This is a genomic window from Allosphingosinicella indica (assembly GCF_900177405.1).
GTDB classification, from domain to species: domain Bacteria; phylum Pseudomonadota; class Alphaproteobacteria; order Sphingomonadales; family Sphingomonadaceae; genus Allosphingosinicella; species Allosphingosinicella indica.
This window is the reverse complement of record NZ_LT840185.1, coordinates 2,140,098-2,250,341: the sequence shown is the minus strand read 5'-3', so window position 1 is coordinate 2,250,341 and position 110,244 is coordinate 2,140,098. Positions and strand designations below refer to the sequence as shown.

The window sequence follows — 110,244 nt, the reverse complement described above, 5'->3', positions numbered from 1 at the left end:
ACGCTGCGTAAGTGGCGCCAAAGCAAGGGCATCCGAGCCGAGATAGGTCTCGCCCTCGCCATAGCCGACGACCAGCGGAGAGCCGAGCCGCGCGCCGATCAGCATGTCCGGCCAGCGCTTGCAGAGAATGGCGAGCGCGAAGGCGCCATGGAGACGCTTCAGTACGCGGCCGACCGCGTCCTTCGGCTCGGCGCCCTGCTCGATCTCGCGGCTGACGAGGTGGGCGACCACCTCGGTATCGGTCTGGCTCTCGAAGCTGCGTCCCTCCGCCTCCAGCTCGGCACGTAGCGGCCGGAAATTCTCGATGATGCCGTTGTGGACGAGTGCAACCTCGTCGGTGGCATGCGGATGGGCATTGTCGCGGGTCGGCGCGCCGTGCGTCGCCCAGCGGGTGTGCGCGATGCCGACCTCGCCCCGCAACGGATGTTCGGCGACCTCGCGTGCGAGATTGTCGAGCTTGCCCTCGGCGCGGCGGCGCTCCAGCCGGCCATCGACGATGGTGCAGAGCCCGGCGGAATCGTAACCACGATATTCCAGCCGCCGAAGGCCTGCGATCAAGCGATCCGAGACCGTATCATTTCCAAGAATGCCGATAATTCCGCACATTTAGGACGTCTTTCTTATATCTTCTTGGAGCCGCCGGACTTGCGGGCCGCCATCATCGCGCGGAACCGCGCCGCCCAGCCCGGCCGCGCCTCCTGCTTGCCGCGGGCCAGCGCCAGAGCATCGGCCGGAACATCGGCGGTCACCACGGATCCCGCGCCGACGATCGCGCCGTCGCCGATCGACACCGGCGCCACGAGCGCGCTGTTGGAGCCGATGAAAGCCCCCGCTCCGATCTTCGTGTCGTACTTGAAATAACCGTCGTAATTGCATGTAATCGTTCCAGCCCCGATGTTCGCGCCCTCGCCCACATCGGCATCGCCGATATAGGAGAGGTGATTGGCCTTGGCCCCCTTCGCGAGCCGCGCCTTCTTCACCTCGACGAAATTGCCGACCTTGGCGACGGGGCCGATGTCGGCGCCAGGCCGGAGCCGCGCGTAAGGCCCGATCTCCGCGCCGTCCGCGACAGTCGCCCCTTCCAGATGGCTGAACCCGCGGATGCGGACGCCTTGCCCGATGGTCACGCCGGGCAGGAAGACGACATTGGGCTCTACGATTGTGTCGCGGCCGATCGCCGTATCGTGGCTGAACCAGACCGTAGCGGGCGCGATCAGCGTAACGCCATCGACCATCGCCTGCCGCCGCCGGGCTTGCTGCCAAGCCTCCTCGACCGCCGCGAGCTCGCCGCGGCTGTTGATCCCGGCCACTTCGGCCGGATCGGTCTCGACCACCGCCGACCGCCGCCCTTGTCCAGACGCGATCTGAACGATGTCCGGCAAGTAATATTCGCCCGCCGCATTGTCGTTGCCGACCGCTTCGAGTAGTGGCCAGAGATCGGTGGCCCGGATAGCCATTAGGCCGGAATTGCAAAGGTTTACCGCGCGCTCCTCAGCCGTCGCATCCCTATATTCGACCATCTTGACGATGTTGCCATCGGCATCGGCGAGGATGCGGCCGTAATGCTGGGGATCGTCGGGGCGGGAGGCGAGCACCACGGTGATGGGAACATCGTTCGCATGAAGCCGCGCGCGCATTTTTCGCATCGTCTCGACGCTGACGAGCGGGGTATCGCCGTAGAGAATCAGGACATCGCCGTCGAAACCCGCGAGGTCGGCCTTGGCCTGGAGCACGGCGTGGGCGGTGCCCTCCTGCGGTTCCTGCACCGCGACGCTGGCGCCGCGCTGCGCCGCGACGGGTTCAAGCTGCTCGCGGCCTGCCCCGACCACGACCACCTGTCGTGCGGGCGCGAGTTCGGCCACGCTGTCGAACAGATGATCGATCATCGGCTTGCCGGCGAGCGGATGGAGGACCTTGTGCAGGTCCGATTTCATGCGCGTGCCCTTGCCCGCGGCAAGGATGATCGCAGCGAGCGGGCGGGCGGCGCCTGGGATGTCGGTCACGGGGTCCATATCGCATCGCGCCTTTGCACGGATGCGGGGCCATTTCCAGATGGCGGCGGGAGCGGCCGTGGCGCCGCGCCCTCAGAGGCGCTCAATCCTCTATGCCGGCGGCGCGGAGCGCGTCCTTCACGTCGCGCTCGATGCGCGGGCCGAGATTCGCCAATTTGCTCTCCAGCTCCCGGTCGAGCTTGGTAAGGCGGACCTGCATAACCGCCTGTTGCGCGCGGACATCGGCTTCGGCGGCGGCGGTCGCCGCAGCGTGGATGCGGGCGATTTCGGCGTGGCTGAGGCCATAGACCTTCGCGGGAGCCGCGGGCGGCTCCGGCACGTCGGCAAACGGCGCCGGCGGGGCTGGGGGCGCCGGGGGGGCGACCGGGTCCGGGACGCGGGTGATGCGAACAGCGTGGACCTGGCGCATCGCCATATGCGCCTGACGCATTGCGGTGCGGGCTTCGGCATGCGCCTGACGGGCTGCGGCGCGCGCCTCGTTGCGGGCGGCGGCGGCTTCGGCATTGGCTTCGGCGATGGCGGCCCGCGCGTCGGCCAGAGCCTCGACGCGGTCGCGGCGCGCATCCGCGATCGCTTCCGCCCGCTCACGCGCGGCTTCGGCCCGCGCCTCGGCGATTTCGGCGATCTCGTCGGCCGGAGCGACCGCATCCGCGGCTGCGATTGCGGCGGTCGCCTCGCCTTCGGCATGAAACGCCGCCTGCAAGGCGCGTTCCGCCTGCGCCGCCGCATGGCGCGCATAGGCATCGGCGCGATCGCGCGTCCGATCGAGGATGCGGCGGACCTGCGGATCCCTTGCGTCCTGCTCCGAACATTGCACGCCGGAGCCGTTGAAGCTGCCGCGCGGCAGGCCAGTGCAGCGCTCGGCGAGCACCGCCATGTCGGCCTTGCTGATGATCGGATGCGGCAGCGCCGGGAGCGCGACGATCACTTCAGAGTTGGGCTCGCGTTGGGCGATGCCCGGGCTGGCGATGAGCAGCCCACCACCGGCGAGCGCGGCGAGCGCGACGCCGCCGCCCAGCGTCCGTGCACGGCTGGAGCGGTGCTGCTTCATCATCTTGAGCCGGCGCTTGAGCTGGTCGGCGCGGTTGAGCGGACAGGCGACGATCTGGCCGGGCCGCGTCGCCGATTTGACCAGCGCGCGAGCGTAAGTATGGCGCCCGCCCTGCGCGATCCGCGCGGCGACCGCGCTGTCGCAGGCGAGCTCCTGATCGCTGCGGAAGGCGCGATAGGCGAACCAGGCGAGCGGGTGGAACCAGAGGAGCCCGAGCATGGCGAGCGCCGCGAGGTTCCACCAGATATCGCCGCGGCGGTGGTGGATGAGCTCATGCTCCAGCGCAAGCGCGCGCTCGTCGGCCGAATAGCGGGTCGCGAAATCGGTCGGCACGACGATGCGGCGCTTGACGAAGCCGACGGCGATCGGCCCGTCGACCGCGCCGCTTTCGACCACGGGCAATCCGCCGTGGCTTGGCGGATCGGCGGCACGCGGCGCATCGCCGATGCTCAATGTGAAGGCGCCATAGGCCGACTGCTGCCAGAGCGCGAACATCACCGCGCCGCCGAACCAGACAGCCAGCAGCATTGCGCCGATGCCGGTGCCCGATGGCTCGGCAGCGGCCTGGGGCACGAAGCCCTGCGTCGCTTCGGGCACGAGGATCATCACCGCGGGGGCGGACGGGAACAGGTCCATCAGTCCGAAATCGACGGGCGGCATCACCAGCCGCGCGAGGGGGAGCAGCCAGAGCGCATAGGCCCAACCCGCGCCGAACAGCCGCGCCACGGGTTCGCGCGCCGCAAGGACCAGCGCGAGCAGGATGGTGAGCGAGATGAGCGTGTCGACGAGCCAGGCGGTCATTGCTTCAGCTCCTTAAGGAGAGCTTCGATCTCGGCGATATCCTTGGCATCGAGCATGTCGCGCTCGGCGAGATGCGCGACCAGCGGGGTCAACCTTCCACCGAACATGCGATCGAGCAGCCGGTGCGATTCCCGCGTGACCACGTCTTCGCGGCTGATCAGCGGCCGATAGAGGAAGCGGCGGCCGTCTTCCTGATGCGCCAGCGCCCCCTTGGCGAGAAGCCGCGAGAGCATGGTCTTGACCGTCTGGATGCTCCAGTCGCGGGCAGGATCGACGCGGCTGGCGACCTCGGCGGCACCGAGCGGAGCCTCCTGCCAAAGGACCTCCATAAGCTGGTGCTCGGCTTCCGAAATACGCTCGGCCATCGCTCTCTCCCTCGCGATTACGCGTGTAGTTATTACGCCTACACCTGTAGTCGTCAACCTGAACCCGCGATTAAGGCGGCTCGTGTGTTATGCGGATAACACGCATCCGCATCTCGTGAAAGTGTCGATAATCCTGACAATGCCAGAAAGTGTGGAGCGGTCGTAAAACACCGTGATCCGCGCCCCGACGAAGGTTTTTGCCGCTGGCACGTGGTGTGCGTTAAGTACTGCAATCCTGGTTTTCCGCTCGGGCGGGCAGCTCTTACCGGTCGCTACCCGCCCTTCCCTTTTCAGCCACCGGCGATGTCTGCCAGAGCGCGCGCGGTTTCCGGATTGGCCGGAAGGAAGGTCTCGATCGCAAGCTCCGAAAGGCTGATGTCGATCGGCGTACCGAACACGGTCGTCGTGCTGAGGAACGACAGGTCGCCGCCCGACGTGCGCAATACCAACGGCACGGCGACCCCGCCGAACGCGTCCCCGCCCTGCGCGATGCCGCCGGGATAAGCGCGAAGCTCGGCGAGGAGATCAGCTAGCCGCGAATCGCCGCTCGCGTCGATCTGCTGCTCGAGCCGGTGGAAGATGTGCGCACGCCACTCGGGCAGGTTGGCGATCCGCGGCGCGAGGCCGTCGGGGTGGAGGCTGAGCCGCAGCACGTTCAGGGGCGGGGCGAGCAGCGCAGCCGGGATGCCCGCCAGAAACGCCGCGACGCCCGCGTTGGACGATATCAGGTTCCAGAGCCGATCGACCGCAAGTGCGGGAAAGGGCTCGTGCGCCTTTAGCACCAGCTCGACCGCAGCGCGGGCGGTGGCGAGCGCGGGATCGTCGAGCGACCGTTCGGGCTGCGCCGGCGCGTAGCCCGCCGCAACGAGCAGGCGGTTGCGCTCGCGCGCCGGCACGGCGAGCGAATCGGCGAGGCGCAGCAGCATCGCGCGGCTCGGCTGCGAGCGGCCCGTCTCGACGAAGCTCAGGTGGCGCGACGATATCTCGGCTTCGAGCGCAAGATCGAGCTGGCTGAGCCGTCTGCGCGCGCGCCAGGCTTTGAGCTGCGCGCCCACTGATGTGGCTGCGGACTCGATCATCGCGTCTCTCCCTGGTCTCCAACGAGACGGGTTTAGGCCGCGGGCGACGAAACGCCATTACCTCCGGCGTAATCGACCGCATGACGCGGACCGGCGATGATCAGGGCATCGAAACCACGACCAGAAAGAAATGCGATTATGTCCAACGCCACTTTTCTCCGCCGCATTCTCGCGCTCGATGCCGCCACCTGCATCATCACCGGCACCCTGCTTGCGCTGGCGGCCGCGCCGCTCGCCGGCCTGTTCGACCTGCCGCAGGCGCTGGTGAGCGGCGCGGGTATCGCTCTCGTCCCGATCGGGCTGTTCATGGCCTTTCTCGCCACGCGTACGCAGCCGCCGCGACTGCTCGTCTGGGCGGTGATCCTCGGCAATGTCGTCTGGGCGGTCGAGAGCTTCATCGTGATCGGCCAGTTCGGCCCGACGACGCTGGGCGCGGCCTTCGTGGCGGCGCAGGCGCTGGTCGTCGCGGGGCTCGCCGCGCTCGAATATGTCGGGCTGAAGCGGATGACGCCCGCGGCCGCCCGCGCCTAAATCGGAAAGGCGGGGCGTCCGTCCTGGACCGCCCCGCCTTATCGCGCACAACATTCACCAAACCTCCGTCATGCCGGACCTGATCCGGCATCTCACTTTTCTTCGCGGCCGTGGAAAGAAGAGAGACCCCGGATCACGTCCGGGGTGACGATTGGGTGGAAGGGATGGTGACGCCCTCGCGGCTTACTCCGCCTTGGCGACCTGCTGTTCGGTGAACATCTGCTGCAGCTCGCCCGCCTCGAACATCTCCATCATGATGTCCGATCCGCCAACGAACTCGCCCTTCACATAGAGCTGCGGAATGGTCGGCCAGTCGGAATATTCCTTGATCCCCTGGCGGATTTCCGCGTCCTGGAGCACGTCGATGGTGTCGAACTTGACGCCGGTGTGGTCGAGGATCGCGATCGCGCGGCTCGAGAAACCGCATTGCGGGAAGAGCGCGGTGCCCTTCATGAAGAGCACGACATCGCTGCCGTTGACGATCTCGTCGATGCGGGTGCGGGCGTCGGTCATAGTCGAACTCCTAATCGGGGATGGCGGTGGTGAGCTGGAGCGCGTGGAGCACGCCGCCCATCCGCCCGCCCAGCGCCTCGTACACGCGCTGGTGCTGCTTGACGCGCGGCAGGCCGCGGAAGCTCTCCGCCACCACCCGCGCGGCATAATGATCGCCGTCGCCCGCCAGATCGGTGATCTCCACCGCCGCATCGGGAATGCCGGCGCGGATCAGCGTCTTGATCTCTTCTGCGGCCATCGGCATGGTGCGGTCAGCCTTGCGCCTCGATGAAATGACGGCGCGCGTCGACCGTCTTGTTGGCGAGTTCCTTCTGGATGCGCGCCTCGTCGATCTCGACCCCGGCGGAGGTGAGATCGCCCAAGAGCTTGCGCACCACATCGCCGTCGCCCGCTTCTTCGAAATCGGCACGGATCACATCCTTGGCATAAGCCTCGCGCTCGACCTCGGAGAGTCCCATCAGCCCCGCCGCCCACTCGCCGAGCAGCCGGTTGCGGCGCGCGGTGATCTTGAACTGCATCTCCTGATCGCGGGCATACATATTTTCGAATGCCTTTTCGCGGTCGTCGAACGTGGTCATGGCGGTCCTTCGGTTGTTCCTCGCCTGTCAGATAGGCGGGCAGGTGCGGGCGTGCAACGGCGCGATCACAGCATCACCGCCATCAGCGTCAGAAGCAGCACCGGTACCGCCAGAACGAACAGGAAGAGGATTGCGAGCACGAAGAGCGTTCCGCTGCGATTGTCGAACCGCCAGGCAAGCCCGAGGAAGGCCAGTACGACGGCGACCAGAAGGCCCGCCCACTGCACGCGGCGTCAGTCCATCGTCACCACGAGTTTGCCGACCGCTTTGCGCGCCGCCATGTGCGCGATCGCATCGCCGCCGCGCTCCAGAGGCCAGGTGCCGCTGACCTTGGGCGCGATCTTGCCCTCGTCCCAGAGGCGGAACAGCGTCTGGAGATGCGCGGCATTCGCCTTGGGATCGCGCGCCGCGAAGGCGCCCCAGAAGACGCCGCAGACGTCGCAGCTCTTGAGCAGGGTGAGGTTGAGCGGCAGCTTCGGGATGCCGGCGGGAAAGCCGACGACGAGATAGCGGCCTTCCCAAGCGATCGCGCGCAGCGCCGCTTCCGCATAATCGCCGCCGACGGGATCATAGATGACGTCCGCGCCACTCGGCCCCACCGCATCCTTGAATTGCTGCGCCAGCGCCTTCGCGGCATCGCGATCGAACGGCCCGCGCGCATAGACGATCACGTCGTCGGCGCCCGCCTCGCGCACCGCCGCCGCTTTTTCCTCCGACGACACCGCGCCGATGACGCGCGCGCCATAGGCCTTGCCGAGCTCGACCGCCGCGAGGCCGACGCCGCCGGCCGCGCCGAGGACGAGCAGCGTCTGCCCGGCCTGAAGCTTGCCGCGATCGAGAAGGGCATGGATCGACGTGGCGTAGGTCAGGATCAGCGCCGAGCCCTCGACGAAATCGCGGCCCGGCGGCAGCGGCATCGCCATCTTCGCATCGACGAGGATGCGCTCGGCGAGGCCGCCGTGGCCGACCATCGCGATCAGCCGGTCGCCCGGCTTCCAGCCGGTCACCCCCTCGCCCACCGCCTCGACCTCACCCGCGATCTCGCCGCCGGGCGCGAAGGGGCGCGGAGGCTTGAACTGATATTTGTCCTCGATGATCAGCACGTCGGGATAGTTGATCGCGCAGGCGCGGACGCGGACTTGCAACTGCCCCGGGCCCGGCGACGGATCGGGCACTTCGCGGAGCGCCAGAGTCTCGGGTCCGCCGACGGCTTCGGACAACAGGGCCTTCATCGCATTCCTCCGCAAATTTCGCGCGAAGTAGAGATCATTTCGCCGGCTGGGGAAAGGCCGGGAGCTTGGCGATGTCGGCGGGTTCGTGCTGGATGACGACCTTCGCCTTGAGGTTCTTGGCGACCCGGTCGAACCGGTCCATCGAGGCGAGCGTCTGGCTGCGATCGGTGTTGAACGAGGGCACGCCGCGGTTCGCGACCTGCTCGGTGAAATGATATTGATCGCCCGAGAGCAGCACCGGCCCGCTGGCGAGGCGGACGAGCAGCGCCTGATGCCCCTCGGTATGGCCCGGCATGCTGAGGATGGTGACGCGGCCGTCGCCGAACACGTCCTTGTCGCCTTCCACTTCCTCGACCTTGCCGCCGCCGCTGGTCCAGGGGCCAAGCAGCTTGGTGATCGGCGGATAGGCCTTGGCGACGGCATAATCCTTCTTGCCGATCAGCAGGGTGGCCTTCGGGAAGTCCGCCGCCTGGCCGATATGATCGAAATGATAATGGCTGATGCCGACATGCGTGATCGCATCGGGCTTGACGCCGATCCGCGCGAGCTGCGGCACGATCCGCTGCTTCAGCGTCATCGTACCGAAATCATCCTCGGCCGATTTCTTGAGACCCGTGTCCCACAGCAGCAGCCGATCGCCGCTGCGGATCAGATAACAGCTCGCCGTCAGCGTCTTCTTCTGGCCGGGGTAGAGATAGGTGTCGGAGAAGGTGTCGAGATCCTTGATCGCGATCGATCCGCAATCGAGGCGGTAGAGTTCGAGAGGTGCTGCCGTCTTGGGCGGCGCCTGCATGCCAGCAAGCGCCAACCACGCTGCCGTAGCAGCCGCTATCATCCCCACGCGCATAATCTTTCCCCTGTCTCGATCGCGCGCCATGATCGACCGGCCAACGCCGGGCGGTCAAGACGTTACGCTTCGGACCAACAGGCGGTCAGCTCACATAGTTCGCCGTGGTCTTCGCTGCGACTTCTTCGGCGGTGACGCCGGGGGCCAGTTCGATGAGCTTGAACGGGCTGTCGTGATCTGGGCGGTGGAAGACGCAAAGGTCGGTGACGATCATGTCGACGACATTCTTGCCGGTCAGCGGCAGTGTGCATTCCGGAATGAACTTGGGATCGCCGTTCTTGGAAACATGCTCCATCACGACGATGATCTTCTTGACGCCCGCGACCAGGTCCATCGCGCCGCCCATGCCCTTGATCATCTTGCCGGGGATCATCCAGTTGGCGATGTCGCCGTTCTGGGCCACCTCCATCGCGCCGAGCACGGTCAGGTCGATATGCCCGCCGCGGATCATCGCGAAGCTCTGTTCCGAGCCGAAATAGGATGACGAGGGGAGCTGGCTGATCGTCTGCTTGCCGGCGTTGATGAGGTCGGGATCGACCTCGTCGTCATAGGGGAACGGCCCGATCCCGAGCATCCCGTTCTCCGACTGGAGCGTGACCGTCATCCCCTCCGGAATGTTGTTCGCGACGAGCGTGGGGATGCCGATGCCCAGATTGACGTAATAGCCGTCGCGCAGCTCCTTGGCGGCGCGGGCGGCCATCTGGTTGCGGTCCCAAGGCATCGATTCTTCTCCCGGCGATTAGGCGCGTCCCTCCAAGCGGAGGATGGCCGCATCGTCAAATGGCTTTTCGCGGGGAGCGGCCCAGCAGCGCTATTGCGGCACGAGCTTGACCAGGCGACCGCGGGCGCCGTCCTCCAGCACCCAGATGGCGCCGTCCGCGCCCTGCTCGACTTCGCGGATGCGGCGGTTGAGCGGAATGCGGCCGATCTCGCCCGAGCCGTTCTGGGTCACCCGCACACGAATGAGACCTTGCGACTGGAGCCCGGCGAGGATGAAATCGCCGTCCCAGCCGACGAAGCGCGTTCCGCGATACTGGATCATTCCGCCCGGCGCGACCGATGGCGTCCACACCACGAGCGGCGCGGCGAATTCGGGGCGGGTGGAGTGGCGCGGCAGCACTTCGCCGTCATTGCCTTCCGAGACGATCCGCCAGCCGTAATTGGCCCCGCGGGTGATGAGGTTGAACTCGTCGCCGCCCTCCGGCCCATGCTCGCTGGCGAACAAGCGTCCGTCCTCGGCGAAGACGAGGCCGTAGGGATTGCGGTGGCCGAGCGTCCAAATCTCCGGGCGTGCATTCGGAGTGGCGACGAAAGGATTGTCGTTGGGCACGCTGCCGTCGGGGCGGATGCGGATGATCTTGCCGAGCGTGCCACTTAGATCCTGTGCGGGTGCGCCCTGGTGGCGCTCACCGGCCGTGACGAAGAGGAAGCCGTCGGGCGAGAAGGCCATCCGTCCGCCATAGTGGCGCGTGTCGCCGGAAATCTTGGGGGTCTGGCGCCAGATGACTGTCACGTCGGCAAGCGACCCGTTGCCGTTGGGATCGATGGTCAGCGTCCCGCGTGCCACCGCCGTCCCCGCGCCGCCCGATCCGGCTTCGGCATAGCTGAGATAGATGCGCCGGTTGCTCGCATAAGCGGGATCGAGCGCGACATCGAGCAGGCCGCCCTGCCCCGTCGCCTGAACCGCGGGGGTGCCGGAAATGGGCGCGCCGACCGCGCCGCCTTGCGTGATCACCCGCAGCCGCCCGGGCCGCTCGGTGACGAGCATCCGGCCGTCCGGCAGGAAGACCATCGCCCACGGATTGTCGAGCGTGGCGATGACGCTCGCGGTGACCGACGTGGTGGGGGTCGGCGTGGGCGAAGGCGTCGGGGTGGGAGTCGGTGACGGAGAAGGCGTCGGCGAAGGCGTCGGTGAAGGCGCGGGCGTCACGGTGCCGGAACCGTTGCCGCCGCAGGAGGAGAGGAGGAGCGCGGTCGATGCGAAGAGCGCCAATCCCACATGGCGGCGAACTTGTCCGAGCCGCCCCTTGCCACCATCCGCCATGCTGTCCTCCGTTCGCTATCCCGAGAACGAACGAAGCCAGATTATTCTCCCTGCGAAACGGCCCGGTCGGTGCACGACAGCATCGGCCACGCACGCCAGGTGCCGATCGCATAGATTACCCCGAACACGAGCACGATCAGCGAAGACCAGAGGATGAAGGCCGGCGAAAGATCGGGACGATTGAAAGCCGGCGGGTGCAGTACGAGCAAACCGCGCGCCAGGTAGATGGCGCTGATCAGCACGAGCGCGGTGCGCATGAGCGGCAGACGCCGGATCACGCCTGCGCCGGCAAAGGCATAAATGACCCATAGCGCGAGGATGGCGGCGATGCCGGCCGTCATCAGCGCCGGCGTCCAACTCCCTTGCTCGGCCGCGCGCGCGACGCCTTCGCCGGCGCCGAAGAAACGATACCAGTCCGGGCCACCGGCGATGCAGGCGAGATGCAGCAGCGCGGCGGCGGCGCTCATCCAGCCACCGGCCAGCAGCCAGCCGTTTCGCAGCATCAGGCCGCGGCGCGCTCGCGGGTCATGCGGAACTCGATCTTCTTCTCATAGGGCGCGCCGACGATCATCCGCTTCACATAGATGCTGGGCAGATGGATGGCGTCGGCGTCGAGACTGCCGACCGGCACGATCTCTTCCACCTCGGCGACGCAGACCTTGCCCGCTGTCGCCATCGGCTGGTTGAAGTTGCGCGCAGTCTTGCGGAAGACGAGGTTGCCGCTCTCGTCCGCCTTCCAGCCCTTGATGATCGCAAGATCGGCACGGATGCCGCGCTCGAGGATATAATCCTCGCCGTCGAAGCTCTTCACTTCCTTGCCCTCGGCGACCAGCGTGCCGACCCCCGTCTTGGTGTAGAAGCCGGGAATGCCTGCACCGCCAGCGCGGCACCGCTCGGCGAGCGTTCCTTGCGGGCAGAATTCCACTTCGAGCTCGCCGGAGAGATACTGCCGCTCGAACTCCTTGTTCTCGCCGACATAGGAGGAGATCATCTTCTTGATCTGGCGCGTGCGAAGAAGCTTGCCGAGCCCTTCATTGTCGATCCCGGCATTGTTGGACGCGATGGTGAGATCCTTGACGCCGCTCCGCTGGATCGCGTCGATCAGCCGCTCGGGAATACCGCAGAGGCCGAAGCCGCCCGCGCAGATCGTCATGCCGTCGAACAGCAGTCCTTCGAGCGCTGCATCGGCATCGGAATAGATTTTCTGCATCACGCGGCTCCCTTCAGACTGGAGCCTCGCGATAGTCAGCGGTTTCTGCTGCGGTCAAGCAAGCGGAGCAATTTCCCGAGCATCCGGTCGTCATTGCGAGGAGCAATAGCGACGCGGCAATCCAACGGCGCGGCGCCGTACTGGATTGCCACGCTACGCTCGCAATGACGAAGAGGAGTGGTCGTCAGCCCTTCAGTTTGGCGAGGACGCCCTGGAGCTGCATGGCGTTGCCCATGTCGCCTTCGACCTTGAGCTTGCCCTGCATGAAGGCGGTCATGCCGTCGAGCTGGCCGGCGGCCATCTGCTGCCAATCGTCCCAGGCCACCTTTACAGTGGTGTCGGCGGCGCCGTCTTCCTCGGTAACCTGATTGGCCTGACCGTCGAGCATCACCACGCCCTGATCGCCGAAGTCGAGCTTCACGCGCTTGCCGGGAAGCCACGCCTGGTTTTCACCCATCTTCGCGGCCAGTTCGCTCTTGGTCATCGTCGTCTCCATCAAGGGGGTTGTCTCCACCCTAGTTTACGCGAACGTCAAGTCAAGGCTGACAAGCGTGTCAGTATGCGCGGAAAGCCGTTTGAAATGCGCGCCGCCCCGTTCTACCGGCAGAGCCATGACCCAGCTTCGCACCGGCGGCCGCATCCTGATCGACAACCTCCTCGCGCAGGGGTGCGACCGCATCTTCTGCGTGCCGGGCGAATCCTATCTCGCCGCGCTCGATGCGCTGCACGATACGCCGGCGATCGATCTGGTGGTGTGCCGGCAGGAGGGCGGCGTCGCCTATATGGCCGAGGCGGACGGCAAGATGACCGGACGGCCCGGCGTCGCCTTCGTCACCCGCGGCCCGGGCGCGACCAACGCCAGCGTCGGCGTCCATGTCGCGCGGCAGGATTCGACGCCGATGGTGCTGCTGATCGGCGACGTCGCGCGGGGCGACCGCGATCGCGAAGGCTTCCAGGAGGTCGATTTCCTGACCATGTTCGCGCCGCTCGCCAAATGGGTCGCGCGCATCGAGGACGCGCGGCGCATCCCCGAATATGTCGCGCGCGCCTGGCGCACGGCCACCGCGGGGCGGCCCGGCCCCGTCGTGCTGGTCCTGCCGGAGGACATGCTGCGCGATGAGGTGGAGGCGGTCGACCGCCCCGCCAACCCGTGCATCGCGCAGGCAGCTGACCCGCTTGCGGTCGGCAGCCTGATGACACTCCTGCAGGATGCGTGCGCACCGCTGGCCATCGTGGGCGGCGGCGGATGGTGCTCCGGCGCCGGCCATTATTTCCGCGACTTCGCTGAGCGGATTGGCCTCCCCGTCGCTACCGCCTTCCGCCGGCAGGACGCGATCGGTGCGGACAGCCCGGTCTATGCCGGAAACCTCGGCTACGGCCCCAACCCCAAGCTCGTCGAGCGGGTGAAGAATGCCGACCTGCTGCTGGTGGTCGGCGCAAGACTCGGCGAAGCGACGACCGACGGCTACACGCTGATTGCGCCCGACCATCCGGGCCAGACGCTGGTCCACGTCCATCCCGATCCCAACGAGCTCGGCAGCGTCTATCGCACCGACCTGCCGATCTGCGCCGACATGCGCGAATTCGCCGAGCTGGTCGCCGACTGGGAGGAGCAGGAGGTCATTTCCTTCGACGCGGGCGCCGAAGCGCATCGCGAATGGCTGGAATGGTCGATGCCGCGCGCGACCGGCGGCCCGCTCGATCTCGGGCTGGTGGTCGAGGCGATGCGCGACGCGCTGCCGGCCGACACGATCATCTGCAACGGCGCGGGCAATTTCTCGGGCTGGTGGCATCGCTTCTGGCCCTATGCGGCGCTGCCCAGTCAGCTCGCGCCGACCAACGGATCGATGGGCTACGGCCCGCCCGCCGCGGTCGCTGCTGCGCTGCGCTTCCCCGATCGCACGGTGGTCGCGGTGGCCGGCGACGGCGATTTCCTGATGAACGGGCAGGAACTGGCTACGGCAATGCGGCACGATACCGACATGCTGGTGCTGGTCATCGACAATGCGAGCTACGGCACCATCCGGATGCATCAGGAGCGCGAATACCCCGAGCGCGTGGTCGGCACCGGCTTGGTCAATCCCGACTTCGCGCAATTCGCCAAAGCCTTCGGCGCCTGGTCGGAGAGTGTAGAGCGCACCGAGGATTTCCGACCCGCGCTGGATCGTGCGATGGCCACGCGCGGCGTCCGTTTTCTCCACCTCAAGACCGACGTCGAGCAGATCACCAATGGAACGACGATCGCGAAGATCCGAGCGCGGCAACGCTAAGTCGTCCGTCCTCCCGAACTCGTTTCAGGGTCCGTTTGGGAAACACGCGCGAACTTCTGACGGCAAAACGAAAAGGGCCGCTCCGGGATGTCCGGAACGGCCCTTTCTCAAACGCTCTGTGATCGATCAGATGTCGTTGCCCAACGCGCCTTTGACTTCGCCGGAGAGCTGCTGGGCCTTGCCCTTGGCTTCCTGCGCACGGCCTTCGTCGCGCGTTTCGGGGTTCTTCGATTCTTGCTTGATCTTGCCGATCGCTTCGTTGGTGTTGCCTTTGATCTTGTCGACGAGCTCGCCCATGAGAATACTCCTTCTTCGCGGGTGCGGCCCGAAACGGTCCGCCTTTCCCCTGTGCAGCATCAACACTTTGCCGCGGTGCGAAGTTCCAAATCCAGATCAATCTGCGACGAACGGAACGAAGCGGACGGCGCCGAGATCGTCGGTGCGTAGCCCCTGCTCCTGGCGCGTCACACGCAGCAGCCGCTGGATGCCGTCGTGCGGTCCGACCGGGACGATTAGCCGCCCTTCCTTGGCGATTTGATCGACGAGCGCCCGTGGGATTTCCGTCGCGGCGGCCGACACGATGATTGCGTCGTAGGGCGCTTCGGCCGGCCATCCGGTGCTGCCGTCGGCCGCCTCGATCCGGACGTTGCGATATTCCAGCCGCGCGAGACGGTCGCGCGCGGCATGCGCCAGTTCGGCAAGCCGCTCGACCGCCACCACATGCGCCGCGATGCGACCCATCACGGCCGCGGCATATCCCGAGCCTGCGCCGATCTCGAGAATGCGATCGTCGGCGCCGACCCGCGCCGCTTCCATCATCAGCGCGACAATATAGGGCTGCGATATGGTCTGACCGGCGCCGATCGGGAGCGGCCCATCTTCATAGGCAAAAGTGCGAAATTCGTCCGGCACGAACGCCTCGCGCGGGACGACGCGCATCGCGGCCAGCAAGGCGGGATCGATGATCCCCCTGCCCGCGATCTGCCGTTCCACCATCGCGGCACGCCGCGCATCGAAATCGGTCATGCCGACCGAACGGGTCCGGCAGAGCGCCGTTCCGTCAGATCAGTCCGGCGAGCGGGCTCGAGGGATCGGCGTAGCGGCGCTTGCCCATGCGGCCGGCACGATAGGCGAGGCGGCCGGATTCGACCGCCAGCTTCATTGCGCGTGCCATCAGCAGCGGCTCCTTCGCCTCGGCGATCGCGGTGTTCATCAGCACGCCGTCGCAACCCAATTCCATCGCGACCGCCGCGTCGGATGCGGTACCGACGCCGGCATCGACCAACACCGGCACCTTCGCCTGCTCGACGATCAGCCGGATCATCACCTGGTTCTGAAGGCCGAGCCCCGATCCTATCGGCGCACCGAGCGGCATGATCGCGACTGCGCCGACATCCTCCAGCTTCTTGGCGGCGATGGGATCGTCCGCGCAATAGACCATCGGCTCGAAGCCTTCCTTGGCGAGGATCTCGGTCGCGCGCAGCGTCTCGACCATATCGGGGTAGAGCGTCTTCGCTTCGCCCAACACCTCGAGCTTCACCAGCGTCCAGCCGCCGGCCTCACGCGCCAGCCGCAGCGTGCGGATCGCATCTTCTGCGGTAAAGCAGCCAGCGGTATTCGGGAGATAAGTGGTCTTCTTCGGATCGATGAAATCCGTCAGCATTGGCGCGCTGGGATCCGAGACATTCACCCGGCGCACGGCGACGGTGACGATCTCCGCGCCCGAGGCCTCGACCGCCGCCGCATTCTGCTCGAAGCTCTTATATTTGCCGGTGCCGACGATCAGGCGCGAGGTGAAGCTGCGCCCGGCAACCGTCCATTGATCCGTCAATTCAACCGCCTCCCACGAAGGTGACGATCTCGAAATCGTCGCCGTCCTCGATCCTGACCTCGCCGAGCGTCGAGCGCGGCACGATTTCCAGATTACGCTCGACCGCAACCTTGGCGGGCTCCAGCCCCAGTTCCAGCGCGAGATCGGCGACCGTCATGCCGTCGCGCACCCGGCGATGCTCGCCATTCACCTTGACCGAGAGCGTGCCGTCGTCATGTGCCATGAAAGCCTTCTTTGCGCTTGTGCCCGGTCCGCCATATAGGGTGCCCGCATGGCGACGCCACCGCTCATCTTCGTGCTCAACGGGCCGAACCTCAATCTGCTCGGCACGCGCGAGCCCGAAATCTACGGCGCCGACACGCTCGATGAAATCGCGCAGGCGATGGAGGCGCGTGCCGAGGAGCTCGGCGTTACGATCGATATGCGCCAGTCCAATCATGAAGGCCATCTGATCGACTGGCTGCATGAGGCGCAGGCGCGCAGCGCGAAAGCCGCGATCCTGAACGCGGGGGGCTATACGCACACCTCCGTGGCGCTGCACGATGCCGTAAAGGCGATCGACGTGCCGGTGATCGAGGTGCACCTCAGCAATCCGCAGGCGCGGGAAGCTTTCCGTAGCGTCAGCCTTATCGCAGCCGCTGCCAGGGGCAGCATCTGCGGCTTCGGCGCCCAAGGCTATATGCTGGCACTGGACGCAGCCGCCCGTCTCTGACAGACGCGCGGGCTTCAAATGGGGATATTGTTGCGATGACCGACAAGAACGGCAACGCGGGGGCGATGCAGGTCGATACCGATCTGGTGCAGAAGCTCGCGGAGCTACTGAGCGAGGGCGACCTCAGCGAGATCGAAGTGCAGGACGGCGATCGCAAGATCGTGGTGAAGCGCAAGCTGGCGGTGCAGGCGGTGGCGATGGCGCCCGCCGCGCCGCAGCCAATGCCTGCCGCCGCGGCGCCCACGCCTTCGCTCGCGCCCGCCGCCGAGGCTGCTCCCGGCGCCGATCACGCCGGCGCGGTCAAATCGCCGATGGTCGGCACCTGCTACCTTTCTGCCGAGCCGGGCGGAAAGACGTTCGTCGCCGTCGGTGACAAGGTCAGCGGGGGCGATACGCTGCTGATCGTCGAGGCGATGAAGGTGATGAACCCGATCACCGCGCCCAAGGCCGGAACGGTGCGCCAGATCCTCGTCGAGAACGCCCAGCCGGTCGAGTTCGATCAGCCGCTGGTGATCATCGACTGATGCCGGAGATCAAGAAGCTCCTCATCGCCAACCGCGGCGAGATCGCGCTCCGCATCCACCGCGCCGCGCACGAGATGGGGATCAAGACGGTGGCGGTCCACTCGACCGCCGACGCGGACGCAATGCATGTCCGCCTCGCCGACGAAGCGGTCTGCATTGGCCCGCCGCCCGCGGGCGATTCCTATCTCAACATCCCCAACATCATCTCGGCGGCCGAGATCAGCCACGCGGATGCGATTCATCCCGGCTACGGTTTTCTGAGCGAGAATGCGCGCTTCGCCGACATCGTCGAGCGGCACGACATCATCTGGGTCGGCCCCAAGCCCGAACATATCCGGACGATGGGCGACAAGATCGAGGCGAAGGTGACAGCTGCCAAGCTCGGCCTGCCGCTCGTTCCGGGCTCCGACGGGCCGCTGGAATCGGTCGAAGAGGCGAAGCGCGTCGCCGCCGAGATCGGCTATCCGGTGCTGATCAAGGCGGCATCGGGCGGCGGCGGGCGCGGCATGAAGGTTGTGCCGGACGATAGCCAGCTCGAAACGCTGATGAGCCAGGCGGGATCGGAAGCGAAGGCGGCGTTCGGCGATGCCACCGTCTATATGGAAAAATATCTCGCCGATCCGCGTCATATCGAGTTCCAGATCTTCGGCGACGGCAACGGCAATGCGATCCATCTCGGCGAGCGCGACTGTTCGCTGCAGCGGCGCCACCAGAAGGTGCTGGAGGAAGCGCCGTCCCCCGTCATCAGCCCCGGCGAGCGCGAGCGTATGGGCGGTCTGGTCGCCGAGGCGATGGCCGAGATGGGCTATCGCGGCGCCGGCACGATCGAATTCCTCTACGAGGACGGCAAATTCTACTTCATCGAGATGAACACCCGGCTGCAGGTCGAGCATCCGGTGACCGAGGCGATCACCGGCCTCGATCTCGTCCGTGAGCAGATCCGCATCGCCGAAGGGCATCCGCTGACGCTGCGTCAGGAAGACGTCGTCTTCCGCGGCCATGCGATCGAATGCCGCATCAATGCGGAAAATCCGCGCACCTTCGCGCCCTCACCCGGTCTTGTGAAAGGCTATCATGCGCCGGGGGGGATGAACGTGCGCGTCGATAGCGGGCTCTACGCCGGCTATCGCGTGCCCCCTTATTACGACAGCATGATCGCCAAGCTGATCGTCTATGGCACCACGCGCAACGGCGCGCTCCGCCGCCTCCGCCGCGCGCTGGAGGAGTTCGTGATCGAAGGCGTGACGACCACCATCCCGCTCCACCAGGCGCTGCTCGACGACCCGGATTTCCAGCAGGGCGATTATACGATCAAATGGTTGGAAGAGTGGCTGGCGCGTCAGGAGAGCTGACCGCTTCGTCTCCGGCGAAATCGTAGGGATCGATCGGCGCGAGGCCGTCGGGGACCGGCTCGGCCTCCGCCGTCAGCGGCGCCGCGCGCCAGTAGATGGGCTTCATCCAGCCGTTGGTGACCAGCACCTCGTCGCCGAGCTGCGCCTCGGCGAAGAGCAGCGCCGCGAATTCGTCGGGCAGGCCGACGCAGCCATGCGTGGCGAAGCCGTCGGCAACTGTGCTGGCGTGGAGCGCCACGCCATCCCACGTCAGCCGCATCATGAAGGGCATCGGCGCGCCGTAGAGGTTGGAGATGTGGTGGCGCTTCTTCTGAAGGATCGGGAACACGCCCGTCGGGGTCGGCTTGTCGTCGGCGCCGTACAGGATCGACGACCGACCGATTTCGACCCCGTTGCGATAGGCGTACAATCGCTGGGCGGCGAGATCGACGACGATCTTCATCGGGCCGGGCGCCACGCCTTCTGCATTCCACGCGTAGGTGCCGGCGCCCATTCCGGCGTCGAGCGAGAGGATCGTCGTCACTGCGAAGCCCGGCTGCGCGCCGCCGCTGAGATCGACGAGCGGTTGCGGCACGGTCGCAGCGGCCTTCACTACGGGCAAGACCAGCGCAGGCGGAGGCGCCTGGTCTGCGTCCGCCTGCGATTCGGCAGAGCAGGCTGCGAGCAGGCAGGTGCCGATCAGGGCGAGGACGGTGCGCATTCGATCCATGCGCGTCTTATTCCTCCGGGCGCGCCCCCTGCCTAGCCCCGCACTGCCGCCGTTCCCGATCGGGACGGGATGACGGTGAAGGTTGAACGCGGTATCCGGGCCGGCATGAAAGCGACCATCTATCACAATCCGCGTTGCGGCACGTCACGCAACGCGCTGGCGATCCTCGAGGAAGCCGGTGCCGTCGTCACGATCGTAGAATATCTCAAGACGCCGCCTAGCCGCGAAACGCTGGCGCGGCTCTATGCGAAGGCGGGTATCACACCGCGCCAAGGTCTGCGCGTCAAGGAGCCGGCTGCAGCCGCGCTCGCCGGCGCCCCGGACGACGCCATCCTCGATGCGATGGCCGCCGACCCGATCCTGATCGAACGGCCGATCGTGAAGACCGAAAAGGGCGTGGTGCTCGCCCGCCCGGCTGACAAGGTGCGCGAAGTGCTTTGACGCGGGCGGCAAGCCTCCTAGGCTTGCCGGGTGACCGACACGATCGATCCCGATCTCCTGCTCCGCGCTTATGCCATCGGCGTCTTCCCGATGGCCGACAGCCGCGATGCGCGCGAGATCTTCTGGGTCGAGCCCAAGCGGCGTGCGATCCTGCCGCTGGACGCATTTCACGCCTCACGCAGCCTGCGCCAGACGATCCGTTCTGGCGAGTTCAGCGTGACGCGTGACCGCGCTTTCCCCGAAGTATTGGAGCGGTGCGGATCGCGCCGCGAGACGTGGATCAACGCGCAGATCGAGGCGGGCTATAATCGGCTGCACGAGGCCGGCCATGCCCATTCAATCGAATGCTGGCACAAGGACGAGCTCGTCGGCGGCCTCTACGGCGTGCGGCTCGGCGCCGCTTTCTTCGGTGAGAGCATGTTCTCGGTGCGGCGCGATGCGTCGAAGGTCGCGCTTGCCTGGCTGGTGGCGCGGATGCGCGTGGGCGGCTTCCGGCTGCTCGACTGCCAATTCATGACAGAGCATCTCCGCAGCTTGGGCGCCGTGGAGATCGCCCAATCGGATTACATGTCGTTGCTGTCGTCCGCCTTGGGCTCCGGCGCCGCGGGTTCGGGCGCTGGTGCGGCCGGTGCCGGCGTAGGGGCGGCAGCGGGCGCTGGCGTCGCCGGAGCGGAATTCGGCGCGCTCGACCTGCTGCTCGAAGCCGACGGCGTGGCCGGCGATGCCGCGGCATCGGGGTGCGTCATCTTGCAGCTCTTGGGCCATACGTCCCAGACCGGATGTTCCACCACGTTGAGCGAGGGCGATTCCTTGTAGAGCCAGCCCGAGAAGGCGCGCTGGAACTGGTTCCGCGTGTTGCGCACGTCAAGTTGGACGAACGCGCCGGTGAGCTGCTGGATTTCCCACGGCGCCGTCGTCTCGCAGGCCCGCAACCGGACGATGACGTCGCCCATGCGAACCGCCTGGCCCGGCTTGAGCTCAAGATCTTGCGAGATGCCGTTGCGCTTGTTGAGCAGACCGAGAACCGCGACGCGCTCGGCCATGGGCGTCGTCCCCGGCGCGAGGCTGGTCACCGTCTGTGGAATGTCGACCGTCTCGGGCTCGGGCTCCGCCTTGCCTTTCGCCTTCTGCGCCTCCGGCACATCAGGCCCGCCGCACGATGCCGCGAGCAGCGCCGCTGCCAGCAGCGCGGAGAGGCGTCCGGGCTTCACTGGGCCGGGCTCTCTTCCATCATCGTGCTGCCAGCCTTGGCGTCCGCATTCCCGCCGGAGCCGCCGCCGCTGTTGTTGATGAGCGAGCCGATCAGACCCATCATGTCGATCGATCCCTGCGTATCGAGGATCATGTCGCCATTCTTGAGCGGCTGGTCCGATCCGCCGGGAACGAGCGCGACATAAGTGCCGCCGAGCAGCCCCTCGCTGGTGATCGCCGCGCTGGAATCGCTCGGCATCTTGACGTCGCTGTCGAGCGAGAGCGTGACCTCCGCCTGATAGCTTTGCGGATCGAGCTTCTGCCCGGTGACGGTGCCGACCTTGAGGCCAGCGACGCGCACGTCGGTGCCGGTCGAAATGCCGTTGGCGGCAGGGAATAGCGCGGTCACCTGGATGCGCTTGTGGAAGCTGCCCCCGGTGCGCTGCCAGGCGAAGAACACGAACCAGGCGGCAAGCAGCACCACCAACAGGCCGACGAGCGCCTCGAAAAGATTGTCCCGGAAAAGCCCGCGCATCAGATCACTCGGGCGCCCAGGCCTGGTAATCGCCCGTCGCGGCCGCGCGATGGCCGCCGCGCTCCAGCGCGCCCGAGGGCCGGTATGCGGCGGGCGAACCGGTCAGATTGCCGGTCGGCGCCTTCTCGAAGCTGCGGACCGGCGGCAGCGCCGCATCGGGCAGATCGTCGATCTGGTGGTGAAGCCAAGAAAACCATTCCGGCGGGATACGGCTCGAATCATTGCCGCCTTTGTAGATCACCCAGCGCCGGCTGCCCTTCTTCGCCTGGAAATAGACGTTGCCCGCATCGTCGCTGCCGACGCGCTTGCCATAGCGGCGCGTGAATAGCGACGTTCCGATCGTCGCGCCGTCCCACCAGGTGAAGATTTGTTTCAGAAGGCCCATCGCCGCCCGCCTAGCCAGATTGCCGAGCGAAGCGCAAGCCCGGCGCGCGCCTGCCGCTAGCCGCGCGGGCCACCGGGCCAGGAGACGCGCGCCGTCTCGTCGATGCCGAGCGCCGCGGCGCGCCCGCCGCCGATCTCCAGCACGGCGATGACCGGCTCGCCGGACTCGATCGCGGCGAGCGACAGCGGCACCGCATTGGCCGCGACCCGGGCGACAGTGCCGTCAAGGCGCACGAAGACGAGATCCAGCGGGATCAATGTGTTGCGCATCCAGAAGCTCGCCGGTTTCGGCCGCTCGAAGGGGAAGAGCATGCCACGATCATCGGCGATGCTCTCGCGGAACATCATGCCTGTCGCCTGCTGGTCGGCGGTGCGCGCGACCTCGACGGTCAGACGGTGCGTTTTGCCGGCGGCCTTGATGGTGAGCGGGACGGTCTCCAGCCCCGTCTGCGGGCCATCGAGTTCCGCCGGTGGCATCGCTTCCGCCGCAGGTGCCTGTGCCGCGGGAGGATTGGCGGTCGCTTCGGTCTGCGCCCGGCAGCCGAGCAGCGCGAGCGCCAGCGCAGCGCCCACGAACATCTTCGAAACCCTCATTCCGACTCCACTTCCACGGCCAGCGGCCCCTTGCGGCCGAACGCGATGCGGGCGCGAATCGGCTGATCGGGCAGCAGGTCCGCCATGCCGCCCCGGCGCACCGTCTCCATATGGACGAAGATATCCTCGCCATCGTCGACCTCGCGGTTGAGGAAGCCATAGCCCTTCAGCCGGTTGAACCATTTGACGCGCACCGGCTCGTAATCGCCGGCTTCGTCCTTGAGCTCGGTCGGATCGACCCGCTCGGCACGCGGCGCGGACGGGCGCGCAGGCTCAGGGATCAGAGCCTCGCTGAGATCAATCGACAGGATCTGCCGTGCCTGGAAGCCCCGCTCCTGCTCGGCAACGAGGCATTCGACGATCGCGCCCTCGGGCAGGCTGCGCCGGTCATGCTCCTTCAAAATGCTGAAATGGATCAGCACATCGCCCGGCACATCGTCGCTGACCAGAAATCCGAAGCCGCGGGTCGCGTCGAACCACTTCATCCGGCCGGTAATTTGGGTCAGTTTCTCGCTGGCGTCGGGACGCGCATTCTCCTCCCCGCCCGAGGATGGATCACTCGCAGACATTTCCCCACGTGAGGTCATGCGATCAGCGCACCGTTATTAACCCGGCTGTCGATTATCATGGCTTCCTCCCGAATGGGAACCATGCCGAAATAAAATTATCGCAGATCCTCGTCTTCGAGTTCGTCGGGACTGGCTCGCAGCACCTTTCGAACCAGATCATAGGGATGCCCGGCCCGCATCATGGCGGCGAACTGGCGGCGGCGCGCGGCGTCGTCCGGCGGCGCGCTGGCATAGGGACCGATCCGCTTCCGCTCTGCAAAACGCATCGCTGCGGCCAGCGCGCCGTCATCCGCGATGGCGCGCGCCTCGCTCCCATCCGCTTCGCCCACGCCGGCCGCGCGCAACGCGATATCCACCCGCCGCGCGCCATAGCCCCGTCGACCCAACGCAGTCGCACGCGCCGCGGCGAAGGCCGCGTCGTCGATGAAGCCCAGTCGCACACACTTGTCACAGAGAGCATCGGTCTCCGCCGGCCCCTCGCCCGACCAGCCGCGCTCCTTGAGTTTTCGCAAAAGATAGGCATTGAGCTTGGCCCGTGTCGTCGCGTAACGGCCGACATAGGCGATCGCCAGCCGCTCCAGACTGTCGCGGTCCAGTGGCGGCCGCGCTTTCCTGTCCCTAGTGTATGCCAAAGCGCCATGTTTGTGCCACAGTCGGGCCGGAATATGAACGCGCCTTGCATCCTAAGGCGGGTCGCAAATGCGTAACCGCCGCACGTTATGATGAAGGATTCGTCCAGAGTGCTCCAGACCAGTGACCGCCCGGCTGCCACTCCCCCCGCCGCAGCCGCGCTCGCGCCCACGCCTACCGAGGACGATCTGGAGCGGCGCTTCTCCGATTTCGCGACGCTCGGCGATGCGCTGGATTATGCCGCGCGTGGCCGCCGCGGGCTCAATTTCCACGATCACCGTGGCCAACTGAAACGCGCCTATCCCTTCTCCGAGCTGCGCGACGATGCGCTCATGGCGGCGCGGCGGCTGATCGCGCTCGGCATCGCCCCGGGCGATCGCGTGGCGCTGGTTGCGGAGACGGGACCGGATTTCGCAGCGCTCTTCTTCGGCGCGGTCTATGCCGGCGCCTGGCCGGTGCCGCTGCCGCTGCCGACCTCGTTCGGCGGCAAGGACAGCTATATCGACCAGCTTGCGGTGCAGCTCAAAAGCTCCGATCCGCGCATCCTCTTCTTCCCGGCCGAGCTCGGCGAGATGGCGGGCGCCGCCGCAGCCCAGACCGGCGTCGAAGGCCTCGCGTGGGAGGAGTTTGCCGACCGTGAGGCGCCCGACGTCGCACTGCCGACGGCGCAATCGGACGATATCTGCTATCTCCAATATTCCAGCGGCTCGACGCGCTTTCCGCACGGCGTCGCCGTCACGCATCACGCGCTGCTCAACAATCTTTCCGCGCACTCGCATGGGATGCGGGTCAGCGATCAGGATCGCTGCGTTTCGTGGCTGCCCTGGTATCACGACATGGGGCTGGTCGGCTGCTTCCTCTCGGTCGTCGCCAACCAGGTCTCGACCGATTATCTGAAGACCGAGGATTTCGCGCGCCGCCCGCTCGCCTGGCTTGATCTCATCAGCCGCAACCAGGGCACGACCCTCTCCTACTCCCCGACCTTCGGCTATGACATCTGCTCCCGGCGCATGTCGTCGCAAATGAAGGCGTCGGACCGGTTCGATCTGTCGCGCTGGCGGGTCGCGGGGAATGGCGCGGATATGATCCGGCCCGACGTCATGCAGGCCTTCGTCGATGCCTTCGCCGATGCCGGTTTCGACGCCCATGCGTTCACGCCGAGCTACGGCCTTGCCGAGGCGACGCTCGCCGTCTCGATCATGCCGCCAGGCGAGGGTATTGTCGTCGAGCTGGTCGAGGAGACGTTGCTTGCCGGTGGCGGCGAGGCCGGGATCGACCGGCCGCAGCGCTACCGCGCAATCGTCAATTGCGGCAAGGCGGTGAAGGACATGGAGATCGCCGTCCGCGACGAAGACGGAAATCCCCTGCCCGACCGCGCGATCGGCAAGGTCTACGCCCGCGGCCCTTCGATCATGATCGGCTATTTCCGCGACGAAGAATCGACCCGCGCCTGCCTCGACGCCGACGGTTGGCTCGACACCGGCGACATGGGCTACATGTCCGATAGCTACATCTATATCGTCGGCCGCGCCAAGGACATGATCATCATCAACGGCAAAAACCACTGGCCGCAGGATATCGAGTGGGCGGTGGAGCAGCTCCCCGGCTTCAAGTCGGGCGACATCGCCGCCTTCGCGATCACGACGCCTGGCGGTGAGGAAACGCCCGCGGTGCTCGTCCAGTGCCGCACCAGCGATCCCGAAGAGCGCGAGAAGCTGCGCACCGAGATCCGCGAGCGCGTCCGCTCGATCACGGGCATGAACTGCGTCATCGAGCTCGTCCCGCCGCGCACGCTGCCGCGCACCTCGTCGGGCAAGCTCAGCCGGGCAAAGGCGCGCAATCTCTATCTATCCGGCGAAATCCAGCCCTACGACATCGCTGCCTGACGTGCGGGTGGTTCCCGCGCCCGCCCCTAATCAATAAATAACGGTTGGCGGCTAACGCTCGCGGTCGGAAGACCCATGAGCAACGCACGTCTCCCCACGCTGGATTGGCAAGTGGTGCTGAACCGCGCCAGCCCCGCCGGACATGCCGGCTGGGACCGGGTGCGCGTGGCCCAGCTTCGCGAGCTTCGGCGGGCGCTCAAGGTCGCTGCGATCGGGCAGACATTGAATGCGGTGCTGCTCGCAATCGTCTTGCGCGGCTCGGTGCCCTCCATCCAGTTGACCCTGTGGCTGCTCGGCCTCGGCTTTCTCATCCTGACCGGCGCGCTCGTGGGCCGGCGGCGCATCGCCGACACGCCTGCGGCATCGCGGCAGGCGCTCGACCGCGCGAGCCATATCAGCGTTCTCTACGGCTTCGCCTGGGCGGTGCCCGCCTTTATCTTCTTTCCCGCCGCGCTGCCGCACGATCAGCTCGCGATCTGCCTGGTCACCGCGAGCATGATGGCGGGCGCTGCCTTCGTCTTCACCGCCACCCCCGCCGCGGCGGCCGGCTATATCCTGGTGATGGGCGCCGCGACGACCAAGATGCTCGGCTACACCGAATCGACGTTGCTGCTGACGCTCGGGCCGATCTACACGGTCGGGCTGCTGTTCGCGGTGCTCGGCAATGGGCGCGCCTTCATGCGGCGACGGATGGTCGATCTCGCGCTGGAGGAGCGCTCCGACACGATCAGCCTGCTTCTCAAGGAATATGAGAGCAGCGATGCCGACTGGCTGTGGGAAACCGACGCCGATCTCCGCTTCCGCAACGTTTCTCCGCGCTTCGCCCGCGCGTTGGGCCTGGATGCTGGAGAGATCGAGGCGATGACGCTCGACGCATTGCTGTCGCAAGATGCGCACGAGGGCGGATCGAGCGGAGAGATAGGCACGGCGGTCGCCGGCCTGGCGGCCCATTCCGGCTTTGCCGATCTGCTGATTGCCGCGCCGCATCCGGACGGTGCGCGTTGCATCCAGCTTTCGGCGCGTCCCCGCTTCGGGCCGCGCGGGGGTTTCCTGGGCTATCGCGGCGTCGGCTCCGATGTGACCGAGACGCAGCAGGCCGCACGGCGGATTGCCCACATGGCCCGGCACGATCCGCTGACCGGCCTGCCCAACCGGCTGCAGCTTCTCGAAGCGCTAGGCACCGCCCTCAGCCGGGCGCGCGACGCCGATCGCCTGTGCGCGATCCTGCTAATCGATCTCGATCGCTTCAAGAACGTCAACGACACGCTGGGCCATGTCGCGGGCGATCATCTGCTCCAGCAGGTGACGCAGCGGCTCGCCCCGGTGCTCGCGCCCGGCATGACCCTGGGGCGGCTGGGCGGCGACGAATTCGCTCTGGTCATTCCCGACGCCATCGACGCCGCCGCGATCGAACGGCTGTGCGTCGATATCGTCGAGACGATGAAGCAGCCCTTCCTCTATCTCGACCAGCACCTTTTCGTCGGCGCCAGCATCGGCGCGGCGTTGGGGCCGCAGGACGGGGAGTCGGTCGAGGACATGATGCGCAGCGCCGATCTCGCGCTGCATCGTGCCAAGGCCGACGGCGGCGGCGACGTCTATTTCTACGAGCGCGGCCTCCACGAGCAGGCGGAGGAGCGGCGGCAGATCGAGCTGTCGCTGCGGACCGCGCTCGACGCCCGTGAGCTCGCGCTCGTCTATCAGCCGGTGGTGGAAGCGGGGACTGGCCGAATCCATGGCTTCGAAGCGCTGCTCCGCTGGCAGAATGCGCGGCTTGGCGAAGTCTCGCCCGCGAAATTCGTGGCGATTGCCGAGGAGACCGGGCTGATCGGCCGGATCGGTGAATGGGCGTTGCGCAATGCGCTGGCCGAGGCGGCATCCTGGCCCGGCGACATCAACGTCGCCGTGAACATATCGCCGGTCCAGCTTCATGAGCCCGGTTTTATGCTGACCTTGATCTCGGCGCTGTCGCAATCGGGGCTCGATCCGCACCGATTGGAGCTGGAGATCACCGAGACGGTCTTCCTCCAGCTCACGCCGCTGACGCAGAAGGTGCTGCACCAGATACGCGCGCTTGGCATCCGGCTGGCGATCGATGATTTCGGCACCGGCTATTCGTCGCTCGCTTATGTGCGGGACAGCCGGTTCGACACGATCAAGGTGGACCGCAGCTTCATCGCCGCGGTTTGTGCGGACGATCCGGGCAGCAGTGCGATCGTGCGCGCGATCGTCGCGATGGCGGGCAGCCTCAGCATGGACACGGTGGCGGAGGGCGTCGAGACCGGGGAGCAGCTCGCTGCCGTCCGGGCGTTCGGCTGCACCCGCGTCCAGGGGTTCGTCTTCGCACGGCCGTGCACCGCCGCCGAGGCGCGCAAGCTCCTCACCGCCAACCATGGCCGGATCGCAGCCTGACAGAGACGATCAATCCGCTTGCACGCTTTCTATGCCGCCGCTAAGGACCGGCCCTCTCCGGCCTAGGAGTGTAGCTCAGTTGGTAGAGCATCGGTCTCCAAAACCGAGGGCCGTGGGTTCGAGTCCCTCCACTCCTGCCACCGCCGCCCGTTGACGGGCGGCAAATGGCGCCTAGATGTCGGAGGATAGTCCGGGGTCGGGGCGCTTCCCAGTGAGGCCGCTGCCGGCCTCGTTCGTGTCGATTTCAAAGTAGATTTCAAAGGGTCGAGATAGCGTGGCGAAGGTCAGTCCGGTCGAATTCCTACGGCAGGTGCGCGCCGAGACCGCTAAGGTGGTCTGGCCGACGCGCGCCGAGACGATCCGCACCACGATCATGGTGGTGATCATGGCGTCGGTGCTCGGCATCTTCTTCTTCGGCGTCGATTCCGCGTTCAGCGCGATCGTCCAGGCGCTGCTCGGCCTCCTGAGCTAAGGAAACCCATGGCCCGCTGGTACATCATCCACGCTTATTCCGGCTTCGAGAACAAGGTCCGCGACCAGATCGTGGCCGACGCCACCCGGCTCGGGCTCGATCAGCTCGTCGAGGCCGTCGAAGTGCCGACCGAGAAGGTGACCGAGGTCCGCCGCGGCAAGAAGGTGACGTCGGACCGCAAGTTCTTCCCCGGCTACGTCCTCGCCAAGCTGGCGATGAACGATGACGTTTACCACCTCGTCAAGAACACGCCGAAGGTGACCGGCTTCCTTGGCTCCAGCGGTAAGCCGCAGCCGATCAGCGAGGCCGAGGCGGCGCGCATCCTCAACACCAAGGATGAAGCGGCAGCCGCGGCGCCCAAGCAGAAGATCAGCGTCGATTATGAGATCGGCGACAGCGTCAAGGTTCTCGACGGCCCGTTCGCGAGCTTCAACGGCTTGGTGGAAGAGCTCGATTTCGAGAAGAGCCGCGTCAAGGTCGCGGTCTCGATCTTCGGCCGCGCGACACCTGTGGAGCTCGATTTCGAGCAGGTCGAACTGGTCAAATAACGCCGGCTTCGAACCCGTTTCGGAAAGCTGCGCGCGGGTGCGGTTTCCGGCAATAGGGTTAATGCAATTCGGTAAGGTTTCGACGTTATAGTCACTTCGGTCCTAACGCGCGCCGAAGCCTATCACTTTGACATCTAAAACGATCACCGTTGAACGACCTTGGAAAGCGCTGATTCTGGCGCTGCTGGTGGGGCTCGTCTTCGGCGTGGCGCAGGTCGGCGAGCTCGTCGAGAACGCGATGCAGGTGACGCGCGCCAAGGTGCGCAGCCATCCGGCGAGCGGCCAGATCGCGCTGGTCGCCATCGACGACCGCAGCATCGCCGATTTCGGCCCCCTTCCCTGGCGCGGCGACATGCTCGCCGAATTGGTTGATGCGGTCGATGCCGCTAAACCCCGCCGCATTTTCATCGATGCCGATTTCGCGACGCTAGGGACAGACCGCCAGGCGACCGCCTTGGCGCGCGCACTGCGCGGAGCGAGTGCCAACGTCCTGCTGCCAACCCGCTTCACGGTGAACCCGGTCACCGGCGCCAAGACCGATCACGCTCCGCCCGCGATCTTCAGCGGCAGCGGCACTCCGGTGAACACCAATCTCTTCGTGTGGTGGGACGATGCGATCTGGAAGCACCCCTACGCCGTCAACGTCGGCGGCCGGCTGGTGCCCTCGCTCAGCAGCGAACTTGCCGATGTCCGTCATCCGGCACCCGATCTCTTCCCGGTGGATTATGGCATCGATATCCGCTCGATCCCGTGGTTCAGCGCCAGCGACATATTGAACGGTCGGGTGTCTGCAGCGGACCTGACCGGGAAGAGCATCGTGATCGGCCGCACCGACAATGCAGTCGAGCGCTTCCGCGTGCCGGGCTTGCGGCCTGTCCCGGGCGTCATGTTCCACCTCATCGGCGCCGAGACTTTGCGCGAGGGCGAACCCATCAACGCCGGCTGGATCGCGCCGCTGATCGCCGCGATGCTTTTCGCTGCTGCCGTTCTGAAACTTCGGCGGCGCTGGCTTGCGACGGCGCTTTTCGGATTCACCGCTATCGGCCTTCTCGCCGGCCCGGTGTGGCTCGAGATGCAGCACATCCGGGTCGAGGTCGTGCCGGCGCTGATGGCGCTGACGGTGGCCGGCGTCGCCCGCATCGTTCGCAGCATGCGCCGCGCCTACCGCCTGCGCGGCACGACCAACCTGATCACGGGCATGCCCAACCTTCAGGCCCTGCGTCAGAACCGGCTCTACAACGGCATGGTCGTCGCTGCGCGCGTGAAGAACCATGCGCAGATCACCGCCACGCTCCCGCCGCAGCAGGAAAAGGAGCTGGTCGAGCAGATCGTCGGCCGCCTCGAATTCGGATCTGGCGGCGCGACCATCTATCAGGCGGACGAAGGCGTGTTCGTCTGGCTCGCCGCCGAAGGCTCCGAAGACGGCATCACCCAGCAGCTTGAAGGATTGCAGGCCCTGTTCCGCAGCCCGATCGTGGTCGCGGGCCGCCTGATCGACCTCAGCGTTACCTTCGGCCTCGATCTCGACGGATCACGGACGCTCGCGCAGCGGGCGTCGAGCGCGCTGGTCGCCGCCGACGAGGCCGCGCGCGACGGCAAACGCTGGGCGACGTTCAATCCCGCAAGCGTCGAGGATGCCGACTGGGCTATGTCGCTGCTCGCGCGGCTCGACCATGCGATCGACAATGGCGAGCTTTGGGTCGCCTATCAGCCCCAGTTCGACGGCCAGACCAAGGCGTTGATCGGCGCGGAGGCGCTGGTCCGCTGGACCCACCCCGAGAAGGGCCAGATCTATCCCGATCAGTTCATCGGCCCGGCCGAACAAGGCGGCCGCATCGAGCGGCTGACTTATTTCGTGCTCGACAAGGCTCTGGCGGTGGCCGGCAACGTCAATCGCGGCGGCCGGCACTTCACGATCGCCGTCAATTTGTCCGTGCCGCTACTGAGCAGCGACAAATTGGTGCCGACCGTCGAGCGGCTGCTTCACAAGCACAAGCTCGCACCGGAGCTGCTGACACTGGAGGTCACCGAGACTTCGACCTTGGGCAGCGCCGAGATTCAGATTGCGAATCTGGAAGCGCTGAGCGCGCTGGGCGTCCAGCTCTCGATCGACGATTACGGGACGGGTTTCTCCACTCTCGAATATCTTCGCCGCATACCGGCATCGGAGATCAAGATCGACCGCAGCTTCATCAGCATGCTCAACAAGTCGCAAAGCGATCGCATCATGGTTAATTCCACGATCCAGCTTGCGCACTCCTTGGGACGCAAGGTGGTTGCGGAAGGCGTGGAGAATGAGGAGATTCTGCAGGAGTTGCAGCAGATGGGCTGCGATATCATGCAGGGTTACCACTTGGGGCGTCCAATGCCATGGCAAGATCTTCTTAGCCGTATTTCGGAAGGAGAGGCTTTCCGCGCCGCCTGAATAGTTACCCTCTTGTTAACCTTACCCGTTAGGGTTAATGTGAACTGTCGACAGGGCTTCCCTGTCCGTGTTCATGGAGGTCAACATGTGGGCTTGGATTTTCGGCGGCGGCTACTGGCGCTAAGCTAACAACGCTATGAAAAAGCCCCGCTTTTGCGGGGCTTTTTTATTGCGGTGAAACGAAGTGCGTTACCCGTTGTCCTAGCCGGGAGCCACTTTTCACCCGATTCGCTGTTCCCTTCCCGCGCCGTTTGCGCTAGGGCCGCGGCCGTCCAACGCATCTGCAATGGAAAATGTGCGGGAGGCACCCTCGGGCGCCGCTTGAACCGCTAAACTTGAACCGGCCGGTTGTTCGGACGGTGCGGCCCGCCGCATCGCCCATCTAGCTGGCCCGCTATAGAGTGAGACGCATGGCAAAGAAGATTACGGGCTATATCAAGCTCCAGGTGCCCGCGGGCGCCGCCAACCCCTCCCCGCCGATCGGCCCCGCGCTCGGTCAGCGCGGCGTCAACATCATGGAATTCTGCAAGGCGTTCAACGCCGGCACGCAGGAGATGGAAAAGGGGATGCCCATCCCCACCGTCATCACCGTCTATGCCGATCGCAGCTTTTCGTTCGAAACGAAGACGCCGCCCGCGAGCTTCCTCATCAAGAAGGCCGCGAACCTGAAGTCGGGCTCCAAGGAGCCGGGCAAGGTCTCCGCGGGCAAGATCAAGCGTTCGGCGCTCGCGCAGATCGCCGAAACCAAGATGAAGGATCTCAACGCCAACGACATCGAGGCCGCGACCAAGATCATCGAAGGCTCCGCCCGCGCGATGGGCCTCGAAGTGGTGGAGGGCTGATAGGATGGCTAAGCTGAGCAAGAAGGCGAAAACCCTCGCCGAGACTATCGACCGCGAGAAGCTCCACGCCATCGACGAGGCTATCGGCCTTATCAAGAAGAACGCCACGTCGAAGTTCGACGAGACGATCGAGATCGCGATCAACCTGGGCGTCGATCCGCGTCATGCCGACCAGATGGTGCGCGGCGTCGTCACCCTCCCCGCCGGCACTGGCAAGGACGTGCGTGTCGCCGTCTTCGCCAAGGGCGACAAGGCGGACGAAGCCAAGAAGGCGGGTGCCGATGTGGTCGGCGCCGAAGACCTGATGGAGACCATCCAAGGCGGCCAGATCGACTTCGACCGCGTCATCGCGACCCCGGACATGATGGGCGTTGTCGGCCGTCTCGGTAAGGTGCTCGGCCCCAAGGGCCTGATGCCGAACCCGAAGCTCGGCACGGTCACCCCGAACGTTGCCGAAGCCGTGAAGGCGGCCAAGGGCGGCCAGGTCGAGTTCCGCGTCGAAAAGGCGGGCATCGTCCACTCGGGTATCGGCAAGGCAAGCTTCTCCGAAGCCGATCTTCGCAAGAATTTCGACGCGTTTGTCGATGCGATCGTCAAGGCCAAGCCGGCCGGCGCGAAGGGCAAATATGTCCGCAAGCTCGCGCTGAGCTCGACGATGGGCCCGGGGCTGAAGGTCGATACCGCCGAGGTCGCGGTCGCCTGATCCGCGATACCAGGTTCGAATGGCGAGGGGCCGTGGCGCAAGCCGCGGCCCTTCTTCGTTATGGACGACAAGTTCATCCTTATCGGAATGTTTACCGGGATTTGGTTGAAGATCCCTCGATAGTTTCGGGGGAAGAACATGTCCGCGCTCCGTTACCACCGCCGGGTGGGCCTGCTTGCCGCCGCCGCCGCGTGCGGCTTTGCGCATCCCGCGCTGGCGCAACTCGTCTTCGGAAACGGAGGCGCGGCTGGCAGCGGCACCGTTGCCCCTGCCCCCACCGCCGGTGCCGCGGCTACGGCGGGACCGACCGGTCTCGGCGTCGGCTCCGGCGGCCGTGGCGGCAACTCCAGCGCAGGGCGCGGCGGCAATGGCGGCGCAGGCGCCAACGGCAACGGTGCGGGCGCGATCTCGGTCGGGTCGGGCGGCAACGGCGGCAATGCCACGGCCGGCAATGCGGGCCCGGGCGGTGCTGGCGCCGCGGCGACGGGCTCCGGATCGGTCGCGATCGGTTCGGGCGCGCAAGGTACCTACGGCGCGGCCGGCGGTGCGGGTGGCGCGGGTGCTTCCGCCAGCGGCCTCGGTTCGACGGCTATCGGCAGCGGTGCGGCGAACGGCGCCAGCGGCGCGCGTGCCAGCGGCAATTACGGCACCGCCATCGGTGGATCGAATGCAGCAGGGGAAAGCGCGCAGGCGCTCGGCACCAACAGCGTGGCGCTGGGCAATGGCGCGAGCGCATCTGCCGACGGCGGCGGCATCGCGGCGAACGGTACCGCGCTCGGCGCGAACAGCCGGACGACAGCGCGCAACGCCGTCGCGCTCGGCCAGGGATCGGTCGCGGACGAAGCGGACAGTGTGTCTGTCGGTGCCAGCGGCGCGACCCGCGCGATCACCAACGTCACTGCCGGCCGCGTCGGCGCGACCAGCACTGACGCCGTGACTGGTAGTCAGCTCCACGCGACTGATCAGGCCGTCTCCGCCGCCGCAAGCGATGCGACGAACGCGTTGGCCGACGCCGCAGCCGCTCAGGCTACTGCCGACGCCGCGCGCGCGGATGCAGCGACAGCGCAGAGCAGCGCAGATGACGCGCTCGCGGATGCGGCGACAGCACAGAGCACGGCGGATAACGCGCTCACCGACGCGGCAACCGCGCAAAGCACAGCCGACACCGCGCGAAGCGAGGCGACCAATGCCCAGGGCACCGCAGATGACGCGCTCGCAGCAGCATCCGGCGCTCAGACCACCGCGGACGACGCCCTCAGTGACGCCGCCATCGCGCAAGGCACAGCAACGGTCGCGCGTGCCGAAGCCGCAGCGGCGCAGGCTACGGGCGACAGCGCGCTTGCAGCAGCGTCGGGCGCACAAGATACGGCCGATGCTGCAACCAGCGACGCGGCTGCGGCACAAGGCACCGCCGACCTCGCGCGATTGGAAGCGGCAACCGCTCGGGCTTTGGCCAATGACGGTATTGCGGATGCCGCGGCAGCCCAGAGCACTGCCGACGTCGCAGTGGGGGATGCCGCCGCCGCGCAAGGCACTGCCGATATGGCACTCAGCTACGCAGGGGTGGCTCAGTTGACGGCCGATACGGCGCTCGCCGGCGCCGGCGCGGCACAGACCAGCGCGGACAGCGCGTTGCGCGATGCGGCAGCGGCGCAGGGCCGAGCCGATGATGCCTACGGGCTTGCGGCACAAGCGCGGGCCGCGAATGCATCGAACGCAGCAGAGACCGCGGTCGCACAGGCCACCGCCGATCGCGCGTTCGAGCGCACCGCCTATCTCGAGACGAGCAGCACCGGCCCGGCGGCCATCGCCAGCGGTGCGGACGCCGTCGCTTTGGGTGGCGGCAGCGTCGCCAGCGGCGATCATTCGGTCGCGATCGGCAGCGGCGCGGTCGCGCAGGACGGCGCGGCAGTGTCGATCGGTCTCGCCAACGTCGCGTCGGGCAACGGAGCGGTGGCGATCGGCGACCCCAATATCGCGACCGGCCGCGGCGCCGTGGCGATCGGCGCAGACAACCGCGCGACCGGACTTGGCGCCGTCGCGATCGGTGCGGACAGCATCGCCAACGGCCAGTCGGCGATCGCGCTCGGCAACGGCGCAAATGCCGGCGCGGCTGGCAGCGTCGCGATCGGCGAAGGCGCCGTCGCATCGCGTCCCGGCCAGATCGTACTGGGCACCGCGACATCTACCTATACCCTTTCGGGCATCGGCTCGGCGGCAAGCCGGGCGGCGCAGACAGGGCCGCTGCGCTACGTCACTTCCGACGCAGCCGGCAATCTCGCCCTCGCCGATTTCGGACCGGACGCGCTGCTTAGCCTCGATCAGTCTCTTGCGCGCGTGCAGCGCGATTCGCGCGAAGGTATCGCCGCCGCGACCGCGATCGGCCAGGCACCGATGCCCTCGGCTCCCGGGCGCACCTCCTACGTCGTCAACGGCGCGACCTTCCGCGATGCGCAGGCGATCGGCGGCGCGCTGGCCCACCGTTTCGACACCGCAAACCCCTTCGCCGTCACCGCCGGCTTCGCTTACGGCGGCAATCAGAACAATGTCGTCCGCGTCGGCGTCGCCGGCGAGTTCTAGCGCTCAGGCGCCGCGCAGGCGCTTCAACATCGCCCGTAAGCCGCTGCCATAGGTGCGGCCGACCGGGGCCCAATCGCCGTTGGCGAGCGAGACCGCGAGCGCGCCGGTCGGCTTGCGTTTCAGCGCGATGATCGCGTCCCGGCGGCAGATTGCCGAACGATGCACGCGGATGAACGTCGCCGGATCGAGCTTTGCCTCCAGCGTGTTGAGCGTGGCCCGAAGCAGCCCGCCTCCCCCTTTGGCATGGATCTGAACATAATCGCCTTGCGCCTCCAGCCACGCGATTTTGGCGATCGGAACCCGGACGAACTCCTGGTGACGGTGCACCCACAGGCTGTCGTCGGCAAGGAACTGCGGAGCGGCTTCGGCGCCGGTGTCATCGCGGCCTGAGTCGCGTGCGCCGAGCCATTGCCGCACGCGCGTGATCGAGGAGGCTAGCCGATCCCGCGCGACCGGCTTCATGAGGTAATCTACGGCGTCGATCGCGAAGGCATCGACGGCACGATTGTCGTAAGCGGTGACGAACACCACGGCGGGCGTATCAGGCTGCGGCATGCGGGCAACCACATCGAAGCCGTCCAGCCCGGGCATCGCGATGTCGAGAAAGACGACGTCGGGCCGCAAACGATCGATCATTTCGACGCCACGGCATGCATTGGAGCTGCTGCCGACGATATCGACCTCGCCGATATCGGCCAGGGTTGCGCTCAACCGCCGTGTGGCGAGCGGCTCGTCGTCGATCAGGATTGCGCGCAGCGCGCTCATGCCACCCCGGCCAGCGGCAAACGGATCACGGTGCGATAGCCGCCCCCTTCGCGGGGCCCTGCCTCCATGTTGCCGCGCTCGCCGAAATGCGCCTGCAGCCGGTCGCGGACATTGGCGAGGCCGATGCCGATGCCGCCTGCGCCCTCGCCGCCCGCGCCGTCGTCCTCCACCGCTATGCGCAACCCGGCTTCGTCACCGGTCGCCGAGACCCGTATCGTGGTCATCGCCTCCGAACGGCCGACGCCGTAGCGAACGGCATTTTCGATCAGCGGCTGGAGGATCAACGCGGGCACGCCTACGTGCGCTAGCTCTTCAGGAACATCCAGTTCGACCCGCATCCGCTCCGAAAAACGCGCTTCCTCGATAGCGAGATAGAGGCGCTGCAGGGCGATCTCGTCGGAGAGCGGAATGATGCCGCCCGGGTCTCCGCTCAGCGTCGACCGCAAGAACGCCGAGAGGTTGAGCAGCATCGCCTCCGCCTCTTCCCTCCGCCCCTCTGTCACCAGCGCGGAAATGGCGTTGAGCGTGTTGAAAAGGAAATGCGGGTTCACCTGATAGCGGAGCGCGGCGATATGCGCCTCCTGCGCAAGCTCCTGCATCATCGCATATTGGCGATGCCGGTCCTCCGCTTCCCAGTGATAGGTCAGCGCGAGGTGCGTACCCGTCCAGGCCAGGTAATAGCCGGTCCAAACCATTACCCACTGCGCGCTCGCTTCCCAGAGCAGAGGGCCGCGATCGGGAAGCGGCATCAGCACACGATAGAGAAGCGATATGAACATCGTCTGCGCGATGGACATCAGAACGGCGCCGACCAGCCCGACTGCCACACGCTCGCTGAAGCTGCGATTGCGCAAACCGGAGAATACCCAGACCATCAGCAGGCAAAGCGAAGCGCCAAACGCCGCCGCGAGCAGCCGTCGCGGCGCGAGCATGATGAACGGTAGGGAATCGGTAATCAGCGTGCGAAGCGCAAGGACCGAGAAGGTCAAAACCCAGAAAGCTGCGATCAAAAGCCATGTCGCGCGGCGGCGCGACCGCTGGATGCTAAGATCGACTGGAAGGTTCTGCGATAGGTTCATGGGCTGCCGGCTCAGACGCGGAGCGTCCCATTAGCACTACCACGACCGCTTCGGCGAATATCCTGGTTGCGTAACGATGGCGTTCGTCGCGTCTCCGTGACGTTCGTCGCGGCGAACGTCACATGGCATAGCCCATGCGTTCAGCCCACGGGCGAAGGATTGGCATCACGTCGTTCAGCACCGGCAGGTAGCGCAGCCATCGCCCAGCGGCTCGACTGTGCAGCGGTGCGGATACCTGTGCGTAGCTCGGCGTGGGGATATGCGAGCGCTTCCCTGCCGTTGTGCGATGATCGAGCATGCCGGCATGGACAGTGATGCCGAGAAAGTCCGCGATCATGCCCAGCTCGGCCTGGGGATCAACGATCAGCCGTTCGTAGCGGGCGTTGCACGTCGGCAGATCGAACAATTCGCGGCAGTGGTGCCAATATCCGGTGAGCGTGTCGTAGAGCTGTGCCACATCTTTGAGCGAAAGGAAGTTGGCCATCCCCCCGCGCGGATCGAACGCCGCCATGAACCCGCTCAACACGACATCGCAGGGATGGCGCTCGACGAAAATGTAGCGGGCCTGCGGGAACAGGCGGTGCACCAACGCGGCTTCGACAGCACCCAACGGCGCCTTGTCGATCAGCAGTTTCTGGGCAGCGTCGGGGGCGAGGCGATCTGCGGCCTGGAAGTAAGCAGCCCGCATCGCGACTACCGACTCGGCTGTCAGCACGGCAGGATCGTCTACAGCGCCGCCGACCGCATCCATTGCGGCTTGCAGCACCGGCTGCTCTTCCAGCACGACGACGCCCGGATGACCCATCAAGAAGGTGTCGAGCAGGGTGGTGCCCGAGCGCGGGAAGCCGAACATGAAGACGGGATCGGACCGGCGATCGGCGGGCAGGATATCCTCCCACCCCTGCCGCCATTCCCGGGTCGCCCGCGCGCGACGGGCATCGATACGATTGCGGAAGGCGAGCGCTTCGCCGGCGGGATCGGCACGTTGCCCGGCGATGTGACGGTTCATTTCCGTGAAGGCGAGGAAGGCTCCTTCCGGATCGCCGGCACGGTCGCGGCAGCGCCCGATCAGTTCGGCCCGCGCTACGGGGTCTATGCCCGCAGCGGCATCGCGCAGCACCGTCATCACCGTGGCGCAATCGCCTTGGCGCAGCGCAATGCGCGCATCCAAGATCGCCGTTTCAGTCACCGATGCGCCCGCCGCACGGGCGCGGTGCAGCAACTTGCGGCAGTCCTCGACTCGATTGTCGCGCTCGGCCAGCGTCGCCAGCGCGATCATCGCCGGCGCGGACCGGGGGTCGCGGGCGAGCGCCTCGCGCAGCGCCGCTTCGGCTTGCACAGGCCGATCGAGCAACTCCTCGATCCGCGCAACGAGAAGCATTGCATCAGCGTCGTTGGGGGACGCGTCGGCCACGGCGCGTGCTTTCGCCAGCGCATGCTCGCCTCGGCTGGCACCCACCGCCGCCTCGGCGCGCTTGATCCGGGCCCAGCGGAGATCGGGACGCAGCTCCAAAGCGTCGCCAAACGCCTTCTCCGCCTCGGTAGACTGGCCGATCGCGAGCAGGCTGACGCCCAGGTTCGCCCAATTCTCGAAGTCCCGCGCGTCGCGGTGCACCGCCTGGCGGAACATGCGGATCGCCGCATGATGATCGCCGCGGCGCTGCTGAAGCAGGCCGTGCAGCCCGAGAAGATCGCGCCCGGCCGGACCGGCCGCCGCGACCGGCGCAAGCGTCTCCTCGGCCTCGTCCAGCCGGCCGACGGCTATCAGCGCGCGCGCGAGCTCCAGCCGCGCGATCGGTGTGTCGGTCATTAGCTTGGCGGCGATGCGAAGGTGCGGCACGGCGCGCGTCAGGTCGTGATGGCGGGTGTGGAGCATCCCCACGAAGAAGCGTAGGCCGCCGTCCGACGGGGCGAGCCGGACGGCGGCTTCGCCCGAAGCCAGCGCGCGGGAAATGTCGCCGGCCCGGGCGAATGCGATGGCGTCGCGTGCCTGCGGCAGGATTGCGGCCATGTGCGGCGAGACCCCCCTATTCGATCCTGCGATCGGCTAGGCGGGCGGGACGGCGGCGCGCTATGCGGCATCGACCATCATCCCGGCGGCACGGCGAACGTCACGAGGACGGAGGTTGAGCCATGTCTTGCGTCGCGCGGCGAGTTCGCCTATTGGCGCCGCGTCGCAGACGGGCTCACGCTCGGCTGCGCGCCGTCCGAGACAGTTGGTGAAGGCGTTCGGCCTTCTTAATTTCCAGCCTAGACGGGGAAAGGTTTTACGAGCGGCCGGCTTTGCCCGTCGCCCATGTCTGCCGGTTTTGCGGCAGTGCCCCTCCCCCTTGGACAAATGCGGCGTGCGGATGTTCCGCTCGCTTTTTCGTGTCCGGCGGATGGTCCGCCGGGCTTGTTTGGAGAGAGGCATGGATCGCGTTCAGAAGACCGAAGCCGTCGCCCAGCTCAAGCAGACGTTCTCCGAGACGAGCGTGGTGGTCATCACCCGCAATCTCGGGCTGACGGTGGCCCAGTCCACCCAGCTCCGGAACAAGATGCGCGACGCTGGCGCCAGCTATAAGGTAGCCAAGAACCGTCTCGCTCTCATCGCGCTCGAGGGTACCGCCTACGCGCCGATCGGCAATCTGCTGACCGGCCCGACGGCAATCGCCACCTCGCCCGATCCCGTTGCGGCCGCTAAGGTCGCCGTGGATTTCGCCAAGACGACCGACAAGTTCGAGATCGTCGGCGGGGCGATGGGCGAGGCCGTACTCGACGTTGCTGGAGTGAAGGCGCTCGCCGAGCTTCCGTCGCTCGACGAACTGCGTGCCAAGATCATCGGGCTGGTCAATGCGCCGGCTACGAAGATCGCGCAGGTCGTCAATGCGCCGGCCGCGAAGCTGGCGCGGGTGTTCGGCGCCTATGCGGCGAAAGAAGACGCCTGAGACTTTCGAATTTAGACGAAACCAATGGGGGCGCGTCCCCCGCATGGAGATACGACATGGCAGACATCAATTCCCTCGTTGAGAAGCTTTCCGAGCTGACCGTTCTCGAAGCCGCCGACCTCGCGAAGGCGCTCGAAGAGAAGTGGGGCGTCTCGGCCGCTGCGGCGGTTGCGGTTGCCGGCCCGGCCGGCGGCGGCGCGGCTTCTCCGGCTGCCGAAGAGCAGACCGAGTTCGACGTCATCCTCACCGGCGACGGCGGCAAGAAGATCAACGTGATCAAGGAAGTCCGCGCGATCACCGGCCTGGGCCTGGGCGAAGCCAAGGCGCTCGTCGAAGGCGCGCCGAAGCCCGTCAAGGAAGGCGTGAGCAAGGCGGAAGCCGAAGAGATCAAGAAGAAGATCGAGGAAGCCGGCGGCACCGTCGAGCTCAAGTAAGCCTCGCATCCTTCGGGATCGAAAAGAAAGGGCGGCTCCTCGCGGGGCCGCCCTTTTCATTTGGGTTAGGGTCGTGCGTCAGACGCGCTCGGGTTCACCGTGGAGACGCGCTTCGACGCCTTCGTGGAGGCCTGAGGGCATGTCGACCGCAAAAGCCTCGAGCCCCTCGCCGCTCGGCAGGCCAACCGCAAAGGATGCGGAGGTGCGACCTTCGGTGCCGTCCGGCAGCGTGTAGCGTGCGTCGGCGACGACCACCGGCAGTACCGAACCGCGAAGCGCAGACCTGGGCAGCGCCACCGCCGCCTCGACCCGCGCGGCATCACCGGGCTCGATCGACACACGCGACAGCTTGGCGTCGGCAGGCGGCTCGATCAGCATCCGCTCCATCTCCGATTCCTGCGGAGAACCGGCTGCGAACATCCAGCTCGAGATGCGCACGTCGTGGGCAGGCACCGATCCGGTATTGCCGACGGTAAGGTCGAACTCGACAACCGCATCGTCATCGTTGGTGCCGGCGCGGACGGGGCGCATCATGAATTCGAGCCAAGGGCGGCCGGCGTCCGGGTCGGACGAAGCGGCCATCGCTTCGATATCCTCGGCTTCCGCCTGGGTTACTTCGGCGGATTCGACCGACGAAACCGCGGCAGCCGTAGCAATCGGCGCCGCGGCGGCGACCGGAATCGGCGCGATCGTCGGCTGCGGCGTCGCCACGAACGGATCGGGCTCGACCGCGACCGGCTCGGCGAGCGGGTCGGCGAGAGGATCGGCCAGAAGCGGATCTTCATAGAACTCCTCTTCCGTGGCCAAACGCCGACGACGGCGCATCGCGAACAGCGCGACCGTGGCGATCAGCAGCGCGGCAGCGCCGACAGCCCACGGCCAGGCCGGCGGATCATTGCTCGCCACCGGTTCGGCAGGCGGCACTTCGGCAACCGGCGGTGCGACCGGCTCAGCCAACGGCGGCGAGATCGGAGCGGCCTCGATCGGGGCCATGCTGTCGGCCTCGACCGGCGGCGTATCGACCGGTGCAGCCTGGGCAACCGGCGCAGTAGTACGCGCTCGCGGAGCAGATCGTGCCGCGCGCGGCGGCGGCGCTGCCTCTTCCTCGATCACTGGCTCTTCTTCCACCACGGGCGGGCGGGAAATCGCCGGGGCGACAGGCGCGGGCGGCGTAGCAGCGACGGGCGCCGGCGCGCTCGTTACCGGCGGCGGCGTCACCCGCACGACCGGCGGCGCGGCCGTCGTGACCGGAGGCGTCGTCGCTACGGGCGGCGGCGTCACCGCGACGGGCGCTGCGGCCTCCTGCGCAAGCGCGGGAGTGAAGGGAAGCGCTACGGTCGCAAGCAACACGACGATGGCGCGGCGATGCTGGGAGAGGTGCTCTTTCATAACAGGGGCACAATGATTTTCACGGCCGTCCGGGCTCGGCTCGCCGCAGATTCCACGTTGAATCGTGGTTGACGAACGATGAATCGAACTTCCGTTACCGACTTCGCGAGAGGACCCTATCGATTGCGACCAGCCCATGTCCGGCCGCGATGAAGGCGATCGCGACGAACGCTGCATTGCCGCTCGCTGCGCCATAACCGATGCGCGCGACGTCGATGAACGGGTAAGGATATCGCCCGTCGATCGCGCCCCGCGCCAGTCAGCGGATAGAGTGCCCAGAGCCACGGCAAACGAAAGGTCAGCGCGCCCTTTCGTGTCAGGAAAAGCCAGAACAGTGCCGCGGCGGCTGGAGTGGCCTGATGGACGAGGGCGTTCGCGACTATTCCCAACGGCGTCAGTTCCACCAAGCCTTGCAGCACCAAGGCGTACACCAGCCCGACGAGCAGCAGCGCAAGCGCAACGCCCGCTTCCCATTGCAACCGGTGGAATGCGCGGCGATCGGCGGCGCTACGCGTGAAAAGCGCCAGCGCGAGCAGGTTGGTGCGGATGGTGAAGAAGCGCAGCATCGTCCAGACCGCGTCGACAGCACTTCGCCCGGCTTGCAGCAGATCAACGAAGTGGAGCAGAACCCCGCTCGCCGCGAGAGCCGCAACCAAACTCGCGGCGATCCGCCTGACCGTCATCGCTGTCCTTTCCTTCCCCCCGAAAAGGCTATCGCGGTTTGACATCGCAGGCCACATTTCCTACATCGCCGGCTCGCCCAGCCTTTCGGAACAGGTCGCGCCGTCGCGCAGCGCGCCCCACGCATGGATTGGTTGTGGCTTCACAGACGCTGCAAGCTGCGGTTTTCCGGCATGGAAAGCACGCGGCTTTTTGCGTTTGGCGCGCCCGAATCGATCCCGGCAACGGCCGGGCAAGGCAAGCGAGGCGACAACATTTCCATGGCGACCAAGGCAGCACCGGCGAGCGAGAACCGCTCCACCGCGAAGAAGCGCATCCGCAAGATCTTCGGCAACATCCACGAAGTGAGCGACATGCCGAACCTCATCGAGGTTCAGCGCGAGAGCTATGAGCAGTTCCTGCGTTCAGATCCCGCGACCGGTTACGTCTCCGGGCTGGAGAAGACGCTGCGCTCAGTGTTTCCGATCCAGGATTTCGCGGGCGTCGCCCATCTCGACTTCGATCGCTACGAGCTCGAAGAGCCGAAATACGACACCGACGAGTGCCGCCAGCGCGGCATGACCTATGCGGCGCCGATGCGCGTGACGCTGCGCCTGACCTCGTTCGAGATCGATCCCGACACCGAAGCCAAGTCGGTGATCGATATCAAGGAGCAGGACGTCTACATGGGCGACATGCCGCTGATGACGAAGAACGGCACGTTCATCGTCAACGGCACCGAACGCGTGATCGTGAGCCAGATGCACCGCTCGCCGGGCGTGCTGTTCGATCATGACCGCGGAAAGACCCACGCCTCGGGCAAGTATCTTTTCGCCGCCCGCGTGATCCCCTATCGCGGCTCGTGGCTCGATTTCGAGTTCGACGCCAAGGACATCGTCAACGTCCGTATCGACCGCAAGCGCAAGCTGCCGGTGACGGCCCTCCTCCACGCGCTGGGTCTCAGCAGCGAGGAAATCCTTTCGACGTTCTACAACACCGTTACCTATGTGCGCGGCCCCAACGGCTGGCAGATCCCGTTCGTCGCGGAAACGTGGCGCGGCCAGAAGCCGGGCTATGACGTCGCCAATGCCGACAACGGCGAGGTCGTTTTCCCAGCCGGCCAGAAGATCACGCCGCGCGCCGCCAACAAGGCCGCCAAGGACGGCCTGACCCAGCTCATCATCCCGACCGAGGAAATCTTCGGCCGCTATTCGGCCTATGATCTCGTCAACGACAACACCGGCGAGATCTATATCGAGGCCGGCGACGAGGTGAGCGCCGAGAATCTCGAGAAGCTCGACAAAGCCGGGATCGACCGGCTCGAGCTGCTCGACATCGATCACGTCAACATCGGCGGCTGGATCCGCAACACGCTGAAGGCCGACAAGGCCGAGGACCGCGACCAGGCGCTCAGCGACATCTATCGCGTCATGCGCCCGGGCGAGCCGCCGACGCGCGAGACCGCCGAGGCGCTGTTCGCCGGGCTGTTCTTCGATCCGGAGCGCTACGACCTGTCGGCCGTGGGCCGGGTCAAGCTCAACATGCGTCTCGGCCTCGACGCCGAGGACACGATCACGACGCTCCGCACCGAGGATATCGTCGCCGTGGTCAAGGAGCTGGTGAACCTCAAGGACGGCAAGGGCGACATCGACGATATCGACAATCTCGGCAATCGCCGCGTCCGTTCGGTCGGCGAACTGCTCGAGAACCAGTATCGCGTCGGGCTGCTGCGCATGGAGCGCGCCGTGAAGGAGCGCATGTCGTCGGTGGACGTGTCGACCGTGATGCCGAACGACCTGATCAACGCGAAGCCCGCGGTCGCCGCGGTGCGCGAGTTCTTCGGCTCGTCGCAGCTCTCGCAGTTCATGGATCAGACCAACCCGCTGTCGGAAGTCACCCACAAGCGCCGCGTGTCGGCGCTCGGGCCGGGCGGCCTCACCCGTGAGCGCGCCGGCTTCGAAGTCCGCGACGTTCACCCGACGCATTATGGCCGCATCTGCCCGATCGAGACGCCGGAAGGCCCGAACATCGGCCTGATCAACAGCCTAGCGACCTTCGCGCGCGTCAACAAATATGGCTTCATCGAGACGCCGTACCGCCGCGTCGTCGACCACAAGGTGACCAACGAGGTCGTCTATCTGTCGGCGATGGAGGAGCAAAAGCACACCATCGCGCAGGCGAATGCCGAGCTCACCTCCGACGGCAGCTTCGTCGAGGACATCGTTTCCAGCCGCCAGGCCGGCGACTTCCTGATGGCGCCGCGCGATCTCATCACCCTGATGGACGTCAGCCCCAAACAGCTCGTCTCGGTCGCCGCATCGCTCATTCCGTTCCTGGAAAACGATGACGCCAACCGCGCGCTAATGGGATCGAACATGCAGCGCCAGGCAGTGCCGCTGGTCCGCGCCGAGGCGCCGCTGGTCGGCACCGGCATGGAAGAGACCGTGGCGCGCGATTCGGGCGCCGCGATCGCTGCCAAGCGTGCCGGTATCGTCGATCAGGTCGATGCCGCCCGCATCGTCGTCCGCGCCACCGGCGAGGTCGATGCCGGCAAGTCGGGCGTCGACATCTACACGCTGATGAAGTTCCAGCGCTCGAACCAGAACACCTGCATCAACCAGCGTCCGTTGGTGAAGGTCGGTGACGTGGTCGAGGCCGGCGACATCATCGCCGACGGCCCGTCGACCGAGTTCGGCGAGCTGGCGCTGGGCCGCAATGTGCTCGTCGCGTTCATGCCGTGGAACGGCTACAACTACGAGGATTCCATCCTGATCTCCGAGCGGATCGTGAAGGACGACGTCTTCACCTCGATCCACATCGAAGAGTTCGAGGTGATGGCCCGCGACACCAAGCTGGGGCCGGAAGACATCACTCGCGACATCCCCAACGTCGGCGAGGAGGCGCTGCGCAACCTCGACGAGGCGGGCATCGTCTACATCGGCGCCGAGGTGGAGCCGGGCGACATCCTGTGCGGCAAGATCACGCCGAAGGGCGAGAGCCCGATGACGCCGGAAGAGAAGCTGCTCCGCGCCATCTTCGGCGAAAAGGCGTCGGACGTGCGCGACACGTCGCTCCGCCTGCCGCCGGGTGTCTCGGGCACCGTCGTCGAAGTGCGCGTGTTCAACCGTCACGGTATCGACATCGACGATCGTACCCGCGCCATCCAGACCGAGGAGAAGGACCGCCTCCGCAAGGACGCCGAGGACGAGCGCTCGATCCTGAAGCGCGCGTCTTACGCACGTCTCCGCGAGATGCTGCTCGGCCAGACCGCCACCGGCGCGCCGAAGGGCGTCAAGAAGGGCGGCGACATCGATGCGGCGGCGCTCGACTCGGTCGAGCCGCACGAATGGTGGAAATTCGCGGTCAAGGACGACAAGGTCCAGTCCGACCTCGAGGCCGTGAAGGCGCAGTACGACGAGGCCGAAGGAGCGATCCGTCGCCGTCTTGAGGACCGGATCGAGAAGCTCGAGCGCGGCGACGAGCTGCCCCCGGGCGTGCTCAAGATGGTCAAGGTGTTCGTCGCGGTGAAGCGCAAGCTGCAGCCGGGCGACAAGATGGCCGGCCGTCACGGTAACAAGGGTGTCATTTCGCGCATCCTGCCGATCGAGGACATGCCGTTCCTCGAAGACGGGACTCACGCCGACATCGTCTTGAACCCGCTGGGCGTGCCCAGCCGCATGAACGTCGGCCAGATCTTCGAGACCCACCTGGGCTGGGCCGCGCGCGGCCTCGGCAAGCAGGTCTCGGAAGCGCTGGAGACGTGGCGCGATGCAAATCCCGATGCCAAGGCCGGCGCAGCGCCGGACGCGGTGAAGGAGCGGCTCGTCGACATCTACGGCGATGCCTATCGTTCGGAGATCGAGCGCCGCAGCGGCGCCGAAGTGATCGAGCTGGCCGAGAATCTGCGCGGCGGCGTCCCAATGGGCACCCCGGTGTTCGACGGTGCCAAGGAAGCCGACGTTGCGGCGATGCTGGCGAAGGCCGGCCTCGACGAGAGCGGTCAGGTCACCCTGTTCGACGGCCGCACCGGCGACGCCTTCGATCGCAAGGTGACGGTGGGCTACATTTACATGCTGAAGCTGCACCACCTCGTGGACGACAAAATCCACGCGCGCTCGATCGGGCCGTACAGCCTCGTCACCCAGCAGCCGCTGGGCGGCAAGGCGCAGTTCGGCGGCCAGCGCTTCGGCGAAATGGAGGTCTGGGCGCTCCAGGCCTACGGCGCCGCCTACACGCTGCAGGAGATGCTGACGGTGAAGTCCGACGACGTGGTCGGCCGCACCAAGGTCTACGAGGCGATCGTCAAGGGCGACGACACGTTCGAGGCCGGCATCCCTGAGAGCTTCAACGTGCTCGTCAAGGAAATGCGCTCGCTCGGCCTCAACGTCGAACTCGACAGCATTGCCGACGAGGATGACGATCTCGCCGAGGCGGCGGAATGAACCTTGCCCCCCTCCCGCTCGCGGGAGGGGCTGGGGGAGGGCCTGTAAGGCGAGGCTCTTCCCGACACTGACACGCCCTCCCCTAACCCCTCCCGCAAGCGAGAGGGGAACTGGAGCGAAACATGAACGAACTGACCAATTTCGCGAACCCGGTGGCCAAGCCGGAGACCTTCGACCAGATCAAGATCGGCATCGCCTCCCCCGAGCGCATCCGTTCGTGGTCGTTCGGCGAGATCAAGAAGCCCGAGACGATCAACTATCGCACGTTCAAGCCCGAGCGTGACGGCCTTTTCTGCGCGCGCATCTTCGGTCCGATCAAGGATTACGAGTGCCTGTGCGGCAAGTACAAGCGCATGAAGTACAAGGGCATCGTCTGCGAGAAGTGCGGCGTCGAGGTCACCGTCTCGAAGGTCCGTCGTGAGCGGATGGGCCACATCGAGCTCGCCGCCCCGGTCGCGCACATCTGGTTCCTGAAGTCGCTGCCGAGCCGCATCGGCCTGCTGCTCGACATGCAGCTCAAGCAGCTTGAGCGCGTCCTCTATTTCGAAGCCTATATCGTCATCGAACCGGGCCTGACCCCGCTCGAGAAGTTCCAGCTCCTCACCGAGGATGAGCTGCTCGAAGCGCAGGACGAATATGGCGAAGACGCCTTCTCCGCCGGGATCGGCGCAGAGGCGGTCAAGCAGATGCTGATCGACCTCGACCTCGCGGGCGAGAAGGAAGCGCTGCTGAAAGAGCTGGCCGAGACCAAGTCCGAGCTGAAGCCCAAGAAGATCATCAAGCGCCTTAAGGTCGTCGAGAGCTTCCTGGAATCGGGCAACCGTCCCGAGTGGATGATCCTCGACGTCGTTCCCGTCATCCCGCCCGAGCTGCGCCCGCTGGTGCCGCTGGACGGTGGCCGCTTCGCGACGTCGGACCTCAACGATCTCTATCGCCGCGTGATCAACCGCAACAACCGTCTTAAGCGCCTCATGGAGCTGCGCGCCCCGGACATCATCGTCCGCAACGAAAAGCGCATGCTGCAGGAAGCCGTCGACGCGCTGTTTGACAACGGCCGTCGCGGCCGGACGATCACCGGCGCCAACAAGCGTCCCCTCAAGTCGCTGTCCGACATGCTGAAGGGCAAGCAGGGCCGCTTCCGCCAGAACCTGCTCGGCAAGCGCGTCGACTATTCGGGCCGCTCGGTCATCGTGACTGGTCCGGAGCTGAAGCTCCACCAGTGCGGCCTGCCGAAGAAGATGGCGCTCGAGCTGTTCAAGCCGTTCATCTACTCGCGTCTCGACGCCAAGGGTCTGTCGATGACCCTGAAGCAGGCGAAGAAGTGGGTCGAAAAGGAACGCAAGGAAGTCTGGGACATCCTGGATGAGGTCATCCGCGAACATCCCGTTCTTCTGAACCGTGCGCCTACGCTTCACCGCCTCGGCATCCAGGCATTCGAGCCGGTGCTGATCGAAGGCAAGGCGATCCAGCTCCACCCGCTCGTCTGCTCCGCGTTCAACGCCGACTTCGACGGCGATCAGATGGCCGTCCACGTCCCGCTGAGCCTCGAGGCCCAGCTGGAAGCGCGCGTGCTGATGATGTCAACCAACAACATCCTCTCGCCCGCGAACGGCAAGCCGATCATCGTGCCTTCGCAGGATATGGTGCTGGGCCTCTATTATCTGTCGATGGAGCGCGAGGGCGAGCCTGGCGAGGGCTCGATGCTTTCCGACATGCAGGAGGTCCACCAGGCCCTCTTTGCCGGCTCGGTGACGCTGCATTCGAAGATCATCAGCCGCGTTCCGCAGACGGACGAGGACGGCAAGACGTACATGAAGCGCTTCGAGACGACGCCGGGCCGCATGCTGCTCGGCGAGACGCTCCCGAAGAGCCACAAGGTGCCGTTCGAGACCGTCAATCGCCTTCTCACCAAGAAGGAAATCGCGGACGTCATCGACATCGTCTACCGCCACACCGGCCAGAAGGAGACCGTGCTGTTCGCCGACGCGATCATGACGCTCGGCTTCCGCCACGCGTTCCGCGCCGGCATCTCGTTCGGCAAGGACGACATGATCATACCGGACAGCAAGGAAGCGACCGTCGACGAGACCCGTACGCTCGTAAAGGATTACGAGCAGCAGTATCAGGACGGCCTCATCACGCAGCAGGAGAAGTACAACAAGGTGATCGACGCCTGGAGCCGCTGTGGCGACCAGGTTGCGAACGCCATGATGGACGAGATCAAGGCGCAGCCGAAGGATGCCGACGGCCGCATGGCGCAGATCAACTCGATCTACATGATGGCGCACTCCGGCGCCCGTGGTTCGCAGGCGCAGATGAAGCAGCTTGCCGGCATGCGCGGCCTGATGGCCAAGCCGTCGGGCGAGATCATCGAGACGCCGATCATCTCGAACTTCAAGGAAGGCCTGACCGTCCTTGAATATTTCAACTCGACCCACGGCGCCCGCAAGGGTCTGGCCGATACCGCGCTCAAGACGGCGAACTCGGGCTACCTCACCCGCCGTCTGGTCGACGTCAGCCAGGATTGCGTGATCGTCGAGGAGGACTGCAAGACCTCCAATGCGCTCGACATGCGCGCAATTGTCCAGGGCGGCGCGACCATCGCCTCGCTCGGTGAGCGCGTGCTGGGCCGCACCCCGGCCGAGGACATCGTGGACGTCAAGACCGGCGATTTGATCGCGCCCGAGGGCGAGCTGATCGACGAGGCGCAGGCGCTCGCGATCGACGAGCTCGGCGTGCAGGCGGTCAAGATCCGCTCGCCGCTGGTCTGCGAGAGCGTCCATGGCGTCTGCGGCAAGTGCTACGGGCGCGATCTCGCCCGCGGTACGCCGGTGAACATCGGCGAGGCCGTCGGCGTCATCGCGGCGCAGTCGATCGGCGAGCCGGGCACGCAGCTTACGATGCGGACCTTCCACATCGGCGGCGCGGCGCAGCTCAACGAGACGTCGAACCTCGAGGCGCCGGTCGATGGCACGATCGAGTTCCGCGATCTGCCGACCATCGTCGATCCGCGCGGCCGCCATGTGGCGATGGCGCGTAACGGCGAAGTCGCGATCCTCGACATGGACGGCCGCGAGCGGGCGACGCACCGTATTCCTTACGGTGCGCACCTGATGGTCGATGACGGGCACATCATCTCGAAGGGTGACCGCATCGCCGAGTGGGATCCGTTCATGATGCCGGTGATCACCGAAAAGGGCGGCGTCGTGAAGTTCCAGGACGTCATCGACAACAAGACGCTCAGCGAGCAGACCGACGAGGCGACCGGTATCGCGCAGCGCGTGATCACCGAATATCGCGCCGCTGGCCGATCAAAGGAGGATCTGCGTCCGCGCATCACCCTGCTCGACGAGAATTCGGGCGAAGCGGCGCGCTACATGCTCGCCCCGGGCGCGATGCTCTCGGTCGAGGAAGGCCAGCAGGTCGCGGCCGGCGAGGTGCTCGCCCGCGTCAGCCGCGAAGCCGCCAAGACCCGCGACATCACCGGTGGTCTGCCGCGCGTGGCCGAGCTGTTCGAGGCGCGCAAGCCGAAGGAGAATGCGATCATCGCCAAGGTCTCCGGCCGCGTCGCGTTCGGCAAGGACTATAAGGCTAAGCGCAAGATCGCGATCGTTCCCGAGGATGGCGGCGAGCCGGTCGAGTATCTGGTGCCGAAGTCCAAGGTCATCGACGTGCAGGAAGGCGACTTCATCAAGCGCGGCGACAATCTGATCGGCGGCTCGCCGGATCCGCACGACATTCTCGAAGTGCTCGGCATCGAGCCGCTCGCGGAATATCTCGTGTCGGAAATCCAAGAAGTCTATCGACTGCAAGGCGTGAAGATCAACGACAAGCACATCGAGGTGATCGTTCGCCAGATGCTGCAAAAGGTCGAGATCACCGACGGCGGCGACACCACCTTCCTCGCCGGCGAGCAGGTCGATCTGCTGGAGATGAACGAGGCCAACGCGAAGCTCGAGAAGAAGCAGCGGAAGGCCGAGGGCAAGCCGGTTCTGCTGGGCATCACCAAGGCGTCGCTGCAGACCCGCAGCTTCATCTCGGCCGCGTCGTTCCAGGAAACGACGCGCGTGCTCACCGAAGCGTCGGTTCAGGGCAAGATCGACACGCTCGATGGCCTCAAGGAGAATGTCATCGTCGGCCGCCTCATCCCGGCGGGTACCGGCGCAGGCATGAACCGCATGCGCGTGACGGCCACCAGCCGCGATGCGGCGCTCCGCGCGCAGCAGAAGAAGCTGCAGGAGGCACTCATCGCCGCCAACACCGCCGAAGAAGAGCGCAAGGCGGAGCTGGCGCAGGGCCCCGAGGCGGCGATCGGTGACGATCCGCTGGCCGCCGCGGTTGGCGAGACGCACGGCACCGACGCCGATGCCGGCGAATATCTGCAGGACTGACCCTTAGTCCTGCGCAGAAACGAGCGCCTCGCCGGAGCGATCCGGCGGGGCGTTTCGTTATGGAGCGAAGATGAAGAGCCTGATCGCCATTCTCGCGCTCGCGCTGCTGGTATTGCCGATGCTGGGTGCGATCCGCCGCATCCGCCGCCTGCCGCGCCGCCGCGACGAGGACTGATCCACAGCATTGGCAGAGCCCGGGCCAACCTGTATCGGCGCCGCGATGGACGCCTCGGACCTTCGGATTGCCCTCTTCAGCGGCAATTACAATTACGTCCGCGACGGGGCGAACCAGGCGCTCAACCGGCTGGTCGGCTATCTGCTGAAGAAGGGCGCCGCGGTCCGCATCTACTCGCCGACCACCGACACCCCCGCTTTCCCGCCGACCGGCGATCTCGTCTCGATCCCGTCCCTGCCGCTGCCGGGTCGCAGCGAATATCGCGCGCCGCTATTTATCCCCGCCTCGGTCAAGCGCGACGTCCGCGCCTTCCGGCCCGATATCGTCCATGTCGCCAGCCCGGAGATACTCGGCCACCGCGCGGTGACGATGGCGCAGAGGATGGGTCTGCCTGCGGTCGCATCGGTGCACACCCGTTTCGAGACCTACCCCCGCTATTACGGTCTCGGTTTCCTCGAACCGCCGATGCTGGTCGCGCTGCGGCGCTTCTACCGCCGCTGCGACGCGATCTTCGCGCCTTCGGATTCGATGGCAACGCTTCTGCGCGCACAGCGGATGAACGACCATGTCGGTATCTGGACCCGCGGCATCGACCGGACGATGTTCGATCCCGGCCGCCGCGATCTCGCATGGCGGCGATCGCTCGGCATCGGCGACGAGGAGGTCGCGATCGGCTTCGTCGGCCGGCTGGTGATGGAGAAGGGTCTCGACGTCTTCGCCGCTGCGGTGAAGGCGCTCAAGGCGCGCGGCGTGGCGCACCGCGTGCTGATCGTCGGCGACGGCCCCGCCGGCCCGTGGTTCCGGGAGCATGTGCCCGACGGTGTGTTCGCGGGCTTCCAGCAGGGCACCGATCTCGGCCGTGCGGTCGCGTCGATGGACATGCTGTTCAACCCGTCGATCACCGAGACGTTTGGCAATGTGACGCAGGAAGCGATGGCGGCGGGGCTACCCGTCGTCGCCGCGCGCGCGACCGGCAGCGAAAGTCTGGTACGCGACGGCGTCACGGGTACGCTGGTAACCCCCGGCGCGGTCGAGCAGTTCGCCGACGCGCTCGCTTTCTATTGCGAGAATGACGAAGCCCGCCGCGCTGCCGGGCGGGCGGGCTTCGAAGCGACGGCCCACAGCGGCTGGGACGAGGTCAACCAGGCGCTGGTGGACGGCTATCTCGACGTGCTGAAACGCCGCGGCCGCTAGGCCGGGCGCCAGTCGAACGCCAGCGGCACCTCGCGGAACGCGAAGCGATCGAGGTGCCGTGCCACTACGTCCTGCATTTGGGTGAGCTCGACGCCGTCCGGCGTCTCGATCCGCACCTGCAACGCGTCCGGCTCCGCAGTCATGAACGCCACAGCGCCGCTCGGAAAGGACACCCGCCCTTCCCTTTTGTCGAACTCAACCGGCATCTTGTGCGCCCAATGTTTGCAGAGCTACTGCAGGTAGCGGCTGCCGCTCGCGGTCGGCACGGAGGCAATGCTCGCGCCGCTTATTTCAGCCGCTCGATCTTGCTCGCGGCTTCGTCGATGATCGCGGCGATCTCGTGCAGCGTGTCGTCGTCTACGTCCTCGCGCGCGAGGCGGTGGAAGAGGACCGATGCGATATTGCCCATCGCGCGGCGGATCGGCGCCTTGCCGGTCTTCTTGCGTTCGGCCCCCGCATCGGACAGGCGCGCCAGCAGCGCTTCGACCTCGTCCGCACGTTCCTCGAGATGCGCGCGGCCTTCCGCGGTGGCGGTGAACGCCTTGCGAGATCCCTCGGCCTTCACCTCCTCGATCAGCCCCATGTCTTCGAGCATGGTGAGTGTCGGATAGACGACGCCGGGGCTCGGCGCGTAGGCGCCATGCGTCAGTTCCTCGATCGCGCGGATGAGGTCATAGCCATGACGCGGCTCGTCGGCGATGAGCTTCAGGAGGACATGCCTCAGCTCGCCGCTCTCGAACATGCGTCGCCGGCCGCGGCTGCCGCCGCCGCGACCGCCGAAGTCCGCGCCCCAATCACCCCATCCGCCGCCGAAGCCGCCACGCGGCCCGCCGCCCCAGCCCATGGCTAGAACCGCCGCTGGAAATCGTCCGCGTCCGTGGCCGCCGCAACCGCGCTTGTGATGCCAACCCATAGTTCCAATCCTTTATATCCGAGTCGATCTTAGATATATCTTGTGTTATCGCGACCGACAAGGGACCGGCGAAATTTGGCTCGCGGCGGCGTCGATCCTATCTATCGGCGATGGCCGACCTCTTCGCCGACGATCCTCCTGCCTCCCCGGCCGCTGCGGCGGACGCCGGAGGACCGCTTGCCGATCGGCTGCGGCCCGGCACGCTCGCGGATGTCGTCGGCCAGGAGCATCTCACCGGCGCCGACGGCGCGATCGGGCGGATGGTCGCGGCGGCCAAATTGTCGTCGATCATCCTGTGGGGGCCGCCCGGCACCGGCAAGACGACGATAGCCCGGCTTCTCGCCGACGCGGTCGGCCTGCGCTTTGTGGCGATTTCGGCTGTTTTCTCGGGTGTTGCCGATCTCAAAAAGGTATTTGCCGAAGCGAAGGAGCATCGCCGGATCGGGCGTCAGACCTTGCTGTTCGTGGACGAGATCCACCGCTTCAACCGCGCACAGCAGGACGGCTTTCTGCCTTATGTCGAGGACGGCACCGTCGTGCTGATCGGTGCGACGACCGAGAACCCGTCGTTCGAACTTAATGCCGCGCTGCTGAGCCGTGCGCAGGTGCTGATCCTCAATCGGCTCGATGCCCGCGCGCTCGGCCTGCTGCTCGACCGCGCCGAAACCCTGATGGAACGCCCGCTGCCGCTCACACCTGAGGCGCGCGACGCGCTGCTCGCGACCGCCGACGGCGATGGCCGCTTCCTGCTCAACCAGGCCGAGACCCTGTTCTCGATCGCGCTGGAAGAGCCGCTCGATCCGGCCGGCCTGTCGGCGCTGCTGCACCGGCGCGTCGCGGTCTACGACAAGGATCGCGAGGGGCATTACAACCTCATTTCCGCGCTCCACAAGGCGATCCGCGGCTCCGATCCGCAAGCGGCGCTCTATTATCTCGCGCGGATGCTGGTCGCCGGCGAGGAGCCGCTCTTCTTGCTGCGTCGCCTGACGCGCGCCGCGGTCGAGGACATCGGCCTCGCCGATCCGCAGGCGCTCGTCCAATGCATCGCGGCGAAGGACAGCTATGATTTCCTCGGCTCGCCGGAGGGCGAATTGGGGATCGTCCAGGCGTGCCTATATCTCGCCACCGCGCCCAAATCGAACGCGACCTACATGGCTCAGAAGGCGGCGTGGCGGTCGGCGCGCGAGACTGGATCGCTGATGCCGCCCAAGAATATCCTCAACGCACCGACCAAGCTGATGAAGCAGATCGGCTATGGCCAGGGCTATGCCTACGACCATGACGCGCCGGAGGGCTTTTCGGGCGACGATTACTGGCCCGAGGAGATGGCGCCGCAGAGCTTCTATGCGCCCTCCCCGCGCGGGTTCGAGGCGAAGATCGCCGAGCGGCTGGCCTATTGGGACAGCCTGAGGCAGAAGCGGCAGGATGATTAGCCCGACGCTCGCCGCCTCCCTTCTCGCTCTCCAGTCCCCAGCCACCGCAGCCGCTGCGCCGAGCGAAATGGATCGCGCCATCGCGGCGGGATACAAGGCTTCGATGCTCTGCTCCGGCATCTTCAACGCCGGCCGCACCGAAGCGCAGGTCGAGGCGGTCGAGCTGAAGGGCATCTATCGCGAGTATCAGCCGATCGTCGACACGCTGAAGGCGAATGTCGACCGCGAGCGCGGGACGGTGAGCGTCTCCTACGGCGCGGGCGCGCCGCGGATCGCGAGTTGGGTCGCTGGCCAGGGCTGCATCAACTGGCCGGTCGGCTGGAGTGCCGCAGCGATTGCGCACGACCGGCCCGTCCCGCCCGCCGGGGCCGATCCCCGCCCCTGGCCGCAGGGTGACGGCGGCATCGCTCCAAAAACGCCGGCATCGCTCGCCCGCGCAGTCGCTAAGGCGTTCGACGCCGACGGATTCGGCGCCGGCACGCGCAGCGTTGGCGTCGTCGTTGTTCGCGACGGCACGGTTATCGCCGAGCGCTATGCAGACGGCTTCGGCCCCTTCGTTTCCAACCGCACCTGGTCGGTCGCCAAGAGCCTTGCCGGGACCATGGCCGGCATTGCAGTGCATCAGGGCGCGGTCGAGCCCGATCGCCCCGCCGCCATCCCCGAATGGCATCGCGACCGCGCCGATCCGCGCGCGCCGATCACGCTCGACAGCCTTTTACGTATGGCGAGCGGGCTCGGCAGCGATACGGCAGGCAACCGCACCGACGCGCTCTATTTCGGCGGCGTCGCGGTCACCGACGAGGCGACGAACTGGCCCGTCGCGGCCAGGCCGGGTACGGTCTATCGCTATGCCAACAACGATACTTTGCTCGCCATGCGTGCCCTCCGCGAGGCCATGGGAGACGTGCGCTATGCCCGGCTGCCGCAATCGCTGTTCGGCCCGCTCGGCATGAAGCACACCGTCGCGGAAACTGACTGGCGCGGCAATTACATCCTGTCGAGCCAAGTCTGGTCCACGGCGCGCGATCTTGCGCGGTTCGGGATGCTTTATCTAAACGACGGCGTCTGGAACGGCACGCGGCTGCTGCCCGAAGGCTGGGTAAAATATGTCACGACGCCATCCGGCCCGCAGCCCGATGACCGCGAGTTCGGCTATGGCGCGACCTTCTGGCTGCTGAACCGCTCGCCGGGCGTCCCCACCGACGCCTACGCCGCCTTCGGCAATCGCGGGCAATATGTCGTCATCGTGCCGAGCCGAGAGACCGTCATCGTCCGCCGCGGCGAAGATCCCGCGGGCTCCCCCTTCGACATCGCCAAATTTACCGCCGAAGTGCTGGCGGCACTGAAATAGATCAGCGCTTCGCGGTCAGGAAATAATCCAGCGCCTTATTGTCCGAGAGCGTGAAGCCCCGCGTCGGGCTGAAGGCGAGGCCGGTCACGTCGGTGACTTCCAGCCCGGCATCCTTAACCAGCCTGGCCAGCTCCTCGGGCGTCAGGAAGGCATCCCAATCATGCGTCCCGCGCGGGATCCGCCCGGTCGCCTCGGCGAGTCCGACCATCAGGAGCCGCGACGCCGCCGTCCGGTTCGGCGTCGAGAGGATCAGCAGACCGCCCGGCGCGAGCGCCGCCGCGAGCCCGGCGACGAAGGCCGCGGGATCGGTGACATGCTCGACTACCTCCAGCGAGGTGACGAGATCGTAGGCCCGCGGCTCCAGCGTATCGACGCTGCCCTGCCGGTAGTCGATCGCCAGCCCCTGCCCCTCCGCGTGGAGCCGTGCGACCGCGATATTCTCGGCCGCTGCATCGACGCCCGTCACCGCCGCGCCGAGGCGGGCGAGCGGCTCCGCGATCAGGCCGGCGCCGCAGCCGACATCGGCGGCGCGCTTGCCTTTGAGCGGATGGCGGCCGGTCTCATCGGCGTTCCAGTGATGATCGATGCGGTCGCGGATGTAGGACAGCCGCGCCGGCCCCATCTTGTGGAGCATCGCCGAGCTACCCTTGGGATTCCACCAATCTGCCGCGAGCTTTCCGAAATGCCCGGCTTCCTTGGGATCGATCGTGTTCGGCTGCGTGCTCATGGCCTCTTCCTAATCGCTCGCGCGGCGCTTGTCGAAGCTGGTGAAGGGAGATTGCCCTCGCCGCCCGCCGCACCTATCAGCACCGCGCATGGCGCGCATCGTGATGAAATTCGGCGGCACCTCGATGGCGGGGATCGAGCGCATCCGCCACGTCGCGGGGCTGGTTCGGCGCGAGGCGGAGGCCGGCAACCAGGTCGCCGTCGTCGTTTCGGCAATGGCGGGCGAGACCGACCGGCTCGTCCAGCTCTGCCGCGAAGCCGCATCGCTCTACGATCCGCGCGAATATGACGTCGTCGTTGCGAGCGGCGAGCAGGTGACGAGCGGTCTCCTCGCGATCACGCTACAGGGTATGGGGCTGAATGCGCGCAGCTACATGGGCTGGCAGCTCCCGATCCGCACCAGCCCCGCGCATTCGGCGGCGCTGATCGACGGGATCGACGTGGACGTGCTGGAACGCGTGTTCGACGGCGGGGGCATCGCCGTCATCCCCGGCTTCCAGGGCGTCGCCGCCGATGGCAGCGTCGCGACGCTCGGGCGCGGCGGATCGGACACGTCGGCAGTCGCGCTCGCCGCGGCGATGCGCGCCGACCGCTGCGACATCTATACCGATGTCGACGGCGTCTACACAACCGATCCGCGCATCGTGCCGCGGGCGCGCAAGCTCGCCGCCGTCACCTATGAGGAGATGCTGGAGCTCGCCAGCGTCGGCGCAAAAGTGCTGCAGACCCGCTCGGTCGGCCTCGCGATGCGCGAGAAGATGCCGGTGACGGTGCTGTCGTCCTTCGAGGACAAGCCGGGAACGATGATCGTCGACGACGATCGGATCGAGGAATTGGACATGGAACGTCAGCTCATCACGGGCATCGCCTATGACAAGAACGAAGCGCGGGTAACGCTCACCGGCCTCCCCGATCAGCCGGGTGCGGTGGCGGCGATCTTCGGCGCGCTGGCCGAGGCTAATATCAACGTCGACATGATCGTCCAGTCGGTGCCGCGCGCCGGCGAGCCCTCGGTGCTGACCTTCACCGTCCCCACCGCCAGCCTGCCGCAGACGACCGAGGTGCTGGGGCGGATCAAGAGCGAGGTCGGCTTCGGCGAGGTGCTGACCGACACCAATGTCGTCAAGGTCTCGGCGGTCGGCGTCGGCATGCGATCCAACGCCGGTATCGCGGCGCAGATGTTCCGCGCGCTCGCTGATCGCGGGATCAACATCCTCGCCATCACCACCAGCGAGATCAAAGTGAGTGTGCTGATCGCCGAGGAGTATACCGAGCTGGCGGTGCGCGTCCTCCACACCGCCTACGGGCTCGACGCGGACGACGACGCCTGACCTGCCCCCCTTCGGCAAGCGAGGGTTGGGATGCGCGGAAGTCTCCGCTAAGGCTCCGCGATATGAACGATATGCTCCCTGCCGGATCCGTGACCGGTCACGACCGCCTTGCCCGCCTGATGTCGCGCGGCGCGGATTTCCTCGGCTGCCGCTATGCGATCCTGGGCGGGGCGATGAGCTGGATCAGCGAGCGCAATCTCGTATCGGCCATCTCCAACGCCGGCGGCTTCGGCGTGATCGCGTGCGGGGCGATGACGCCCGCGCTGCTCGACACCGAGATCGCCCAGACCAAGGCGCGCACCGACCGGCCGTTCGGCGTCAACCTCATCACCATGCACCCGGATTTGGTCGAACTGATCGACGTGTGCGGCCGCCACGGGGTGAGCCATGTCGTGCTGGCGGGCGGCCTGCCGCCCCCTGGCGCGCTCGATAGGATCAAGGCGACCGGCGCGAAGGTGATCTGCTTCGCGCCCGCGCTCGCGCTCGCCAAGAAGCTTACGCGCTCTGGCGTCGATGCGCTAGTGATCGAGGGCATGGAGGCGGGCGGACATATCGGCCCGGTCTCCACCGCCGTTCTGGCGCAGGAAATATTGCCCGAAGTTGCTGCCGAGGTTCCGGTGTTCGTCGCCGGCGGCATCGGCCGAGGCGGACTGATCGCGGGCTTCCTCGAAATGGGCGCCGCCGGCGTGCAGCTCGGGACGCGCTTCGTCTGCGCAGACGAATGCATCGCCCATCCCAATTTCAAGAAGGCCTTCATCCGCGCCTCGGCGCGCGACGCCATTCCTTCGGTGCAGATCGATCCGCGCCTGCCCGTCATCCCAGTGCGTGCGTTGAAGAACAAGGAGATGGAATCCTTCTCCGCCAAGCAACGCGAAGTTGCCGCACTGCTCGACGCAGGCACCGTCGAGATGGCCGAGGCGCAGCTCCAGATCGAACATTATTGGGCCGGCGCTCTCAAACGCGCGGTCATCGACGGAGACGTAGAGAGCGGATCGGTGATGGCGGGCCAATCGGTCGGCATGGTCAAGCAGGAAGAGCCCGTCGCCGCGATCATCGCGACGCTCGTCGAAGAAGCGGCAGCCGCCTTGGAGCGGCGATCCGTTTGAAGCCCGCGCGCTCGCAATGATTGGCCGCCGCGCGCCTTTCTGTTAGCCGGGTTTCATGCCAGCCGCCTCCGCCGCATCGTCTCGCGAGATCCTGAAAGGGCTGCACGCGGTCATGGCTTCGCGCGCGGCGGCGCAGGCGAAGCTCAACAAGGTCGTCAAGATCATCGCCGAGGCGCTGTCGAGCGAGGTCTGCTCGATCTACATCCTGCGCGACGGGATGCTGGAGCTGTACGCGACACTCGGCCTCAACCAGAGCGCCGTCCATGTGACCAAGCTTTCGCTCGGCGAAGGCCTAGTGGGCGCGATCGCGCGCGACGCGTCGGTGCTCAATCTCGACGAGGCGGCGGGACATCCCGATTTCGCCTATCGCCCGGAAACCGGCGAGGAGCTGTTCCACAGCTTCGCCGGCGTGCCCATCGTCCGGCGCGAGCGGGCGATCGGCGTGCTCGCGGTGCAGCATGCCGATCCGCGCGGCTATGACGACCTCGAGATCGAGGCGCTGCAGACGGTAGCGATGGTGCTTTCCGAGCTTATCGCCAACGCCGGACTCGCCGACCGGGCAACGGGTGCGACCGACGCGGCGCGCGACGGCGGGCCGGTGCGCTGCATGGGGCTGAAGCTCGTCGCCGGAATGGCGCGCGGCCATGTCGTCTTCCATCAGCCGCGCGTGCTGATCGAGCATACCGTCGCCGAGGATACCGAGGCCGAGCGCCACCGCGTCTATGCCGCCTTCGACAAGATGCGCGAGCAGATCGACAATATGACGAGCATGGCCGAATTCGGCACCGCCGGCGAGCATCAGGAGATCCTCGAGACCTACAAGATGTTCGCCTATGACGAGGGCTGGTCGCGCCGGATCAACGAGGCGATCGACAGCGGCCTGACCGCCGAGGCGGCAATCGAGCGCGTCCAGCAGCGCACCCGGATGCGGATGCGGCAGATCGACGATCCGCTGCTGAAGGAGCGGATGCACGACCTCGACGATCTCGCCAACCGGCTGCTCCGGATCGTCTCGGGACAGCTCGGCACCGCCGCGCAGATGGGCATTCCGCGCGACGCGATTTTGATCGCGCGCAACCTCGGGCCCGCAGAGCTGCTCGAATATGATCGGCGACACCTCAAGGGCGTGATACTTGAGGAAGGCTCGCTCACCGCGCATGTCACCATCGTTGCGCGCGCGATGGGCGTGCCGATGCTCGGCCGATGCCGCGATATCCGCCAGCTCGTCGGCGAAGGCGATTACGTGCTGCTCGACGCTGACGAATCCACCGCCTTTGTCCGCCCCAGCAACACCGTCGAGGAAGCGTTCGACGCAAAGCTCGTCACCACCCAGAAGCGCCGCGCCGAATATGCCGCGATGCGCGAAAAACTGCCGGTGTCGAAGGACGGCGAGCGGATCACCGTGATGGTCAACGCGGGCCTCCGCGACGACGTCGCCGCGCTGGCGGTCACGGGCGCCGACGGCATCGGGCTGTTCCGCACCGAGTTCCAGTTCCTCGTCTCCGCGACCCTGCCGCGCCGCGAGAGCCAGCAGCGGCTCTACCGGTCGGTGCTCGATGCCGCCGGCGACAAGCCGGTGGTGTTCCGCACCGTCGACATCGGCGGCGACAAGGCCTTGCCCTATCTCGACACCGATCATGACGACGAGAATCCGGCGATGGGGTGGCGCGCGCTTCGCTTGGCGCTGGGCCGTGACGCGCTGATGAAGGCGCAGGCCCGCGCGCTCTTGGAAGCCGGCGCAGGCCGCGAACTCCGCGTCATGTTTCCGATGGTCTCCGAGCCCTGGGAATTCGACGCCGCCAAAGCGCTCGTCGAGGGGCAGCGCAAATGGCTGGCGGACCACCGCAAGCCGCTGCCGACGAAAATACGCTACGGTGCAATGCTCGAAGTGCCCGCTCTGGCGGAAACGTTAGACGTGCTCCTCCCCAAGGTCGATTTCCTGTCGATCGGCACCAATGACCTGACCCAATTCCTGTTCGCCGCCGACCGCGCTAACCCGCGGCTCGCCGAACGTTACGACTGGCTGAGCCCGGCGATCTTGCGCTTCCTGCGCCGTGTCGTCACGGCGTGCGATGCGGCGGACGTGCCGGTCGCGGTGTGCGGAGAGATGGGCGGGCGGCCACTGGAGGCGATGGCGCTGATCGGCATCGGCCTCCGCCGCCTGTCGATCACCCCCGCCGCGGTGGGGCCGATCAAGGCGATGGTCCGCTCGCTCGATATCTCCGCGCTTGTCCCGGATATCCGCACGCTGCTCGATGCACCGAATGGCGACTTACGCGGCGCGTTGACCCGCTGGGCCGAACAGAAGGCAGTCCTGATCGGCTGAATACCGCAGATCGGTTGACAAGGCAGGCGCCCGCTTGTGACAAGGCTTGCGGATCAGGGAAGGATGCATGGCCGAAAGCGAAGAGCAGGTATTTTCAGGCAGCGCGATCGGTTCGCGGCTTAGATCGGCGCGTGAAGACAAGGGCATGACGCTGGAAGACGTCGCCAACCGCACACGCATTCCGACACGGCATCTCGAAAAAATCGAGGCTGGCGATTGGGACGCGCTCCCCGCCGCCACCTATACCGTCGGCTTCGCCCGCTCCTTCGCCGATGTCGTCGGATTGAATGGCAACGAGATCGCCAATGCCATCCGTGCCGAGATCGGACACAACCGGCGCCCGGCCGTCGCGCCGATCTACGAACCGACAGATCCTGCGCGCGTGCCGCCCAAGGGACTGGTGATCGCCGCCGGCGCGTTCGCTCTGCTGCTGGCTGTCGGCTATGGCGTGTGGCGGAGCACCGCGTTCGACGATGGGGATGCGACGCAGGTCGCAGTCCAGGCGCCCAACGTCGCGGTGCCCAAGGCCGTCGCGCCGCAGCCGACGCCCGCGCCGGCAACCGACGGCCCGGTGGTGATTACCGCGACCGACGAGGTGTGGCTGCGCATTTACGAAGGCAACGGCGGTCCGCGCCTCAAGGAAGGCACGATGAAGGCGGGCGAGCGCTACGAGGTGCCCGCCACCGCTGCGGCGCCACAGATCCTGACCGGTCGCCCGGACGCGATCCAGGTGACGGTCGGCCCGACGGCGATCCCGCAACTCGGCCCGGCGCAGCGCACTATATCCAACGTGAGCCTCAAGCCCGCGGATCTCATCGCCCGGCTCGACGGTGCCAGCGCGGCGGCTCCCGTTCTGACGCCGAACGCCCGCTCGGCGCCCTAACCCGCTTCATCGTGGCGACAGCCGCGCGCCATTACCGTCAACCCGCGTTCCGACTTTTCCGGGGGAGTTTTCCATGCGTTTCCTGATCCTTTCCGCCCTGCTGCTGGCGGGCACCGCGACGCCGGCAATGGCCCAGCAGCAGATCGATCGCCGGATCGGTAAGCTGGAGGACGAGATGCGCGCGGTACAACGCCGGGTGTTCCAGGGCGCCCGGCCCGACCTGCAGCCTGAAATCAGCGCACCGCAATCGGGTGGCGGGATCGGTGGTATCCCTTCGCAAAGTGCGGTGTCCGATCTTACGTCCCGCGTCGATGCGCTGGAGAACCAACTGCGCCAGCTCACTGGCCAGGCAGAGGAAAACAACTTCCGGCTGAGGCAGTTGGAGCAGGATTTTCAGAGGCTGCGCGATCAGACGCAATCGACGCTTCAGCAGGTCCGCACACCCGCCCCCGCGCCGGCCCCTATCGCCGCACCCTCGACACCGACCCCGACACCCTCCGCCAGCGAGACGCCCGCCCCTGCCGCATCGACCGGCGATGCCGGGGAGGATGCCTATAATGCGGGGTATCGACTGTGGTCCGAAGGCCGCTTCGGCGAGGCGCAGCGCGCGCTGGAGGCGATGGCGAAGAAATATCCCAAGCATGCCAAGGCGAGCTGGGCGCGCAATCTGGCGGGCCGCGCCTATCTGGACGACGGCAAGCCCGCGACGGCGGCGAAGACGCTGCTCGCCAATTACCAGACCGATCCCAAGGGCGAGCGCGCGCCAGACAGCCTCTATTTTCTCGGCCAGGCGCTGGTTCAGCTCAAGAAGCCGGCGGACGCCTGCAAGGTTTACGACGAACTGCAGGACGTCTACGGCGCTAACATGCGGGCGTTCCTGCGCGAACGGCTGCCCAAGGCGCGCACCGACGCCAAATGTAGCTGAGGCGCACGCGTATCGCGCCGAACGGCTTTTCCCTAAGGTTCCGCCGAGATGCTGACGCCCACAGACCGTTTTGCTGCCGACCTTGTCGCCCTGTGGGCGGGTCAAGGCACGCTCGGGATCGCAGTTTCGGGCGGGCCGGATAGCCTCGCACTGCTGCTCCTCGCGGCCAGCGCTGTACCGGGGCGTATGGCAGCGGCGACAATCGATCACGGGCTGCGGACGGACGCTGCCGCGGAAGCCGCAATGGTCGGAGCGGTTTGCTGCGAGCGCGGCATTCCGCACGAGATTCTTGTACCGGGCTGGGATCAGCCGCCCGCTGCCAACATCCAGGCCGCGGCGCGCGTGGCGCGATATGCCGCGCTCGCCGAATGGGCTGCGCGAAACGGGATCGAAGCGGTGGCCACCGCCCATCATGCTGATGATCAGGCGGAGACATTGCTCATGCGGCTGGCGCGCGGCTCGGGGCTTGCCGGGCTGGCGGGTGTGCGCGCCGCCACTTGCCTGCCCGGCTCGTATATCGCGCTGATCCGGCCACTCCTTGGCTGGCGCAAGATGGAGCTAGAGGCGGTGGTCGCTGCTGCGGGCCTGACGCCGGCACACGATCCGACAAACAACGACTTTCGCTTCGACCGAACCCGCGCCCGATCGCTACTGGCCGATACGGACTGGATCGAGCCTCCCCGCCTCGCCGCCTCAGCCGCGCACCTTGCGGAAGCGGAAGAGGCTCTGTGCTGGGCTAGCCAAAACGCGTGGGACGAGCGAGCCGAAGCGCATAGCGATAGAGTGACGATCGATGCCAAAGGCCTACCGCGAGATCTCCAGCGCCGCCTACTGCTTCGGTGTTTCGCGCATCTCGGGGCTACGCCGCCCCGCGGCCCCGAACTTGGCCGCGTACTGAACGGCCTCGTGTCAGGATCGCTCGCCACGCTCGGCGGCCTGCAATTCCTGCCTGGCGATCGCTGGACCGTCCGCCGAGCGCCGCCGCGAAATTAACGCTTAATGGTGCGTGTCGTCGTGCGGAGCGCTGCCGTCGCGACCGCCACGCGTGCAGCGTGCGATTTCCTGCGGTTCGGCAGCGCTGATCGCCGACGCCTGCCGGATCGTCGCACCGAGACCGTTGGTGCTCCAATAGACGGTCTGCCCGTCCGGCCCCGCGCTGGCATAGTTCCGCCCGTATAGCGTGGGTGCGCTATCGAGCTTCCAGGTCGCACCGTCGTCGAACACCAGCTTGACCGTCGCCTTGGGGCCACCGCCTTCATAATAAGCGCGCAGAGACCGCGCGTCCGAACAGGTGAAGGGAATGCCTTTCGGCCCCATCTTCACCGGGCCCCCGCCCGAAGCGAGCGCCGTTCCCGGCGTAGCGAGTGACAGGCAGACGAACATGAGGATCGCGGTCTTCATCGGTCCGGCTCCAGCAAGTGACGCACGGAGAATCCGTCAAGCCGGCGTTACCGTCAAGCGCCTGCGCGACCGGGGCGCCGGATGCGGCGACGAGCACGCCGCATCCCGCATCTATAGCAAGCCGCCGTTCACCTCTGTTCCCTACATTGCCATCCGCCGATCAATGCCTATCTTGGGTGACGATCACGAAAAGGCGGACGAAGCGGGATGAGCGAAGACAAGGAACCGCAGGGCAATCCCTGGATGAAGAGCCTCTTCATCTGGGCGGGCATCCTGCTGGCGCTGGTATTGTTCGTGCAGGTCGTGGACGGCGGCAGCCGCTCGGGCCAGGGCGAAGGCATCGGCTATTCGGACTTCCTCAACCGCGTCGATGAAGGCAGCGTCCGCAAGGTCACGATCAGCGAGAATGTTATCGCCGGCGAGCTGACCAACGGCGAGAAGTTCCGCACCTATGCGCCCAATGACAACCGCTTGGTCGATCGGCTCAAGGAACGCGGCGTCGCTTTCTCCGCCGAGCCGGAACAGCAGACCAGCGTCTGGCTGATCCTCCTCTATCAGTCGCTGCCCTTCCTGCTGATCCTCGGCATCGCCTTCTTCGTGATGCGGCAGATGCAGAAGAATGCCGGATCCGGCGCGATGGGCTTCGGCAAATCCAAGGCCAAGCTGCTGACCGAGAAGCACGGCCGCGTCACCTTCGACGACGTTGCCGGCATCGACGAGGCGCGCGAGGAATTGCAGGAGATCGTCGATTTCCTGAAGGATCCGACCAAATTCGCCCGTCTCGGCGGCAAGATTCCCAAGGGCGCGCTGCTCGTCGGCTCGCCCGGCACCGGCAAGACCCTGCTCGCCCGCGCGATCGCAGGTGAAGCGAACGTCCCCTTCTTCACCATTTCAGGTTCCGATTTCGTCGAGATGTTCGTCGGCGTCGGTGCGAGCCGCGTCCGCGACATGTTCGAGCAGGCCAAGAAGAACGCGCCCTGCATCGTCTTCATCGACGAGATCGACGCGGTCGGCCGCCATCGCGGTGCGGGCCTTGGCAACGGAAATGACGAGCGCGAGCAGACGCTCAACCAGCTTCTCGTCGAGATGGACGGCTTCGAGGCGAACGAGGGCATTATCATCATCGCGGCAACCAACCGTCCCGACGTTCTCGATCCCGCACTTCTCCGCCCGGGCCGTTTCGACCGTCAGGTCGTCGTGCCGCGCCCCGATATCGAGGGACGCGAGAAGATCCTGGCCGTCCACATGAAGAAGCTGCCGCTGGCGCCGGACGTCGATCCGCGTACCATCGCGCGCGGCACGCCGGGCTTCTCGGGCGCCGATCTCGCCAATCTCGCCAACGAGGCGGCGCTGCTCGCTGCGCGCAAGGGCAAGCGCCTCGTCGCCATGAAGGAGTTCGAGGAAGCCAAGGACAAGGTGATGATGGGCGCCGAGAGGAAGTCCATGGTCATGACCGAGGACGAGAAGAAGGCCACTGCCTATCACGAGGCCGGCCACGCGCTCGTCTCGCTGCACGTCGACGGCTGCGATCCGCTCCACAAGGTGACGATCATTCCGCGCGGCCGCGCGTTGGGCGTGACCTGGAATCTGCCCGAACGCGACCGCTATTCGATGAGCATGAAGCAAATGAAGGCGCGGCTCGCGCTCTGCTTCGGCGGCCGCATCGCCGAGCAGCTCATCTACGGCGAGGACAGCCTCAATACCGGCGCTTCCAACGACATCCAGCAGGCGACTGACATGGCCCGCTCGATGGTGATGGAATATGGCATGTCCGAAAAGCTAGGCTGGCTGCGCTATCGCGACAATCAGGAGGAAGTGTTCCTCGGCCACAGCGTCGCGCGCAGCCAGAGCGTATCGGAAGAGACCGCCAGGCTCATCGATCAGGAGGTCCGCCGCTTGGTCGAAGAAGGCGAACGCGTCGCTCGTACCGTGCTCACCGATCATCTCGACGAGCTCCACAATCTCGCCAATGCTTTGCTCGAATTCGAGACGCTGACCGGCGAGGAATCAAAGAAGGCGATCCGTGGCGAGGATATCGGCCGCGAAGATCCGTCGAACAAGCGCCCGGTGCTGCCGGTGGCGGGGTCGTCGATCCCGAGCACCAAGCGGCCGCGCGGCGGGCTTGGCGGCCCGGCTCCACAGGGCGCGTGACGGTCATGCGGGCGCTTCTGCCGGTGCTGCTCCTTGTAGCGGCGCCGGCAAGCGCTCAGCAGGCTATGACCGTCGCCGATTTCCTGACCCGCGCCGACGCGCTGGAAAAACGCGGCGTGGCTGCACTGTTCACCGCCGATTACCGGGCGCTTCGCGACGAGGTGAAGGGCGCCGGGCTTGCGTTGCGCGCCGATCGGGCCGCGGCGGAGCGCGCCGGCCGCAAGCCGATCGCTTGTCTGCCCGAAGGCAAGGTGCCGGTCGATCGCGATGAAATGCTGGCCTACCTCCGCGCCATCCCGCCGGCACAGCGCGGCGTCACTGTCCGCGCCGCGTTCAACCGGCTGATGGCGCGCAAATATCCCTGCCCTTGAAGACCCGGCTCAGCCCAGCAACCCGCCCGTCAGCAGCAGCGAGAAGAACAGGCTGCCGGCGATGAAGGCGAAGATGATCAGCATGAAGGTGCGCCAGCCCGCGCTCCAGCGCGACAGCGAATAAGCGCCGCGAAGCTGACGATACATGTGCAGCGGCGGCACGATGAACATTGCCAGCTCGACGAAATCCTTGCCGAGCCCCAGCGGACGGACGAGCGTCAGCACGACGAGGCCGAGGCTCATGAAGGCGATCGAATAGGTCACGAATACGGTGTGATCGAAGCCGCGATATTTCCAGTAGCGGCGACGGTGGAGGAACATCATCCACACGAACGGCACCGATATGGGGATGAGTGCCCAGGAGAATTTATAGGCGTTGCTCTGCAGCTTGTAGAGCAGCAGTTTGGGGTTCTCGCTCGCCTTGTTGACCGTTGAATCGATCCAGCCGATGCCGGTCTGCACGCCCTCCACGCCTGGTTCGCGGTCGCCGGGAAGGGGCGCCTTCTCGAACGGCTTGGTGAATTGCTTCTCGCGCTTTTCGGCGGAATCGATCCGCCCCATCGCGCGCCGGAACAGCTTCTTTTCATCGGCGATCTCGCCACGAAGCTCGCGGATCGAGCCGTCGATTTCGGAGGTCGACTCGCCTGCTTTCACCGCCACGTCGCGCTTTATGACCAGCGCCCGGAGGTCACGCTCTTGGTCGCGCAGCGTCCGGCGATAATCCGAAATCTCTTCAGCGCGGTCCTTGGTGTGGCTGCTCGCCGGAAACGGCCCGCCGAGCAAGCTGAAAGTCGCGAACATCAGGAAGACCGAGAAGAGGAACATCGCCATCGGCGAGACGAATCGCGCGCGCTCCCCCGCGATATAGCGGCGGGTCAGTTCGCCCGGTTTCCAGGCGAGTAGCGGCAGCGTCCGCCAGGTCTTGCCCTCCAGATGCAGCACGCCGTGGAGCAGATCGTGGAAGAAGGCGCCGATGGTGCGGTGGATATGCTCGGGCTGGCCGCAATTGTAGCAATAGGCGCCGACGAGCGGGGAGCCGCAGTTGAGGCAGGTCTCTCCCTCGCCTTTGCGCGCTTCGCCAGCCGTCGGCTCGACCGCGCGGGCGAGCATCCCGCCGGTCACCGCCTCGCCGATCCCCTCTATCGCCATCGCCCTCTCCCTGCCCGCGCGCTTATGCCCCCGCCCGCGCGGCGCGTCGACCCGTCGCTTGCCGCCCTCCCGGCCAGCGGATAGTCCGGCGCGATGACCCCCACCGGCCTCCTCGGCGGATCGTTCAATCCGGCGCACCGCGGACATCGGCGGATCAGCATCTATGCGGCCGAGGCGCTCGGGCTGGACGAAATCTGGTGGCTGGTCTCGCCCGGCAATCCGTTGAAAGACCCGAAGGGCATGGCGCCCTTTCCCGCGAGGATGGCATCGGCACGGCAGGCGGCGCGACGGTTGCCTATCCGCGTCACGGGAGTCGAACGTGAACTCGGAACGCGATACACCGTCGATACGCTCGCCGCGCTCGTCCGCCGCTACCCGGAGCGGCAATTCATATGGCTGATGGGCGCCGACAATCTCCATCAGTTTCACCGCTGGCGCGACTGGCGGAAGATCGCTGCGCTCGTCCCCATTGCCGTAATCGCCCGGCCCGGATATGATGGCCGCGCCCATGCGGCACGCGCGATGGGATGGCTGCGGCGCTTCGTCCGGCCCGCAGGCCAAGCCAGGAAATGGATGACGTGGAGTGTCCCGGCACTCGTGTTTTTGAGATTGCCGCCCGACCCGACATCCGCAACCGGCATTCGCGCCGCTCATCCGCACTGGCACCGCGATTTCGTTTCGACCCAACAGGGCGCCCACCGCGACGGCGTGACGCGGCGGTTGCTCGGCTCCAGGAGGCACATTGCCCGCACCGACCCCCACTCCGCGTGAAGGCGGAGAGTTCGACCGCGTTTCGGCCCTGCACGATCTCGTGCTGCGTTCACTGGACGACGACCAGGCGCAGGAGGTCGTTTCGATCCCGCTCGCCGGCAAATCCAGCATCGCCGACCATATGGTCGTCGCGAGCGGCCGTTCGTCGCGCCAGGTCGCCTCGATGGCGCAGAAGCTGACGGAGCGGATCAAGCAGGAGCTTGGCCGGCCGGTCCGCGTTGAAGGGCTACCGATCGCCGACTGGGTGTTGATCGATGCCGAGGACGTGATCGTCCACCTCTTCCGGCCCGAAGTGCGCAGTTTCTACAATCTCGAGCGGATGTGGGCGTTCGAGGAGAATGCCGCCGCCGCTCGCAGCTAGGCCGTTGCTGCTCCACATCGTCGCGCGCGGACGGATCGGCCGGTCGGCCGAGGCCGAACTCGTCGATCGTTATCTGAAGCGCATCGCCTGGCCGGTGAAGCTCACCGAAATGCCCGAGACCGGGGGCAAGGCGCCCGCCCCCGCTCCGTCCTCCGTTACCGTGCTGCTCGACGAGAAGGGCGAGCAGCTTTCGTCGATGGAACTGGCGGCAAAGCTGGAGCAATGGCGCGACGGCGGACGACGGGAAGCACGCTTCCTCATCGGCGCTGCGGACGGTTTCAAAGAACTGGATCGCGCTTCCGCCGATCTCCTCATCGCCTTCGGCCGCGCGACCTGGCCGCATCTCATGGCGCGGGCGATGCTCGCCGAGCAGCTCTATCGCGCTACGTCGATCCTTGCGAACCATCCCTATCACCGCGAAGGATAAGCGATGCGTGCGCTGATCCTCGCCGTCGCTGCCCTGCCCTTCCTCGCGGGGGGCATCGCGCTTGCGCAGGGCGCAGAGGTGCGCAGCCTCGCGGTCGCCAAGGCGCAGTCCGAGGCGGCACAGCGCAAATCGGAGCAATTCCAGCGCCGCGCGGAAGCCGCAACCGACGCCGCCGCGCGGGCGCGTGCCAGCGCCTCGGCCGTGGCGGCGCGGATCGAAGCGGCCGAGGCCGACGTGACGGCGGCCGAAACGCGCGTCCGCATCGTCGAGGAGATGCGCGCCGGGCAACGCGCGCGGCTGGCCGAGCGGCAGGCGCCGCTGGTCCGCCTCATCGCGGCCCTCCAGATGCTCGGCCGCCGCCCTCCGGCGCTGGCACTCGTCCAGCCCGGATCGGTGGCAGACGTCGTCCACGTCCGCTCGGTCCTCGCCTCGACACTGCCGATCGTCGAGGCGCGCACCGCCGGGATGCGCGCCGAGATTGCGCGGAGCAACCGGCTGAGCCGCGATGCCGAAACCGCCGCCTCGGCGCTGGTCGCCGGGCGGCGCGAGCTTCAGGCCCAGCGCGTCGCCTTCGCGCGGCTCGAGCGCAGCCAGCGCGCCCGCGCCGACGTGCTGGCCGAATCGGCGCTCAGCGAATCCGATCGCGCGCTCTCCTTCGACGAGGAAGCGCGCGATCTGGCGGCGCTCGCCGATCGGCGCGATCACCAAGCGGCGGTCCAGCAGCGCCTCCTCGCGCTGGCCGAGCCGGTGCCGCGCCCGGGCCCCGTCCAGCGTGCATCGCGGCTCGCCGCCCCCGCCTACCGTCTCCCCGTCGAAGGCCGGATCCTGCGCGGGACCGGCGAAATCTCCGACGGCGGCATCCACGCGCGCGGGCTGACGTTCGCGACCGCGCCGGCCGCCGGCGTCTTCGCACCGTCGGCGGGCCGCATCGTCTATGCCGGGCGCTTCCGCGATTATGACGGCACGGTCATCATCGATCACGGCGGCGGATGGACGACCACGATCACCGATCTCGGCACCCTCGCCGTCAACGCGGGCGATACGGTGCGCCCCGGCGATGCGCTCGGCGCCGCCCGGCGCAGCGATCCGCGCATTTCCGTGGAGTTGCGGCAGGAGGGCCGTCCCTTCCCGATCGCCCCGTTGCTGTCGGGCGGATGAACGGCGTTCACCTGCTGTTTCTTTTCGCGCGGCTACAAAACGGGTAACAAGGCTTCTCCAGCGTCAGCAGGACTTTGCATTCGATGGCCAACACCCTTCTCCGCACCTTCGGCCTCGTCGGCGCCGTCGCCATTATCCCGGCCGTCGGCACCGCATTCGCCGCGGTGGATGTCGAGACCTACAAGCAGCTCGACGAGTTCATGAGCGTGTTCGAGCGCGTGCGGTCCGAATATGTCGAGAAGGTCGACGACAAGACGCTAATGCGCGGCGCCATCGACGGGATGCTCGCCAGCCTCGATCCGCATTCTTCCTATCTCGACGAGCGCGGCTTCCGCAACCTGATGACAACCACCGACGGCAATTACGGCGGCCTCGGCCTCACCGTGACGTTGGAGGACGGCGCAGTGAAGGTGATCGCCGCGACCGAGGACACGCCCGCCGCCAAGGCCGGGATCAAGGCCGGCGATTATCTCACCCATCTCGACGGCAAGCTGATTTACGGCGGCACCCTCGACGAGGCGGTGGAGCAGATGCGCGGCAAGCCCGGCACGCCGGTCAAGGTGACCGTTGTCCGCCCGGGCCGCGACAAGCCGTTCGACGTCACCATGAACCGCGCGATCATCGAGCTTCCCGCGGTGAAGTGGGAGGTGAAGCAGAATGTCGGCGTCATCAACGTCAACAGCTTCAACAAGACGACGACCGACCATGTGAAGGCGGCGATGATCGGCATCGACAAGGCGAACGGCGGCAAGCCGCTCGGCTACATCCTCGACATGCGCTCCAACCCCGGCGGACTGCTCGATCAGGCGGTGTCGCTCTCCGATCTCTTCCTTGAGCGCGGCGAGATCGTTTCGCAGCGCGGCCGCGGCAAGGGCGATATCGAGCGCTATTACGCGCAACCGGGCGATGCCGCAAACGGCCTTCCGGTCATCGTTCTCGTTGATTCGGGCAGCGCCTCGGCCGCCGAGATTGTCGCCGGCGCGCTCCAGGATCACCGCCGCGGGCTGGTGATGGGCGAGCGCACCTTCGGCAAGGGATCGGTGCAGACGCTTCTGCCCCTCGGCAACGAGACCGCGCTCCGCCTCACCACCGCGCGCTATTACACGCCGTCGGGCAAGTCGGTGCAGGAAGGCGGGATCACGCCGGATCTTGAAATCCCCCAGCTTTCCGACCCCGACTACAAGGCGCGTCCGCGCTTCCGCGAGGCCGATCTCCGCCGCCATCTCATCAACGAGATCAAGGTCGAAGACGACGTCATCCAGGACGACGGCAAACCCGATCCGCGCTTCGCCGCGACCGCCGAGGAGTTGAAGAAGAAGGGCGTCGAGGACTTCCAGCTCAAATATGCGCTCGATACGATCGCCCGGCTCGGCAGCCGCCAGGCCGCGGTCGCGGTGAACGTGCCGAAGCCTGCGGGCGCCGCGCCTTCGGGCACCCGCTGATCCGCGCGCGGCTGGGGAATTGCCGATGACCGGTCTGGAAAAGGCCCGCCTGATCGCGCTCGTCATGCCCTCCGCGCTTCTCGGCGGGGCGATCGGATCGCAATATATCGGCGGCCTGCACCCTTGCGAGATGTGCTATTGGCAGCGCTGGCCGCACCTCGTCGCCATCCTCTTCGCGCTCGCCAGCCTCGCGCTGCGCGGAGCGATGCCGGACAAGGGGCGCAGCCTCGTCTGGCTCGCCGGTCTTTCGATCCTGATCAGCGGCGCGATCGGCGTCTATCACGCCGGCGTCGAGGCGGGCGTATTCCAGGGCATCACCCAATGCTCCTCGGGGTTCAGCGGCGGCTCGACCCAGGACGTGCTGGCGCAGATCATGTCCACGCCGCTAATCCGCTGCGACCAGATCCAATGGTCGTTCCTCGGCATTTCGATGGCCGGATGGAACGCGATCCTCTCCGTCGCGTCTGCATTGGCGATAGCATGGTTCAGCCTCCGCCGCCCCCGGCCCCTCGCGTGACGCCCTCGCCCGCCCCTGCCTGGCGTCCGGGCGAGCCCCGCGCCGACACCGCATCCATGCTGCGGGTCGATCAGGCCGGCGAATATGGCGCGACGCGTATTTATGCGGGTCAGCTCGCCGTGCTTGGCGACGGTCACCCCGCGGCGCGCGAAATCCGGCGCATGGCGGCGCAGGAGGAAGAGCATCTCTCGACCTTCGACCGGATGATGGCCGAGCGCGGCATCCGCCCGACCGCGTTGCAGCCGATCTGGAACGTCGCCGGCTATTGGCTCGGCGCGGCCACGGCGCTGATGAGCCCCGAAGCGGCGATGGCGTGCACCGCCGCGGTCGAGACCGAGATCGACGAACATTATGAGGAACAGCGCCGCCAGCTCGGCACCGACGACGCCGAGCTTTCCGAGACGATCGCGAAGTTCCAGGCGGACGAGCAGGAGCATCGCGAGGCTGCGCTCGCGCACGGCGCCGAGCAGGCGGTGGGCTATCCGTTGCTGTCGGCGGCGATCCGCGCGGGATGCCGCGCAGCCATCGCGATTTCGAAGAGGATCTGAAGATGAAGACGTTGTTTGCCGCCGCGCTGACCCTGGTCGCCGCGCCCGCCTTTGCCCAGAACGTGCCGCCGGGCGCCGAAGCAGTGCCGGTCGAGGCCGCGCCGACGGGCGGTGAAAAGGTCAACCAGCTGATCGTCTATGGCGACGATCCGTGCCCTGCGAGCTCTGCGGACGAGATCATCGTCTGCGCGCGCAAGCCCGAGGGCGACCGCTATCGCATCCCCGAGAATCTGCGCGACAATCCCAATGCCGCCGCCAATCAAGCATGGACCAATCGCGCTACCGAACTGCAATATGTCGGCAGTTCCGGGATCGGCAGTTGCTCCCCGGTCGGCCCGGGCGGCGCCACGGGCTGTTTCGACGATCTCGTCCGCCAGGCGAAGGCGGATCGCCAGACCCGCGACTCGGTGAACTGGAACCGGCTGATCGAAGATGCGCGGCAGGAACGGCTCGGACGGATCGACGAGCAAGCCGAACAGATCGAGCGCGAACTCAAGAACGACGAATAGCGGAAGGCGGCACGGCTGCCCCGGGCGCACGGAACCTTCCGCGCGCTCGCTCCTTTCCTTTTGAAAGGAGCATCGCATGAAACGCGCGCTTTTTCTGACCCTTGCCGCTCTGCCGCTTGCGCTTCCGGGCGCAGCCCTCGCCCAACCCGCGGCCGCCCCTGACGACAATATCCGCTATGTCACTGTTTACGGCGCCGATCCCTGCCCGCCGAGCACCGGCGACGAGATCACCGTCTGTGCACGGAGGCCGGACAACGAGCGTTACCGCATCCCTGAAGATCTGCGCACCATGTCCGGGCCAGAAAGCGAGAGTTGGGCGTCGCGTTCCCAGGCGCTCGAATATGTCGGCGCCAGCGGACCGCAGAGTTGCTCGCCGGTCGGGCCGGGCGGTGCCTCGGGTTGCCTCGAGCAGATGATCGACAATGCGCGTGCGGAGCGCCGCCAGCAACAGGAAGGCGCGCCGCAGCCCGATTAGGCGTAGGCCGGAGCGCCTGCTCGGTCGATGCCGCCGCCCAGCGCCTTCTCGGCATCGGCGATCAGCGCGCGGTCGTCGTGATTCCAGGGATGGAAGCCCGGCATGAAGTAGCTTGCCCAGGCGCCCAGGATTTTGCGCATCATCCCCGGCCGCGCAAACGCGAACCAGAACATCCCCGCCCAGATTTTCGGACCCGTCATCCCGTCCTGCGCGAGCAGTTGCGCGACGCCGATCGAGCGATCGACCAGGAAGTTGCGGGTAACGAGCAGCATCACCTTCGCCTTCACCTGCCAGCGCTTGAACCGAGGCCATGCCCGCGTAGCATGCATCCAGGTGTCGTAGGCGACGCCCTTGTGCTCGATCTCCTCGATCGCATGCCAGCGCCACAGCGCAGCGGTCTCGGCATCGGCGGCGGCGAGGTGGCGCGGATCGCGGAGCAGTTCGTGCGCGAGGATGGCGGTGAAATGCTCCAGCGCCATCGTCGCGGCGAGCGCAGCGATCGGCGGGCGCGAGCGCACCATGTCGAGCCGCCAATCCACGCGGTCCTCCAGAGGCTTCAAATCGTAGCCTGCCTCGTGGGCGCGCCGATTGAAGGCGACATGCTCGCGGCTGTGCATCACTTCCTGCGTGACGAACGCCTTGATCTCGCCGGCAAGCTTGGGGTCGGCCCCCTCGCGAAAGGCACGCACGCTCTCGACGAAGAACGCCTCGCCCTTGGGGAAGGTCGCCGACAGGGCATTATAGAAGGCAGTGGCTATCGGATCGCCGCCCATCCACCAGCGCTCGGTCGTAGCGCCGCGTCCGAAGCGCACGTCGCGCGGGGTGATCGTCAAGTCGGATGGTGTGGTTTCACGCGCCATCGTCTATCTCCTTCGAACGTCGAGATAGGAAATTACTGACAGCGATGTCAATAACTCGTGAACGTCTCAGCCCGGAAGCAAGCCGCTCGCTCGCACTGGAAGCGGCGCGCGCGTTGCTGATCGAGGCCGGGCCGCAAGCGGTGACATTGAAGGCGGTGGCGGCACGAATCGGCAAGACCCACGCCAATCTGCTCCATCACTTCGGCTCAGCCGCCGGCCTGCAGGCCGCGCTCGCACGCCATATCGCCGGCCGCGTCACGCAGGGCATTGCAGGTGCCGTTACGCGCGCCCGCGCCGGCGAAACCGATCCCCGCGAAATCGTCGATCGCACCTTCGACGCCTTCGATCGCGAGGGTGCCGGCGCCCTTGCCGCCTGGATGATCCTTTCCGGCAACCGTGACGCGCTCAATCCGGTGCTTGAGGCGATCCACGGGCTCGTCGACCAGCTCGGCCAGGGCCATGAAGACCGTCCGGTCCACGAGACGACCCTATGGCTGGTGCTTGCCGCATTGGGGGACGCTTTGCTCGGCGAGGCTCTGGTCGATGCACTCGGCCTGCCGCGCGAAGCGGCGCGCGAGGCAGCGCGGCGCCACCTCATCGCGATGCACGGGCTGGACACACCGCCGTCGTGACAACACTGGCGGAAATGCTCGCCCGCGCCTAAGTCGCGGCGATGCATTTTCTGGATCAGGCAAAGATTTTCATCCGCTCCGGCGCGGGCGGACCGGGCGCGGTCAGCTTTCGGCGCGAGAAGTTCATCGAGTTCGGCGGGCCCGACGGCGGCGAAGGCGGCAAGGGCGGCGACATCGTGTTCGAGGCGGTGGCGGGCCTCAACACCCTCATCGACTTCCGCTACACGCAGCATTTCCGCGCCCCGCGCGGCAAGGGCGGATCGGGATCGAACTGCACCGGCTCGGGCGGCCCCGATCTCGTTATCAAGGTGCCCGTGGGCACACAGGTGCTGAGCGAGGACAAGGAGGACGTACTCGCGGACTTCACCGAGGTCGGTCAGCGGATCCACCTGCTACGTGGCGGCGATGGAGGCCGCGGCAACGCCAGCTACAAGACTTCGACCAACCGCGCCCCCCGCCAGCACGGCACCGGCTGGCCGAGCGAGGAAATGTGGGTCTGGCTGCGGCTAAAGCTGCTCGCCGACGTGGGGCTGGTCGGACTTCCCAATGCCGGCAAGTCCACGCTCATCAACGCCGTAACCAACGCCAAGGCGAAGGTCGGCGCCTATCCGTTCACGACACTCCACCCGCAACTCGGCGTGGTCGGGCATCGCGGGCGCGAGTTCGTGATGGCGGACATCCCCGGCCTCATCGAGGGCGCCGCCGAGGGCGCGGGCATCGGCGATCGCTTCCTGGGCCATATCGAGCGCTGCCGCGTGCTGCTTCACCTCGTCGACGCCAATGTCGAGGATGTTGCCGACGCCTACACGACCGTTCGTACCGAACTTGAGGCTTATGGCGCCGACCTCACCGACAAGATCGAGGTCGTCGCGCTCAACAAGGCCGACACGCTCGATGAGGAACTTGCCGATGCGCTCGCGGCGGAGCTGGAGGCGGCCTGCGGCCATGCCGTGCATCGCATTTCGGGCGCCACCGGTGCCGGCGTGCCCGAACTGCTCGACACGCTGATCGGCCATCTCGTGAGCGAGGCCGAAGCGGACGCCGCCGTCGGCGAAGGCGACTGGTCGCCGCTCGGATGAACGCGGTGCGGCGCACCCGCACGTTGGCCGTCACCGGCGGCACGGGCTTCGTCGGCCAGCATCTCATCCGCATGGCGCTCGCCGACGGCTATGACGTCCGCGCGCTCACCCGCGGGTGGAAACCGCCCGAGGTTGGCACGAGCTGGATCGACGGCGCGCTCGACCGCCCCGACAGCCTCTCCCGCCTCGCATCGGGCGCAGATGCCTTCATCCACATCGCTGGCGCGATCAAGGGCGATCGCAAGCATTTCGAGCGGGTCAATGTCGCAGGCACGGTGGCGGCGATCGATGCCGCCCGCCGCGCGGGCGTCCGCCGCTTCGTCCATATCTCCTCGCTCGCCGCGCGCGAACCGGAGCTGTCGGCCTATGGCTGGTCCAAATCGCAGTCGGAGAAGCTCGTCGCCGCCTCCGGCCTGCAATGGACGATCGTTCGTCCGCCCGCGATCTACGGCCCCGGCGACCGTGAGACGCTGGAGCTGTTCCGAATGGCGCGCCGCGGCTTCGTGGCGTTGCCGCCGGGCGGCAGCTTCTCGCTGATCCACGTCGAGGATCTGTGCCGCCTCATCCTCGCCGTGCTCGACGAACCGGACACGATCTCGGAGACCTACGAACCGGACGACGGGCGGCAGGACGGCTGGGAGCATCGCCATTTCGCGCGCACGCTGGCGCGGTTGCTCGGCAAACGCGCGACCACCCTCGCCCTGCCCCGCCTCGCGCTCGGCGGCGCCGCGCGGATCGACCGGCTGCTCCGTCGCAGTCGAGCGCAGCTCACCCCCGATCGAGTCCGCTATTTCTGTCACCCCGACTGGGTGGTCAGCGCGGAGAAACGTCCGCCTGCGGCGCTTTGGCAGCCTGCGGTCAAGACGCAAACCGGCCTTCTGGAAACCGCCGAATGGTATCGCCGCGAGGGCTGGCTGAAGCGCTAGATCAGATCGCGCCAATATTCGAATAGGAAGGCGCCGAAGCTCGCCGTCAGCCCGACCAGAAAGATGCGATAGGCGAAGCCCAGCAACCGGTATTTCTTGCGCGCCAGCACCTGCCCGTTCTGGAAAATATCGCGCGCCATCGTGCGGAACACGTCCTCGTCGGCGTGAAGGCGGCCGATCACCTTGTCGAGATACTCGTCCTCCTCGAGCTGGGTGAACGAGCCGAAGAAAAGGAGGTTGAGCGGCCCCTTCTGGCCGTAGCGCGTTGCAGGAAGGATCGCGAGCACTGCGAACACCGCCGAAAAGAAAGCCGCCGCGCCGAGGATGAGCAGCGGCACCGGCGCCGCGGACGTCCGCGCCTGACCGATCGAGATGGTGAAGATCACGAAGGTCGCGCCCATCAGGATCGACGCCTTGTGATCCGCCATCGCGGACAATTGCACATGAATCTGCTGCGCCGTCCGCACCAGATGAATCGCATTCGACGAAAACGCCGGATCCGGCTTTCCGGATTCCTGTTCTGACATTGCAAGCATTCCCCAGACCCTTGGCTATGACACTTGCATGACAGCGAATTTTTGCCAAGCGTCGAGGGAAGGCGTTTTTGGGCGCCGCCGCGCTGCCCGTTTTCTGCCCTATTCGCTTGGCAGGGGCGGTGCCGGGACATAAGGAACCGGCATGACCGACAGGGAAGAAACGTTCGCCAAGGTGGCGGGGCTGATCGCGCCGTTCAACCGCAAGGGTGTCGAGATCGCCGAGAAGACGACCTTCGCGGGCGACCTCGAGTGGGACAGCCTGATCGTGATGGATTTCGTAGCGTCGGTGGAGGATGAGTTCGACATCCTCATCACCATGAATCAGCAGGCGGAAATAGAGACTGTCGGCCAGCTGGTCGACGCCGTCGAAGACCTCAAGAACGACGCCTGACGCGATGAGCGAAGCGGTGATGACCCCGGACGATCCCGATCGCCAGAGTGCCGACGATGCGGCGACGGGCGATCTCTTCAGCAAGTTCGATGCGCTGATCGCCGAGCGGCAGGCGCTGCTAGACACCGGCGTGCGCGATCCGTTCGGCATCGTGATGGACGAGGTGCTCTCCCCCACCCTCGCGATGATCAAGGGCAAGGAGACGATCCTCCTAGGCACCTATAATTACATGGGAATGACCTTCGATCCCGATGTCGTCGCCGCGGGGAAGCAGGCGCTCGACGATTTCGGATCGGGCACCACCGGCAGCCGCGTCCTCAACGGCACCTATCAGGGCCACAAGGAGTGCGAAGAGGCGCTGAAGGCCTTCTACGGCACCGAATATGCCATGGTCTTCTCGACCGGCTATCAGGCCAATCTCGGCCTCATGTCGACGATCGCGGGCAAGGAGGATTACATCATCCTCGACGCCGACAGCCATGCGTCGATCTACGACGGCTGCGCGCTCGGTAACGCCCAGATCGTCCGCTTCCGTCACAATAGCGTCGAGGACCTCGACAAGCGCCTCGGCCGCCTGCCCGCCACTGGCGGCCGGCTCGTCGTGCTGGAAGGCGTATATTCGATGCTGGGCGACATCGCGCCGCTGAAAGAGATGGTCGCGGTCGCCAAGAAGCACGGCGCGATGATCGCGGTCGACGAAGCGCACGGCATGGGCTTTTTCGGCCCCAATGGACGCGGTGTCTTCGAGGAAGCGGGCGTGGAGGCCGATGTCGATTTCGTCATCGGCACCTTTTCCAAGTCGGTCGGCACCGTCGGCGGCTTTATCGTTTCGAACCATCCCAAGTTCGAAGTGCTGCGCCTGGTCTGCCGGCCCTATGTCTTCACCGCGTCGCTGCCGCCCAGCGTGGTTGCGACCGCGGCGACCTCGATCCGCAAGCTTATGCACGCCGGGGATAAGCGCGCGCACCTCTGGAAGAACAGCAAGCGGCTCCACAAGGGGCTGCGCGATCTCGGCTTCAACATCGCTACGCCCGAGGCGCAGTCCGCGATCATCGCGATCCTGTTGCCCGATCAGGCGCAGACGGTGGCGATGTGGCAGGCGCTGATCGAGCAAGGCGTATACGTCAACATGGCGCGACCGCCCGCGACCCCTGCGGGCATGTTCCTGCTCCGCTGCTCGCTCTGCGCCGATCACAGCGACACGCAGGTCGATCAGATCCTCGAGCGGTTCAAGGCGGCGGGGCGCGCCGTCGGAGCGATCGGCTGACCGGCGCCGCGGCGCGCTTTGCACGCGCGGCGGGCTTGCTCTAGGATAGCGGCATGGCGGACGTGATGCTTGACGCCGTTCCCGAAGCCCGCCCCGGGGGGTGGCACCGCAGTTGGGCCAGCATCGGCGCGCTGCTGGCGACGATCCTCCTCATCCTGTTGCTCGTCATGGTGACGCTCGCCAACCGCAACCGCGATGCGGCGCTGGCGGCCGAACGGCACACTCAGAATGTCGTGCTCCTCACCCGCGCGATGGACGCCAATCTGGCGCGCGCCGAAGCGACGCTCGGCCGCTTCGTGCTCGACGAGAAGCGCGAAACGGGCCTTCTCTACTACAACGACTGGCGACAGGCGGGGCGGCAGATCCAGCAGCTCCAGCGCTTGGCCCGCGACGTCGGCCAGCGCGCCCGCGTCGACCGGCTGCGCGAGCTGTACAGGGTGCGCGGCACCGAGCTTGCCGCCGCCGCCACCCGTGCCGCCGAGCGCAAGGACAGCGGCGGCGTCCCCTATTTCTACCAGGCCGGCCTTTCCAGGACCGGGCCGGCGCTCCGCGCATTGCTCGACGAGATCGCGGCGGCGGAGCGCGCCAAGCTCGCCGAGCGGCAGGACCGCACCCGCTTCTTCGATGCGCGCGCCGAGCAGTTCACCGAATGGCTGGGCTGGGTGGCGGTGCTGATCGGCTTCGGCGCGATCATCCTCGGCCTCATCTCCTATCGCGCGCTCACCGAGCAGCGGCTCGCCGAGCAGGAGGCGGACAGCGAGGCGAGCCGCGCCCACGCGCTCGACGAAGCGGTGCGCGACCGGACGCGCGAGCTCAGCGAAGCGAACGAAGCCCTGCTCGCCGAGGCAGCGGAGCGCGAGGCGGCCGAGGCGAAGCTGCGGCAGGTGCAGAAGATGGAAGCGGTCGGCCAGCTTACCGGCGGGATCGCGCATGATTTCAACAATATGCTCGCGGTCGTCTTCGGCGGACTCGATCTCGCCCGCCGCAAGCTCAAAAGCGCCTCGAAGCGGGAAGTCGAGTTCCATATCGACAGCGCGATGGAAGGCGCGACCCGTGCCGCCGCCCTCACCCGCCGTCTCCTGGCGTTCTCGCGCTCTGAGGCGCTGACTCCGGAGGCCGTAGCGCCGGCGGCGCTGGTCGATGGCATGCTCGAGCTGATCGACCGCGCGATCGGCGAGCGGATCGCGGTGCAAACGCGCTTCGCCGCGGATCCGTGGCACGTTTGGGCCGATCCCAGTCTGCTCGAAAACGCGATCCTCAACCTCTGCGTCAACGCCCGCGACGCGATGGACGGCCAGGGTTCGCTCTCGATCGTGGTCGACAATGTCGCCGTCGGCGGGCGGGAAATCGGCGTGCTGCGGCCGGGCGATTATGTGCGGATCAGCGTGGCCGACAGCGGCAGCGGCATCGCGCCCGAACATCTGGAGCGCGTGTTCGAACCCTTTTTCACCACCAAGCCGGTTGGCAAAGGCACCGGGCTGGGGCTCAGCCAGCTCTTTGGCTTCGCACGCCAGTCCGATGGCGATGTCGTCATCGATTCCGCCGTCGGCGAAGGAACGACGGTCAGCATTTATCTGCCCCGCTCGCTTCGTGAGGCCGAAGCTGGAACGATTGTCGGCACGCGCGACGATGCCGAAGTACCCGCACCCTCGGGCGCCCACATCCTCGTCGTCGAGGACGATCCCCGCGTCAGCCGGGCTACGGTCGCGTCGCTCGAGGAACTGGGCTTCCGCCCCCTCGCCTGCTCCAGCGGCGGCGAGGCACTGGAGATTCTGGGCGGCGGCGAACCGGTCGATCTCGTCATCACCGACGTGATGATGCCCGAGATGACCGGTCCCGAGCTGGTCCGCGAGATCGAGGCGCGCCATCAAGGCATCGCTATCCTCTACGTCAGCGGGTTCGTCGGCGAGGCAGGCGAGAGCGACGAGCTTGCCGGTCACGACATGTTGCGCAAGCCCTTCACCGTTTCGGCGCTGTCCGACGCTGTCGCAGGCGCCATGGCGCGGCGGTTCAGCGGATCGCACCCCGGCGCAGCAAGCGAGGCAGCAGAGTAAGCGCGCCAAGGATTGGCCAACGGCGCTGCCAGGGCGCGATCGCGATTGCGGTGCCGGCATGGCGGTTGATCTTCCACGCCAGATAATCGATCCCGCCCGAATAGGTCAGGCTGGCCTTGGCGAGCCGTGCCAGCGTCAGCGCCTTGCCCCGCCGCCGCAGCCGCCGCCAGCGTGCGTCGAGATCGGAAAGCGCCGGTACCGGCCCAAGTGCATCGGCGATGCGCCGGTAGCGGCCGGGATCGAAATCGACGATCGAGTGCGGCCGGTCGCCCCGCTCGGCGCGCAGTTCGGCCCCATAAGTGAGCGTGAAACCGCGCCGCCAGCGATCGAGCGCATCACCCCCGGGTGTCAGCGACAGCAAGGTGCGCGGCGCCCGGGCGATCGCCCGCGCGGCGGTCGCTGCCGCGGAATCGTCGGCATTCCAGGCAAGCCGCGCCGGTTGCGCAAACCGTGCCCATACCGACACGCTGTCCGCTTCCGCCCCGTTGAGCCGGTGGAAATCGGCTTCGTCGAGCACGGCATATTTGGCGCGGAGGCCGGCATGCTCGAACGGGAAGACGTTGGGCGGGATCAGACGGTTTGCGCGTGCGAGCCACGGCTTGGCATAGGCTGCGCGATAGTCCGACACGATCAGATAAAAATCGAGCATCTGCCCGTCGAGCTCGCGACTGCGCAAGCACGATCCGTAGAAGAGGACCGCACGCGATGCCGCGCCATATTTCGCCGCAATCGCGACAGCCATTGCCGCAACGCGCGGATCGACGGGTTCGGCGAGTTCGGCGGCGATGAGCGCTTCGGCCGAGGCCATGCTGACTTCGCTCCCCGCCGCGGCGGGCGGCATCAGGCCGCGAGCCGGAGGAAGGGAACCGGCTGTGTGGGTTTGAGGACGATGGGATGACCCATGCGCGCGTGAAACAGCTCGCCATCGAGGATCACGCTGGACTGGTCACCCTCGATGCGGATTTCCTGGCTGCGCTCGAGATGGACGCCGGCCATGCGATGGTCACCGCCAAGCCGGCCGAGAAACGCCGCGGCGAGCGCGCGGAGCAACACGACCGGGTTGCGATCGACGAGAATGAGCTGCAGCGCACCGCTCCCGGCCAGCGTAGGAAGCTGGCTCTTGAGCAGCAGCCGCTCCAGCGTCGTCACCATCAGCAGCGAGAAGCGGCCCTTCCGCTCGCCATGCTGGAACACCGATACGGTGACGTTGGCGGGGCTCGGCGGCAGGAACGCCGCGCGGATGCCGAGGAACAGCGAGACCAGCACCGCCAGCGCGGTCAGCAGATGGCTGAAGCCGTTGGGGAGGCCCAGCGGATAGATTTTGTGGCGGCAGTAGAGAATGAAATCCGCAAGCCCCGCACCGCCGAGGAACATGCCCAGCACCGGCCGGCCGTTGCTGCCGCCGCCCGAGAGCGCGATCAGCTCGCGCGAAACGACATGATCGACCATGTCGGTGCGCGCCAGCTCCAGCACGCGCTCCAGCGCTACGATCGGATCGCCGACCGCACCAAGATCGAGCGCGATGAGGTTGGTCTTGCCGTTGGGCAGCACCGCAACCGGCGGCGGCGCACCTTCGAAATGGTCGCCCTGATAAAGTTCGGTCAGCGCCGCCTGGACGGTGCCGTCGCCGCCATTGATGATGAGCACCTTCGGCTGGACCAGCGCGATCGATTTCAGCGCGTCGCCGATCTGATCGACCTGCTCCACCTCATAATGGAAGATGTCGGCATGTTCTGCGCAGAAGGCGCGGACGCGCGGCAGCAGCAGCTTGTTCCCGGTCGAGCTCGGGTTGGAGAGGAGCGCGACGCGGGACATGGTCAGTTGCCTCCGACCGGGCCGATCTTCAGCCCCCGGCGATAGTTGAGAACGACGTCGATCGGTTTGACGCCGTTGGCCACCGGGATGACCACATCGTGATATTTGGGCTTTAGCGACATCAAAGAGATGTTGGGATTGCGCGAGAAACCGCCGCCATCATTCCATCCCGACTTGCCGTTGCCGTCGGCATCATGGCGGACCGCGATCGCATAGTTGCCGCTCTTCGGCACCGCGACACAAACCTTCATCGCCCCGGCCGGGGTGACCGGCAGGTCGATGCGGCGCAGCCGCTTGCCCTTGGCGAGAAAATCCTCCGGATTTCCACCGTAGAGCTGAACGCGAAGATTGCCGTCGCGATTCTTGAAACCGCTGACGTTGACCAGCACCGCCGGATCACCGGCGCCTTGCCGGCAGGAAGCCGCGTCCGGCCCGAGCGCGGCCTGCGCCGCGGCCGGAGCCGTGATGCTGAGCGTTACGGCAGTGATGACGGGCACCCACTTCAACATTCAAACCTTCTCCTGGACACTGTTCGGGAGCGCCGTCCTCGCGGCGTCGATGATCCCGGAAAGCCCCCCCTTCGCCCGATGATATGCCCCAGCCTTGCGGCCAAAATGTGGTGACCGGACGTCGAAAACCGATCGAATCCGCCCTCATTTGCGGCGCGCTCGACGAAATCTCATCCCGCGAATGCGTTAAGCGCAGCGAAATTCAGCCCTGCCCGCAACCTGGGCGGCTTGTGCGGCGGAACCGGAAAGGCCAGCATTTCCCATCGGTTGGCCGCAGGGAATTTTCCGGATGGATAGACGAACTTTTGCCAAGAGCGCGGCGGCGATCGCGGGTCTATCACTCACGCGCCCGGCGCTTGCAGCGGTGGCGGAATCAAACGCCGATGAAGCGCTGCAGGCGTTGTTGAGCCGGCAATTCGACGAGTATCTCGCGTTATCGCCCGAGGCGGCCTCTGCGAATGCCAGCACCCGGCATCCGTCTGCGCGCCGCCAACTCGACGATCGTTCGTCCGGCGCAAAGCAGCGCGACGCGGCGGCAGCGCGGCGCTGGAAGAGCGAGTTGTCCCGCATCGACAGGGACGCGCTCTCCCCTGCCCTGCGCCGCGACTATGACATCGCTGCCTTCACCTATGATCGCTATGCCGATCTGCTCGGCCGATACGGTTTCGTCGATACCAACCTGCGTCCGAACCCCTATGTCGTAAACCAGATGGCGGGCAGTTATTATTGGCTGCCCGAGCGCTTCGCCCGTGCGCGCATGGGCAGCCAAGCCGACGCCGACGCCTATCTCGCGCGCCTCGCCGCATTCGGAACCGCCGTCGATCAGGAAACCGAACGCCTGCGCGCGGATGCCGCAATCGGCGTGATTCCTCCCGATTTCATCCTCGCACGGACGATCGCCCAGCTTCGCGACCTCCGCGCCGCGCAGCCTGAGCAGTCTTCGATGCAGCGCGAACCGCTCGCCGCGGCCCAGCGCAACGGTTTGCAGCTGGACGCCGCGGCGGCGGCCCGCATCGTGGCCCAATCGCTGAATCCGGCGCTCGATCGGCAGATCGCCGCGCTGACCACGCTTCAGTCACGAGCGAAGCATGATGCGGGCGTGTGGGCGCAGCCCGACGGCGAGGCCTGGTACCGCTCGGCGCTGCACGCCAACGCGACGATTGCGATGCCGCCAGACGAGATGCACGAGCTCGGGCTGGAACAGGTCCGTGCGATCGGCGCGGAGATCGACCGCATGCTGCGCGCCCAAGGCATGACGAAAGGCAGTCTTCGCGAGCGCCTGAATGCCCTCGATATCGACCCGCGCTTCGCCCAGCCCAACGATGACGCGGGACGGGAGCGCGTCCTTGCCTACGCCCGCGACCACCTTGCCAAGATCCGACCGCTTCTGCCCAAAGCATTCCGCACCTTGCCCGCGACCGAAATCGAAGTGCGGCGGGTACCGGAAGCCATCGAGGCCGGCGCGCCGGGGGCTTATTACAATCCGCCGCCCGCGGACGGTTCGCGCCCGGGGACGATATCGATCAATCTCAAGAACACCGGCGAGTGGCCGCTGTGGCGGCTGACGACGCTCGTCCACCACGAGGGCGTGCCGGGGCATCATTTGCAGGGATCCATCTTCCGCGCCGTTGCGAAGGATCAGCCGGATTACCGCAATTTCGCGCGCTTCTCCGCTTATTCCGAGGGCTGGGCGCTCTACGGCGAGCGCGTCGCCGACGAAATTGGCGTTTACGAAGGCGATCCCTTCGGCCGCGTCGGCTACCTCCAATCGGCGCTGTGGCGCGCGTGCCGTATCGTTGTCGACACGGGCTTGCACGCCAAGCGATGGGGCCGCGAACAGGCCATCGCCTGGATGGTCGAGAATGCCGGCGAGCAGGTCGAGTCCACCACCCGCGAGATCGACCGTTATTGTGTCCTCCCCGGCCAGGCCTGCGCGTTTAAGCTCGGCGAGGCGCGGATTCACGCGGCGCGCGAACGTGCACGCCAACGACTCGGCCCTGCCTTCGACATCGGCGCCTTCCACGATCTCATCCTGCTGGCGGGCGCGATGCCGATGCCAGTGCTCGAGGAACTGGTCGATGGCTGGAAGGGCGGGTCGTCGGCAGCATAGGCCAAGTGGGCGAGCACCCCTCCCCGGCGCACTCGCCGGAGACGATTTTTCGCGCGCTGCTATTCCGCTTCGCCGCCTTCTTGCCTAGGTTCCGGGCCGGAGCAGCCCCCCAGTGAAGACCGCAAACCTCACCGACCGCTATCTCGCCAAGTTGATCGCGGTGCCGCTGATCGGCACGCTGACGCTGGCGGCAATGCTATTGCTGCTCGAGAAGATGCTGCGGCTGTTCGATTTCGTGGTGAGCGAGGGCGGCCCGGTCAACGTCGTCTGGAAGATGCTGATCAACATGGTCCCGGAATATATGGGGCTGGGCATCCCGATCGGGCTGATGCTCGGCATCCTCCTCGCCTTCCGCAAGCTCGCGCTTTCGTCCGAACTCGATGCGCTGCGCGCGGTCGGCCTCAGCTACGGCCGGCTGCTGCGCGTACCTTATTATTATGCGATCGGCCTCGCCGCGCTGAACCTCGCCATCGTCGGCTTCATCCAGCCCTATGCCACCTATGCCTATGAGGGGCTACGCTTCGAACTGAGATCGGGCGCGCTCGGCGCGTCGATCAAGGTCGGCGAGTTCAACAAGCTTGGCAATCGCATGACGCTCCGGGTCGAGCAGAGCGAAGACGAGGGCCGCACCCTGCGCGGCGTCTTCGTGCGCGCCGAGAACAGCGCGGGCCGCGTCGTCGCTGCGACCGCCGAATTCGGCACTTTCCTCGCCACCGATGATCCCGACACGATCCTGCTGCGCCTGCGCCGCGGTCGGTTGGTCGACAATGCGCCCGGCTACCGCGTCCCGCGCGTACTGAGCTTCGAACAGCAGGATCTGCCGATCAACCTGCCCGCGATCGAGAGCTTCCGCGGCCGCGGGAACGATAATGACGAGCTGACCATCCCCGAGCTGGTGCGTCAGGGCCGGACGATCGAGGAAGGCCCGCAGCGCGACGCGAGCCGCGCCAACTTCCACTTCCGCATCGTCGAGGTGGCGATGATGTTTCTGCTGCCGCTGCTCGCGGTGGCGCTGGCGGTGCCGCCCAAGCGCAGCACGTCTGGCCTCGGCATCTTCATCTCGATCGTGTTCGTGGTGACCTATCACAAGGTCAATCAATATGCCGAGCAGATGGGGGCGCAGGGGCGGATCGACCCGCTGATCGCGCTGTGGGTGCCCTTCTTCATCTTCGGCGCGCTGATTTTCTGGATGTACTGGACGCTGGCGCACAAGCCCGGCGGCCAGCCGATCGGCGCGCTGGAGCGGGTGGCGGCGAAGGCCGGCACCGGGATCAAGAAATTGCTGCGCGTCGGGCGGCGCGAAGCGAGGGCGGTGCCGGCCGAATGATCAACGTCCAATTCTTCCCGTCGCGCCAGATCGCGCTCTACATGGGCAAGACCTTCCTGCTGCGCACGCTTGCCGTGCTCGCCGCGCTGGTCCTCGTGCTCCAGACGCTCGATCTGCTCGGCGAATCCGGCAAGATCCTCGCCGTGCCGGGCAACGGCGACGCGCAGCTCTGGGAATATGTGTCGCTGCGCATCCCACAGCTCGTCGCCCGCTTCCTGCCTTTTGCCGTGCTGCTCGGCACGCTCATCACGCTCGTCTCGATGAACCAGTCGAGCGAGATCATCAGCATGAAGGCGGCAGGCATTTCCGCGCACCAGATCATCGCGCCGCTCGTCCTTGCTTCGCTGGTGGTCGCCGCTTTCGCCTTCGTGTTCCAGGAACGGATCGTCACCCGCGCCACAGCCCGGCTCAACGACTGGCAGGCGGTCGATTACGGCAAGGTGCCGGCGGGGTCCGGCACCGCGACCAACGTCTGGGTGCGCGAGGGCGACGACCTCATCTACGCGCGCAGCGTCGAGGGTCAGGGCAATGCCACACGCCTGACCGGCGTCGCGATCTACGTCCGCAGCCAGGGAACGCTCGAGAGCATCGTAACCGCGGCAAGCGGCCGTCCGGACGCAGGCGGCTGGCGGCTCAACGATGTCGAGACGTTCAACGTCGAGCGCGGCCAGACGATGCGCGCGCCGACTATGCAGCTCGGCAGCCAGATCGAGCCTGAGCGCTTCACCCTCGCCGCCGTTCGCGGCGACGAGCAGGATTTCGTGACGCTGAAACGGCTGATCGGGGAATTGCAGGCGGGCGGGCGGAACACGACCAGCCTCGAAGCGGAACTCTGGCACAAGCTGTCGGGGCCGCTCTCCGCGATCCTGATGCCGCTGCTTGCCGCGGTGGCCGCGTTCGGGCTGGCGCGTTCCGGCCAGCTTTTCGTTCGCGCCGTCGCCGGCATGGCGCTGGGCTTCGCTTATTTCGTCGCCGACAATTTCGCGCTCGCGATGGGCAATTTCGGCGCCTATCCCCCCTTCCTCGCCGCCTGGGCGCCGTTCTTCCTGTTCCTGCTGATCGGCGAGACCGTGCTGCTCAGGACCGAGGAGTGAGCGAAGCCGCGCCCGCGGTCAGCCGCGGCGACATGGCGCGCGGCGCGGGCCTCGCCGGCCTCGCGCGGCTGGGGGCGGTGATCGAGGCGCTGGCGCAGCCGCTTTTCACCTGGCTGTTCGGCCTTGCGACCTACGGCATCTATGTCGTGCTGTGGGGGGCGATCAATTTCGTCTCCAACATCGTCGATCTCTCGATGACCAGCGCAATGCAGCGGCTGGTGCCGACCGCCGGCGGGGACCGGCGCGCCGAGGGGCTGGTGAAGGGCGCGATGCTGATCGCGATGACGCCGGCGATCCTGGTGGCGCTCGCGGTCAGCCTCAACGCCGAGAGCGTCGCGGCGCTCTTCTCAGCAGCGCCGGTCGATCGGGCGCGCCTGCCCCATATCGTCGCGCTCTTTGCCTGGGCGCTGCCGCTCTGGACGTTCGTCGAAGTCGCGACCTCTGCGGCGCGCGCGCGGCGGGCGTTCGGTCCCGAGATACGGCTGCGTATCTTCTGGGAGCAGATCGCGCGCATCCTCTTCGCGCTCGGCTTCTTCCTTGCCGGTTTCACCAGCGAGGGGCTGATGCTGGCGCATCTCTGCTCGCTGGCGCTGACCGCCGGACTCTCCGTCCCCCTGCTCGCGCGCTACTACGACCTCGGCGCACTGCTTCGCGCACCCGTCCCCTTCCGCGACATCCGCGCGCTGGTCGGGACCGGCCTGGCGCTGATGCCCGCCGACGTATCGCGCCGGCTGCTGATCGACGGGCCGCCGGTGGTGCTCAACCTCATGCTGCCCGGCACGCGCGGCGCCACTGCCGCCGGCTTGTTCGAGATCGCCCGCAAGTTATCGACCATTCCGCTCGTCGTGCGGCAGGCGTTTCAATATGTGATGGCGCCACTCGCCTCGGCGCAGGCGCACGTCGACCGCGCCGAGATCGCGCCGCTCTACCGCTTCGCCAGCCGCGTCTCGACCGCGATGGTGGTGCCGCTCGCCGGGCTGCTCATTTTCGCCGGACCGGACATTTTATCGGTCTACCGGCCGGAAGCCGCGGCGGCGCTGCCTTTGCTCACCATCCTCGTCGCGGCGCGCGCGGCGGAAGCGATCGTCGGCCCCGCCACGCCAATCGTCGAGATGACCGGCCACCGCGCCCTCCCGTTGGTCAATAGCCTGATCGGTGTGGGCCTGGGCGCTGCGCTCGCCGCGCTGCTCGTCCCGGCGCATGGCGCGCTCGGCATGGCCATCGCGGTTGCGGCCGCGACGGTGACGATCACCTACGCCGCGACGCTGGAATTAAGGTTCAGCGACGGCCTGTCCCCGTTTGACCGAAAGCTGCTCATCGGTTTCTCGGTCGCGATCGCCGGGGTGGCGCTGATGGCGCTGGCCGAGCAATTTACGCGCGGCCCCGCCCGCTTCGTTTCGGTCACCCTTCTCTGGGTGATGACAAGCTGGGTCGCACTCCGCCTCGGCCTTACCCGCACCGACCGCGAGGCGCTGGGGGGGATCGCCCGGCGGCTGCGGCTGCTCCCTTCCTGACCCATCGGCGTCCCAAAACCGCCTTATTGTCCGTTCACAGACGCGTCACATATAGTTAGGCATAATGTCGCCTTTCCGCCGAACAGCATGATTTGAGGTATCAGGGTGAAACTCGCCGAAACCGCGCGTCCGGGCTTCTGGAACCGCTCGCATCATCTCGACAAGATGACCTTCCGCGAGCTGGTGATCGCTTATGTGCAATATCCCGCGATCATCGCCTATACGGCGCTCGCACTGATCGCGCTCGGTCTTTACGCGTGGCAGCCGGCGCCGCTGGTGCCCACGCTCATCGCGGTCGGCGTCTCGACCTTCGTCTATCCGCTCGTCTGGTACGTCCTCCACCGCTGGGTTCTGCACAGCCGCTGGATGTTCAAGGTCTCGCCCCTGGCCGCGACCTGGAAGCGCATCCACTATGATCACCATCAGGATCCCAACCACCTGGAGGTTTTGTTTGGTGCGCTTCACACCACGCTGCCGACGATCGCCATCGCCACCGCGCCGCTGGGTTATGCGATCGGCAGTTATTGGGGTGCCGGCTTCGGCGGCGCCTGCATCGCCTTCGCGACGGGCCTGCTGACGACCTGCTTCTACGAGTTTGTCCACTGCATCCAGCATCTGGCCTACAAGCCCAAGAGCAAGTGGATCGCGGAAATGAAGAAGCGTCACATGGCGCATCATTTCCACGACGAGAACGGCAATTACGGGATCACCACCTTCTTCTGGGACAAGGCGTTCGGCACTTTCTACGACCGCGCCGATCGGCCCGAGAAGAGCGCGACGGTGTTCAATCTGGGCTACACGCCCGAGATCGCGAAGCGCTGGCCCAAGGTCGCCGAGCTTTCCGGCGGCGTTGCGACGGGCCATCCCCGCCAGCGGGATCGCTGAGCGCTCGACGGCACCGGGTCCGAAGGACTAAGCCCCGCACATGGACAATCTCAAGATCCGCCCCGTCGTCACGCGGGCGGACCGCAACGCCTTTGTCGATCTTGCCTTCCGGCTGAATGCGGGTGATCCGAACTGGGTGCCGCCGCTGAAGGCCGAGGTGCACGCCCTCCTCACGCCTGGCGACAACCCCTGGTTCGAACATGCCGCCGCGGCGCTTTTTCTCGCCGAGCGTGACGGCCGCGTCGTCGGCCGCATCTCGGCGCAGGTCGATCAGCTTGTGCTGCAGCACATGGGTGACGGCACCGGGCAATGGGGCATGCTGGAGGCGGAGGACGAAGCCGTCGCAGCGTCGCTGCTGGCCAAGGCCGAGGCCTGGCTTCGCGATCAGGGCATGACGCACAGCCTGGGGCCGTTCAGCCTGTCGATATGGGACGAACCGGGACTGCTGATCCAGGGCCATGACCATCCGCCCACGGTGATGATGGGCCACAACAGCGCCGCCTATGAGGCCTGGGTCGAACGCACCGGTTACAAGAGCGTCAAGGACCTCTTCACCTACGATCTCGACATCACCCAGCAGATGCCGCCGATCGTCCAGCGCATCGTCCAGTCGGGCGAGCGCAATCCGCGCATCCGCATCCGCAAGGTCGACAAGTCCAAGTTCGACGCCGAAGCGGCGATCATCCTCAACATCCTGAATGATGCCTGGGGCGACAATTGGGGCTTCATCCCGCTCACCGATTCCGAGATCGCCTATGGCGGCAAGAAGCTGAAGCCGATCGTCTACGAGGATTTGATCCGCATCGCCGAGGTCGACGGGCGGCCCGTCGCCTTCATGATGACGCTGCCCAACCTCAACGAGTTCATTACCGACCTCAACGGCAGCCTCTATCCCTTCGGCTGGGCGAAGCTGCTGTGGCGGCTGCGCAAGCCCAAGGTGCGGACCATGCGCGTGCCGCTGATGGGCGTGCTGCGCGAATTGCAGAACAGCCGCCTCGCCAGCCAACTCGCCTTTATGATGATCGAATATATCCGCCGCGATGCGGTCGCTGATTATGGCGCGACGCGCGGCGAGATCGGCTGGGTGCTCGAGGACAATGGCGGTATGCGCGCCATTGCCGAGACCATCGAGAGCCGGATCAACAAAATCTACCGGATCTACGAGAAGACGCTGTAGCGGCCGACGGGGCAACCACCCTCGCGGGCATGCGTTGGCGGATCGAAGGGATAACGCCGATGATCCGCCTTGCTCTCCCCGTTGCAGCAGCCTTGGTCTGCATCGCCGCGGCGCCCGCGCCCAAAGAGCCGCCACCCTCGGCAGCCAAGCAATGCTTCTTCGCAAACAGCGTCAACGGCTTCACCAATGCGGGAAAGAACCGCATCCACGTCCACACCGGGCCGCGCGACGTCTATCTTTTCGAGGTCGCGGCCTGCCCCAATATCAATTTCAGCCAGCGGCTGGCGCTCCAGCCGATCGGCGGCGGATCGATCTGCAGCGGGATCGACGTGACGCTGATCGTGCCCAACATCGCGGGCGCGCAGAAATGCCCGGTGCGGATGATCCGCAAGCTGACGCCCGAGGAAGTCTCCGCGATGCGCAGCCGCCGCCGCTGATCAGTCGGCGATGGAGACCCAGGTCGGCGCATGGTCGCTGGCCTTTTCGCGCCCGCGATACTCCTTGTCGACGCCGGCATCGAGCAGCCGGTCGGCCGCCATCGGGCTGAGCAGGAGATGATCGATGCGGAAGCCCGCGTCGCGCTGCCAACAGCCGGCGGTATAATCCCAGAAGGTGTAGACCGCGCCGGTCGGGTAGCGCGCGCGGATCGCGTCGGTCCAGCCCTGGTGGACGATGCGGCGGAGCGCAGCGCGGCTCTCTGGCTGCATCAGCGCGTCGTTCGCCATCGCGCGGACCGAGAAAACGTCCTCATCGGTCGGGATGACGTTGTAATCGCCCGCCAGCACCACCGGTGTCTCCTCCGCCAGCAGATCCGCCGCATGGGCTGTCAGCCTATCGAGCCAGGCGAGCTTGTAGTCGAACTTGGGGCCGGGCTGCGGGTTGCCGTTGGGAAGATAGATCGACGCGATCGTCACCCCCGCCACGTCCGCCTCGATATAGCGACTGTGGGTATCGTCCGGATCGCCGGGGAGCCCCATCCGGCGGAGCTCCGGCTCGGCCCCGCGCGCGAGAATGGCGACGCCGTTGAAGCCCTTCTGCCCGTGCGCAACGAAGCCGTAGCCGGCGGCCTCGATATCGGCGGCGGGGAAACTCTCGTCGGCGGTCTTCAACTCCTGCAGGCAAACGACGTCGGGCGTCTGTTCCTCCAGATATTCGAGCAGGCGCGGCAGGCGCGCGCGAATGCCGTTCACATTGTAGCTGACGATCTTCATGGGCCCGGGTTAGCTGCGCCGCGCGCCGCGTGCCAGCCTAGATGCTGAAGCTGGTCCCGCAGCCGCAGCCCGACGCCGCGTTCGGGTTCGTGACCTGGAACGAAGCGCCGCCCAGCGACTCGACGAAATCCACTGCGCTGCCGCGGACCAGATCGAGGCTGATCTCATCCACTACCAAGGTCACGCCGTCGCGTTCGGCGATGGTGTCGTCGTTCTCCACCGCGTCGGCGAGTCCGAAGCGATACTGGAAGCCGGCGCAACCGCCGCCATCCACTGCCAGGCGGAGGATGGCAGGCTTGCCCTGTCGCGCCGCGATCGCGGCAACGCGCGCCGCCGCGGCGGGAGTGAGATCGATCTGCAGTGCTTCCGCCATGCCGCCGAGATAGTGCCTGCGCGCGGTCGTCACAAGCTCAGGCGCGGACGCGATATCCGGAGACGATGCCGAACAGGAACGCCATGAACAGCGCGAGCTGGACATGCCCGGCCGGGTCGTCCCAGCCGATCATTTCCCCGCCGTAGATGAAGAGGCCGATGAACGATCCGAGTGCCAGCACGACCATGCGAAATGTCCGCGGAAAATTGAACCTTGCGCAGGCACCATCGCATTGCCGGGTAAAGACGAGGTGAACCTTGTTTCCGCGCGCGCCCCTCGCCATAGAGGCCGCGTCCCCGAGCATCCGGAGCTTTCCATGAAGACCCGCGTCTATGTCACGCTCAAGAACGGCGTCCTCGATCCGCAGGGCAAGGCCATCCATCACGCGCTGGAGGGGCTGGGCTTTTCGGGCGTCAACGATGTCCGTGCCGGCAAATTCATCGAGCTGGATCTCGCGCCGGGCGTCAGCGAATCGGATGTCGAGGCGATGTGCCGCAAGCTCCTCGCCAATACGGTGATCGAAAATTTCCGTATCGAGCAGGATCAGGCGGCATGAAGAGCGCGGTCATCGTCTTCCCCGGATCGAATTGCGACCGCGATCTCGCCGTTGCGATCCGCGAGGTGACCGGCACGGCGCCGGCGATGGTGTGGCATCGCGAGACCAGCCTGCCCGAGGGGCTCGACCTCATCGCCGTCCCCGGCGGCTTTTCCTACGGCGACTATCTCCGCTCCGGCGCGATGGCGGCCAATTCGCCGGTGATGCGCGCGGTGAAGGAGGCGGCCGATCGCGGCGCCTATGTGCTCGGCATCTGCAACGGATTCCAGATCCTGACCGAAGCAGGGCTGCTGCCCGGCGCGCTGATGCGCAACGCCGGCCTCAACTTCGTCTGCCGTGATGTCGGCCTGTCGGTCGAGAACAGTCAGTCCGCCTTCACCAGCCGCTACAAAGCCGGCGAGGCGATCGCCATTCCGGTGGCGCATCACGACGGCAATTATCAGGCGGATTCCGAGACGCTCGACCGGCTGGAAGGCGAAGGGCGGATCGTCTTTCGCTATACCGGCGCGGTCAACGGATCGGCGCGCGACATCGCGGGAGTAGTCAACGACCGCGGCAATGTGCTCGGCATGATGCCGCACCCCGAGCGGATGATCGAAACCGCCCACGGCCGCACCGACGGGCGCCGGCTTTTCGAAGGGCTGCTCGCCGCGGCCTGAGCACAATTGACTTTGCGAACTACTATCAATAGCAACACCCTCCTGTAGCCATTCAGGGGGATTATCGATGTCGAGCCGCCGCCGCGCATCCGCGCGGTTGTTGATAGGTGCAGCTTTTGCCGCTGCAGCCGCGCCGTCCCATGCCGAGGAAGGCGCTCTGGAGGCCCTGATTGCTGCCGCCCAGACTACCGCCGCCGATATCGTCGTCACCGGCCGCGCGCAAAAGCTCTACCGCGCCGAGGAAGCGACGGTCGGCAAGGTGCCGGCCGATCCGCTCGACATTCCGCAATCGGTACAGGTCATCACCCGCCAGCTTATCGAGGATCAGGGCGCGCGCGACGTGACCGATCTTTATCGCAACGTCTCCGGCATCAGCCTCTTCTCTTATTCGGGCGTCACCTTCCGCGGCTTCCGGCAGGACACTGCCTTCTATGATGGGCTCCGCGGCAATCCGTTCACCGGCTTCTCGGTGCCGCAGCTCTTCAACATCGAGCGCGTCGAGTTTCTGAAAGGTCCGGCCGGGATGCTTTACGGCCCCGGCTCGCCGGGCGGCACGATCAACTATGTCACCAAGAAGCCGAGCGACATCTTCGCCGCCGACGTACGCGGCATCGTCGGCAATTTCGATCGCATCGGCGGCTCCGCCGAAATCACCGGCCCGCTCACCGCAAATGGCGCGGTCGCGGCGCGCGGAGGTGTGTTTTACGAGGATTACGACAGCTTCCGCATCAACGCCGAGAGCAAGACCTTCATCGGCGACGCCGGCGTCAGCTTCCGCATCGCCGATCCTGCCAAGCTCACCATTCAAGCCACGCGATACGACCAGGATCTACCCGGCAACCGCCTCCGCGGCGTTCAGGTCGATCCGCAGGGTAATTTCCTGACGTCGATCCGCTGGAACCACAACGAGCCGACCGACTTCCTCGATCTCGATGCGACGGTGATCCAGGCGCGGTTGGAAGGCGCGATCAGCGATGCGCTGTCCTACGACATCTCCGGCCGCTGGTTCGAATATAACGAGAAACAGAATTACCACGAGCAGCAGGGCCTGCGCGACGCGGACGGCGACGGCGTGCCCGACTTCATCCGCCGCGAGTTCCGCGATCAGATCCGCCGCACCGAAGGGCTATCGTTCGGCGCCAATCTGATTGCGCGTGTCGATCTGCTCGGCGCGGCCCATACATTCCTGCTTGGCGGCGACTGGTCCGATGAGGATTCCGCGCTGCAATCGCGCACCGCGCGGCCGGTGGGCACTGCCGGCGGCGTCGTCCCCACCCTTTCGCTCCGCAACCCGGTCTACGGTCTGACCTCCGGTGCCGATTACAATCTTTCGGCGGTGCCTTACGCGTTGAGCGGCAGCGAGGCGATCCGCTACGGCATCTATCTTCAGGACCAGATCGAGATCGGCGAACGCTTCGTGCTGCTCGCCGGCATCCGCAACGACTGGTTCGAAGATACCAACGCCGTCACCGGCCTCGGCTTCAAGGAGGACGAGATCACGATGCGCTTCGGCGCGATCTACAAGCCGCGGCCGGACATCTCGATCTACGCGAGCTGGTCCGACGCCTTCGATCCGCAGAGCGCGGGAAGCCAGGACCCTGCCGCCGGCGGCCCCTTCCCGCCGCAGACCGGCGAGCAGATCGAGGCAGGCGTCAAGACTGCGCTGATGGACGGCCGCATCCAGACAGGCCTCGCGCTCTACCGCATCAAGCGGCAGAATATCGTCCAGACTGATGCCACACGGCCGCCGGTCAACGGGGTCAACCAGCTCGCGCCAATCGGCGAGATCACCAGCAAGGGCGTCGAGTTCGACCTTGCCGCCGATCTGACGCCGAACTGGGTGCTGACCTTTAACTACGGCTACAACGACACGCGCGTCACCGGCACCGTGCCCGGACAGGCGATCACCAATGCGGTCGGCGATCGCTTCGTCAACGCGCCGAAGCACAAGCTCGGTTTCTGGACGCGCTATCAGGTCGCACCGATCAAGACCGCCTTCGCCTTCGGCGGCGAATATGTGTCGGCGCGGCGCGGCTTCGGCGGCGAATATCTGCCGGGCCAGCCGCTCGTCCCGGCCGAGCGGGTGAAGCCCTATGCCGTGTTCGACGCCTCGATCATCAAGGATTTCGGCTTCGTCGAGGCGATGCTCCGCATCGACAATATCTTCGACAAGACCTACGCGGCCTCGGGCTTCGGCCTCCGCAACGGCGCCTTCCCCGGCGATCCGCGCACCGTGTTCCTCGAAGTGCGCAAGCGGTTCTGATCCTTTGGCCGAAGCCGATCCTCCAGTCCGCGTCCGCGCTCCCAAGGGCCGTTCGCTCTGGTGGACGGTCCACGCATGGGCCGGACTGAAGCTCAGTTTGTTCATGGCCTGGGTGATGCTGACCGGGACGCTCGCGACCTTCTCGGTCGAGATGGACTGGCTCGCGCGCCCGGCGATGCGCGTCATGCCGCAGGACGCGCCGCTGGCATCGTGGGGCACGCTCGTCGAGGCGGCGCGTGCTGCGCCGGCACGCGAGGGGCTGAAAGGCGCGAAGGTCGGCACGATCTACGCGCCGCAACATAGCTGGTTTTCCGTCGAGGCGATCGCCGCGACCGACGACGGCCGCTATCGCATTTATCTCGACCCCTATTCGGGCGAGGCGCGCGGCACCGGCGCATGGACCAGCTTCCAGCGCTTTTTCCGCGAGATGCACCGCCACCTGCTGATGCCCGCCAAATGGGGCATCCCCCTCGTCTGCTCGCTGTCGCTGCTGCTGCTCGCCTCGCTCGTAACCGGGCTGGTCAGCTACAAGAAATTCTGGCGCGGTTTCCTGCGCAAGCCGCGCGGCGGCAATGCGCGACGACTCAACGGTGACATGCACCGGCTCGCGGGCCTCTGGTCGCTGTGGTTCGTCGCGCTGATCGGCCTCACCGGCTTCTGGTATCTGGTCGAATCGCTCGGCGGCGACGCGCCTTATGCCAAGGCGCCGAACCTGGCGGACACCACGCCGGCGATAATGCTCGACGCTGCCAGGATCGACAGGCTCGCCGCCACCGCGCAAGCTACCTATCCGGCGCTCCGCATTCTCGAAATGCGGCTCCCGGACAAGGCCGGCAAGCCCATCGGCTTCTTCGGCCAGGCCGACGCCATGCTCGTCCGCGATCGCGTCAACGGCGTGTGGCTCGATCCGGCGAACGGCCGGGTGATCGAAGTGCTGCGCGGCGAGAGCCTCACCGCCCACCAGCGTATCTCCGAAATGGCCGATCCGCTGCACTTCGGCACCTTCGGCGGGATGGCGACCAAGATCATCTGGTTCGTCTTCGGCGTCTTTCTCACCGGACTCTGCGTCACCGGGGCGGCGATTTACAGCCTGCGCATCGCCAATAGCGGTCAACCCGAAGAGCGGCGCGCCGCCCGGAGGCACGGGCTCGTGCGCCGGATGTTCATAGGCATGGGCTTTTGGCGCTGGCCCGCTATTGCCGCCGTGGTCGCCAGCCTGATGCTGATTCCCGGCTGGCTGATGAAATAGCCGGCAGGCTCGCCGATCCACCGAACGCGCCATGTTCCGTCAATTGCGGAAGCGCGCTAGAGCGTCAGCCAACGCGCCCGTAGCTCAGCTGGATAGAGCACGAGACTTCTAATCTTGAGGCCGCAGGTTCGACTCCTGCCGGGCGCGCCATTTCTTCGGGAGGACGCGGTCGATGGCCAGGCTCGTATTCGGGATGAACCAGTCGCTCGACGGCTATGTCGATTATATGAAGTTCGCGCCGGACGCGGCGCTCTTCCGCCATTTCATCGCCGAGGCGGAGGCGCAGACCGGCAGCATCTACGGCCGGACGATGTACGAGATCATGCGCTATTGGGACGACGACCAGCCCGAATGGGGCACCGATGAGCGCGCCTTCGCGGCGGCTTGGCGGCGGCAGCGGAAATGGGTGGTGTCGCGATCGACGCCCAAGGTCGGGCCGAACGCAACATTGGTGTCGGGCGATCTGCAGGACGCCGTCCGCGCGATCAAGGATGCGGAGGACGGCGAGATCGAGGTCGCCGGGCCAACCCTGGCCCGCAGCCTCACTGATCTCGGCCTGATCGACGAGTATCGCATCTATCTGCATCCGGTCGTCCTTGGCGGCGGCACGCCCTATTTCGCCGGACCGCGGCCGCCGCTCCGGCTGATAGGGCACGAGCGGATCGGCGCGGATGCATTGCGGCTGACCTACGAGCCCGCCTGATCCTGCGGCACCAGACGGCCTGACCTACGAGCCCGCCTGATCCTGCGGAACCAGACCCGCGCGATTTGACCCCGGCGCGGCAACCGATATGCAGGCGATATGGCCATCACGCAAAAACAGCTAAGCCCTCTCCGCCTGCCGGTGATCGGCTCGCCGCTCTTCATCGTCTCGTGCCCTGAGTTGGTGATCGCCCAGTGCAAAGCGGGGATCGTCGGCTCGTTCCCGGCACTCAACGCGCGGCCGCAATCCCTGCTCGACGAATGGCTGCACCGGATTACCGAGGAACTGGCGGCGTGGGACCGCGACAATCCCGACACGCCGGCCGCCCCCTTTGCGGTCAACCAGATCGTCCATCGCTCGAACGACCGACTGCAGCAGGACATGGCGACCTGCGCCAAATGGAAAGTGCCGATCGTCATCACCTCGCTGGGCGCGATCGAGGAGGTCAACCAGGGCGTCCATAGCTGGGGCGGGATAACGCTCCACGACGTCATCACCGATCGCTTCGCGCGCAAAGCGGTGGAGAAAGGCGCGGACGGCGTGATCGCGGTGGCGGCGGGCGCGGGCGGCCACGCCGGGCGCCTTTCCCCCTTCGCGCTGGTGCAGGAAATCCGCGAATGGTTCGACGGGCCGCTGATCCTGTCGGGCGCGATCGCCAATGGCCGCGCGGTGCTCGCCGCGCAGGCGATGGGCGCAGATCTCGCCTATATCGGCTCCCCCTTCATCGCGACCGAGGAGGCGAACGCCGGCGCCGACTACAAGCGCGGCATCGCCCAGGGGCGCGCCGACGACATCATTTATTCCAATCTGTTCACCGGGGTGCACGGCAATTACCTCCGCCAATCAATCGTCGGCGCGGGGCTCGATCCCGACAATCTGCCCGAGGGCGACATCAAGACGATGGATTTCGGCGCGGGCAGCGCCAAGGCATGGCGCGACATCTGGGGATCGGGCCAGGGCATCGGCGCGGTGAAGGCGGTCCGCCCCGCCGCCGATTATATCGCTACGCTGGCCGAGGAATATGCGGCGGCGAAACGAGAGCTCGACCAGGCGTTCAGCGGCTAGCCGTCCGTCACCAGCAAAGTCTCGAACGCGGTCCGCCACTGCGACGGCAGCGGCGCCGGTCGGCGCGCGGCGCGATCGACATAGACGTGGACGAAATGCCCCTCCGCCGCCGCTTCCTCCGCGCCGTGTGCGAAGACGCCGAGCACGTAACGGATGCTCGACGCGCCGATCGTCTCGACCGCAAGGCCGATGTCGACATCGTGCGGATAGGTCAGCGAGCGGGCGTAGCGGCATCCCGTCTCGACGACGAGGCCTATGGGGTCACCCGCCGCGATGTCGAGCAGCCCGGCCTCGATCAGCCAGGCGTTCACCGCCGTGTCGAACCATTGATAGTGGACGGTGTTGTTGACGTGGCCGTAAGCGTCATTGTCCGCCCAGCGCGTGCCGATCGTTCGCCAGGCGCGATAGGCGTCACGCCCGCGGAGCGGTGCCCGGCTCACAGCGCCGCCTCATAGAGTCGCAGCGCGTCCGCTTCGTCGATCGGCCGCGGATTGTTCATCAGCAGCCGTTCCTGCTTCATCGCCTCCCGCGCCAGCAGCGGCAGATCGCCGCGCGTCACGCCGACGTCCGCCAGCCGCTGTGGCAGGCCGCAGGCGATGGAGAGCCGCGATAGCGCTTCGACCAATCCCTGTGCCTGTCCCTGCACACCAAGCACGGCGAGCGACGGATCGATCACGCAACCAAGCTCCGCATAGAGTGCCATCGCGGCGGGCATATTGTGGCCGAGTACCGGCGCCAGCATCAGCGCGTTGGAAAGCCCGTGCGGCACATGGAAATGGCCGCCAAGCGGATAGGCGAGCGCATGGACCCCCGCGACGGGCGCATTGGCGAAGGCAACACCTGCGAGATGCGCTCCCAACAGCATCGCGCCCCGCGCGTCCAGATCGTCCGGGACGTCGCAGACTCGGACCAGATTGGCGACGAGCAGACGGAGCGCCTCTCGCGCCAGCATGTCCGACAGCGGATTCTTGCGGTGCGCCGAAGTGTAAGCCTCGATCGCGTGGACCATCGCGTCGATCCCGGTCGCCGCTGTCGCATCGCGCGGCAGCCCGACGGTCAGCTCGGGATCGAGCAGCGCCCAGTCCGGCACCAAGGCGGCGCTGCTGACGCCGCGCTTCTCGGTCGCGCCGACCGTGATGACCGACACCGGCGTCGCTTCCGATCCCGTGCCAGCCGTGGTCGGCACCATCGCGAGCGACAGCCGCCGCCCCACGGCCTTGCCGACGCCCCACAGAGCATCGAGATCGGCGCCCGAGCCGAGGAGATAGGCAGCGAGCTTGGCGACATCCATCGGGCTGCCGCCACCGAGGCCGATGACCGCATCGCACCCCGCTCCCGCCGCGACCGCCGCTTCCAGCGTCGCGCGCGATGGATCGGCCTCGACGGCATCGAACACTACAGCTCGGCTACCGAGAGCCGTGATCAACGGGTCCGCCAGGCCGAGCGCGCGAACCTGCGCGTCGGTGACAAGCAGGCAGCGTCCCGCGAGCAGCTCCGCTGCGCGCGCGGCAACGCCTGGCCTCGCCACGACCTTTGGCCCGTAGATGAATTCGAATGGCGCCATCGCGCCGATGCTTAGCGCCGCTCGGCAGGCCTCGCTAGAAGGCGCGTTCCAGCCGGCTCATCAGCCCGCGTGCCGGGCTCGGCTGCGGCTCCTCGATCAGCGCGCTTTCCGCGAGCCGCGCGACGCGGGCATAGAGCTCCTGACTCGCCGCGATCAGCTTGCCGGCCATGTCGGGCAGACGCGCGATCAGCGTTTCGTCACTCGGCGCGGTCTCGCCCAACCGGCGCGCGGCGTCGCTCATATGCCCCGGCGGCATCTCGCCCGCGTCCAGCGCGCGCTCAGTGAGCAGCCAGGCGACGAGATGCATGAGCCGCGTCGTCACCTTCAGCGATTCGCACGAGAAGCTGACGCGGAGCAGCGGATCGAGCGCGCCGCGCTCCTCGCGGCCCTGATCGTCGAAATAGGCGCGCGCTTCGTCGGCCAGCAGCATCGCCTCGACATAGAGCGAATCAATGAGCCGCGGCGTCATCCGCATGTCCCGCACTCCCCCGGTTTCACGTCCGCAACGATATGCCCCGCGGCGGGGCGCGTTAAGGTCAAAAGAGGGTTAAGCATGTCCCACGGCGGGAGCGTCAGGCGATGATGTCGGGGATGAGCTGGTCTTCCAGCGCCTGGATCTCGTCCTTCAGCCGAAGCTTACGCTTCTTGAGTCGCGCGAGTTGGAGCTGATCGTTGTTGACGCTGACGCGCAACGCCTCGATCGCCGCATCGAGATCGCGATGCTCAAGACGGAGTTGCGACAGGCGCACCGTCCGTTCGGTCGCTCCGACTGTCATCGCCGCCCCATGCTCCCGCTACTCAACCGCCTCCGAGAGGCGTATAGATAATCCATCAACGGATCGTCGTATATATCGGGATGACGGTCCGATCACGCGAGACAAGCCCGAACGGGAGTGTTCTAAACGGGGTCAGCCGCAACCAAGAAGGAGATGGGAATGCAACAGGCGCATCTGTCCGCTCTCGAACAGAAACATGCCGGCTTGGAGGCGATGATCGCCGCCGAGAATCAAAGACCCCACCCGGACGATACGCTGGTCGCGCGTCTCAAGAAGGAAAAACTACGCGTGAAGGAAGTGATCGCCGGGATGTAGCGATCGTCAGCGGGTCCGCGGCGGCGCTGCGCCGCCTGCGGCCCTGCGGCCCACCGAACGGCGCGCCTTGATCGGATCGACCTCGTCGTCGAATGCGATGCCGATCTGGCCGCCCTGTACCCAGACCACCCGGCCCTTTACCGAGCCGAGACCTTTGAGCGTCGCGACCACCGGATCGCCGCATTCCACCTTGTCGTCATAATCGGCCATCAGTCCGACCGAGGAGAGGTTGCGCACCCGAACAGGTGCCAGATCGCCGGCTGGATCGCTGCCGCGGCGGATCGTGGCGCACAGGAACAGGCTGTCGCGATAGGCGCGCCGGCCTTCCAGCGGCCGCTTGGCCGACGACGACGGGTTGAAATCGAACATGCACCACTCCGGAAACGCGATCGGCGGCCGGGATTGCCGGCCGCCGAAGTATCGCTTTCAAGAATGGCGATCGCGTTAACGCGGGCGGCAGGCGATGCCGCAGCGCCGCGCCGCCTGGATCAGTCGTCGCGCGAGACGCGCTCGTTGCGCTCGTGCCGCTCCTGCGCCTCGACCGTCATCGTGGCGATCGGGCGCGCTTCGAGCCGGGCCAGCGAGATCGGCTCCCCGGTCACTTCGCAATAGCCATATTCGCCGGTGTCGATGCGGCGAAGCGCGGAATCGATCTTGGAGATGAGCTTGCGCTGGCGGTCGCGGGTGCGCAGCTCGATCGACCAGTCGGTCTCGCTCGATGCGCGGTCGGTGACGTCGGCCTCGCGGATAGGGCCGCTCTTGAGCTGCTGCATCGTATCGCGCGATTCGCGGATGATCGCATCCTTCCAGTCGAGAAGCTTGCCGCGGAAGTAACCGAGCTGGACCGGATTCATGAACTCCTCGTCGGAGCTCGGCCGATAGTCCGGATTGGGAATGACAGCCGCGAATTGCGGGCTGTAGATGTCGCTGAGAGCCGTCGCCATAACCCCTCCACTCCGTTTCGCAGCCGAAACCGGACCGCGCAAACCCTTGGCGCCGCTCGCTTTTGCGCGATTGTCGGCACCTGCCCCACGCGGCCTATACGCATCTCACCAGTCGGCCACAAGCGGCGGATGCACTGATCCGCGCGACGAGCCGATTCCGTGCCTGCGCGTGACATTTTTGCATGAAGTCATTCTGCCCCGGGTGCGCGAATCGGACTGAAACGGCCGGTCACGGACGTCCGAATCGCGATGCGGATTCGACGGACGAGCGAGGCATTCGTTCATCGCCGCCCGACACCTGTCCCCGTACGGAACAACGAAACGAGAATGGGGCCTAAAACCCCGATTCTGAAGGCGGAATATGGTTAACGGGCTTGCTGCTCTGCCGGACTTCAGCATCCTGACCGCAGATCAATCCGAAATGGAACCGGCGCTGCGCAGGGCAGTCCGGGGCCGGCGGGAAGAGCAAACAGGGTGCGTCTATGTCGGTGAAAATGGCTCTCGCGAAACTCTGCGCCTGCACGTGCGGCGGTGCGGTGATCGGCGGCGGCGCCGTCCATATGGCGGAAAATCCGCCTTCGCGACCCGCCATCGTCAAGATGGCCAAGGCGAGCACCCCGGCAAAGCGCCAGTCGATCAAGTCGGTCAGATCAGTGAAGCGCATCAAGCGCACGGCCTGCACCGTGACGCCGGGTAAGACGGTGACGACGCGCACGGTGTCCTATGCCGCGCCGCCGCCCATCCCGCTACCTCCGCCGCCCCCGCTCATCCCGCCCGCGACCGGCGGTGGCGGCGGTGTCACGGTTATCGGCGGCAGCGGCGGTTTCGGCGGCGGTTTCGGTGGCGGCTTCTTCAGCGGCGGCTTCTTCGGCGGCAGCAGCTCGGGCAACATCATCTTCACGGCCTCGACCAGCACGTCGACGGGCGGCTCTTCGTCCAGCTCCAGCTCGTCCTCGTCGTCGAGCAGCAGCTCGTCGTCGAGCTCCAGCTCGTCGTCGTCGGGTGGCGACAAGCCGCACAAACCCCACAAGCCGGGTCACGGTTCGAGCGGCAGCTCGGGCAGCAGCTCTTCGTCGAGCTCGTCCACGGGCAGCAGCAGTTCCACGGGCGGGTCGAGCAGCTTCGGCGCCAGCAGCACGAGCACGAGCAGTTCGTCGTCCTCGTCGTCGAGCAGCAGCAGCAGCTCCTCATCGTCGTCGAGCGGCGGCGGACACGGCAGCTCGACCGGCGGCACGCCGGTGCCTGCCCCGCCGATGATCATTCTGTTCGGAGCCGCGGCCGCCGCCCTGGTGGCCCGGCGCAAGCTGGGGGCTGCCGTCCGCTGACGCACGGACGCCGGACAGACAAAGGCCGCGCCCATCCCCTGGACGCGGCCTTTGCTTTTTTCTGACCGTAAGGCCGGTTATTCGCCTTCGGTTTCCGCTTCCGGAGCAGCGGCGGGCGCCGGCGCCGAAGACGCAACCTGCGCTTCGAGCTGAGCGGCAGTCATGCCGATCATCGGGCCGTTCTGGCCGGGGCCGAAAGCCGATACGGGCAGCTTGACCAGCGTACCGCTGGCCAGCTTCACGGTCGCGAACTGATCGTCCTTCTCGGTGACGGTGCCGACGGTGCCACCGCCCGAACCGTAGACCGTTGCACCAACCGCAACGGCATTGGCTGCCTGTGCCATCGACTGATCGACGGCGGCATTCACCTCGGCGAGGGTCATGCCCATGACGAGACCGCCGTCCGCCGCCGCGAAGGCGTTGTTCGGCAAGCGCACCTGATGCCTGTCGGTCTTCAGGACGACATTGGCGCCGTCGACCGACTCGATGGTCCCGATCGCGCCGCCCTGCGGATCCTTGACCGCCATGCCGGCGGTGATCTGCGGCACGGCCGCGGGCGCCGCGGCGTCCTGCGCGATCGCGGGTGCGGTGAGGCCGCCGAAAGCAAGCGCGGCGGACAGCAACAACGTCTTACGAATGGACATCAACTACTCCTGGGTCGTGGAAGGAATGGAAGCAGCCTAACCAGCGAGGCCGCGAGCACAACCTTTCTTAAGACAACGCGCCCGAAGCCACGATGAACCGGTCGTTCATTCGGCGATCAGGATCTTTTCGATCTCCGGAACCGGATGGCCGGTGAGCGTCTTCGGAATTTCCGCGGTGATCCGCTTCTCCGTCTCCTTGTGAAGATGCTTGCGAAGTTCGCCGAGCGTACGCGGCGGCGCGACGATCACCAGCGATTCGAAGTCGCCTTCCAGCGCACGGCGGTTGAGCAGTTCGGCCGTGCTGGCCGCAAACCGGTCTTCTTCCAGCTGATGGAAATCGGTCTCTTCGTAAGCGCTGCGGCCTGGGCTGAAGCTCGCGAAGCTGCGGCCGGGGGCATCGGTCGACTGCTCGCGATCGGGGGGATTATCCTGCTCGTCCTTCCGCTCGACCACCAGATTGGGATGCTCGCCGTCACCTTCGTTCCGGAAGAAGAGCGCCTTCGCGCCATCGGCTACCACGATCATGCTGTTGTGCGGAACGCGCATCGAAATCTCCTTGTGCTCTTATGCCCCTCCAACGCGCCCATGCCGCTTCGGGTTGCCCGCTTGCACCCGCCTCGCCGCGCGGCCATAGCTTTGCGGCGATGCGCATCCTCCTCACCAACGACGACGGCGTGAACGCTGCGGGACTGACGGTTTTGGAGGCGGTCGCAAGTCGCTTTTCCGACGACATCTGGGTGGTCGCCCCGGCGGAGGAGCAGTCGGGCGCGGGCCATTCGCTCACCCTGACCCAGCCGGTTCGGCTGCGGAGGCTCGGCGAGAAGCGCTTCTGCGTGACCGGCACACCGACGGACTCGGTGATGATGGCGATCGCGCATGTGATGAAGGACGATCGGCCCGATCTCGTCCTCTCCGGTGTCAACCGCGGCGCCAACCTTGGCGAGGACGTCACCTATTCGGGCACCGTCTCGGCCGCGATGGAGGGCGCGCTCGCCGGCATCCCGTCGATCGCGCTCAGCCAGAGCTACGCGCGCGAGGGCATGGGCGACAGCGTCCCCTTCGCCGCCGCGGAAGCGTGGGCCGAGCGCGTGCTGCGCCCGATCATCGAGACGCCGATGGAGGCGCGGACCCTGGTCAACATCAACTTCCCGGCGCTTAGCCCAGACGAAGTCCGCGGCGTCCGCGTTACCCAGCAGGGCCTGCGCGATTACGGGCGGCTGCGCATCGACGAGCGTACCGACCCGCGCGGTTACCGTTACTTCTGGTTCGGGCTCGGCCCGATGCTCGAGACTCCCAGCCATTCGACCGATCTCGAGGCGATCGCCGACGGCTATGTTTCGGTCACGCCGCTTCACCTCGATCTGACCCACGGGCCGTCGCTCGGGTGGCTGGCAGAACTCTATACCTGATGGCCCGCCGCCGCCGCGGACTCGATTATTCGACCTTGCAGCGCAAGGGGCGCCTCCCCGTCTGGCTATCCATAACCTGGCGCGCTTTGTTCGTCGTCGGGCTGCTCGGCGTCGCGGTGCTGGTCCACTGGATCGAGCGCGACGGCCTTAAGGACAATTACGACGGCCACGTCAGCTTCTTGGACGTGGTCTATTTCACCATGATCAGCGTCACCACCACGGGCTATGGCGACATCGCCCCGGTCAGCGACCGCGCGCGGCTGTTCGACGCGCTGATCGTGACGCCGATCCGCATCTTCGCGGTGCTCATCTTCCTCGGCACCGCCTACAGCTTCGTATTCCGGCGCACATGGGACAGATGGCGAATGGCCTACATACAGCGGCACTTGCACGATCATATCATCGTCGCCGGCTTCGGCACGACCGGCTCGGAGGCGGTCGACGAACTCATCGCGCGTGGCACCGACCCTTCGTGCATCGTGGTGATCGACGGCGACATGCAGGCGCTTGAGCGCGCGAAGGCGCTCGGCTGCGCGGTGATGGAGGGCGACGCGACGCGCGACAAGGCCCTCCACGCAGTCAAGATCGAGCGCGCACGGTCAATGATCGTCACCGGCGGCAGCGACGACACCTCGATCCTCATCACGCTCACCGCGCGCCATCTCGCGCCGCATCTCGGCATCAGCGTGGTGGTCCGCAACGAGGATAACGAGACGTTGGCGCATCAGGCGGGCGCTACCACCGTCATCAACCCGGTGAGCTTCGCCGGGCTGCTGCTCGCCGGATCGACTCACGGCCCGCACATTTCCGACTATCTGATGGATCTCGCCTCGGATCGCGGCCGCGTGAAGCTGGTCGAGCGGATGGTGAAGCCCGAGGAATGCGGCCGGTCTCTCACCGAAGTCTCGACAGGCATGGGGCTGCGCATCTACCGCGGCGATGCGATGTACGGCTTTTGGGAGCCCGAGGTGGCAACGCTCGTTCCCGGCGACGTGATCGTCGAGATCGTCCCCACGTCCGCACGCGAAGTGCACGACGCCTAACTGTCGAGCGCGGCTCGCACCTTGGCCGCAAGCTGCTCAATGCCGAACGGCTTGGGCAGGAAATTCGTCCCGGGATCGAGCACGCCGTTATGCACCACGGCGTTGCGCGTATAGCCGGTCGTGAACAGGATTTTGAGACCGGGCAATGCTTTGAGCGCACGGTCGGCGAGCTGCCGCCCGGTCATATCCGGCATCATCACATCGGTGAACAGCAAGGTCACCTGCTGCCCGCCCTCGATCAGCGCCAACGCCTCCGGCCCGCTCGCCGCCGAGATGACGGTATAGCCGAGTTCGCGCAGCGCCTCGACGGAATAGGCCCGGACCCGCGCCTCGTCCTCGACTACCAAGATCACTTCGTCGCTATGCCCG

At 66.4% G+C, this 110,244-nt stretch carries 115 protein-coding genes, 2 tRNA genes and 3 pseudogenes (2 of these 120 running past the window's edge); 63 read left to right on the top strand and 57 right to left on the bottom strand.

Features of this window, described 5'->3' with window-relative positions; translation table 11 throughout:
* The 5 genes from glmS to B9N75_RS11175 all read right to left on the bottom strand — a co-directional run.
* Positions 1-606: the 5' portion of a glutamine--fructose-6-phosphate transaminase (isomerizing) gene (gene glmS / locus B9N75_RS11195; RefSeq protein WP_085218877.1), read on the bottom strand. 1,215 nt of this gene lie to the left of the window's left edge; only the first 606 of its 1,821 coding nucleotides appear in the window; the start codon lies at positions 604-606; its stop codon lies off the left edge, out of view.
* Positions 607-620: 14 nt separating this feature from the next.
* Positions 621-2,012, bottom strand: a complete 1,392-nt coding sequence (gene glmU, locus B9N75_RS11190) for a bifunctional UDP-N-acetylglucosamine diphosphorylase/glucosamine-1-phosphate N-acetyltransferase GlmU (protein ID WP_085218876.1) — start codon at positions 2,010-2,012, stop codon at positions 621-623.
* A gap of 82 nt (positions 2,013-2,094) precedes the next feature.
* Entirely contained in the window at positions 2,095-3,864 is a 1,770-nt protein-coding gene (locus tag B9N75_RS11185) for a M56 family metallopeptidase (RefSeq protein WP_085218875.1), read from the bottom strand.
* Positions 3,861-4,229, bottom strand: coding sequence for a BlaI/MecI/CopY family transcriptional regulator (locus B9N75_RS11180; protein WP_085218874.1), 369 nt, complete (start codon positions 4,227-4,229; stop codon positions 3,861-3,863). The genes B9N75_RS11185 and B9N75_RS11180 overlap by 4 nt, the downstream gene beginning before the upstream one ends.
* Positions 4,230-4,519: 290 nt before the next feature.
* On the bottom strand, positions 4,520-5,308 hold the full coding sequence (locus tag B9N75_RS11175; protein WP_085218873.1) for a helix-turn-helix domain-containing protein: 789 nt from the start codon (positions 5,306-5,308) through the stop codon (positions 4,520-4,522).
* A gap of 138 nt (positions 5,309-5,446) precedes the next feature.
* Here B9N75_RS11175 and B9N75_RS11170 point away from each other — a divergent pair, with 138 nt between their 5' ends.
* Positions 5,447-5,839 carry a hypothetical protein gene (locus B9N75_RS11170; protein ID WP_085218872.1) on the top strand — a complete coding sequence of 131 codons (393 nt, stop codon included), beginning with the start codon at positions 5,447-5,449 and terminating at the stop codon, positions 5,837-5,839.
* 183 nt (positions 5,840-6,022) lie between these two features.
* On the opposite strand, the gene grxD is transcribed toward B9N75_RS11170, so the two are convergent.
* The 11 genes from grxD to B9N75_RS11120 form a co-directional block, all read right to left on the bottom strand.
* The gene (grxD, locus tag B9N75_RS11165; protein ID WP_085218871.1) at positions 6,023-6,352 is read right to left on the bottom strand and encodes a Grx4 family monothiol glutaredoxin; all 330 of its coding nucleotides are present in this window, start codon (positions 6,350-6,352) and stop codon (positions 6,023-6,025) included.
* A gap of 10 nt (positions 6,353-6,362) precedes the next feature.
* A complete protein-coding gene (locus B9N75_RS11160) occupies positions 6,363-6,596 on the bottom strand; it encodes a BolA family protein (RefSeq protein WP_085218870.1) in 234 nt (77 codons plus the stop codon).
* A gap of 7 nt (positions 6,597-6,603) precedes the next feature.
* Positions 6,604-6,930 carry a DUF1476 domain-containing protein gene (locus B9N75_RS11155; protein ID WP_085218869.1) on the bottom strand — a complete coding sequence of 109 codons (327 nt, stop codon included), beginning with the start codon at positions 6,928-6,930 and terminating at the stop codon, positions 6,604-6,606.
* Between the two features lie 65 nt (positions 6,931-6,995).
* A complete protein-coding gene (locus tag B9N75_RS14090; RefSeq protein ID WP_157123807.1) occupies positions 6,996-7,157 on the bottom strand; it encodes a hypothetical protein in 162 nt (53 codons plus the stop codon).
* Positions 7,158-7,163: 6 nt separating this feature from the next.
* On the bottom strand, positions 7,164-8,162 hold the full coding sequence (locus B9N75_RS11150; RefSeq protein WP_172840873.1) for an NADPH:quinone oxidoreductase family protein: 999 nt from the start codon (positions 8,160-8,162) through the stop codon (positions 7,164-7,166).
* A gap of 34 nt (positions 8,163-8,196) precedes the next feature.
* Positions 8,197-8,955 carry an N-acyl homoserine lactonase family protein gene (locus tag B9N75_RS11145; protein WP_244552335.1) on the bottom strand — a complete coding sequence of 253 codons (759 nt, stop codon included), beginning with the start codon at positions 8,953-8,955 and terminating at the stop codon, positions 8,197-8,199.
* 139 nt (positions 8,956-9,094) lie between these two features.
* Positions 9,095-9,730 (bottom strand): CoA transferase subunit B, encoded by a 636-nt coding sequence (locus tag B9N75_RS11140; RefSeq protein WP_085218867.1) that lies wholly within the window; start codon positions 9,728-9,730, stop codon positions 9,095-9,097.
* Positions 9,731-9,820: 90 nt separating this feature from the next.
* On the bottom strand, positions 9,821-11,053 hold the full coding sequence (locus B9N75_RS11135; protein ID WP_085218866.1) for a PQQ-dependent sugar dehydrogenase: 1,233 nt from the start codon (positions 11,051-11,053) through the stop codon (positions 9,821-9,823).
* Positions 11,054-11,094: 41 nt separating this feature from the next.
* Complete coding sequence (locus B9N75_RS11130; protein WP_244552334.1) at positions 11,095-11,520, bottom strand: hypothetical protein; 426 nt, start codon at positions 11,518-11,520, stop codon at positions 11,095-11,097.
* A 35-nt stretch (positions 11,521-11,555) separates the two neighbouring features.
* A complete protein-coding gene (locus B9N75_RS11125) occupies positions 11,556-12,263 on the bottom strand; it encodes a CoA transferase subunit A (RefSeq protein WP_085218864.1) in 708 nt (235 codons plus the stop codon).
* A gap of 184 nt (positions 12,264-12,447) precedes the next feature.
* Positions 12,448-12,747 (bottom strand): SCP2 sterol-binding domain-containing protein, encoded by a 300-nt coding sequence (locus B9N75_RS11120; protein WP_085219592.1) that lies wholly within the window; start codon positions 12,745-12,747, stop codon positions 12,448-12,450.
* 127 nt (positions 12,748-12,874) lie between these two features.
* Between B9N75_RS11120 and B9N75_RS11115 the strand changes: the two genes are divergently transcribed.
* Positions 12,875-14,533: a thiamine pyrophosphate-binding protein gene (locus tag B9N75_RS11115; RefSeq protein WP_085218863.1), complete on the top strand. Its 1,659-nt coding sequence runs from the start codon at positions 12,875-12,877 to the stop codon at positions 14,531-14,533.
* A gap of 126 nt (positions 14,534-14,659) precedes the next feature.
* Here B9N75_RS11115 and B9N75_RS11110 read toward each other — a convergent pair whose 3' ends face one another.
* The 3 genes and pseudogenes from B9N75_RS11110 to thiS all read right to left on the bottom strand — a co-directional run bounded on the left by B9N75_RS11110 (position 14,660) and on the right by thiS (position 16,587).
* Positions 14,660-14,830: a CsbD family protein gene (locus B9N75_RS11110; RefSeq protein ID WP_085218862.1), complete on the bottom strand. Its 171-nt coding sequence runs from the start codon at positions 14,828-14,830 to the stop codon at positions 14,660-14,662.
* Positions 14,831-14,926: 96 nt separating this feature from the next.
* Positions 14,927-15,559: a protein-L-isoaspartate(D-aspartate) O-methyltransferase gene (locus B9N75_RS11105; RefSeq protein ID WP_085218861.1), complete on the bottom strand. Its 633-nt coding sequence runs from the start codon at positions 15,557-15,559 to the stop codon at positions 14,927-14,929.
* A gap of 34 nt (positions 15,560-15,593) precedes the next feature.
* A pseudogene (thiS, locus tag B9N75_RS11100) lies at positions 15,594-16,587 on the bottom strand (sulfur carrier protein ThiS).
* 48 nt (positions 16,588-16,635) lie between these two features.
* Here thiS and aroQ point away from each other — a divergent pair.
* Genes aroQ through accC form a run of 3 tightly spaced genes read left to right on the top strand, consistent with a single transcriptional unit; the run spans position 16,636 to position 18,952 of the window.
* Complete coding sequence (gene aroQ, locus B9N75_RS11090; RefSeq protein ID WP_085218858.1) at positions 16,636-17,076, top strand: type II 3-dehydroquinate dehydratase; 441 nt, start codon at positions 16,636-16,638, stop codon at positions 17,074-17,076.
* A 35-nt stretch (positions 17,077-17,111) separates the two neighbouring features.
* Positions 17,112-17,600, top strand: coding sequence for an acetyl-CoA carboxylase biotin carboxyl carrier protein (gene accB, locus B9N75_RS11085; protein WP_085218857.1), 489 nt, complete (start codon positions 17,112-17,114; stop codon positions 17,598-17,600).
* Complete coding sequence (gene accC / locus B9N75_RS11080; RefSeq protein ID WP_085218856.1) at positions 17,600-18,952, top strand: acetyl-CoA carboxylase biotin carboxylase subunit; 1,353 nt, start codon at positions 17,600-17,602, stop codon at positions 18,950-18,952. The genes accB and accC overlap by 1 nt, the downstream gene beginning before the upstream one ends.
* On the opposite strand, the gene B9N75_RS11075 is transcribed toward accC, so the two are convergent.
* Positions 18,912-19,652 (bottom strand): L,D-transpeptidase family protein, encoded by a 741-nt coding sequence (locus B9N75_RS11075; RefSeq protein ID WP_085218855.1) that lies wholly within the window; start codon positions 19,650-19,652, stop codon positions 18,912-18,914. The genes accC and B9N75_RS11075 overlap by 41 nt on opposite strands.
* A gap of 114 nt (positions 19,653-19,766) precedes the next feature.
* On the opposite strand from B9N75_RS11075, the gene arsC reads away from it, so the two are divergent.
* Entirely contained in the window at positions 19,767-20,102 is a 336-nt protein-coding gene (gene arsC, locus B9N75_RS11070) for an arsenate reductase (glutaredoxin) (RefSeq protein ID WP_085219590.1), read from the top strand.
* 30 nt (positions 20,103-20,132) lie between these two features.
* Entirely contained in the window at positions 20,133-20,918 is a 786-nt protein-coding gene (gene aat, locus B9N75_RS11065; protein WP_085218854.1) for a leucyl/phenylalanyl-tRNA--protein transferase, read from the top strand.
* On the opposite strand, the pseudogene B9N75_RS14085 reads toward aat, so the two are convergent.
* The 6 genes and pseudogenes from B9N75_RS14085 to B9N75_RS11035 all read right to left on the bottom strand — a co-directional run.
* Positions 20,912-21,145, bottom strand: a pseudogene (locus tag B9N75_RS14085) (DUF2155 domain-containing protein); the annotation flags it as partial. The gene aat and the pseudogene B9N75_RS14085 sit on opposite strands and share 7 nt — an antisense overlap.
* A gap of 164 nt (positions 21,146-21,309) precedes the next feature.
* A complete protein-coding gene (mlaD, locus tag B9N75_RS11055; RefSeq protein ID WP_085218852.1) occupies positions 21,310-21,828 on the bottom strand; it encodes an outer membrane lipid asymmetry maintenance protein MlaD in 519 nt (172 codons plus the stop codon).
* Between the two features lie 4 nt (positions 21,829-21,832).
* Positions 21,833-22,213 carry an NADH:ubiquinone oxidoreductase subunit NDUFA12 gene (locus B9N75_RS11050; protein WP_085218851.1) on the bottom strand — a complete coding sequence of 127 codons (381 nt, stop codon included), beginning with the start codon at positions 22,211-22,213 and terminating at the stop codon, positions 21,833-21,835.
* Positions 22,214-22,269: 56 nt separating this feature from the next.
* Positions 22,270-22,806: a DUF192 domain-containing protein gene (locus B9N75_RS11045; protein WP_085218850.1), complete on the bottom strand. Its 537-nt coding sequence runs from the start codon at positions 22,804-22,806 to the stop codon at positions 22,270-22,272.
* Positions 22,803-23,375, bottom strand: a complete 573-nt coding sequence (locus B9N75_RS11040; protein WP_157123946.1) for a cold-shock protein — start codon at positions 23,373-23,375, stop codon at positions 22,803-22,805. The genes B9N75_RS11045 and B9N75_RS11040 overlap by 4 nt, the downstream gene beginning before the upstream one ends.
* A 95-nt stretch (positions 23,376-23,470) precedes the next feature.
* Positions 23,471-23,887, bottom strand: coding sequence for a regulatory protein RecX (locus B9N75_RS11035; protein WP_342039330.1), 417 nt, complete (start codon positions 23,885-23,887; stop codon positions 23,471-23,473).
* Positions 23,888-24,115: 228 nt separating this feature from the next.
* On the opposite strand from B9N75_RS11035, the gene B9N75_RS11030 reads away from it, so the two are divergent.
* The 9 genes from B9N75_RS11030 to B9N75_RS10990 all read left to right on the top strand — a co-directional run bounded on the left by B9N75_RS11030 (position 24,116) and on the right by B9N75_RS10990 (position 35,870).
* Complete coding sequence (locus B9N75_RS11030) at positions 24,116-25,891, top strand: fatty acyl-AMP ligase (protein WP_425292394.1); 1,776 nt, start codon at positions 24,116-24,118, stop codon at positions 25,889-25,891.
* 75 nt (positions 25,892-25,966) lie between these two features.
* Positions 25,967-28,300: a putative bifunctional diguanylate cyclase/phosphodiesterase gene (locus tag B9N75_RS11025; RefSeq protein ID WP_085218846.1), complete on the top strand. Its 2,334-nt coding sequence runs from the start codon at positions 25,967-25,969 to the stop codon at positions 28,298-28,300.
* 64 nt (positions 28,301-28,364) lie between these two features.
* Positions 28,365-28,440 (top strand) — tRNA-Trp (locus B9N75_RS11020).
* A gap of 134 nt (positions 28,441-28,574) precedes the next feature.
* A complete protein-coding gene (gene secE / locus B9N75_RS11015; protein WP_085218845.1) occupies positions 28,575-28,772 on the top strand; it encodes a preprotein translocase subunit SecE in 198 nt (65 codons plus the stop codon).
* A gap of 8 nt (positions 28,773-28,780) precedes the next feature.
* The gene (nusG, locus tag B9N75_RS11010; protein ID WP_085218844.1) at positions 28,781-29,320 is read left to right on the top strand and encodes a transcription termination/antitermination protein NusG; all 540 of its coding nucleotides are present in this window, start codon (positions 28,781-28,783) and stop codon (positions 29,318-29,320) included.
* A 187-nt stretch (positions 29,321-29,507) separates the two neighbouring features.
* Positions 29,508-31,745, top strand: a complete 2,238-nt coding sequence (locus tag B9N75_RS11005) for an EAL domain-containing protein (protein WP_157123805.1) — start codon at positions 29,508-29,510, stop codon at positions 31,743-31,745.
* 410 nt (positions 31,746-32,155) lie between these two features.
* Positions 32,156-32,587, top strand: a complete 432-nt coding sequence (gene rplK, locus B9N75_RS11000; RefSeq protein ID WP_085218842.1) for a 50S ribosomal protein L11 — start codon at positions 32,156-32,158, stop codon at positions 32,585-32,587.
* A 4-nt stretch (positions 32,588-32,591) separates the two neighbouring features.
* Positions 32,592-33,290 (top strand): 50S ribosomal protein L1, encoded by a 699-nt coding sequence (gene rplA, locus B9N75_RS10995; RefSeq protein ID WP_085218841.1) that lies wholly within the window; start codon positions 32,592-32,594, stop codon positions 33,288-33,290.
* A gap of 138 nt (positions 33,291-33,428) precedes the next feature.
* On the top strand, positions 33,429-35,870 hold the full coding sequence (locus tag B9N75_RS10990; protein ID WP_085218840.1) for a YadA family autotransporter adhesin: 2,442 nt from the start codon (positions 33,429-33,431) through the stop codon (positions 35,868-35,870).
* A gap of 3 nt (positions 35,871-35,873) precedes the next feature.
* On the opposite strand, the gene B9N75_RS10985 is transcribed toward B9N75_RS10990, so the two are convergent.
* From B9N75_RS10985 to B9N75_RS10975, 3 genes are all read right to left on the bottom strand, one after another.
* A complete protein-coding gene (locus B9N75_RS10985; protein ID WP_085218839.1) occupies positions 35,874-36,635 on the bottom strand; it encodes a LytR/AlgR family response regulator transcription factor in 762 nt (253 codons plus the stop codon).
* Entirely contained in the window at positions 36,632-37,714 is a 1,083-nt protein-coding gene (locus tag B9N75_RS10980; RefSeq protein ID WP_085218838.1) for a sensor histidine kinase, read from the bottom strand. Before B9N75_RS10980 ends, B9N75_RS10985 begins: the two co-directional genes overlap by 4 nt.
* Before the next feature lie 118 nt (positions 37,715-37,832).
* Positions 37,833-39,725, bottom strand: coding sequence for a tetratricopeptide repeat-containing sulfotransferase family protein (locus B9N75_RS10975; protein WP_085218837.1), 1,893 nt, complete (start codon positions 39,723-39,725; stop codon positions 37,833-37,835).
* Positions 39,726-40,125: 400 nt separating this feature from the next.
* Between B9N75_RS10975 and rplJ the strand changes: the two genes are divergently transcribed.
* Positions 40,126-40,641, top strand: coding sequence for a 50S ribosomal protein L10 (gene rplJ / locus B9N75_RS10970; RefSeq protein WP_085218836.1), 516 nt, complete (start codon positions 40,126-40,128; stop codon positions 40,639-40,641).
* Positions 40,642-40,697: 56 nt separating this feature from the next.
* The gene (gene rplL, locus B9N75_RS10965; protein WP_085218835.1) at positions 40,698-41,075 is read left to right on the top strand and encodes a 50S ribosomal protein L7/L12; all 378 of its coding nucleotides are present in this window, start codon (positions 40,698-40,700) and stop codon (positions 41,073-41,075) included.
* Between the two features lie 78 nt (positions 41,076-41,153).
* Here the strand turns inward: rplL and B9N75_RS10960 are convergent, their stop codons facing one another.
* The 3 genes and pseudogenes from B9N75_RS10960 to B9N75_RS14470 all read right to left on the bottom strand — a co-directional run.
* Positions 41,154-42,464, bottom strand: coding sequence for a hypothetical protein (locus tag B9N75_RS10960; protein WP_085218834.1), 1,311 nt, complete (start codon positions 42,462-42,464; stop codon positions 41,154-41,156).
* A gap of 94 nt (positions 42,465-42,558) precedes the next feature.
* Complete coding sequence (locus tag B9N75_RS14475) at positions 42,559-42,666, bottom strand: hypothetical protein (RefSeq protein WP_425292420.1); 108 nt, start codon at positions 42,664-42,666, stop codon at positions 42,559-42,561.
* Between the two features lie 70 nt (positions 42,667-42,736).
* A pseudogene (locus B9N75_RS14470) lies at positions 42,737-43,030 on the bottom strand (Pr6Pr family membrane protein); the annotation flags it as partial.
* A gap of 375 nt (positions 43,031-43,405) precedes the next feature.
* On the opposite strand from B9N75_RS14470, the gene rpoB reads away from it, so the two are divergent.
* From rpoB to B9N75_RS10940, 3 genes are all read left to right on the top strand, one after another.
* On the top strand, positions 43,406-47,566 hold the full coding sequence (gene rpoB, locus B9N75_RS10950) for a DNA-directed RNA polymerase subunit beta (RefSeq protein ID WP_085219588.1): 4,161 nt from the start codon (positions 43,406-43,408) through the stop codon (positions 47,564-47,566).
* A 122-nt stretch (positions 47,567-47,688) separates the two neighbouring features.
* Positions 47,689-51,957 carry a DNA-directed RNA polymerase subunit beta' gene (gene rpoC, locus B9N75_RS10945; RefSeq protein WP_085218832.1) on the top strand — a complete coding sequence of 1,423 codons (4,269 nt, stop codon included), beginning with the start codon at positions 47,689-47,691 and terminating at the stop codon, positions 51,955-51,957.
* Positions 51,958-52,177: 220 nt separating this feature from the next.
* On the top strand, positions 52,178-53,326 hold the full coding sequence (locus B9N75_RS10940; protein WP_085218831.1) for a glycosyltransferase family 4 protein: 1,149 nt from the start codon (positions 52,178-52,180) through the stop codon (positions 53,324-53,326).
* Here B9N75_RS10940 and B9N75_RS10935 read toward each other — a convergent pair.
* Complete coding sequence (locus B9N75_RS10935; RefSeq protein ID WP_157123804.1) at positions 53,323-53,532, bottom strand: DUF2218 domain-containing protein; 210 nt, start codon at positions 53,530-53,532, stop codon at positions 53,323-53,325. The two genes, B9N75_RS10940 and B9N75_RS10935, sit on opposite strands and share 4 nt — an antisense overlap.
* Before the next feature lie 80 nt (positions 53,533-53,612).
* A complete protein-coding gene (locus B9N75_RS10930; protein WP_425292393.1) occupies positions 53,613-54,239 on the bottom strand; it encodes a PadR family transcriptional regulator in 627 nt (208 codons plus the stop codon).
* Positions 54,240-54,349: 110 nt separating this feature from the next.
* Here B9N75_RS10930 and B9N75_RS10925 point away from each other — a divergent pair, with 110 nt between their 5' ends.
* Together B9N75_RS10925 and B9N75_RS10920 are read left to right on the top strand one after the other, a co-directional pair.
* A complete protein-coding gene (locus B9N75_RS10925) occupies positions 54,350-55,672 on the top strand; it encodes a replication-associated recombination protein A (RefSeq protein ID WP_085218829.1) in 1,323 nt (440 codons plus the stop codon).
* A complete protein-coding gene (locus B9N75_RS10920; RefSeq protein ID WP_085218828.1) occupies positions 55,665-57,023 on the top strand; it encodes a serine hydrolase domain-containing protein in 1,359 nt (452 codons plus the stop codon). The genes B9N75_RS10925 and B9N75_RS10920 overlap by 8 nt, the downstream gene beginning before the upstream one ends.
* A gap of 1 nt (position 57,024) precedes the next feature.
* On the opposite strand, the gene ubiG is transcribed toward B9N75_RS10920, so the two are convergent.
* Entirely contained in the window at positions 57,025-57,750 is a 726-nt protein-coding gene (gene ubiG, locus B9N75_RS10915; RefSeq protein WP_085218827.1) for a bifunctional 2-polyprenyl-6-hydroxyphenol methylase/3-demethylubiquinol 3-O-methyltransferase UbiG, read from the bottom strand.
* A gap of 88 nt (positions 57,751-57,838) precedes the next feature.
* Between ubiG and B9N75_RS10910 the strand changes: the two genes are divergently transcribed.
* The 6 genes from B9N75_RS10910 to tilS all read left to right on the top strand — a co-directional run bounded on the left by B9N75_RS10910 (position 57,839) and on the right by tilS (position 65,313).
* On the top strand, positions 57,839-59,080 hold the full coding sequence (locus B9N75_RS10910; RefSeq protein WP_085218826.1) for an aspartate kinase: 1,242 nt from the start codon (positions 57,839-57,841) through the stop codon (positions 59,078-59,080).
* Between the two features lie 71 nt (positions 59,081-59,151).
* A complete protein-coding gene (locus B9N75_RS10905) occupies positions 59,152-60,186 on the top strand; it encodes an NAD(P)H-dependent flavin oxidoreductase (RefSeq protein ID WP_085219586.1) in 1,035 nt (344 codons plus the stop codon).
* A gap of 55 nt (positions 60,187-60,241) precedes the next feature.
* Entirely contained in the window at positions 60,242-62,512 is a 2,271-nt protein-coding gene (gene ptsP / locus B9N75_RS10900) for a phosphoenolpyruvate--protein phosphotransferase (protein ID WP_085218825.1), read from the top strand.
* A 67-nt stretch (positions 62,513-62,579) separates the two neighbouring features.
* Positions 62,580-63,395, top strand: coding sequence for a helix-turn-helix domain-containing protein (locus B9N75_RS10895; protein ID WP_085218824.1), 816 nt, complete (start codon positions 62,580-62,582; stop codon positions 63,393-63,395).
* A 73-nt stretch (positions 63,396-63,468) separates the two neighbouring features.
* On the top strand, positions 63,469-64,320 hold the full coding sequence (locus tag B9N75_RS10890; RefSeq protein ID WP_085218823.1) for a tetratricopeptide repeat protein: 852 nt from the start codon (positions 63,469-63,471) through the stop codon (positions 64,318-64,320).
* A gap of 48 nt (positions 64,321-64,368) precedes the next feature.
* Complete coding sequence (gene tilS, locus B9N75_RS10885) at positions 64,369-65,313, top strand: tRNA lysidine(34) synthetase TilS (protein WP_085218822.1); 945 nt, start codon at positions 64,369-64,371, stop codon at positions 65,311-65,313.
* Positions 65,314-65,316: 3 nt separating this feature from the next.
* On the opposite strand, the gene B9N75_RS10880 is transcribed toward tilS, so the two are convergent.
* On the bottom strand, positions 65,317-65,721 hold the full coding sequence (locus B9N75_RS10880) for a hypothetical protein (protein WP_085218821.1): 405 nt from the start codon (positions 65,719-65,721) through the stop codon (positions 65,317-65,319).
* 207 nt (positions 65,722-65,928) lie between these two features.
* Here B9N75_RS10880 and ftsH point away from each other — a divergent pair, with 207 nt between their 5' ends.
* Together ftsH and B9N75_RS10870 are read left to right on the top strand one after the other, a co-directional pair.
* Positions 65,929-67,872, top strand: coding sequence for an ATP-dependent zinc metalloprotease FtsH (ftsH, locus tag B9N75_RS10875; protein ID WP_085218820.1), 1,944 nt, complete (start codon positions 65,929-65,931; stop codon positions 67,870-67,872).
* 5 nt (positions 67,873-67,877) lie between these two features.
* Positions 67,878-68,243 carry a hypothetical protein gene (locus tag B9N75_RS10870; RefSeq protein ID WP_085218819.1) on the top strand — a complete coding sequence of 122 codons (366 nt, stop codon included), beginning with the start codon at positions 67,878-67,880 and terminating at the stop codon, positions 68,241-68,243.
* A 9-nt stretch (positions 68,244-68,252) separates the two neighbouring features.
* On the opposite strand, the gene B9N75_RS10865 is transcribed toward B9N75_RS10870, so the two are convergent.
* Complete coding sequence (locus B9N75_RS10865) at positions 68,253-69,392, bottom strand: DUF3667 domain-containing protein (protein ID WP_085218818.1); 1,140 nt, start codon at positions 69,390-69,392, stop codon at positions 68,253-68,255.
* 93 nt (positions 69,393-69,485) lie between these two features.
* Here B9N75_RS10865 and B9N75_RS10860 point away from each other — a divergent pair, with 93 nt between their 5' ends.
* The 9 genes from B9N75_RS10860 (at position 69,486) to B9N75_RS10820 (ending at position 75,600) form a co-directional block, all read left to right on the top strand.
* Positions 69,486-70,163, top strand: coding sequence for a nicotinate-nucleotide adenylyltransferase (locus B9N75_RS10860; RefSeq protein WP_085218817.1), 678 nt, complete (start codon positions 69,486-69,488; stop codon positions 70,161-70,163).
* Positions 70,135-70,524: a ribosome silencing factor gene (rsfS, locus tag B9N75_RS10855; protein ID WP_085218816.1), complete on the top strand. Its 390-nt coding sequence runs from the start codon at positions 70,135-70,137 to the stop codon at positions 70,522-70,524. The genes B9N75_RS10860 and rsfS overlap by 29 nt, the downstream gene beginning before the upstream one ends.
* A gap of 4 nt (positions 70,525-70,528) precedes the next feature.
* Positions 70,529-70,951 (top strand): 23S rRNA (pseudouridine(1915)-N(3))-methyltransferase RlmH, encoded by a 423-nt coding sequence (locus B9N75_RS10850; RefSeq protein WP_085219584.1) that lies wholly within the window; start codon positions 70,529-70,531, stop codon positions 70,949-70,951.
* Between the two features lie 3 nt (positions 70,952-70,954).
* A complete protein-coding gene (locus tag B9N75_RS10845) occupies positions 70,955-72,109 on the top strand; it encodes a murein hydrolase activator EnvC family protein (protein WP_085218815.1) in 1,155 nt (384 codons plus the stop codon).
* 83 nt (positions 72,110-72,192) lie between these two features.
* Entirely contained in the window at positions 72,193-73,551 is a 1,359-nt protein-coding gene (locus B9N75_RS10840) for a S41 family peptidase (RefSeq protein ID WP_085218814.1), read from the top strand.
* A gap of 25 nt (positions 73,552-73,576) precedes the next feature.
* Positions 73,577-74,068, top strand: a complete 492-nt coding sequence (locus B9N75_RS10835; RefSeq protein ID WP_085218813.1) for a disulfide bond formation protein B — start codon at positions 73,577-73,579, stop codon at positions 74,066-74,068.
* 56 nt (positions 74,069-74,124) lie between these two features.
* On the top strand, positions 74,125-74,616 hold the full coding sequence (locus B9N75_RS10830; RefSeq protein WP_244552332.1) for a demethoxyubiquinone hydroxylase family protein: 492 nt from the start codon (positions 74,125-74,127) through the stop codon (positions 74,614-74,616).
* On the top strand, positions 74,580-75,125 hold the full coding sequence (locus B9N75_RS10825; protein WP_244552331.1) for a hypothetical protein: 546 nt from the start codon (positions 74,580-74,582) through the stop codon (positions 75,123-75,125). The genes B9N75_RS10830 and B9N75_RS10825 overlap by 37 nt, the downstream gene beginning before the upstream one ends.
* Positions 75,126-75,201: 76 nt before the next feature.
* Positions 75,202-75,600 (top strand): hypothetical protein, encoded by a 399-nt coding sequence (locus B9N75_RS10820; protein ID WP_157123803.1) that lies wholly within the window; start codon positions 75,202-75,204, stop codon positions 75,598-75,600.
* On the opposite strand, the gene B9N75_RS10815 is transcribed toward B9N75_RS10820, so the two are convergent.
* Entirely contained in the window at positions 75,597-76,460 is an 864-nt protein-coding gene (locus tag B9N75_RS10815) for a metal-dependent hydrolase (protein WP_085218811.1), read from the bottom strand. The two genes, B9N75_RS10820 and B9N75_RS10815, sit on opposite strands and share 4 nt — an antisense overlap.
* Positions 76,461-76,504: 44 nt before the next feature.
* On the opposite strand from B9N75_RS10815, the gene B9N75_RS10810 reads away from it, so the two are divergent.
* Genes B9N75_RS10810 through B9N75_RS10800 form a run of 3 tightly spaced genes read left to right on the top strand, consistent with a single transcriptional unit; the run spans position 76,505 to position 79,097 of the window.
* Positions 76,505-77,092, top strand: coding sequence for a TetR/AcrR family transcriptional regulator (locus B9N75_RS10810; RefSeq protein ID WP_085218810.1), 588 nt, complete (start codon positions 76,505-76,507; stop codon positions 77,090-77,092).
* A gap of 41 nt (positions 77,093-77,133) precedes the next feature.
* Positions 77,134-78,171, top strand: a complete 1,038-nt coding sequence (obgE, locus tag B9N75_RS10805) for a GTPase ObgE (protein WP_085218809.1) — start codon at positions 77,134-77,136, stop codon at positions 78,169-78,171.
* Positions 78,168-79,097, top strand: coding sequence for an NAD-dependent epimerase/dehydratase family protein (locus tag B9N75_RS10800; protein WP_085218808.1), 930 nt, complete (start codon positions 78,168-78,170; stop codon positions 79,095-79,097). Before obgE ends, B9N75_RS10800 begins: the two co-directional genes overlap by 4 nt.
* Here B9N75_RS10800 and B9N75_RS10795 read toward each other — a convergent pair.
* The gene (locus tag B9N75_RS10795) at positions 79,094-79,564 is read right to left on the bottom strand and encodes a Pycsar system effector family protein (RefSeq protein WP_244552330.1); all 471 of its coding nucleotides are present in this window, start codon (positions 79,562-79,564) and stop codon (positions 79,094-79,096) included. The two genes, B9N75_RS10800 and B9N75_RS10795, sit on opposite strands and share 4 nt — an antisense overlap.
* Before the next feature lie 211 nt (positions 79,565-79,775).
* Here B9N75_RS10795 and B9N75_RS10790 point away from each other — a divergent pair, with 211 nt between their 5' ends.
* The 3 genes from B9N75_RS10790 to B9N75_RS10780 are packed head-to-tail and all read left to right on the top strand — an operon-like array spanning position 79,776 to position 83,345.
* Positions 79,776-80,024 carry an acyl carrier protein gene (locus tag B9N75_RS10790; protein WP_085218806.1) on the top strand — a complete coding sequence of 83 codons (249 nt, stop codon included), beginning with the start codon at positions 79,776-79,778 and terminating at the stop codon, positions 80,022-80,024.
* 19 nt (positions 80,025-80,043) lie between these two features.
* Positions 80,044-81,291 (top strand): serine palmitoyltransferase, encoded by a 1,248-nt coding sequence (gene spt / locus B9N75_RS10785; protein ID WP_157123939.1) that lies wholly within the window; start codon positions 80,044-80,046, stop codon positions 81,289-81,291.
* A 53-nt stretch (positions 81,292-81,344) separates the two neighbouring features.
* The gene (locus B9N75_RS10780) at positions 81,345-83,345 is read left to right on the top strand and encodes an ATP-binding protein (RefSeq protein WP_085218804.1); all 2,001 of its coding nucleotides are present in this window, start codon (positions 81,345-81,347) and stop codon (positions 83,343-83,345) included.
* On the opposite strand, the gene B9N75_RS10775 is transcribed toward B9N75_RS10780, so the two are convergent.
* From B9N75_RS10775 to B9N75_RS10765, 3 genes are read right to left on the bottom strand one after another with little or no spacing between them, the layout of a single operon-like run.
* Positions 83,302-84,186: a hypothetical protein gene (locus B9N75_RS10775; RefSeq protein ID WP_425292392.1), complete on the bottom strand. Its 885-nt coding sequence runs from the start codon at positions 84,184-84,186 to the stop codon at positions 83,302-83,304. The genes B9N75_RS10780 and B9N75_RS10775 overlap by 44 nt on opposite strands.
* Complete coding sequence (locus tag B9N75_RS10770; protein WP_085218803.1) at positions 84,186-85,160, bottom strand: diacylglycerol/lipid kinase family protein; 975 nt, start codon at positions 85,158-85,160, stop codon at positions 84,186-84,188. The genes B9N75_RS10775 and B9N75_RS10770 overlap by 1 nt, the downstream gene beginning before the upstream one ends.
* 2 nt (positions 85,161-85,162) lie before the next feature.
* Positions 85,163-85,669, bottom strand: coding sequence for a DUF2141 domain-containing protein (locus B9N75_RS10765; RefSeq protein WP_085218802.1), 507 nt, complete (start codon positions 85,667-85,669; stop codon positions 85,163-85,165).
* 289 nt (positions 85,670-85,958) lie between these two features.
* On the opposite strand from B9N75_RS10765, the gene B9N75_RS10760 reads away from it, so the two are divergent.
* From B9N75_RS10760 to B9N75_RS10730, 7 genes are all read left to right on the top strand, one after another.
* Positions 85,959-87,779, top strand: a complete 1,821-nt coding sequence (locus B9N75_RS10760; protein WP_085218801.1) for a DUF885 domain-containing protein — start codon at positions 85,959-85,961, stop codon at positions 87,777-87,779.
* A 112-nt stretch (positions 87,780-87,891) separates the two neighbouring features.
* Entirely contained in the window at positions 87,892-89,106 is a 1,215-nt protein-coding gene (gene lptF, locus B9N75_RS10755) for an LPS export ABC transporter permease LptF (RefSeq protein WP_085218800.1), read from the top strand.
* On the top strand, positions 89,103-90,200 hold the full coding sequence (gene lptG / locus B9N75_RS10750) for an LPS export ABC transporter permease LptG (RefSeq protein ID WP_085218799.1): 1,098 nt from the start codon (positions 89,103-89,105) through the stop codon (positions 90,198-90,200). Before lptF ends, lptG begins: the two co-directional genes overlap by 4 nt.
* A complete protein-coding gene (locus B9N75_RS10745) occupies positions 90,197-91,714 on the top strand; it encodes a lipopolysaccharide biosynthesis protein (RefSeq protein ID WP_085218798.1) in 1,518 nt (505 codons plus the stop codon). The genes lptG and B9N75_RS10745 overlap by 4 nt, the downstream gene beginning before the upstream one ends.
* Positions 91,715-91,879: 165 nt before the next feature.
* Positions 91,880-92,599 (top strand): sterol desaturase family protein, encoded by a 720-nt coding sequence (locus tag B9N75_RS10740; RefSeq protein WP_085219576.1) that lies wholly within the window; start codon positions 91,880-91,882, stop codon positions 92,597-92,599.
* A 40-nt stretch (positions 92,600-92,639) separates the two neighbouring features.
* Complete coding sequence (locus B9N75_RS10735; RefSeq protein WP_085218797.1) at positions 92,640-93,776, top strand: N-acetyltransferase; 1,137 nt, start codon at positions 92,640-92,642, stop codon at positions 93,774-93,776.
* Between the two features lie 59 nt (positions 93,777-93,835).
* A complete protein-coding gene (locus tag B9N75_RS10730) occupies positions 93,836-94,213 on the top strand; it encodes a DUF6491 family protein (RefSeq protein ID WP_157123802.1) in 378 nt (125 codons plus the stop codon).
* On the opposite strand, the gene xth is transcribed toward B9N75_RS10730, so the two are convergent.
* The 3 genes from xth to B9N75_RS14225 are packed head-to-tail and all read right to left on the bottom strand — an operon-like array spanning position 94,214 to position 95,547.
* On the bottom strand, positions 94,214-94,987 hold the full coding sequence (gene xth / locus B9N75_RS10725) for an exodeoxyribonuclease III (RefSeq protein WP_085218795.1): 774 nt from the start codon (positions 94,985-94,987) through the stop codon (positions 94,214-94,216). It lies immediately after the preceding gene.
* Positions 94,988-95,024: 37 nt separating this feature from the next.
* On the bottom strand, positions 95,025-95,360 hold the full coding sequence (gene erpA, locus B9N75_RS10720; protein WP_085219574.1) for an iron-sulfur cluster insertion protein ErpA: 336 nt from the start codon (positions 95,358-95,360) through the stop codon (positions 95,025-95,027).
* A 37-nt stretch (positions 95,361-95,397) separates the two neighbouring features.
* Positions 95,398-95,547: a hypothetical protein gene (locus tag B9N75_RS14225; RefSeq protein ID WP_172840872.1), complete on the bottom strand. Its 150-nt coding sequence runs from the start codon at positions 95,545-95,547 to the stop codon at positions 95,398-95,400.
* Positions 95,548-95,676: 129 nt separating this feature from the next.
* On the opposite strand from B9N75_RS14225, the gene purS reads away from it, so the two are divergent.
* From purS to B9N75_RS10685, 7 genes are all read left to right on the top strand, one after another.
* Entirely contained in the window at positions 95,677-95,916 is a 240-nt protein-coding gene (gene purS, locus B9N75_RS10715) for a phosphoribosylformylglycinamidine synthase subunit PurS (protein WP_085218794.1), read from the top strand.
* On the top strand, positions 95,913-96,575 hold the full coding sequence (purQ, locus tag B9N75_RS10710; protein WP_085218793.1) for a phosphoribosylformylglycinamidine synthase subunit PurQ: 663 nt from the start codon (positions 95,913-95,915) through the stop codon (positions 96,573-96,575). Before purS ends, purQ begins: the two co-directional genes overlap by 4 nt.
* A 67-nt stretch (positions 96,576-96,642) precedes the next feature.
* On the top strand, positions 96,643-98,838 hold the full coding sequence (locus B9N75_RS10705; RefSeq protein WP_085218792.1) for a TonB-dependent siderophore receptor: 2,196 nt from the start codon (positions 96,643-96,645) through the stop codon (positions 98,836-98,838).
* A 4-nt stretch (positions 98,839-98,842) separates the two neighbouring features.
* Entirely contained in the window at positions 98,843-100,087 is a 1,245-nt protein-coding gene (locus B9N75_RS10700) for a PepSY-associated TM helix domain-containing protein (protein WP_244552329.1), read from the top strand.
* A gap of 73 nt (positions 100,088-100,160) precedes the next feature.
* Positions 100,161-100,237: transfer RNA gene (locus tag B9N75_RS10695), tRNA-Arg, on the top strand.
* A 22-nt stretch (positions 100,238-100,259) separates the two neighbouring features.
* Positions 100,260-100,790 carry a dihydrofolate reductase family protein gene (locus B9N75_RS10690; RefSeq protein WP_085218790.1) on the top strand — a complete coding sequence of 177 codons (531 nt, stop codon included), beginning with the start codon at positions 100,260-100,262 and terminating at the stop codon, positions 100,788-100,790.
* Between the two features lie 99 nt (positions 100,791-100,889).
* A complete protein-coding gene (locus B9N75_RS10685) occupies positions 100,890-101,855 on the top strand; it encodes an NAD(P)H-dependent flavin oxidoreductase (RefSeq protein ID WP_085218789.1) in 966 nt (321 codons plus the stop codon).
* On the opposite strand, the gene B9N75_RS10680 is transcribed toward B9N75_RS10685, so the two are convergent.
* From B9N75_RS10680 to B9N75_RS10665, 4 genes are all read right to left on the bottom strand, one after another.
* Positions 101,852-102,295 carry an acyl-CoA thioesterase gene (locus tag B9N75_RS10680; protein WP_085218788.1) on the bottom strand — a complete coding sequence of 148 codons (444 nt, stop codon included), beginning with the start codon at positions 102,293-102,295 and terminating at the stop codon, positions 101,852-101,854. The two genes, B9N75_RS10685 and B9N75_RS10680, sit on opposite strands and share 4 nt — an antisense overlap.
* Positions 102,292-103,419, bottom strand: coding sequence for an iron-containing alcohol dehydrogenase (locus B9N75_RS10675; RefSeq protein ID WP_085218787.1), 1,128 nt, complete (start codon positions 103,417-103,419; stop codon positions 102,292-102,294). The genes B9N75_RS10680 and B9N75_RS10675 overlap by 4 nt, the downstream gene beginning before the upstream one ends.
* A 34-nt stretch (positions 103,420-103,453) precedes the next feature.
* Complete coding sequence (locus B9N75_RS10670) at positions 103,454-103,894, bottom strand: DUF1465 family protein (protein ID WP_085218786.1); 441 nt, start codon at positions 103,892-103,894, stop codon at positions 103,454-103,456.
* A gap of 97 nt (positions 103,895-103,991) precedes the next feature.
* Positions 103,992-104,195: a YdcH family protein gene (locus B9N75_RS10665; protein ID WP_085218785.1), complete on the bottom strand. Its 204-nt coding sequence runs from the start codon at positions 104,193-104,195 to the stop codon at positions 103,992-103,994.
* Positions 104,196-104,354: 159 nt separating this feature from the next.
* Between B9N75_RS10665 and B9N75_RS10660 the strand changes: the two genes are divergently transcribed.
* Complete coding sequence (locus B9N75_RS10660; RefSeq protein WP_085218784.1) at positions 104,355-104,510, top strand: YdcH family protein; 156 nt, start codon at positions 104,355-104,357, stop codon at positions 104,508-104,510.
* A gap of 6 nt (positions 104,511-104,516) precedes the next feature.
* Here the strand turns inward: B9N75_RS10660 and B9N75_RS10655 are convergent, their stop codons facing one another.
* The 7 genes from B9N75_RS10655 to B9N75_RS10635 all read right to left on the bottom strand — a co-directional run bounded on the left by B9N75_RS10655 (position 104,517) and on the right by B9N75_RS10635 (position 107,969).
* Complete coding sequence (locus tag B9N75_RS10655; RefSeq protein ID WP_085218783.1) at positions 104,517-104,879, bottom strand: PilZ domain-containing protein; 363 nt, start codon at positions 104,877-104,879, stop codon at positions 104,517-104,519.
* A gap of 119 nt (positions 104,880-104,998) precedes the next feature.
* Positions 104,999-105,454, bottom strand: a complete 456-nt coding sequence (gene dksA / locus B9N75_RS10650) for an RNA polymerase-binding protein DksA (RefSeq protein WP_085218782.1) — start codon at positions 105,452-105,454, stop codon at positions 104,999-105,001.
* Between the two features lie 334 nt (positions 105,455-105,788).
* On the bottom strand, positions 105,789-106,169 hold the full coding sequence (locus tag B9N75_RS14080; protein WP_157123801.1) for a hypothetical protein: 381 nt from the start codon (positions 106,167-106,169) through the stop codon (positions 105,789-105,791).
* A 6-nt stretch (positions 106,170-106,175) separates the two neighbouring features.
* On the bottom strand, positions 106,176-106,466 hold the full coding sequence (locus B9N75_RS14075) for a hypothetical protein (RefSeq protein ID WP_157123800.1): 291 nt from the start codon (positions 106,464-106,466) through the stop codon (positions 106,176-106,178).
* Positions 106,467-106,490: 24 nt separating this feature from the next.
* Complete coding sequence (locus B9N75_RS14070; protein WP_157123799.1) at positions 106,491-106,715, bottom strand: hypothetical protein; 225 nt, start codon at positions 106,713-106,715, stop codon at positions 106,491-106,493.
* A 141-nt stretch (positions 106,716-106,856) separates the two neighbouring features.
* Positions 106,857-107,423, bottom strand: coding sequence for a hypothetical protein (locus B9N75_RS10640; RefSeq protein ID WP_085218780.1), 567 nt, complete (start codon positions 107,421-107,423; stop codon positions 106,857-106,859).
* Positions 107,424-107,528: 105 nt separating this feature from the next.
* The gene (locus B9N75_RS10635; RefSeq protein WP_085218779.1) at positions 107,529-107,969 is read right to left on the bottom strand and encodes a host attachment family protein; all 441 of its coding nucleotides are present in this window, start codon (positions 107,967-107,969) and stop codon (positions 107,529-107,531) included.
* A gap of 98 nt (positions 107,970-108,067) precedes the next feature.
* Between B9N75_RS10635 and surE the strand changes: the two genes are divergently transcribed.
* Both surE and B9N75_RS10625 read left to right on the top strand, forming a co-directional pair.
* The gene (surE, locus tag B9N75_RS10630; protein ID WP_085218778.1) at positions 108,068-108,832 is read left to right on the top strand and encodes a 5'/3'-nucleotidase SurE; all 765 of its coding nucleotides are present in this window, start codon (positions 108,068-108,070) and stop codon (positions 108,830-108,832) included.
* Positions 108,832-109,875: a potassium channel family protein gene (locus B9N75_RS10625; RefSeq protein WP_085218777.1), complete on the top strand. Its 1,044-nt coding sequence runs from the start codon at positions 108,832-108,834 to the stop codon at positions 109,873-109,875. The genes surE and B9N75_RS10625 overlap by 1 nt, the downstream gene beginning before the upstream one ends.
* On the opposite strand, the gene B9N75_RS10620 is transcribed toward B9N75_RS10625, so the two are convergent.
* On the bottom strand, positions 109,872-110,244 hold the 3' end of the coding sequence (locus B9N75_RS10620) for an ATP-binding protein (protein ID WP_342039329.1). Its footprint extends 2,027 nt past the window's final position; the window shows 373 of its 2,400 coding nt (coding positions 2,028-2,400); its start codon lies beyond the right edge, outside the window — the gene reads right to left on this strand; the stop codon is at positions 109,872-109,874. The two genes, B9N75_RS10625 and B9N75_RS10620, sit on opposite strands and share 4 nt — an antisense overlap.

Bases quoted from the DNA above. Each gene is read 5' to 3' on its own strand.
- rplA (WP_085218841.1), top strand. From the start codon at position 32,592: ATGGCTAAGCTGAGCAAGAAGGCGAAAACCCTCGCCGAGACTATCGAC.
- ftsH (WP_085218820.1), top strand. From the start codon at position 65,929: ATGAGCGAAGACAAGGAACCGCAGGGCAATCCCTGGATGAAGAGCCTC.
- B9N75_RS10840 (WP_085218814.1), top strand. From the start codon at position 72,193: ATGGCCAACACCCTTCTCCGCACCTTCGGCCTCGTCGGCGCCGTCGCC.
- B9N75_RS10635 (WP_085218779.1), bottom strand. From the start codon at position 107,969: ATGCGCGTTCCGCACAACAGCATGATCGTGGTAGCCGATGGCGCGAAG.
- xth (WP_085218795.1), bottom strand. From the start codon at position 94,987: ATGAAGATCGTCAGCTACAATGTGAACGGCATTCGCGCGCGCCTGCCG.
- B9N75_RS10880 (WP_085218821.1), bottom strand. From the start codon at position 65,721: ATGAAGACCGCGATCCTCATGTTCGTCTGCCTGTCACTCGCTACGCCG.
- B9N75_RS10670 (WP_085218786.1), bottom strand. From the start codon at position 103,894: ATGCGGATGACGCCGCGGCTCATTGATTCGCTCTATGTCGAGGCGATG.
- B9N75_RS10770 (WP_085218803.1), bottom strand. From the start codon at position 85,160: ATGTCCCGCGTCGCGCTCCTCTCCAACCCGAGCTCGACCGGGAACAAG.
- purS (WP_085218794.1), top strand. From the start codon at position 95,677: ATGAAGACCCGCGTCTATGTCACGCTCAAGAACGGCGTCCTCGATCCG.
- B9N75_RS11130 (WP_244552334.1), bottom strand. From the start codon at position 11,520: ATGAGCGCCGCCGCCGCGCTGCTGCATCTCGCCTGCATCGCCGGTGGC.
- rpoB (WP_085219588.1), top strand. From the start codon at position 43,406: ATGGCGACCAAGGCAGCACCGGCGAGCGAGAACCGCTCCACCGCGAAG.
- B9N75_RS10810 (WP_085218810.1), top strand. From the start codon at position 76,505: ATGTCAATAACTCGTGAACGTCTCAGCCCGGAAGCAAGCCGCTCGCTC.
- rplK (WP_085218842.1), top strand. From the start codon at position 32,156: ATGGCAAAGAAGATTACGGGCTATATCAAGCTCCAGGTGCCCGCGGGC.
- B9N75_RS10760 (WP_085218801.1), top strand. From the start codon at position 85,959: ATGGATAGACGAACTTTTGCCAAGAGCGCGGCGGCGATCGCGGGTCTA.
- B9N75_RS10980 (WP_085218838.1), bottom strand. From the start codon at position 37,714: ATGAACCTATCGCAGAACCTTCCAGTCGATCTTAGCATCCAGCGGTCG.
- B9N75_RS11025 (WP_085218846.1), top strand. From the start codon at position 25,967: ATGAGCAACGCACGTCTCCCCACGCTGGATTGGCAAGTGGTGCTGAAC.
- grxD (WP_085218871.1), bottom strand. From the start codon at position 6,352: ATGACCGACGCCCGCACCCGCATCGACGAGATCGTCAACGGCAGCGAT.
- B9N75_RS10740 (WP_085219576.1), top strand. From the start codon at position 91,880: ATGACCTTCCGCGAGCTGGTGATCGCTTATGTGCAATATCCCGCGATC.
- aroQ (WP_085218858.1), top strand. From the start codon at position 16,636: ATGGCGACGCCACCGCTCATCTTCGTGCTCAACGGGCCGAACCTCAAT.
- B9N75_RS10920 (WP_085218828.1), top strand. From the start codon at position 55,665: ATGATTAGCCCGACGCTCGCCGCCTCCCTTCTCGCTCTCCAGTCCCCA.
- B9N75_RS11110 (WP_085218862.1), bottom strand. From the start codon at position 14,830: ATGGGCGAGCTCGTCGACAAGATCAAAGGCAACACCAACGAAGCGATC.
- B9N75_RS11115 (WP_085218863.1), top strand. From the start codon at position 12,875: ATGACCCAGCTTCGCACCGGCGGCCGCATCCTGATCGACAACCTCCTC.
- B9N75_RS10815 (WP_085218811.1), bottom strand. From the start codon at position 76,460: ATGGCGCGTGAAACCACACCATCCGACTTGACGATCACCCCGCGCGAC.
- B9N75_RS10685 (WP_085218789.1), top strand. From the start codon at position 100,890: ATGGCCATCACGCAAAAACAGCTAAGCCCTCTCCGCCTGCCGGTGATC.
- rplJ (WP_085218836.1), top strand. From the start codon at position 40,126: ATGGATCGCGTTCAGAAGACCGAAGCCGTCGCCCAGCTCAAGCAGACG.
- B9N75_RS10800 (WP_085218808.1), top strand. From the start codon at position 78,168: ATGAACGCGGTGCGGCGCACCCGCACGTTGGCCGTCACCGGCGGCACG.
- B9N75_RS10890 (WP_085218823.1), top strand. From the start codon at position 63,469: ATGCGTTTCCTGATCCTTTCCGCCCTGCTGCTGGCGGGCACCGCGACG.
- tilS (WP_085218822.1), top strand. From the start codon at position 64,369: ATGCTGACGCCCACAGACCGTTTTGCTGCCGACCTTGTCGCCCTGTGG.
- B9N75_RS11040 (WP_157123946.1), bottom strand. From the start codon at position 23,375: ATGTCTGCGAGTGATCCATCCTCGGGCGGGGAGGAGAATGCGCGTCCC.
- B9N75_RS10735 (WP_085218797.1), top strand. From the start codon at position 92,640: ATGGACAATCTCAAGATCCGCCCCGTCGTCACGCGGGCGGACCGCAAC.
- B9N75_RS11155 (WP_085218869.1), bottom strand. From the start codon at position 6,930: ATGACCACGTTCGACGACCGCGAAAAGGCATTCGAAAATATGTATGCC.
- B9N75_RS10820 (WP_157123803.1), top strand. From the start codon at position 75,202: ATGAAACGCGCGCTTTTTCTGACCCTTGCCGCTCTGCCGCTTGCGCTT.
- B9N75_RS10765 (WP_085218802.1), bottom strand. From the start codon at position 85,669: ATGTTGAAGTGGGTGCCCGTCATCACTGCCGTAACGCTCAGCATCACG.
- B9N75_RS11150 (WP_172840873.1), bottom strand. From the start codon at position 8,162: ATGAAGGCCCTGTTGTCCGAAGCCGTCGGCGGACCCGAGACTCTGGCG.
- B9N75_RS11170 (WP_085218872.1), top strand. From the start codon at position 5,447: ATGTCCAACGCCACTTTTCTCCGCCGCATTCTCGCGCTCGATGCCGCC.
- B9N75_RS10925 (WP_085218829.1), top strand. From the start codon at position 54,350: ATGGCCGACCTCTTCGCCGACGATCCTCCTGCCTCCCCGGCCGCTGCG.
- B9N75_RS14225 (WP_172840872.1), bottom strand. From the start codon at position 95,547: ATGGTCGTGCTGGCACTCGGATCGTTCATCGGCCTCTTCATCTACGGC.
- arsC (WP_085219590.1), top strand. From the start codon at position 19,767: ATGAAAGCGACCATCTATCACAATCCGCGTTGCGGCACGTCACGCAAC.
- ptsP (WP_085218825.1), top strand. From the start codon at position 60,242: ATGCCAGCCGCCTCCGCCGCATCGTCTCGCGAGATCCTGAAAGGGCTG.
- nusG (WP_085218844.1), top strand. From the start codon at position 28,781: ATGGCCCGCTGGTACATCATCCACGCTTATTCCGGCTTCGAGAACAAG.
- B9N75_RS10655 (WP_085218783.1), bottom strand. From the start codon at position 104,879: ATGTTCGATTTCAACCCGTCGTCGTCGGCCAAGCGGCCGCTGGAAGGC.
- rplL (WP_085218835.1), top strand. From the start codon at position 40,698: ATGGCAGACATCAATTCCCTCGTTGAGAAGCTTTCCGAGCTGACCGTT.
- B9N75_RS10985 (WP_085218839.1), bottom strand. From the start codon at position 36,635: ATGAGCGCGCTGCGCGCAATCCTGATCGACGACGAGCCGCTCGCCACA.
- B9N75_RS10905 (WP_085219586.1), top strand. From the start codon at position 59,152: ATGCTCCCTGCCGGATCCGTGACCGGTCACGACCGCCTTGCCCGCCTG.
- B9N75_RS11145 (WP_244552335.1), bottom strand. From the start codon at position 8,955: ATGCAGGCGCCGCCCAAGACGGCAGCACCTCTCGAACTCTACCGCCTC.
- B9N75_RS11050 (WP_085218851.1), bottom strand. From the start codon at position 22,213: ATGGGCCTTCTGAAACAAATCTTCACCTGGTGGGACGGCGCGACGATC.
- dksA (WP_085218782.1), bottom strand. From the start codon at position 105,454: ATGGCGACGGCTCTCAGCGACATCTACAGCCCGCAATTCGCGGCTGTC.
- B9N75_RS10780 (WP_085218804.1), top strand. From the start codon at position 81,345: ATGGCGGACGTGATGCTTGACGCCGTTCCCGAAGCCCGCCCCGGGGGG.
- B9N75_RS11120 (WP_085219592.1), bottom strand. From the start codon at position 12,747: ATGACCAAGAGCGAACTGGCCGCGAAGATGGGTGAAAACCAGGCGTGG.
- lptG (WP_085218799.1), top strand. From the start codon at position 89,103: ATGATCAACGTCCAATTCTTCCCGTCGCGCCAGATCGCGCTCTACATG.
- B9N75_RS11075 (WP_085218855.1), bottom strand. From the start codon at position 19,652: ATGCGCACCGTCCTCGCCCTGATCGGCACCTGCCTGCTCGCAGCCTGC.
- accB (WP_085218857.1), top strand. From the start codon at position 17,112: ATGACCGACAAGAACGGCAACGCGGGGGCGATGCAGGTCGATACCGAT.
- B9N75_RS10775 (WP_425292392.1), bottom strand. From the start codon at position 84,186: ATGCCGCCCGCCGCGGCGGGGAGCGAAGTCAGCATGGCCTCGGCCGAA.
- B9N75_RS10660 (WP_085218784.1), top strand. From the start codon at position 104,355: ATGCAACAGGCGCATCTGTCCGCTCTCGAACAGAAACATGCCGGCTTG.
- B9N75_RS10960 (WP_085218834.1), bottom strand. From the start codon at position 42,464: ATGAAAGAGCACCTCTCCCAGCATCGCCGCGCCATCGTCGTGTTGCTT.
- B9N75_RS10870 (WP_085218819.1), top strand. From the start codon at position 67,878: ATGCGGGCGCTTCTGCCGGTGCTGCTCCTTGTAGCGGCGCCGGCAAGC.
- purQ (WP_085218793.1), top strand. From the start codon at position 95,913: ATGAAGAGCGCGGTCATCGTCTTCCCCGGATCGAATTGCGACCGCGAT.
- B9N75_RS10675 (WP_085218787.1), bottom strand. From the start codon at position 103,419: ATGGCGCCATTCGAATTCATCTACGGGCCAAAGGTCGTGGCGAGGCCA.
- rpoC (WP_085218832.1), top strand. From the start codon at position 47,689: ATGAACGAACTGACCAATTTCGCGAACCCGGTGGCCAAGCCGGAGACC.
- B9N75_RS10910 (WP_085218826.1), top strand. From the start codon at position 57,839: ATGGCGCGCATCGTGATGAAATTCGGCGGCACCTCGATGGCGGGGATC.
- B9N75_RS10625 (WP_085218777.1), top strand. From the start codon at position 108,832: ATGGCCCGCCGCCGCCGCGGACTCGATTATTCGACCTTGCAGCGCAAG.
- B9N75_RS10935 (WP_157123804.1), bottom strand. From the start codon at position 53,532: ATGCCGGTTGAGTTCGACAAAAGGGAAGGGCGGGTGTCCTTTCCGAGC.
- B9N75_RS11045 (WP_085218850.1), bottom strand. From the start codon at position 22,806: ATGAGGGTTTCGAAGATGTTCGTGGGCGCTGCGCTGGCGCTCGCGCTG.
- B9N75_RS11185 (WP_085218875.1), bottom strand. From the start codon at position 3,864: ATGACCGCCTGGCTCGTCGACACGCTCATCTCGCTCACCATCCTGCTC.
- B9N75_RS10845 (WP_085218815.1), top strand. From the start codon at position 70,955: ATGCGTGCGCTGATCCTCGCCGTCGCTGCCCTGCCCTTCCTCGCGGGG.
- B9N75_RS11105 (WP_085218861.1), bottom strand. From the start codon at position 15,559: ATGACCGATTTCGATGCGCGGCGTGCCGCGATGGTGGAACGGCAGATC.
- B9N75_RS10830 (WP_244552332.1), top strand. From the start codon at position 74,125: ATGCTGCGGGTCGATCAGGCCGGCGAATATGGCGCGACGCGTATTTAT.
- ubiG (WP_085218827.1), bottom strand. From the start codon at position 57,750: ATGAGCACGCAGCCGAACACGATCGATCCCAAGGAAGCCGGGCATTTC.
- B9N75_RS10975 (WP_085218837.1), bottom strand. From the start codon at position 39,725: ATGGCCGCAATCCTGCCGCAGGCACGCGACGCCATCGCATTCGCCCGG.
- erpA (WP_085219574.1), bottom strand. From the start codon at position 95,360: ATGGCGGAAGCACTGCAGATCGATCTCACTCCCGCCGCGGCGGCGCGC.
- B9N75_RS14070 (WP_157123799.1), bottom strand. From the start codon at position 106,715: ATGATCATCGGCGGGGCAGGCACCGGCGTGCCGCCGGTCGAGCTGCCG.
- B9N75_RS10825 (WP_244552331.1), top strand. From the start codon at position 74,580: ATGCCGCGCAGCCATCGCGATTTCGAAGAGGATCTGAAGATGAAGACG.
- B9N75_RS11160 (WP_085218870.1), bottom strand. From the start codon at position 6,596: ATGCCGATGGCCGCAGAAGAGATCAAGACGCTGATCCGCGCCGGCATT.
- B9N75_RS10940 (WP_085218831.1), top strand. From the start codon at position 52,178: ATGGACGCCTCGGACCTTCGGATTGCCCTCTTCAGCGGCAATTACAAT.
- glmU (WP_085218876.1), bottom strand. From the start codon at position 2,012: ATGGACCCCGTGACCGACATCCCAGGCGCCGCCCGCCCGCTCGCTGCG.
- B9N75_RS10865 (WP_085218818.1), bottom strand. From the start codon at position 69,392: ATGGCGATAGAGGGGATCGGCGAGGCGGTGACCGGCGGGATGCTCGCC.
- spt (WP_157123939.1), top strand. From the start codon at position 80,044: ATGACCCCGGACGATCCCGATCGCCAGAGTGCCGACGATGCGGCGACG.
- B9N75_RS10640 (WP_085218780.1), bottom strand. From the start codon at position 107,423: ATGTCCATTCGTAAGACGTTGTTGCTGTCCGCCGCGCTTGCTTTCGGC.
- B9N75_RS10860 (WP_085218817.1), top strand. From the start codon at position 69,486: ATGACCCCCACCGGCCTCCTCGGCGGATCGTTCAATCCGGCGCACCGC.
- B9N75_RS10835 (WP_085218813.1), top strand. From the start codon at position 73,577: ATGACCGGTCTGGAAAAGGCCCGCCTGATCGCGCTCGTCATGCCCTCC.
- B9N75_RS10930 (WP_425292393.1), bottom strand. From the start codon at position 54,239: ATGGGTTGGCATCACAAGCGCGGTTGCGGCGGCCACGGACGCGGACGA.
- B9N75_RS10690 (WP_085218790.1), top strand. From the start codon at position 100,260: ATGGCCAGGCTCGTATTCGGGATGAACCAGTCGCTCGACGGCTATGTC.
- accC (WP_085218856.1), top strand. From the start codon at position 17,600: ATGCCGGAGATCAAGAAGCTCCTCATCGCCAACCGCGGCGAGATCGCG.
- obgE (WP_085218809.1), top strand. From the start codon at position 77,134: ATGCATTTTCTGGATCAGGCAAAGATTTTCATCCGCTCCGGCGCGGGC.
- mlaD (WP_085218852.1), bottom strand. From the start codon at position 21,828: ATGCGCGGGCTTTTCCGGGACAATCTTTTCGAGGCGCTCGTCGGCCTG.
- surE (WP_085218778.1), top strand. From the start codon at position 108,068: ATGCGCATCCTCCTCACCAACGACGACGGCGTGAACGCTGCGGGACTG.
- B9N75_RS11175 (WP_085218873.1), bottom strand. From the start codon at position 5,308: ATGATCGAGTCCGCAGCCACATCAGTGGGCGCGCAGCTCAAAGCCTGG.
- B9N75_RS10730 (WP_157123802.1), top strand. From the start codon at position 93,836: ATGATCCGCCTTGCTCTCCCCGTTGCAGCAGCCTTGGTCTGCATCGCC.
- B9N75_RS11180 (WP_085218874.1), bottom strand. From the start codon at position 4,229: ATGGCCGAGCGTATTTCGGAAGCCGAGCACCAGCTTATGGAGGTCCTT.
- B9N75_RS10705 (WP_085218792.1), top strand. From the start codon at position 96,643: ATGTCGAGCCGCCGCCGCGCATCCGCGCGGTTGTTGATAGGTGCAGCT.
- B9N75_RS10895 (WP_085218824.1), top strand. From the start codon at position 62,580: ATGGCCGAAAGCGAAGAGCAGGTATTTTCAGGCAGCGCGATCGGTTCG.
- B9N75_RS10665 (WP_085218785.1), bottom strand. From the start codon at position 104,195: ATGACAGTCGGAGCGACCGAACGGACGGTGCGCCTGTCGCAACTCCGT.
- B9N75_RS11135 (WP_085218866.1), bottom strand. From the start codon at position 11,053: ATGGCGGATGGTGGCAAGGGGCGGCTCGGACAAGTTCGCCGCCATGTG.
- B9N75_RS11140 (WP_085218867.1), bottom strand. From the start codon at position 9,730: ATGCCTTGGGACCGCAACCAGATGGCCGCCCGCGCCGCCAAGGAGCTG.
- B9N75_RS10790 (WP_085218806.1), top strand. From the start codon at position 79,776: ATGACCGACAGGGAAGAAACGTTCGCCAAGGTGGCGGGGCTGATCGCG.
- B9N75_RS10990 (WP_085218840.1), top strand. From the start codon at position 33,429: ATGTCCGCGCTCCGTTACCACCGCCGGGTGGGCCTGCTTGCCGCCGCC.
- B9N75_RS11125 (WP_085218864.1), bottom strand. From the start codon at position 12,263: ATGCAGAAAATCTATTCCGATGCCGATGCAGCGCTCGAAGGACTGCTG.